The 114,969-nt window shown below is 70.8% G+C and carries 101 protein-coding genes and 1 tRNA gene (2 of these 102 cut by a window edge); 59 read left to right on the plus strand and 43 right to left on the minus strand.

Going from position 1 to position 114,969, the window contains the following annotated elements; all coding sequences use genetic code 11:
* The 4 genes from RI138_RS23715 to RI138_RS23730 form a co-directional block, all read left to right on the plus strand.
* On the plus strand, positions 1–2,343 hold the end of the coding sequence (locus tag RI138_RS23715; RefSeq protein WP_311121534.1) for a DEAD/DEAH box helicase. It extends 4,479 nt beyond the left edge of the window; only the last 2,343 of its 6,822 coding nucleotides appear in the window; its start codon lies beyond the left edge, outside the window; the stop codon is at positions 2,341–2,343.
* The gene (locus RI138_RS23720; RefSeq protein ID WP_311121535.1) at positions 2,340–4,625 is read left to right on the plus strand and encodes a UvrD-helicase domain-containing protein; all 2,286 of its coding nucleotides are present in this window, start codon (positions 2,340–2,342) and stop codon (positions 4,623–4,625) included. The genes RI138_RS23715 and RI138_RS23720 overlap by 4 nt, the downstream gene beginning before the upstream one ends.
* A 560-nt stretch (positions 4,626–5,185) precedes the next feature.
* Entirely contained in the window at positions 5,186–6,298 is a 1,113-nt protein-coding gene (locus RI138_RS23725; RefSeq protein WP_311121536.1) for a tyrosine-type recombinase/integrase, read from the plus strand.
* Positions 6,299–6,391: 93 nt separating this feature from the next.
* Positions 6,392–7,615 carry a hypothetical protein gene (locus RI138_RS23730; RefSeq protein WP_311121537.1) on the plus strand — a complete coding sequence of 408 codons (1,224 nt, stop codon included), beginning with the start codon at positions 6,392–6,394 and terminating at the stop codon, positions 7,613–7,615.
* Positions 7,616–7,952: 337 nt separating this feature from the next.
* Here RI138_RS23730 and RI138_RS23735 read toward each other — a convergent pair.
* Positions 7,953–8,024 (minus strand) — tRNA-Arg (locus RI138_RS23735).
* A 185-nt stretch (positions 8,025–8,209) separates the two neighbouring features.
* On the opposite strand from RI138_RS23735, the gene RI138_RS23740 reads away from it, so the two are divergent.
* The 26 genes from RI138_RS23740 (at position 8,210) to RI138_RS23865 (ending at position 36,000) form a co-directional block, all read left to right on the plus strand.
* A complete protein-coding gene (locus RI138_RS23740; protein ID WP_096626851.1) occupies positions 8,210–8,623 on the plus strand; it encodes a response regulator in 414 nt (137 codons plus the stop codon).
* A gap of 164 nt (positions 8,624–8,787) precedes the next feature.
* Complete coding sequence (gene nrtL, locus RI138_RS23745) at positions 8,788–9,885, plus strand: ArgS-related anticodon-binding protein NrtL (protein ID WP_311121538.1); 1,098 nt, start codon at positions 8,788–8,790, stop codon at positions 9,883–9,885.
* 33 nt (positions 9,886–9,918) lie between these two features.
* Positions 9,919–11,310, plus strand: a complete 1,392-nt coding sequence (gene lysA, locus RI138_RS23750) for a diaminopimelate decarboxylase (RefSeq protein ID WP_311121539.1) — start codon at positions 9,919–9,921, stop codon at positions 11,308–11,310.
* A 99-nt stretch (positions 11,311–11,409) separates the two neighbouring features.
* The gene (locus tag RI138_RS23755; protein WP_096626909.1) at positions 11,410–12,699 is read left to right on the plus strand and encodes a homoserine dehydrogenase; all 1,290 of its coding nucleotides are present in this window, start codon (positions 11,410–11,412) and stop codon (positions 12,697–12,699) included.
* A 6-nt stretch (positions 12,700–12,705) separates the two neighbouring features.
* Positions 12,706–13,776, plus strand: coding sequence for a threonine synthase (gene thrC, locus RI138_RS23760; protein ID WP_311121540.1), 1,071 nt, complete (start codon positions 12,706–12,708; stop codon positions 13,774–13,776).
* Positions 13,777–14,178: 402 nt separating this feature from the next.
* Complete coding sequence (thrB, locus tag RI138_RS23765) at positions 14,179–15,096, plus strand: homoserine kinase (protein WP_096626847.1); 918 nt, start codon at positions 14,179–14,181, stop codon at positions 15,094–15,096.
* Positions 15,097–15,486: 390 nt separating this feature from the next.
* Positions 15,487–17,520 (plus strand): transcription termination factor Rho, encoded by a 2,034-nt coding sequence (rho, locus tag RI138_RS23770; protein WP_311121541.1) that lies wholly within the window; start codon positions 15,487–15,489, stop codon positions 17,518–17,520.
* A gap of 198 nt (positions 17,521–17,718) precedes the next feature.
* Positions 17,719–19,395, plus strand: coding sequence for a trypsin-like serine protease (locus RI138_RS23775; RefSeq protein WP_311121542.1), 1,677 nt, complete (start codon positions 17,719–17,721; stop codon positions 19,393–19,395).
* A 190-nt stretch (positions 19,396–19,585) separates the two neighbouring features.
* Positions 19,586–20,689: an LCP family protein gene (locus RI138_RS23780; protein WP_311121543.1), complete on the plus strand. Its 1,104-nt coding sequence runs from the start codon at positions 19,586–19,588 to the stop codon at positions 20,687–20,689.
* 167 nt (positions 20,690–20,856) lie between these two features.
* Positions 20,857–21,081: a 50S ribosomal protein L31 gene (rpmE, locus tag RI138_RS23785; protein ID WP_019764351.1), complete on the plus strand. Its 225-nt coding sequence runs from the start codon at positions 20,857–20,859 to the stop codon at positions 21,079–21,081.
* A 102-nt stretch (positions 21,082–21,183) separates the two neighbouring features.
* Entirely contained in the window at positions 21,184–22,260 is a 1,077-nt protein-coding gene (gene prfA, locus RI138_RS23790) for a peptide chain release factor 1 (RefSeq protein ID WP_096626843.1), read from the plus strand.
* Positions 22,261–22,314: 54 nt separating this feature from the next.
* Complete coding sequence (gene prmC / locus RI138_RS23795) at positions 22,315–23,160, plus strand: peptide chain release factor N(5)-glutamine methyltransferase (RefSeq protein ID WP_096626842.1); 846 nt, start codon at positions 22,315–22,317, stop codon at positions 23,158–23,160.
* A gap of 52 nt (positions 23,161–23,212) precedes the next feature.
* The gene (locus RI138_RS23800; RefSeq protein WP_096626841.1) at positions 23,213–23,860 is read left to right on the plus strand and encodes an L-threonylcarbamoyladenylate synthase; all 648 of its coding nucleotides are present in this window, start codon (positions 23,213–23,215) and stop codon (positions 23,858–23,860) included.
* Positions 23,857–24,498, plus strand: coding sequence for an arsenate reductase/protein-tyrosine-phosphatase family protein (locus RI138_RS23805; RefSeq protein ID WP_311121544.1), 642 nt, complete (start codon positions 23,857–23,859; stop codon positions 24,496–24,498). The genes RI138_RS23800 and RI138_RS23805 overlap by 4 nt, the downstream gene beginning before the upstream one ends.
* Before the next feature lie 160 nt (positions 24,499–24,658).
* Positions 24,659–25,939 (plus strand): serine hydroxymethyltransferase, encoded by a 1,281-nt coding sequence (locus tag RI138_RS23810; protein ID WP_311121545.1) that lies wholly within the window; start codon positions 24,659–24,661, stop codon positions 25,937–25,939.
* An 84-nt stretch (positions 25,940–26,023) separates the two neighbouring features.
* Positions 26,024–27,415 carry an MraY family glycosyltransferase gene (locus RI138_RS23815; RefSeq protein WP_311121546.1) on the plus strand — a complete coding sequence of 464 codons (1,392 nt, stop codon included), beginning with the start codon at positions 26,024–26,026 and terminating at the stop codon, positions 27,413–27,415.
* A gap of 266 nt (positions 27,416–27,681) precedes the next feature.
* Complete coding sequence (locus tag RI138_RS23820) at positions 27,682–28,122, plus strand: hypothetical protein (protein WP_311121547.1); 441 nt, start codon at positions 27,682–27,684, stop codon at positions 28,120–28,122.
* A gap of 201 nt (positions 28,123–28,323) precedes the next feature.
* Positions 28,324–29,157 (plus strand): F0F1 ATP synthase subunit A, encoded by an 834-nt coding sequence (atpB, locus tag RI138_RS23825; protein ID WP_311121548.1) that lies wholly within the window; start codon positions 28,324–28,326, stop codon positions 29,155–29,157.
* An 87-nt stretch (positions 29,158–29,244) separates the two neighbouring features.
* Positions 29,245–29,475 carry an ATP synthase F0 subunit C gene (gene atpE / locus RI138_RS23830; RefSeq protein WP_006127588.1) on the plus strand — a complete coding sequence of 77 codons (231 nt, stop codon included), beginning with the start codon at positions 29,245–29,247 and terminating at the stop codon, positions 29,473–29,475.
* A gap of 41 nt (positions 29,476–29,516) precedes the next feature.
* Complete coding sequence (locus RI138_RS23835) at positions 29,517–30,053, plus strand: F0F1 ATP synthase subunit B (RefSeq protein ID WP_096626835.1); 537 nt, start codon at positions 29,517–29,519, stop codon at positions 30,051–30,053.
* Positions 30,050–30,865 (plus strand): F0F1 ATP synthase subunit delta, encoded by an 816-nt coding sequence (locus tag RI138_RS23840; RefSeq protein ID WP_096626834.1) that lies wholly within the window; start codon positions 30,050–30,052, stop codon positions 30,863–30,865. The genes RI138_RS23835 and RI138_RS23840 overlap by 4 nt, the downstream gene beginning before the upstream one ends.
* 135 nt (positions 30,866–31,000) lie before the next feature.
* The gene (gene atpA, locus RI138_RS23845) at positions 31,001–32,572 is read left to right on the plus strand and encodes a F0F1 ATP synthase subunit alpha (RefSeq protein WP_096626833.1); all 1,572 of its coding nucleotides are present in this window, start codon (positions 31,001–31,003) and stop codon (positions 32,570–32,572) included.
* A gap of 3 nt (positions 32,573–32,575) precedes the next feature.
* Positions 32,576–33,493 (plus strand): F0F1 ATP synthase subunit gamma, encoded by a 918-nt coding sequence (locus tag RI138_RS23850; RefSeq protein ID WP_096626832.1) that lies wholly within the window; start codon positions 32,576–32,578, stop codon positions 33,491–33,493.
* On the plus strand, positions 33,493–34,935 hold the full coding sequence (gene atpD, locus RI138_RS23855) for a F0F1 ATP synthase subunit beta (RefSeq protein ID WP_096626831.1): 1,443 nt from the start codon (positions 33,493–33,495) through the stop codon (positions 34,933–34,935). The genes RI138_RS23850 and atpD overlap by 1 nt, the downstream gene beginning before the upstream one ends.
* Positions 34,936–35,045: 110 nt before the next feature.
* Positions 35,046–35,420, plus strand: coding sequence for a F0F1 ATP synthase subunit epsilon (locus RI138_RS23860; protein WP_096626830.1), 375 nt, complete (start codon positions 35,046–35,048; stop codon positions 35,418–35,420).
* 133 nt (positions 35,421–35,553) lie between these two features.
* The gene (locus RI138_RS23865; protein ID WP_311122994.1) at positions 35,554–36,000 is read left to right on the plus strand and encodes a DUF2550 domain-containing protein; all 447 of its coding nucleotides are present in this window, start codon (positions 35,554–35,556) and stop codon (positions 35,998–36,000) included.
* Between the two features lie 127 nt (positions 36,001–36,127).
* Here the strand turns inward: RI138_RS23865 and RI138_RS23870 are convergent, their stop codons facing one another.
* The 3 genes from RI138_RS23870 to RI138_RS23880 all read right to left on the minus strand — a co-directional run bounded on the left by RI138_RS23870 (position 36,128) and on the right by RI138_RS23880 (position 40,025).
* Positions 36,128–37,999: a glycoside hydrolase family 18 chitinase gene (locus RI138_RS23870; RefSeq protein WP_311121549.1), complete on the minus strand. Its 1,872-nt coding sequence runs from the start codon at positions 37,997–37,999 to the stop codon at positions 36,128–36,130.
* Between the two features lie 179 nt (positions 38,000–38,178).
* Positions 38,179–38,829 (minus strand): response regulator transcription factor, encoded by a 651-nt coding sequence (locus RI138_RS23875; RefSeq protein ID WP_311121550.1) that lies wholly within the window; start codon positions 38,827–38,829, stop codon positions 38,179–38,181.
* Positions 38,826–40,025 carry a sensor histidine kinase gene (locus RI138_RS23880; RefSeq protein WP_311121551.1) on the minus strand — a complete coding sequence of 400 codons (1,200 nt, stop codon included), beginning with the start codon at positions 40,023–40,025 and terminating at the stop codon, positions 38,826–38,828. The genes RI138_RS23875 and RI138_RS23880 overlap by 4 nt, the downstream gene beginning before the upstream one ends.
* 151 nt (positions 40,026–40,176) lie before the next feature.
* Between RI138_RS23880 and RI138_RS23885 the strand changes: the two genes are divergently transcribed.
* Positions 40,177–40,755 carry a hypothetical protein gene (locus tag RI138_RS23885; RefSeq protein ID WP_311121552.1) on the plus strand — a complete coding sequence of 193 codons (579 nt, stop codon included), beginning with the start codon at positions 40,177–40,179 and terminating at the stop codon, positions 40,753–40,755.
* Between the two features lie 22 nt (positions 40,756–40,777).
* On the opposite strand, the gene RI138_RS23890 is transcribed toward RI138_RS23885, so the two are convergent.
* Positions 40,778–41,350: a cob(I)yrinic acid a,c-diamide adenosyltransferase gene (locus tag RI138_RS23890; protein WP_311121553.1), complete on the minus strand. Its 573-nt coding sequence runs from the start codon at positions 41,348–41,350 to the stop codon at positions 40,778–40,780.
* 205 nt (positions 41,351–41,555) lie between these two features.
* Here RI138_RS23890 and RI138_RS23895 point away from each other — a divergent pair, with 205 nt between their 5' ends.
* The 3 genes from RI138_RS23895 (at position 41,556) to RI138_RS23905 (ending at position 45,753) form a co-directional block, all read left to right on the plus strand.
* Positions 41,556–42,404: a 3-hydroxyacyl-CoA dehydrogenase family protein gene (locus tag RI138_RS23895; RefSeq protein ID WP_311121554.1), complete on the plus strand. Its 849-nt coding sequence runs from the start codon at positions 41,556–41,558 to the stop codon at positions 42,402–42,404.
* Positions 42,405–42,654: 250 nt separating this feature from the next.
* Positions 42,655–42,978 (plus strand): STAS domain-containing protein, encoded by a 324-nt coding sequence (locus RI138_RS23900; protein ID WP_096626823.1) that lies wholly within the window; start codon positions 42,655–42,657, stop codon positions 42,976–42,978.
* A gap of 264 nt (positions 42,979–43,242) precedes the next feature.
* Entirely contained in the window at positions 43,243–45,753 is a 2,511-nt protein-coding gene (locus tag RI138_RS23905) for a tetratricopeptide repeat protein (RefSeq protein ID WP_311121555.1), read from the plus strand.
* 111 nt (positions 45,754–45,864) lie between these two features.
* Here RI138_RS23905 and nucS read toward each other — a convergent pair whose 3' ends face one another.
* Positions 45,865–46,536, minus strand: a complete 672-nt coding sequence (gene nucS / locus RI138_RS23910; protein ID WP_096628456.1) for an endonuclease NucS — start codon at positions 46,534–46,536, stop codon at positions 45,865–45,867.
* Between the two features lie 272 nt (positions 46,537–46,808).
* On the opposite strand from nucS, the gene RI138_RS23915 reads away from it, so the two are divergent.
* The gene (locus tag RI138_RS23915) at positions 46,809–47,201 is read left to right on the plus strand and encodes an SCO5389 family protein (RefSeq protein ID WP_111338219.1); all 393 of its coding nucleotides are present in this window, start codon (positions 46,809–46,811) and stop codon (positions 47,199–47,201) included.
* 118 nt (positions 47,202–47,319) lie between these two features.
* Here the strand turns inward: RI138_RS23915 and RI138_RS23920 are convergent, their stop codons facing one another.
* Positions 47,320–48,369: an LLM class flavin-dependent oxidoreductase gene (locus RI138_RS23920; RefSeq protein WP_311121556.1), complete on the minus strand. Its 1,050-nt coding sequence runs from the start codon at positions 48,367–48,369 to the stop codon at positions 47,320–47,322.
* 214 nt (positions 48,370–48,583) lie between these two features.
* Between RI138_RS23920 and RI138_RS23925 the strand changes: the two genes are divergently transcribed.
* Positions 48,584–48,913 (plus strand): ATP/GTP-binding protein, encoded by a 330-nt coding sequence (locus RI138_RS23925; protein WP_311121557.1) that lies wholly within the window; start codon positions 48,584–48,586, stop codon positions 48,911–48,913.
* 45 nt (positions 48,914–48,958) lie between these two features.
* On the opposite strand, the gene RI138_RS23930 is transcribed toward RI138_RS23925, so the two are convergent.
* The 7 genes from RI138_RS23930 to mce form a co-directional block, all read right to left on the minus strand.
* Entirely contained in the window at positions 48,959–49,810 is an 852-nt protein-coding gene (locus RI138_RS23930) for an ABC transporter permease subunit (protein ID WP_311121558.1), read from the minus strand.
* Positions 49,807–51,015 carry an ABC transporter ATP-binding protein gene (locus RI138_RS23935; protein ID WP_311121559.1) on the minus strand — a complete coding sequence of 403 codons (1,209 nt, stop codon included), beginning with the start codon at positions 51,013–51,015 and terminating at the stop codon, positions 49,807–49,809. The genes RI138_RS23930 and RI138_RS23935 overlap by 4 nt, the downstream gene beginning before the upstream one ends.
* Positions 51,016–51,153: 138 nt before the next feature.
* Complete coding sequence (locus RI138_RS23940; protein ID WP_311121560.1) at positions 51,154–51,933, minus strand: ABC transporter permease subunit; 780 nt, start codon at positions 51,931–51,933, stop codon at positions 51,154–51,156.
* Positions 51,934–51,938: 5 nt separating this feature from the next.
* Positions 51,939–52,934: an ABC transporter ATP-binding protein gene (locus tag RI138_RS23945; RefSeq protein ID WP_096628372.1), complete on the minus strand. Its 996-nt coding sequence runs from the start codon at positions 52,932–52,934 to the stop codon at positions 51,939–51,941.
* Positions 52,935–53,030: 96 nt separating this feature from the next.
* The gene (locus RI138_RS23950) at positions 53,031–53,969 is read right to left on the minus strand and encodes a coiled-coil domain-containing protein (protein WP_311121561.1); all 939 of its coding nucleotides are present in this window, start codon (positions 53,967–53,969) and stop codon (positions 53,031–53,033) included.
* A 200-nt stretch (positions 53,970–54,169) separates the two neighbouring features.
* The gene (scy, locus tag RI138_RS23955; protein ID WP_311121562.1) at positions 54,170–58,030 is read right to left on the minus strand and encodes a polarized growth protein Scy; all 3,861 of its coding nucleotides are present in this window, start codon (positions 58,028–58,030) and stop codon (positions 54,170–54,172) included.
* A gap of 199 nt (positions 58,031–58,229) precedes the next feature.
* A complete protein-coding gene (mce, locus tag RI138_RS23960) occupies positions 58,230–58,658 on the minus strand; it encodes a methylmalonyl-CoA epimerase (protein WP_096628376.1) in 429 nt (142 codons plus the stop codon).
* Positions 58,659–58,803: 145 nt separating this feature from the next.
* On the opposite strand from mce, the gene RI138_RS23965 reads away from it, so the two are divergent.
* On the plus strand, positions 58,804–60,009 hold the full coding sequence (locus RI138_RS23965) for an acetyl-CoA C-acetyltransferase (protein ID WP_096628378.1): 1,206 nt from the start codon (positions 58,804–58,806) through the stop codon (positions 60,007–60,009).
* A gap of 59 nt (positions 60,010–60,068) precedes the next feature.
* Positions 60,069–61,037, plus strand: a complete 969-nt coding sequence (meaB, locus tag RI138_RS23970) for a methylmalonyl Co-A mutase-associated GTPase MeaB (RefSeq protein WP_311121563.1) — start codon at positions 60,069–60,071, stop codon at positions 61,035–61,037.
* 122 nt (positions 61,038–61,159) lie between these two features.
* On the opposite strand, the gene RI138_RS23975 is transcribed toward meaB, so the two are convergent.
* From RI138_RS23975 to RI138_RS23985, 3 genes are read right to left on the minus strand one after another with little or no spacing between them, the layout of a single operon-like run.
* Positions 61,160–61,579, minus strand: a complete 420-nt coding sequence (locus tag RI138_RS23975; protein WP_311121564.1) for a DUF7919 family protein — start codon at positions 61,577–61,579, stop codon at positions 61,160–61,162.
* A gap of 10 nt (positions 61,580–61,589) precedes the next feature.
* Positions 61,590–62,420, minus strand: coding sequence for a putative adhesin (locus RI138_RS23980; RefSeq protein ID WP_311121565.1), 831 nt, complete (start codon positions 62,418–62,420; stop codon positions 61,590–61,592).
* A 44-nt stretch (positions 62,421–62,464) separates the two neighbouring features.
* A complete protein-coding gene (locus RI138_RS23985; protein ID WP_311121566.1) occupies positions 62,465–63,145 on the minus strand; it encodes a PepSY domain-containing protein in 681 nt (226 codons plus the stop codon).
* Between the two features lie 129 nt (positions 63,146–63,274).
* On the opposite strand from RI138_RS23985, the gene RI138_RS23990 reads away from it, so the two are divergent.
* A complete protein-coding gene (locus RI138_RS23990) occupies positions 63,275–63,937 on the plus strand; it encodes a response regulator transcription factor (protein ID WP_311121567.1) in 663 nt (220 codons plus the stop codon).
* Positions 63,934–65,373 (plus strand): sensor histidine kinase, encoded by a 1,440-nt coding sequence (locus tag RI138_RS23995; protein WP_311121568.1) that lies wholly within the window; start codon positions 63,934–63,936, stop codon positions 65,371–65,373. Before RI138_RS23990 ends, RI138_RS23995 begins: the two co-directional genes overlap by 4 nt.
* Before the next feature lie 43 nt (positions 65,374–65,416).
* On the opposite strand, the gene RI138_RS24000 is transcribed toward RI138_RS23995, so the two are convergent.
* The 4 genes from RI138_RS24000 to RI138_RS24015 all read right to left on the minus strand — a co-directional run bounded on the left by RI138_RS24000 (position 65,417) and on the right by RI138_RS24015 (position 68,086).
* Positions 65,417–65,893, minus strand: a complete 477-nt coding sequence (locus tag RI138_RS24000; protein WP_096628383.1) for a MarR family winged helix-turn-helix transcriptional regulator — start codon at positions 65,891–65,893, stop codon at positions 65,417–65,419.
* A gap of 149 nt (positions 65,894–66,042) precedes the next feature.
* Complete coding sequence (locus RI138_RS24005) at positions 66,043–66,807, minus strand: AIM24 family protein (protein WP_311121569.1); 765 nt, start codon at positions 66,805–66,807, stop codon at positions 66,043–66,045.
* The gene (locus tag RI138_RS24010; protein ID WP_311121570.1) at positions 66,804–67,454 is read right to left on the minus strand and encodes an AIM24 family protein; all 651 of its coding nucleotides are present in this window, start codon (positions 67,452–67,454) and stop codon (positions 66,804–66,806) included. Before RI138_RS24010 ends, RI138_RS24005 begins: the two co-directional genes overlap by 4 nt.
* The gene (locus tag RI138_RS24015) at positions 67,454–68,086 is read right to left on the minus strand and encodes an AIM24 family protein (RefSeq protein WP_311122995.1); all 633 of its coding nucleotides are present in this window, start codon (positions 68,084–68,086) and stop codon (positions 67,454–67,456) included. The genes RI138_RS24010 and RI138_RS24015 overlap by 1 nt, the downstream gene beginning before the upstream one ends.
* A gap of 253 nt (positions 68,087–68,339) precedes the next feature.
* Here RI138_RS24015 and RI138_RS24020 point away from each other — a divergent pair, with 253 nt between their 5' ends.
* The 4 genes from RI138_RS24020 (at position 68,340) to RI138_RS24035 (ending at position 72,927) form a co-directional block, all read left to right on the plus strand.
* Complete coding sequence (locus tag RI138_RS24020) at positions 68,340–68,690, plus strand: DUF3817 domain-containing protein (protein ID WP_096628389.1); 351 nt, start codon at positions 68,340–68,342, stop codon at positions 68,688–68,690.
* On the plus strand, positions 68,687–68,980 hold the full coding sequence (locus RI138_RS24025; RefSeq protein WP_015611413.1) for an MTH1187 family thiamine-binding protein: 294 nt from the start codon (positions 68,687–68,689) through the stop codon (positions 68,978–68,980). Before RI138_RS24020 ends, RI138_RS24025 begins: the two co-directional genes overlap by 4 nt.
* A 173-nt stretch (positions 68,981–69,153) precedes the next feature.
* Positions 69,154–70,968, plus strand: a complete 1,815-nt coding sequence (locus RI138_RS24030; protein WP_311121571.1) for a glycosyltransferase family 2 protein — start codon at positions 69,154–69,156, stop codon at positions 70,966–70,968.
* A 3-nt stretch (positions 70,969–70,971) separates the two neighbouring features.
* Positions 70,972–72,927, plus strand: a complete 1,956-nt coding sequence (locus RI138_RS24035) for a radical copper oxidase GlxA (protein WP_311121572.1) — start codon at positions 70,972–70,974, stop codon at positions 72,925–72,927.
* A 293-nt stretch (positions 72,928–73,220) separates the two neighbouring features.
* On the opposite strand, the gene RI138_RS24040 is transcribed toward RI138_RS24035, so the two are convergent.
* From RI138_RS24040 to RI138_RS24095, 12 genes are all read right to left on the minus strand, one after another.
* A complete protein-coding gene (locus RI138_RS24040; protein WP_311121573.1) occupies positions 73,221–74,237 on the minus strand; it encodes a hypothetical protein in 1,017 nt (338 codons plus the stop codon).
* On the minus strand, positions 74,234–75,079 hold the full coding sequence (gene ddaH, locus RI138_RS24045) for a dimethylargininase (RefSeq protein ID WP_096628397.1): 846 nt from the start codon (positions 75,077–75,079) through the stop codon (positions 74,234–74,236). The genes RI138_RS24040 and ddaH overlap by 4 nt, the downstream gene beginning before the upstream one ends.
* Complete coding sequence (locus RI138_RS24050) at positions 75,013–75,966, minus strand: 4'-phosphopantetheinyl transferase family protein (RefSeq protein WP_311121574.1); 954 nt, start codon at positions 75,964–75,966, stop codon at positions 75,013–75,015. Before RI138_RS24050 ends, ddaH begins: the two co-directional genes overlap by 67 nt.
* 60 nt (positions 75,967–76,026) lie before the next feature.
* Positions 76,027–76,731, minus strand: coding sequence for a 3-oxoacyl-ACP reductase FabG (gene fabG, locus RI138_RS24055; protein WP_096628400.1), 705 nt, complete (start codon positions 76,729–76,731; stop codon positions 76,027–76,029).
* A gap of 38 nt (positions 76,732–76,769) precedes the next feature.
* Complete coding sequence (locus tag RI138_RS24060) at positions 76,770–76,994, minus strand: MbtH family protein (protein WP_311121575.1); 225 nt, start codon at positions 76,992–76,994, stop codon at positions 76,770–76,772.
* Complete coding sequence (locus RI138_RS24065) at positions 76,991–80,851, minus strand: non-ribosomal peptide synthetase (RefSeq protein ID WP_311121576.1); 3,861 nt, start codon at positions 80,849–80,851, stop codon at positions 76,991–76,993. Before RI138_RS24065 ends, RI138_RS24060 begins: the two co-directional genes overlap by 4 nt.
* A 110-nt stretch (positions 80,852–80,961) precedes the next feature.
* Complete coding sequence (locus RI138_RS24070) at positions 80,962–82,224, minus strand: aspartate aminotransferase family protein (protein ID WP_311121577.1); 1,263 nt, start codon at positions 82,222–82,224, stop codon at positions 80,962–80,964.
* Entirely contained in the window at positions 82,221–83,435 is a 1,215-nt protein-coding gene (locus RI138_RS24075; protein ID WP_179500169.1) for an ATP-grasp domain-containing protein, read from the minus strand. The genes RI138_RS24070 and RI138_RS24075 overlap by 4 nt, the downstream gene beginning before the upstream one ends.
* On the minus strand, positions 83,432–84,928 hold the full coding sequence (locus tag RI138_RS24080) for an MATE family efflux transporter (protein WP_311121578.1): 1,497 nt from the start codon (positions 84,926–84,928) through the stop codon (positions 83,432–83,434). Before RI138_RS24080 ends, RI138_RS24075 begins: the two co-directional genes overlap by 4 nt.
* Positions 84,925–85,176, minus strand: a complete 252-nt coding sequence (locus RI138_RS24085; RefSeq protein WP_096628407.1) for a hypothetical protein — start codon at positions 85,174–85,176, stop codon at positions 84,925–84,927. The genes RI138_RS24080 and RI138_RS24085 overlap by 4 nt, the downstream gene beginning before the upstream one ends.
* Positions 85,177–85,245: 69 nt before the next feature.
* Positions 85,246–86,340 (minus strand): class-II aminoacyl-tRNA synthetase family protein, encoded by a 1,095-nt coding sequence (locus RI138_RS24090; RefSeq protein ID WP_311121579.1) that lies wholly within the window; start codon positions 86,338–86,340, stop codon positions 85,246–85,248.
* A 20-nt stretch (positions 86,341–86,360) separates the two neighbouring features.
* A complete protein-coding gene (locus RI138_RS24095) occupies positions 86,361–87,131 on the minus strand; it encodes a 2OG-Fe dioxygenase family protein (protein ID WP_096628410.1) in 771 nt (256 codons plus the stop codon).
* Between the two features lie 433 nt (positions 87,132–87,564).
* Between RI138_RS24095 and RI138_RS24100 the strand changes: the two genes are divergently transcribed.
* The 4 genes from RI138_RS24100 to RI138_RS24115 are packed head-to-tail and all read left to right on the plus strand — an operon-like array spanning position 87,565 to position 90,742.
* Positions 87,565–87,810 (plus strand): acyl carrier protein, encoded by a 246-nt coding sequence (locus RI138_RS24100; protein ID WP_096628412.1) that lies wholly within the window; start codon positions 87,565–87,567, stop codon positions 87,808–87,810.
* Positions 87,811–87,853: 43 nt separating this feature from the next.
* Positions 87,854–88,702: a hypothetical protein gene (locus tag RI138_RS24105; protein ID WP_311121580.1), complete on the plus strand. Its 849-nt coding sequence runs from the start codon at positions 87,854–87,856 to the stop codon at positions 88,700–88,702.
* On the plus strand, positions 88,695–89,900 hold the full coding sequence (locus RI138_RS24110) for a beta-ketoacyl-[acyl-carrier-protein] synthase family protein (protein ID WP_311121581.1): 1,206 nt from the start codon (positions 88,695–88,697) through the stop codon (positions 89,898–89,900). Before RI138_RS24105 ends, RI138_RS24110 begins: the two co-directional genes overlap by 8 nt.
* Entirely contained in the window at positions 89,897–90,742 is an 846-nt protein-coding gene (locus RI138_RS24115; RefSeq protein ID WP_311121582.1) for an enoyl-CoA hydratase/isomerase family protein, read from the plus strand. The genes RI138_RS24110 and RI138_RS24115 overlap by 4 nt, the downstream gene beginning before the upstream one ends.
* A 66-nt stretch (positions 90,743–90,808) precedes the next feature.
* Here RI138_RS24115 and RI138_RS24120 read toward each other — a convergent pair whose 3' ends face one another.
* Positions 90,809–91,882, minus strand: a complete 1,074-nt coding sequence (locus tag RI138_RS24120) for a glycoside hydrolase family 6 protein (RefSeq protein ID WP_311121583.1) — start codon at positions 91,880–91,882, stop codon at positions 90,809–90,811.
* A gap of 105 nt (positions 91,883–91,987) precedes the next feature.
* On the minus strand, positions 91,988–92,971 hold the full coding sequence (locus RI138_RS24125) for an ArsR/SmtB family transcription factor (RefSeq protein ID WP_311121584.1): 984 nt from the start codon (positions 92,969–92,971) through the stop codon (positions 91,988–91,990).
* Between the two features lie 84 nt (positions 92,972–93,055).
* Between RI138_RS24125 and RI138_RS24130 the strand changes: the two genes are divergently transcribed.
* From RI138_RS24130 to RI138_RS24145, 4 genes are all read left to right on the plus strand, one after another.
* The gene (locus tag RI138_RS24130; RefSeq protein ID WP_311121585.1) at positions 93,056–94,348 is read left to right on the plus strand and encodes an MFS transporter; all 1,293 of its coding nucleotides are present in this window, start codon (positions 93,056–93,058) and stop codon (positions 94,346–94,348) included.
* Between the two features lie 10 nt (positions 94,349–94,358).
* Entirely contained in the window at positions 94,359–94,868 is a 510-nt protein-coding gene (locus RI138_RS24135; protein WP_096628421.1) for a MarR family winged helix-turn-helix transcriptional regulator, read from the plus strand.
* A 66-nt stretch (positions 94,869–94,934) separates the two neighbouring features.
* Positions 94,935–95,261 (plus strand): DUF3817 domain-containing protein, encoded by a 327-nt coding sequence (locus RI138_RS24140; RefSeq protein WP_096628423.1) that lies wholly within the window; start codon positions 94,935–94,937, stop codon positions 95,259–95,261.
* A 96-nt stretch (positions 95,262–95,357) separates the two neighbouring features.
* Positions 95,358–97,058, plus strand: a complete 1,701-nt coding sequence (locus tag RI138_RS24145; protein WP_311121586.1) for an acyl-CoA mutase large subunit family protein — start codon at positions 95,358–95,360, stop codon at positions 97,056–97,058.
* 17 nt (positions 97,059–97,075) lie between these two features.
* Here RI138_RS24145 and RI138_RS24150 read toward each other — a convergent pair whose 3' ends face one another.
* Together RI138_RS24150 and RI138_RS24155 are read right to left on the minus strand one after the other, a co-directional pair.
* Entirely contained in the window at positions 97,076–98,494 is a 1,419-nt protein-coding gene (locus RI138_RS24150; protein ID WP_311121587.1) for a sensor histidine kinase, read from the minus strand.
* On the minus strand, positions 98,491–99,195 hold the full coding sequence (locus tag RI138_RS24155) for a response regulator transcription factor (protein ID WP_311121588.1): 705 nt from the start codon (positions 99,193–99,195) through the stop codon (positions 98,491–98,493). Before RI138_RS24155 ends, RI138_RS24150 begins: the two co-directional genes overlap by 4 nt.
* Before the next feature lie 64 nt (positions 99,196–99,259).
* Between RI138_RS24155 and RI138_RS24160 the strand changes: the two genes are divergently transcribed.
* Together RI138_RS24160 and RI138_RS24165 are read left to right on the plus strand one after the other, a co-directional pair.
* Complete coding sequence (locus RI138_RS24160) at positions 99,260–100,483, plus strand: UDP-N-acetylglucosamine--N-acetylmuramyl-(pentapeptide) pyrophosphoryl-undecaprenol N-acetylglucosamine transferase (protein ID WP_311121589.1); 1,224 nt, start codon at positions 99,260–99,262, stop codon at positions 100,481–100,483.
* The gene (locus RI138_RS24165) at positions 100,480–101,484 is read left to right on the plus strand and encodes a GDP-mannose 4,6-dehydratase (RefSeq protein WP_311121590.1); all 1,005 of its coding nucleotides are present in this window, start codon (positions 100,480–100,482) and stop codon (positions 101,482–101,484) included. Before RI138_RS24160 ends, RI138_RS24165 begins: the two co-directional genes overlap by 4 nt.
* An 8-nt stretch (positions 101,485–101,492) precedes the next feature.
* Here the strand turns inward: RI138_RS24165 and RI138_RS24170 are convergent, their stop codons facing one another.
* Positions 101,493–102,119 carry a TetR/AcrR family transcriptional regulator gene (locus RI138_RS24170; protein WP_096628430.1) on the minus strand — a complete coding sequence of 209 codons (627 nt, stop codon included), beginning with the start codon at positions 102,117–102,119 and terminating at the stop codon, positions 101,493–101,495.
* A 405-nt stretch (positions 102,120–102,524) separates the two neighbouring features.
* Between RI138_RS24170 and RI138_RS24175 the strand changes: the two genes are divergently transcribed.
* The 4 genes from RI138_RS24175 to RI138_RS24190 all read left to right on the plus strand — a co-directional run bounded on the left by RI138_RS24175 (position 102,525) and on the right by RI138_RS24190 (position 106,779).
* Positions 102,525–103,493: a tetratricopeptide repeat protein gene (locus RI138_RS24175; RefSeq protein WP_311121591.1), complete on the plus strand. Its 969-nt coding sequence runs from the start codon at positions 102,525–102,527 to the stop codon at positions 103,491–103,493.
* Positions 103,494–104,141: 648 nt separating this feature from the next.
* Positions 104,142–104,795, plus strand: coding sequence for a DUF6230 family protein (locus tag RI138_RS24180; RefSeq protein WP_311121592.1), 654 nt, complete (start codon positions 104,142–104,144; stop codon positions 104,793–104,795).
* Between the two features lie 96 nt (positions 104,796–104,891).
* Entirely contained in the window at positions 104,892–105,455 is a 564-nt protein-coding gene (locus RI138_RS24185; protein WP_311121593.1) for a DUF6114 domain-containing protein, read from the plus strand.
* The gene (locus RI138_RS24190; protein ID WP_311121594.1) at positions 105,445–106,779 is read left to right on the plus strand and encodes a hypothetical protein; all 1,335 of its coding nucleotides are present in this window, start codon (positions 105,445–105,447) and stop codon (positions 106,777–106,779) included. The genes RI138_RS24185 and RI138_RS24190 overlap by 11 nt, the downstream gene beginning before the upstream one ends.
* 91 nt (positions 106,780–106,870) lie before the next feature.
* Here the strand turns inward: RI138_RS24190 and RI138_RS24195 are convergent, their stop codons facing one another.
* Together RI138_RS24195 and RI138_RS24200 are read right to left on the minus strand one after the other, a co-directional pair.
* Entirely contained in the window at positions 106,871–108,958 is a 2,088-nt protein-coding gene (locus tag RI138_RS24195; RefSeq protein WP_311121595.1) for a WD40 repeat domain-containing serine/threonine protein kinase, read from the minus strand.
* Between the two features lie 91 nt (positions 108,959–109,049).
* Entirely contained in the window at positions 109,050–111,053 is a 2,004-nt protein-coding gene (locus RI138_RS24200; RefSeq protein ID WP_311121596.1) for a WD40 repeat domain-containing serine/threonine protein kinase, read from the minus strand.
* 203 nt (positions 111,054–111,256) lie between these two features.
* Between RI138_RS24200 and RI138_RS24205 the strand changes: the two genes are divergently transcribed.
* On the plus strand, positions 111,257–111,601 hold the full coding sequence (locus RI138_RS24205; protein WP_096628439.1) for a hypothetical protein: 345 nt from the start codon (positions 111,257–111,259) through the stop codon (positions 111,599–111,601).
* 90 nt (positions 111,602–111,691) lie between these two features.
* Here the strand turns inward: RI138_RS24205 and pyk are convergent, their stop codons facing one another.
* From pyk to pta, 3 genes are all read right to left on the minus strand, one after another.
* Positions 111,692–113,119, minus strand: a complete 1,428-nt coding sequence (gene pyk / locus RI138_RS24210) for a pyruvate kinase (RefSeq protein ID WP_096628441.1) — start codon at positions 113,117–113,119, stop codon at positions 111,692–111,694.
* Positions 113,120–113,193: 74 nt separating this feature from the next.
* Positions 113,194–114,477 carry an acetate kinase gene (locus RI138_RS24215; protein ID WP_311121597.1) on the minus strand — a complete coding sequence of 428 codons (1,284 nt, stop codon included), beginning with the start codon at positions 114,475–114,477 and terminating at the stop codon, positions 113,194–113,196.
* On the minus strand, positions 114,474–114,969 hold the end of the coding sequence (pta, locus tag RI138_RS24220; RefSeq protein WP_311121598.1) for a phosphate acetyltransferase. The gene runs 1,586 nt beyond the window's last position; only the last 496 of its 2,082 coding nucleotides appear in the window; its start codon lies off the right edge, out of view — the gene reads right to left on this strand; its stop codon occupies positions 114,474–114,476. Before pta ends, RI138_RS24215 begins: the two co-directional genes overlap by 4 nt.

Raw genomic sequence — 114,969 nt, forward strand, 5'->3', positions numbered from 1 at the left:
CGCGTCCGCGACGATACCGACGAACGGGAGCGACGGCACTACTCCGTCGTCTCGGCCGTCGACATCGACACACATGACATCGAAGAGGCGTGGAAGCACGAACACGCCACCTTCGGCTGGGAGTTCACCCGTCAGGCAGGCATCCGCCACATCAACGTCGGAGCCACCCGCGTGGACGGCGGCGCGGACACGCACTTCGCCGGAAGGGAGGTGCGGCTCAACCCGTTCTGGGTCTGCGACGCGTGCGGGTTCGCCGACCCGGACGGCGGCCCCACCGCCCACGACCCCGGCGACACGTCGGCCCACGCCAAATACCACCGGCCCTGGTGCCCCCGGCGGCGAGCGGCCGACGACGCCGCACGGCGAGGCGAGCGGGTGCTGCTCGCCCACGAGCTGCGCACCGACGCGCTGCGCCTCCTCATTCCCGCCGTCACCGCCTACACCCAGGAGCGGCTGGCGTCCTTCAAAGCCCTCCTCCTGGCCGGGATCGCCCGCAGCTACGGCGGAGACCCCGACCATCTCGCGGTCGTCACCGACTCCATGCCCGAGGACGGGGGCGAGAGCCCGCTCCGCCGCCACTTCCTCGTCCTGTACGACACTCTGCCCGGCGGTACCGGATACCTGCACCGCCTGGCCGGGCGGGACGGGCTGAAGGGCGTCCTGGACCATGCGCGACAGGTGATCGAGACCTGCGTCTGCGTGGGGCAGGGCCGTCCCGCCTGCCACCGGTGTCTGCTCCGGCACGTGACCGACGCCGAGTACGAGCTCGTGAGCCGCGAGCACGCCCTCGACATGCTCGGTGAGCTGTTCGGCCGTGGGGCCGACCGCTGGAGCACCGTGCAGGTGGCCACCACCCGCGACATCACCCTCGTGCACCAGGTGGAGAGTGAGCTGGAGGCCCTCTTCCGGCGTGGTCTGCTCGAATGGGCCGACCGTGTGGACGAGGTCAGCGTCCGCAGCGCGCTCGCCGCCGACGGCACCCGGGACACCACCCTGCGCTTCACCGCACCCGACGGGACCGTCCGGGGCTGGCAGATGGAGACCCAGACTCCGCTCGGCTTCACCCGGCCCGACGTGGTCTTCCGCAGCACCGACGACGACCGCAGGGTCGCCGTCTACCTGGACGGCTACCGCTATCACGCGGGTCCCGGGCACCTCACCGCCGAGGCCGACGCGGTGAAGCGCACCCGGTTGCGAGCCGAGGGCTGGCAGGTCTTCCAGCTCACCTGGGACGACGTACAGGCGTGGACGGGGCGTACGGCCCCGGGGGCCGATCCCGTGTGGAAGCCGTACCCGAACACTGCCCAAAAGACCGCCATGGACGTCCACCGGCGCATGCACGAGGGGGACACCCGTGATCTGACGCGCCTGGTGTGGGTCAACCCCGTCGAGACGCTCATCGGGTACCTCACCGACCCGGACCCGGATGCCTGGCGGCTGCGCGTACAGAGTGCCCTCGCCGGCTTCGCGGCCGTCTCCTCCACCAGCAGGGCCCTGGCCGACGGCGTCGAGACCGGACGCAGGATCTACGAAGCGCTGAACGGGCGGCGGTTGGCGGCGGGGAAGGGAGCCGTCCAGGTCATGGCGACCCGGGACAGCTCAGGATGCCCGCTCACCATCGCGCTCGACCTGCGCCGCGGGCAGAGAGGGGCGGCCTGGACCGCGCTGACCGTCCTCGACGACGCTCCCGGCACGATCGACGCGGACGAGGCCGCCCACCGCAGACGCTGGCAAGCTTGGCTCTACTGGAGCAACCTGCTCCAGTTCCTCGACGGGGGGGAGGGCGAGGGGGTCCAGCTGACGACCGGGATGCTGTCCGGGTTCGACCCGGCCGAGCTGGCGGTCACCGGCGGAGCCGGATGGCTCACCTCCCAACTGCGTGCGCACCAGCCCGCACCGGACGCACCCGAGCCGGCCGCGGACGGGCGCCGTGCACCGGCAGGTCCACAGGAGAAGACGGCCGGCACGGACGGTGTCCCGCCCGTCCGCGACCCCGCCTGGGACGAGGTGATCGAGCTGCTGGTCGAGGACCCCGGGCTGGACGCACTCGCCCACGCGCTCGCCGACGGGGGCGTACCCGTACCCGAGGCGGGCCACGAGCTGGGGCCAGCGGCCTGGCCCGCCGAACTGGCCTGGCCCGACCGGAGGGTGGGGGTCGTCCTGGCCCACCGTCCGGACCCCGTCAGCGGACGGGACATCGATGCCGAACAGCGGGACGGGGCCTACCGCGCCGCGGGCTGGCAGGTCCGTACCGCGCAGGAATGGAACGCGGACGAACTCGCCGCACTCGTGCGCGGCGACGCCGACACGACCACGAACGACCAGGGGGAGAACCAGCCATGACGGTCCACAGCACGCCCAGAACGGGTGTGACCCTGCGCCTGCTGGACAAGGCGGACAAGGAGATCGTCAAACTGGACCGGGCGGTCCTGGGGGCGTTCTACAAGTTCCAGCACGACTTCCGCCGCAACCCGCACGCCGGCGGATTCGACCTCAAACAGCTGGAAGGCCACGACCGCCTCTGGTCGGCGCGCGTCAACCGGGAGTGGCGCGCACTGATGATCCGCCTGAGCGGTGACGACTGGCTCCTCGTCGCCGTCAAACACCGGGGACACGTCCACAAGAACCTCGAACGCTTCAACTACGGCATCAACCACATCACCGGTGCCATCGAGTACGTCGATCTCCAGGTCGTCGAAGAGAGCGTGCTGCGCCGCGGCCTCACACCGCCCACCACCCCCGCACCGTCCCCCTCGGCCCCTTCCGGTCCACCCGCGGAGACACGGCCGGACGAGGAGCCGCTCTTCGGCGTGTACACCGACCAGCAGCTCGTGGACCTCGGCGTCACCCAGCCCCTCCTTCCGATCGTCCGGAAACTCACGACCGACGACGAACTGCTGGGCCTCGCCGAGTACGCCCCCCGTCACACCGGGGAGGTCCTCCTCCGGTTGCGGGACGGCGTTCCGTACGAAGAGGTCATGGAACAGGTGACCGCGCCCGTCGCCGTGGCCGAACCGGAGCAGAACCTCGACTCCGACGACTGGCAGGCAGCCGTCGACCGCTCCCAGACCGTGGTGATCACCGACGACGAATCCCTCCAGAGCATCCTGGAGGAGGGTGACTTCGGCCGCTGGAAGGTCTTCCTCCACCCCACCCAGGAGAAGCTGGTCCGGCGGCGCTACTCCGGCCCCGCCCGGGTCGGCGGCGGCCCGGGTACGGGGAAGACGATCGTCGCTCTCCATCGCGTCCGCCATCTGGTGCGACAACTTCCGCCCGGCCACACGAAGCCCGTGCTCCTCACCACCTTCAACCGCAACCTCGCCGCAGAGCTGAGGGCCCGGCTGCTCTCCCTCGGCGGGCCCGACGTTCTGGCGCGAGTCGACATCGCCCATGTCGACCAGCTCGCCACGCGTATCGTCAGCGAGGCCGACCCGGGCAACACGAAGCGCCGGATCGACGACGCGGCTGCCCTTCGTGAGTGGCGGGAACTGCTCGTGGAGACGGGGCAGACGCGCTGGAACGCCGAATTCCTCAGCGACGAGTGGAACCAGGTCATCCTGGGGCAGGCCGTGTCCAACCGGAGCGACTACTTCACCGCGCGTCGTGCGGGCCGGGGCCGTAGCGTAACCCGCTCCGAACGCGCCGGGATCTGGCAGCTTGCCGAACGCTTCGCCCAGCGCCTGGAGACCAAGGGCCTGGAGACCCACCGCCAGATCGCGGAGCGGGCCGCTCGCCTGGAAATGGCCCGCAAGACCCGGATCGACCAGCGCGCGGAGGCACGCGAGGAGCGGGGGGGCCTGGACAACCTCCACGCCGAGGCCGGCTCCGGCGCCTGGCTGCGCTATCGGTACCGGCACATCGTGGTCGACGAGGCACAAGACCTCAGTGCCGCCCACTGGAAGATGCTGCGAGCTATGGCGCCATCCGATGCGGATGACATCTTCCTGGTCGGAGACACTCATCAGCGGATCTACGACAACCAGGTCACCCTCGGCAGTCTCGGTGTGCACATCCGGGGCCGGTCCTCCAGGTTGACCCTCAGCTACCGCACGACCCGAGAGATCCTGCGCGACGCCATCCGGGTCCTCGGCGGCGCCGACTACGACGACCTGGACGGTGACGCCGACACGCTCGCCGGATACCGCTCCGTCCTGCACGGTACGGAACCGTCGTTGCACGGGGCACCGAGCTGGGACAAGGAGATGGATCTCGTCGTGGAGCAGTTGCGCGCCTGGCACGACGTGCCCCGGGAGTCCACGGCGATCTGTGTCCCGACCAACGAGATGGTCACCCAGCTCGCCGACCGCCTGGCACGCGCCGGCATCACCCCGTCCGAGATCACCCAGGACGGCCCTCGTGGTGACCAAGGCGTGCACATCGGCACCATGTACCGCTTCAAGGGACTGGAGTATCGCTGCCTGATCATCGCCGGAGCGTCGGAGGGGCTCGTGCCCCGGGCCTCCGTAGATTTGTGGGAACACACAGATCCGAGCCGTCACCAGCGTGAGCTGCACCGGGCCCGGTCGCTGCTCTTCGTCGCGGCGACCCGTGCTCGGGACGCGCTCGCCATTACCTGGCATGGCGAGCCGAGCCGATTTCTCGCACCTCTTCTCACGAAGGGTTAAAAGAGGAGCCATCCGGCCTGCTGGGTGCGGCGGCACGAGGGAAAGCCTGGCTGCCGCTGCCCGGCAAAGTGCTGCCATAGCATCGGACCGTAACGCGCAGCGTTTTCGCCGCCCTTTTAGTGGATCTGGAGGAGGCGCGAGGCATGTTGATCAACCGCTTGGAGGTTACCTACTCGTCTCAGCCCTCGCGACTCTGCAATTTAAACTCAGTAGCCCAAGAAGGGCTTTCCAGGGTGCGCCATCAACCGAGCTGGGCTGTGTGTTTACCCAGAGGGAAGGCGGTGGACGTTATGAGGAGGCACCGAAGCGAGGCTCTACCAATGGTTTCGCGGGGAACGCAGTCCGCATGGAATAGAGTAGCTCGGCCGTCTGAGACGAGCCGTGGCGGGCTGAGGGCGCGGGTCGTCAGCGAACTCGCCGATGAGCTCGCAGCCGTACTGGCGGAGGCGGGCCGCCCGGTCGGCGAAAGCCGGACGCGCAGAATAGGCGCGGTTGGCGGTGCAGAAAGGGCAAGCACAGCTGAAGTCAGTTGGTACGACTTCGCGCTGGAGTATCTGGACATGCGCTGGCCGCTGGTCGCGGCGAAGACCCGGGGCGAGACGAACGAGGCACTGTGTGCGATCACCCAGGCGATGCTGCGGGACGTACGAGGCCGGCCCGGCGATCAGCTGTTGCGGCGGGCGATGAGGGGCTGGGCCTTCGTCGTTCCTCGGCCCGAGCCCGCTGCCGTGCCGGCTGACGTCCGCCAGGCTCTCCAGTGGGTGGCAGGAGCTTCCCGCCCGCTGGCTGACCTGCTGGATCCGGCCGTAATGCGCGCTGTCCTCGCCGCCCTCCGCTTGAAGCAGGATGGCGCGGTCGCAGCCGCTGAGACACAGCGGCGCAAGCACAAGGTCTTGGTCCACGCGGTGCACTACGCCGTAGAGCAGCGCAAGCTGGAAGCAGATCCACTTGCGCCGATTCAATGGCGTGTAGCGGAGACTGTCGATCAAGTTGACCCGCGGGTTGTCGCCAACCCTGCCCAGGCCCGTGCCCTGCTGAGCGCGGTTTCCTACATCGGGTGCTTCAACCGCGCACGTGGGCGGCGGCTAGTCGGACTGTTCGCAGGCATGTACTACGCAGGGCTGCGCCCGGCCGAGGCCGTTGCAGTGTGCCGTCAGGACTGCCTTCTTCCCGGTCACGGCTGGGGCGAGGTCACCTTGCACCGAACCCTCCCGCAAGCGGGCGCCCGGTGGACCGATACCGGCCGGGTCCACGACGAGCGAGGCTTGAAGAACCGCCCGGGCGGCGACACCCGGCCGGTCCCGCTGCCACCTGAGCTCGTCCGCTTGTGGCGGGAGAGCATCGACACGTTCGGCATCGCGGACGACGGGCGCCTGTTCTTCAACGAACGTGGTGGCATCGTCGCGGCCGGCACCTACAGCCGTGTTTGGCGCCCTGCGCGCCTCCTCGCCCTACCACCCGACCTGGTGCAGAGCCCTCTTGCGGCCCGGCCCTACGACTTGCGCCACTCCGCGTTGTCGACCTGGCTGAACGCGGGCGTTGACCCCACTGAGGTCGCCCAACGTGCGGGCAACAGCGTTGAAGTGCTGATGAACAGGTACGCCAAGTGCCTGTACGGCCGGACTGCGATTTCGAACCAGCGCATCGAAAACCTTTTGAACGAATATGCGTAGTTGTGTAGCAGGTCCGCTCGCTGGATTTGCCGACTGTAAAGATCTGTCACGCTCCGCAGTCGCTGCTCCGTGCACGCAAACTATCGTCGTCGCATGACCACGTCGAAACCCGGAACGCTGATCATCGCGCTGGGGAACAGAGTCGAAGCCGGAACGCCGCTCGGCCCCCTGGAAGGCACCCCGCTCTCGGGCTTCTCCCCATCCTCAGGTAACGGCCGCCTTCATGCGGTCGCGGACTGCTCCCGCCTGGCAAAGGCACCAACGGTCCACCCAGTGCGCTTCGCCCTGACCTCCGACTCACTCGCAAGGCTCTGCTCGAATGGGCGCTGCCGCTGGGAGGTGCCCGGGGACGGTCACTGGCCCGCTTTCCTCGATGCCCTGGATGCTCTGTCGCGACTCAGGATCGACGAAGAGGAGGTGGAGCCGACCCTGGAGGAGACCGAGATCGCCGAAGCGGTGCATGTCCTGTCCCTGGGTGAGTACCCCCAGGAGGAAGAATGCGGCGACGCCTGGAGGCGTTACGAGGAAGCCTGGCGTTGCCGCGACGAATGGCTGGCCCGCTGGCAGGACGCACAGGACCGGCTGGCTACGGCAGCAGCGAGCTTGGACGCATGCCCTTGGCTACGCCAGTGGGCAGCGGCGCACGTGGACGTACGCGCCGCCGCCGCGGAAAAACTACGGCTGACGGCGACTCGCTTCTACGTCCCGAAGGCGCTGGCCGATGCCGCAGCCGTCGACGGCCTACCTGCACCCGCTCTTCCCCCCGACGGAGGTTTTGGGATCTTCGGCGATCAAGCTTCATCTGTAATGAGCGCGGTGTGGAGGGCATGGTGCGCCAGTGCAACAACGGACGCCAGACCACTCTCCGCGGCAGCCCTATCGGCCGAAGAGGTGTTGTACGAGGCGCTGGGACGTCGTCGGAACGGGGTCGACGAGGCCAAGCAGTCGCTGCAGCGGCTGACAGATACGTGGGCCGCAGCAGCTCGCCTGGCAGCGGCCGAGCAAACGGCAGGGCGACCGTGGTGCCTGATCGGCGTGCGGGTTCCTCCACGGCCCCTGGCCCGGCGCGACGGAAGCGGCTATCAGGCACTGACCTCGTGGCAACTGGCGGTCATTGCGGTCTACCAAGTCACCGCGGACTGGCACAGAGCTGTCGTGGCCCTCTGGGTGCCACAGGGCATCGGCCACCAACTCCTTACTGCAGCACCCTCCTTGAGGACCGTCGACTTGCTGGGTGATACCGAGGACTGGGCAGCGCCTGCTTCCACGCTCTTGGCTGCATGGGAACCGGATCGACACGACGCTCGTGTCCGGTGATTCCGTCCCTCTTGCCATTGACGCTAGGAGGGAAGGCACGCGGTGCCCGACGCCGGGTGCCCACACTTCACGAGCTGTACGAAAGTGCAGTTCACGGCGGTGATCACCCCGTGTGCCAAGTCCGATGCCCCCGTTCGTCCCACGCGTGTCCCACCAAGGGCCCCGCCGCAGGGGCAGCGCCACCGAGATGCCGTCCATCTCTCCGAACGGCGGCATAAAGTCCCAGGTCAGAGGGCCAGGGAAGCCAATCGCACACGGAGTACGAGACCGGTGCTGTTTTGGCATGAACAAAAAGGCGCTGACCTGCATTTCTGCTGGTCAGCGCCTTGATCCGGAGTGCCCCCGGCAGGATTCGAACCTGCGCACCCGGCTCCGGAGGCCGATGCTCTATCCCCTGAGCTACGGGGGCATGTCGCTGTCGTGCTCTGCGACGGGTGAAACACTACCAGCTCCGACGGGGTGTCCGTGAACGGGTATTCCGTCGCGCCGGTCGGCCGAGGCGGCGGCCACTCGTCCGGGGCGGAAGTGGACAAAAGCCGGACGCGGCCGCTCCGGCCGCCCTACTCTCGAAGGGTGTCAGGGGCGTACGGCCGCGTGCTTGTTGTCGACGACAACAAGGTCATCCGGCAGCTGATCAGGGTCAATCTCGAACTTGAGGGTTTCGAGGTCGTGACCGCGGCCGACGGTGTCGAGTGCCTGGACCTGGTCGACCGGGTCCGCCCCGACGCCGTCACCCTCGACGTCGTGATGCCCCGGCTGGACGGCCTGGAGACCGCGACCCGCCTTCGCTCCGATCCCCGGACCCGCCGTCTTCCCATCGCCGTCATCAGCGCCTGCACGCCGTTCGAGGTCGATGCGGGCGTGGCGGCCGGGGTCGACGCGTTCCTGGCGAAGCCGTTCGAGCCGAGCGAGCTGGTGCGGATCATGCACCGGCTGGTGACCGGCGAGGACCGGCCCCCGGTGGACGGGCGGCGCGGCGCCGGGCGGGCGGGGAGCACCGCGGGCTGAGCCTGTGGCGCATCCGGATCGGGTCGGCCGCTCGACGCAACCGGGGTCCGGCCGGTCCCTCGGCGAAATCCGGATCGGGCCGGCCGTACGGCGAGACCGGGTCCGGCTGACCATATGGCGAAACCGGTCGCGTAGTGCCCCCCTGTCTCACCTAGGCTTGTCCCGTGACCCCCGCCGACCTCTCCCGGACCGTGCTGCACGCCGTGCGCCGCGCGGTCGACGAGGATGCGTTGCGCGCGCCCGTGCCCGCGCGCGTGCGGGTGGAGAGGACACGGCCCGGCGGCAGTGGGGACTACGCCTGCGCCGTCGCGCTCCAGCTGGCCGGGCCCGCCGCGCTGCCCGCCCTGGAGGTCGCCCGCATCCTGCGGGAACGGGTCGCCGCCGAGCCCGGCATCGAGCGGGTCGAGATCACCGGTCCCGGGTTCCTGAGCTTCACCCTCGACGCCACGGCCGAGCACCACCGCGCCCTCCTCGACGCCGTACGGGAGCAGGGCCTCGCGTACGGACACGGGGACGCGCTCCGCGACGAGATCCTCCAGTTCCATCACGCGCGCGAGGTGCGCGCCGCGGTCACCGCCCATGCCGTGCGCCGGCTCGTCATCTCCCAGGGCGCCCGGGTCCGGATCAGCTGCGAGGAGGCGCCCGACCCGGACTGGGCCCGCCTCGGCGTCACTGTCGACGCGCACGGGACGCCCCCCGTACCGCTCACCGGGATCCGGCCCGTCCCCGCCGGGGCCACCGCTGCGGAGCTGCTGCGGCGGCTCGGGCCCGACGCGGCCCGCTGGGGGCTCCTGCGGCCCGCCGGGCACGACCGCGCCGCCCTCGGCCCCGAACTGCTCGTCCAGGGCGAGGCCAATTCCCTCTTCCGGGTGCGTTACGCCCACGCCAGAGTCCGTGCGCTCACCCGCGGGGCCGCCCTCCTCGGCTTCACCGCCGAGCCCACCCCGTACGCCGAGCGCGCCGGGCACACGGAACCCGCCCCGTACGACAGCGCCGCCCGCCCCCTCCTCGACCTCATCGCCGACCATCCCGGCGTCCTGCTCGCAGCAGCCCGTCACCGCGCGCCCGACCGGGCCGCACGGCAGCTGGAAGCCGTCGCGCACGCGTTCTTCGACTTCCACGACTCCTGCCCGCCCCTGCCCGCCGGTGACGAGAAACCCTCGGCCGCCCACCGCGCCCGGCTGGCTCTCGCCGAAGCCGCCGGGACGGTGCTGGCAGGCGGCCTGTCCCTGCTCGGCATCCGTGCGCCCGAACATCTCTGACGAGATCAGAAGAGACCCGAGAGAACGAACACGATGAGCCGCTCCGCACACCCCGCAGGACCCCGTCACGCCGACGTGCTGACCGAGGGGCACTACTCCGCGCCCGCCGCCGATCTCAACATCCTGGACGAGAAGGTCTGGTCCCGTACGGTCACCCGGGACGCGGACGGCGCCCTCACCGTCGGCGGGATCGCCGTCGCCCGGCTCGCGGAGGAGTTCGGCACCCCCGCGTACTTCCTGGACGAGAGCGACTTCCGGGCCCGCTGCCGGGCCTGGGCCGACGCCTTCGGGCCGGACGCCGACGTCTTCTACGCGGGGAAGGCCTTCCTCTCCCGCGCGATCGTCCGCTGGCTCACCGAAGAAGGACTCAACCTCGACGTCTGCTCCGGCGGTGAGCTGACCACCGCCCTCGACGCGGGCATGCCCGCCGAGCGCATCGCCTTCCACGGCAACAACAAGACCGTCGCCGAGATCGAGCGGGCCGTCGAGGCGGGCGTCGGGCGGATCGTGCTCGACTCCTTCCAGGAGATCGTCCGCGTCGCCCACATCGCCCAGCGGCACGGTGTCCGCCAGCGGGTGCAGATCCGTGTCACCGTCGGCGTCGAGGCACACACCCACGAGTTCATCGCCACCGCGCACGAGGACCAGAAGTTCGGGATCGCGCTCGCCGACGGGCAGGCCGCCGAGGCGGTGCGCCGCGCGCTCGCCCTCGACGGGCTCGAACTCATCGGCATCCACTCGCACATCGGCTCGCAGATCTTCGACATGGCGGGCTTCGAGGTCTCCGCCCGGCGCGTGGTGCAGCTGCTCGCCGAGGTCCGCGACGAGCACGGCGTCGAGCTGCCCGAGATCGACCTCGGCGGCGGCCTCGGTATCGCGTACACCTCCGAGGACGACCCCCGTGAGCCGCACGAGATCGCCAAGGCGCTCAGCGACATCGTCACCCGCGAGTGCGAGGCCGCGAATCTGCGTACCCCCCGCATCTCCGTCGAGCCGGGCCGCGCCATCGTCGGACCCACCGCGTTCACGCTGTACGAGGTCGGCACGATCAAGCCCCTGGAGGGGCTGCGGACGTACGTCAGCGTCGACGGCGGCATGTCGGACAACATCCGCACCGCGCTGTACGACGCCGAATACAGCGTCGCGCTCGTCTCGCGCACCTCGGACGCCGAGCCGATGCTCGTCCGGGTCGTCGGCAAGCACTGCGAGAGCGGTGACATCGTGGTCAAGGACGCGTTCCTCCCCGCCGACCTGGCCCCCGGCGACCTGATCGCCGTGCCGGCCACCGGGGCGTACTGCCGTTCCATGGCGAGCAACTACAACCACGCCCTGCGCCCCCCGGTCGTCGCCGTCCGGGACGGCGAGGCGCGCGTGATCGTCCGGCGCGAGACGGAGGAAGATCTTCTGCGTCTCGATGTCGGCTGATGAAATAGTCATCTCAGGATCCGGACGGGTGACAGAATCGCCCGTCCGGTGAGTGAGACTGGTCCCCACATGAGCATGGATGAGAAACGAGGTCGGATGATGCGTACGCGTCCGCTGAAGGTGGCGCTGCTGGGCTGTGGAGTGGTCGGCTCAGAGGTGGCGCGCATCATGACGACGCACGCCGACGACCTCGCGGCGCGCATCGGTGCGCCCGTCGAGCTCGCCGGCGTCGCCGTCCGCCGGCCCTCCAAGGTGCGGGAGGGCATCGACCCCGCACTGGTCACCACCGACGCGACCGCGCTCGTGCGGCGCGGCGACATCGACGTCGTCATCGAGGTCATCGGGGGCATCGAGCCGGCCCGCGCGCTCATCACCACCGCCTTCGAGAACGGCGCGAGCGTCGTCTCCGCCAACAAGGCACTGCTCGCCGAGGACGGCGCCTCCCTGCACGCCGCCGCCGAGAAGTACGGCCGCGATCTGTACTACGAGGCCGCCGTCGCCGGGGCGATCCCGCTGGTGCGGCCGCTGCGCGAGTCGCTCGCCGGGGACAAGGTCAACCGGGTGCTCGGCATCGTCAACGGCACCACCAACTTCATCCTCGACAGGATGGACACCAGCGGCGCCGGCTACTCCGAGGCGCTCGACGAGGCCACCGCCCTCGGGTACGCCGAGGCCGACCCGACCGCCGACGTCGAGGGCTTCGACGCCGCCGCGAAGGCCGCGATCCTCGCCGGGATCGCCTTCCACACCCGGGTGAAGATCGGCGACGTGCACCGCGAGGGCATCACCGAGGTCACCGCCGCCGACATCGCCTCCGCGCGCCGCATGGGCTGCACCGTCAAGCTGCTCGCCATCTGCGAGCGCGCCGCCGACGGGGCCTCCGTCACCGCCCGCGTGCACCCCGCGATGATCCCGCTGAGCCACCCGCTGGCCTCGGTCCGCGAGGCCTACAACGCGGTGTTCATCGAGGCGGACGCAGCTGGTCAGCTCATGTTCTACGGACCCGGCGCCGGCGGCTCCCCGACCGCTTCCGCGGTCCTCGGCGACCTCGTCGCGGTCTGCCGCAACAAACTGGGCGAGGCCACCGGCCCCGGTGAGTCCGCCTACACGCGCCTGCCGGTCAGCCCCATGGGCGAGGTCGTCACGCGCTACCACATCAGCCTCGACGTGGCCGACAAGCCGGGCGTCCTCGCCCAGGTGGCAACGGTCTTCGCCGAGCAGGGCGTATCCATCGATACCGTCCGCCAGCAGGGAAAGGACGGCGAGGCGTCCCTCGTCGTCGTCACCCACCGCGCGCCCGACGCCGCCCTCTCCGGGACCGTCGAAGCGCTGCGCAAGCTCGACACCGTGCGCGGTGTCGCCAGCATCATGCGTGTTGAAGGGGAGTAAGGACCCATGACCAGCAAGGGCACCCACCAGTGGCGCGGCATCATCGAGGAGTACCGGGACCGCCTTCCGGTCACGAGCACGACGCCGGTCGTCACGCTTCGTGAGGGCGGTACGCCGCTCGTTCCGGCGCAGGTCCTCTCCGAGCGCACGGGCTGCGACGTGCACCTCAAGGTCGAGGGCGCCAACCCCACCGGTTCGTTCAAGGACCGCGGCATGACCATGGCCATCACCCGGGCCAAGGAGGAGGGGGCGAAGGCCGTCATCTGCGCCTCCACCGGCAACACCTCGGCCTCCGCCGCGGCGTACGCCGTGCGTGCGGGCATGGTCTGCGCCGTCCTCGTACCGCAGGGCAAGATCGCGCTCGGCAAGATGGGCCAGGCGCTCGTGCACGGCGCCAAGATCCTCCAGGTCGACGGCAACTTCGACGACTGCCTCACCCTGGCCCGCTCGCTCTCGGACAACTACCCGGTGGCGCTGGTCAATTCGGTCAACCCGGTCCGTATCGAGGGCCAGAAGACCGCCGCGTTCGAGATCGTCGACGCGCTCGGCGACGCCCCCGACATCCACGTCCTGCCGGTCGGCAACGCGGGCAACATCACCGCGTACTGGAAGGGGTACCGCGAGTACGCCGGTGACGGCGTCTCCACGCACACCCCGCGCATGTGGGGCTTCCAGGCCTCCGGCTCCGCGCCCATCGTGCGCGGCGAGGTCGTCAAGGACCCCTCCACCATCGCCACCGCGATCCGCATCGGCAACCCGGCCTCCTGGGACTACGCCCTGGCCGCACGCGACGAGTCGGGCGGTTTCATCGACGAGGTGACGGACCGGCAGATCCTGTCCGCGTACCGGCTGTTGGCCTCCCAGGAGGGCGTCTTCGTGGAGCCCGCCTCGGCCGCGTCCGTCGCCGGTCTGCTCAAGGCCGCCGAGGAGGGCAAGGTCGACCCCGGCCAGCGCATCGTCTGCACGGTCACCGGCAACGGCCTCAAGGACCCCGACTGGGCCGTCGCGGGTGCCCCGCAGCCGGTCACGGTCCCGGTCGACGCGGCCACCGCCGCACAGAAGCTCGGGCTCGTCTGACCGGTCCGGGCCGGTCAGGACGGACTGCCCGGGCCGGCCCGGGCGGCAGGTCGTCCGGATCGGCCCGGGCAGTCGCGTCACCCGACCCGGTCAACCGCGACAACCCAGCTCAACCGCCCTCTTTTCGGGGCCGAGAGCGCATAGGAGGCGGGCGACACGCATCGTGCGCCTCCTGTGCGCCCTATGTCGCCACAGAACCTTCCTTCGATAAGCTGTACCCCATCCGCCCGACATCCGCCCGACGGTTCGCTGTGGTGCGGCAGCCGTGACGGCGAGCACGGGGCGGACCACCGGAACCCCCACGTACCGCCCGGTGCAACTCCGTACCGCCCCATCCCGCAGACCCCCGCCGCAGAGCCACCGCACTGCATCCCCGCTGCCTTACAAGGAGTCGTCCGACCGATGGCCGGTCCCGCGTTCCGAGCCGCCGCCGTCAGGGTGCGCGTCCCCGCAACCAGCGCCAACCTGGGCCCGGGCTTCGATGCCCTCGGCCTGTCGCTGGGGCTGTACGACGATGTCGTCGTCCGGGTCGCCGACTCCGGGCTGCACATCGACATCGCAGGTGAGGGCAGCGAGACGCTGCCCCGAGACGAGAGCCACCTGCTCGTGCGCTCCCTGCGCACCGCGTTCGACCTGCTCGGCGGGCAGCCCCGCGGCCTGGAGATCGTCTGCGCCAACCGCATCCCGCACGGCCGTGGCCTCGGCTCCTCCTCCGCCGCCATCTGCGCCGGAATCGTCGCCGCCCGCGCCGTGACGACAGGCGGCGACGCCCGGCTCGACGACGCGGCCCTGCTGGAGCTGGCGACCGAGATCGAGGGGCACCCCGACAATGTCGCGGCCTGTCTGCTCGGCGGGTTCACGCTCGCCTGGATGGAGGGCGGGGCGGCCCGGGCGATCAGGATGGACCCTGCCGATTCCGTCGTTCCGGTGGTTTTCGTGCCCGGACGACCGGTGCTCACAGAGACGGCGCGCGGCCTGCTTCCGCGCACCGTCCCGCACGTCGACGCGGCGCTGAACGCCGGCCGGGCGGCCCTTCTCGTCGAAGCCCTGACCCGTCGCCCCGAGCTGCTGCTCGCCGCCACCGAGGACCGGATCCACCAGGAGTACCGGGGCCCCGCCATGCCGGAGAGCGTGGAACTGGTCAACCGTCTGCGCGCCGACGGTGTGCCCGCGGTCATCTCCGGTGCGGGGCCCACGGTCCTCGCGCTGACGGAGGAGGGTTCGGCCGACAAGGTCGCCCGACTGGCGGGGGAGGGCTGGGCGGCGAACCGGCTGGCCCTCGACGGGCCGGGCGCCAGTGTGCTGCCGCTGGCCGCGTAACCGCATGTGATTACCGGTGAGCGAGAGGGGGAATGTTTGTTGGAGCCGGTAGTGTTAACCTCAAGTCTGCAACCGACGTCTTTGAGGCGCGTTGCTTCGTGTCCCCCTCCGGGACCACCATTCTTCCGGGAGCCTCCCCAACTGCCTGAGCAGCCTGCCTGAGCAGTTTCGAGCACGCTCCGGAACCGGCACGACACCCCTCGCTCGTCCAGGAGTGGGCCGAGCAGGGGGATCTCGCGCCGGACCCCGCACGTTTCGTCTCTCCGCCGTACCCGGCGGACCACCGCCCCGGCAAGGTCCGCGATCCAGCAAGATCAACAGACCGCAGTCGGACAGCACAACCGGTCGCCGAGCCAGAAGGCCGACGTCCGCTCCAGGGAAGGACCCTTCGTGAGCGACACCACCGATCTGATGGGCGTGACTGCCGACAAGAACGTCGACAGCGCCGCGCCCGCCGAAGGTGCTGCCACTGGCACCACCGCACGGCGCCGCCGCTCCGGCACCGGCCTTGAGGGCATGGTCCTGGCCGAGCTGCAGCAGGTCGCGTCCGGCCTCGGCATCAGGGGTACTGCGCGGATGCGCAAGAGCCAGCTGATCGAGGTCATCAAGGAGGCTCAGGCGGGTGGCGGATCCGCCGCCCCCAAGACCTCCCCCAAGGCCGCAGAGACCCCCGCCGAGGCGGAGAGCAAGCCGAAGCGCCGCGCGACCTCCAAGGCGCGCACCGGCGACGAGACCGCCGCTGCCGAGAAGGCCACGGCCCAGCAGCAGATCGAGATCCCCGGTCAGCCGGCCAGCGACGACCAGCCCGCGGGCGAGCGCCGTCGCCGCCGTGCCACCGCGCAGGCGGGCAGCCCCGACACCAAGACCGAGGCGAAGACCGAGGTCAAGGTCAAGGCGGAGCCCGCGGCCGAGCAGAAGGCCGAGGACCGGGGCGAGCCCAAGGGCGACGCCAAGGCCGAGGCCGCCACCGACACGGCCGAGGGCCGTCGCGGTGACCGCCGTGACCGTGGCGACCGCGGTGAGCGTGGCGACCGCGGTGAGCGCCGTGAGCGCCAGCGCGACCGCCGCGGCAAGGGCGACGACCAGGGCCAGCAGGGCGGCGGCGGGCAGCGCCCGCAGCGCCAGGGCCAGGGTCAGGGCCAGCAGAACCGCGACAACGGTCCGCAGGACGACTTCGACGACGAGGCGGGCGGCCGCCGCGGCCGCCGTGGCCGCTACCGCGACCGCCGTGGCCGCCGTGGCCGCGACGACTTCGCCGGCGATGTGCAGGTGGCCGACGACGACGTCCTGATCCCCGTCGCGGGCATCCTGGACATCCTCGACAACTACGCGTTCATCCGGACCTCCGGCTACCTGCCGGGCCCGAACGACGTGTACGTCTCGCTCGCCCAGGTCCGCAAGAACGGCCTGCGCAAGGGCGACCACGTCACCGGCGCGGTGCGCCAGCCCAAGGACGGCGAGCGGCGCGAGAAGTTCAATGCGCTGGTCCGCCTCGACTCGGTCAACGGCATGGCGCCGGAGTCCGGCCGCGGCCGCCCCGAGTTCCAGAAGCTGACCCCGCTCTACCCGCAGGACCGGCTCCGTCTGGAGACCGACTCCAACATCCTGACGACGCGGATCATCGACCTGGTGGCCCCGATCGGCAAGGGCCAGCGCGGGCTGATCGTGGCCCCGCCGAAGACCGGCAAGACCATGATCCTCCAGGCCATCGCCAACGCGATCACGGTCAACAGCCCCGAGTGCCACCTGATGGTCGTCCTGGTGGACGAGCGTCCGGAAGAGGTCACCGACATGCAGCGGTCGGTGAAGGGCGAGGTCATCTCCTCCACCTTCGACCGCCCCGCCGAGGACCACACCACCGTCGCCGAGCTGGCCATCGAGCGCGCCAAGCGTCTCGTGGAGCTGGGTCACGACGTGGTCGTCCTGCTCGACTCGATCACCCGCCTGGGCCGCGCGTACAACCTCGCGGCACCGGCCTCCGGCCGCATCCTCTCCGGTGGTGTCGACTCGACCGCGCTCTACCCCCCGAAGCGCTTCTTCGGTGCCGCGCGCAACATCGAGGACGGCGGCTCGCTGACCATCCTGGCCACCGCGCTCGTCGAGACCGGCTCGCGCATGGACGAGGTGATCTTCGAGGAGTTCAAGGGCACCGGCAACATGGAGCTCAAGCTCGACCGGAAGCTCTCGGACAAGCGCATCTTCCCGGCGGTGGACGTCGACGCGTCCTCCACCCGTAAGGAAGAGATCCTGCTCGGCACCGACGAGCTGGCGGTCGTCTGGAAGCTGCGCCGGGTGCTGCACGCACTCGACCAGCAGCAGGCCATCGAGCTCCTCCTGGACCGGATGAAGAAGACCCAGTCCAACGCGGAGTTCCTGCTCCAGATCCAGAAGACGACGCCGGGCAGCGGCAACGGCAACGACTGACGCAGCCCCCTCGGCAGTTTTCCAACCGCCGCTTGAATCCGCCCCGTTACTCCGGTGACGGGGCGGATTTCTGCATGTAACATCAATTCGCCGTCACTCTCCCCCCACTTACGGCACCACCACTTGATGCCCCTGGATAAATGGGAGACTTGCGTGCGCATATCGCGCCATGCCGGATCAGTACGAATCATCGGCCGCTTGGCGGCCGCCGGCGCCGCGACGCTGGCACTGTTGGGCGGAGGCCTGACGGCCGGGGCCCAGGCAGCGGAAGGCGGCGAACGCTTCCTGCCGCCGAAGGGCGTCGAGGTGGTGAGCCCGCAGAAGCTCTCGCCGAAGATCATCGGCGGGACCGACACTGCCTTCAAGAACGCGCCCTGGATGGTGCAGCTGCTCTTCGAGGACGACAACGACGGGCTCTTCTACTTCTCCTGCGGCGGCACTCTCGTTGCCCCCAACAAGGTGATGACGGCGGCCCATTGCGTTACCGACGAGAATGGTAAGGCCCTCGATATGGTCGGCCGTGGGCTGGTGCTCGCGGGGACCGCCAAACTGGCGGGCGGCCCCAAGGACGAAGGGACGGCCGTAGGGATATCCCGCTCCTACTTCGCGGGTTCGTACAACGCGGCCGAGATAGACAACGACATCGCGCTTCTGACGCTTTCCCGGCCCTTGAGCTACAAGCCGGCGCAGCCCGCGTCGTACGGCGACACCGCGCGTTACGTCGCGGGAACGAAGGCCACCACGTACGGCTGGGGCATGACCGGTTCGGACTGGGATTCCGCCCCCCTGTCGGACACCCTGCTGCGGCTGGAGCAGCCGCTGCGGTCGGACGCAGAGTGCTCCGAGAACCTCGACGGCGCCATCGGCGTCCCAGGTTCCTACAAGCCGGGCCACATGATCTGCGCGGGCGTCGGCGGCACCGGCAACGACGCCACCGGGAGGGCGACCTGCCCCGGAGACTCCGGCGGCCCGATGTTCGTCACCGGGCGCATCATCGGCATCACCTCCTGGGGTCCCGCCAACAGCGCCGAGGCGTGCAACCTCCGTGGCACGTATGACGCCTACACGAAGGTGTCGACGTACTACCGGTCGATCCAGCCCCGCATCGACGACACGAGCTTCAGCCGTGACCACCGGGCCGATGTGTTCGCCCGTTCCACCGGTGCGGCGGCGTACACCTTCCCCTCGTCGGGCGAGAAGCTCGCCGCCCGCAAGGTGCTCGCCGGCTCCTACAACGCGTACAACCTGCTCATCCAGACGGACCTCGACCGGGACGGCTACCAGGATCTGATCGCCAGGGAAGGATCGACCGGGGACGTCTACTGGCTGCACCGTTCGGTGAGCAGCTCGACCTACGCCAAGACGAAGATCTTCAGCAACTGGAAGACGGTCCGGGCGATCGTCGCTCCCGGCGATGTGAACAACGACGGCAAGGGCGACATTCTGGCCGTCACCGCCACGGGCGACCTCATCACGTACCCGAGCTACGGCAACGGCAGGTTCAACACCCCGGTCAAGTCGGCGACGGGTTACCAGGTCTACAACCAGGTGCGGGGACACGGCGACCTCACCTATGACGGCAAGAACGACCTGTTGGTCCGTCGCGGCGGCACGAACGACCTCTACCTGGTCAAGGGCACCGGCAAGTCCACCGCCCCCTTCGAGGAACCGGTCAAGGTCCGCAGCAACTGGGCGGCGTACAACCTCCTCGTCACCCCGGGCGATGTGAACGGGGACGCCAAGGCCGATCTCGTGGCCCGCTCCAACTCCGGCGGCCTGTATCTCCTCAAGGGCACCGGGAAGGCCAACTCGGAGATCTTCGCCACACAGATCAAGCTCGGCAGTGGCTGGAACGACTACTACACCGTCGGCTGAAACCCCAGGTGAGCGGCGGATGTCCGCTCGCGCACCACACAGGGCTGTGGCCCCCGTCCTCCGACGGGGGCCACAGCCCTGTGTGCAACCCTTCTTGCCGCTTCGCCGTCTGACCAAGAGATGACAAACCCTCCCGGAACCATCACGCCCCGGGAGCGAAGAGCGACGGGCGCAGGACCGAGGGAGACGTGTGAGCGAGCAGAGCAGGAGCGCGGGGCGCATACGCGGCACCGGCAGCCGTCGGAGGAAGCCCTCGCGCCGGCGCCGTGCGAAGGCCGTCGCGGCCTGGTCGGTGGCGGGGTTCGTGGTCGTCGGCGGGGCCGGGCTCGGGTACGCGTACATGACGCTCAACGGCAACCTCTCCAGCATCGACATCGATGCGAAGCTCGGCGCCGACCGTCCCGACGACGTGGACGACGGTTCGCAGGACATCCTGGTGCTGGGCTCCGACTCGCGCTCCGGTGACAACGGGGAGTACGGCGCCGACGAGGGCGGGGCCCGCTCGGACACGGCGATGGTCGTGCACGTCGACAAGGGCCACAAGTCCGCGAGCGTCGTCTCGATACCGCGCGACACCCTCATCGAACGCCCCGCCTGTACGAGCGACACGACGGGCGACCCGGTCCCGGCCCAGCACCGGGCGATGTTCAACACCGCCTACGAGGTCGGCGGGCCCGCCTGCGCGGTGAAGACCGTCGAGTCGATGTCCGGCATCCGCATGGACCACTACGTCGAGGTCGATTTCACCGGCTTCAAGAAGCTCATCGACGAGCTCGGCGGCGTAGAGATCACCACGAAGACCGCGATCAACGACTCCAAGAGCCATCTGGACCTGGAGCCGGGCACCCACACCCTGGACGGTGAGGAGTCACTCGGACTCGTCCGGACCCGCAAGAGCGTCGGCGACGGCAGTGACCTCGGGCGCATCCAGCTCCAGCAGGCGTTCATCAAGGCGCTCATGGAACAGGCGAAGAGCGTCGGGGTGCTCTCCAGCCCGCAGAAGCTGTTCGGCCTCGCCGACGCCGCCACCAAGGCCGTCACCACGGACTCCGGCCTCGGATCGGTCAAGAAGCTCAGCTCCTTCGCCAACGGACTCAAGGGGCTCGGCGCGGAGAACGTGCACATGGTGACCCTGCCGGTGGAGTACGACCCCGTCGACCCGAACCGCGTCCTTCCCCAGGAGAAGGCCGGGAAGCAGGTCTGGACGGCCCTCAGGAACGACCGGCCGATACCGGCATCCGCCACCGAGGAGTCCGCCGGGGACAAGGGCGAGGCCGGGAAGGTCGTCGAATAGCGGCGGAGCGGTCACGCAGCGTACGCCGCGGTGCGGGGGGAATACCTGCGGCCCGCCCTCGGTTTTGGGAGATACGGCCAGTCCTGGCAGACTGGTACGTCGGCCCCGGTTCACGGACGCGCAATCAGCGCGGTCGACCCGGCGCCCTCCCGAAACTAGGAGACACCTTGAAGCGCGACATTCACCCCGAGTACGTCGAGACGCAGGTCAGCTGCACCTGCGGTGCGTCGTTCACCACCCGGAGCACCATCGACGGCGGCACCATCCGTGCCGACGTCTGCTCCGAGTGCCACCCGTTCTACACGGGCAAGCAGAAGATCCTCGACACCGGCGGCCGCGTGGCCCGCTTCGAGGCCCGCTTCGGCAAGGCTGCCGGCTCCGCCAGCAAGTAGCGAGCCACTGCGCCGGTTCTCGGCGCCCTCTCACCGGGGGCGTCGGGACCGGCGTTTTTCCGGTCAGCAGGCCCGTAGACGTCATCAACCAGGAGCCCCCGCATGTTCGAGGCGGTCGAGGAACTGATCGGTGAACACACCGATCTTGAGAAGAAGCTCGCAGACCCGTCGGTCCACGCCGACCAGGCCAACGCGCGCAAGCTGAACAAGCGCTACGCGGAGCTGACCCCGATCGTCGCCACGTACCGGAGCTGGAAGCAGACCGGCGACGACATCGAGACCGCCCGCGAGTTCGTCGCGGACGACCCCGACTTCGCCGCCGAGGTCAAGGACCTGGAGAAGCAGCGCGAAGAGCTCACCGAGAAGCTCCGCCTCCTCCTCGTCCCGCGCGACCCCAGCGACGACAAGGACGTGCTCCTGGAGATCAAGGCGGGCGCGGGCGGCGACGAGTCCGCCCTGTTCGCCGGTGACCTGCTGCGCATGTATCTGCGCTACGCCGAGCGCGTCGGCTGGAAGACCGAGATCATCGACTCCACCGAGTCCGAGCTCGGCGGCTACAAGGACGTCCAGGTCGCCGTCAAGACCAAGGGCGGCAACGGCGCCACCGAGCCCGGCCAGGGCGTCTGGGCCCGGATGAAGTACGAGGGCGGCGTGCACCGGGTGCAGCGCGTGCCCTCCACCGAGTCCCAGGGCCGTATCCACACCTCCGCCGCGGGCGTGCTCGTCACCCCCGAGGCCGAAGAGGTCGACGTCGAGATCCACGCCAACGACCTGCGGATCGACGTCTACCGCTCCTCCGGGCCCGGCGGGCAGTCCGTCAACACGACCGACTCCGCCGTCCGCATCACGCACCTGCCGACCGGCGTCGTCGCCTCCTGCCAGAACGAGAAGAGCCAGCTCCAGAACAAGGAGCAGGCCATGCGCATCCTGCGCTCCCGGCTGCTGGCCGCCGCCCAGGAGGCCGCTGAGCAGGAAGCCTCCGACGTACGCCGCAGCCAGGTGCGTACGGTCGACCGCTCCGAGAAGATCCGGACGTACAACTTCCCGGAAAACCGCATCTCGGACCACCGCGTCGGCTTCAAGGCGTACAACTTGGACCAGGTGCTCGACGGCGACCTGGACGCAGTGATCCAGGCCTGCGTCGACGCCGACTCCGCCGCCAAGCTCGCCAACGCGTGAGCGTCTGAACGCACCGTCCGCCCCGCACACCCGTAACCCGTACGGAGAACCGCGATGAACCTGCTGCTCGCCGAGGTGGCCCAGGCCACCCAGCGGCTGGCCGACGCCGGTGTCCCCTCACCGCGATTCGACGCCGAGGAACTCGCGGCCTTCGTCCACGGGGTGAAGCGGGGCGAGCTGCACCAGGTGCCCGACAGCGACTTCGACGCCCGCTACTGGGAGACGATCGCCCGCCGCGAGGCCCGCGAGCCCCTCCAGCACATCACCGGGCGGGCCTTCTTCCGCTATCTGGAGCTCCAGGTCGGGCCCGGGGTGTTCGTGCCCCGGCCGGAGACCGAGTCCGTCGTCGGCTGGGCCATAGACGCCGTACGGGCCATGGACGTCGTCGAGCCCGTCGTCGTCGACCTGTGCACCGGCTCGGGCGCCATCGCGCTCGCCATGGCCCAGGAGGTCCCGCGCTCTCGCGTACACGCCGTGGAGCTGTCCGAGGACGCGCTCAAGTGGACCCGGAAGAACGCCGAGGGGTCCAGGGTCACCGTCCACCGCGGAGACGCCCTGAGCGCCCTTCCCGAGCTCGACGGCCAGGTCGACCTGGTGATCTCCAACCCGCCGTACATCCCGCTCACCGAATGGGAGTACGTCGCCCCCGAGGCCCGCGACCACGACCCGGAGATGGCCCTCTTCTCCGGCGAGGACGGCCTCGACACCATCCGCGGCATCGAGCGCACCGCCCACCGCCTGCTGCGCCCCGGCGGCCTCGTCGTCATCGAGCACGCCGACACCCAGGGCGGCCAGGTGCCGTGGATCTTCACCGAGGAGCGGGGCTGGGCGGATGCCGCCGACCACCCCGACCTGAACAAGCGCCCCCGGTTCGCCACCGCCCGCAAGGCCATGCCGTGACCCGCCCCCGGCACCACCACCCGTACCCGTACACGTTTGAGGAGGCCGGCTGATGGCACGGCGATACGACTGCAACGACGCCACCGACCGGATCACGGGTCTGCGCGAGGCCGCCTCCGCCGTCCGCCGCGGCGAACTCGTCGTGCTGCCCACCGACACCGTGTACGGCATCGGCGCCGACGCCTTCAGCTCCGAGGCCGTCAACGACCTGCTGGACGCCAAGGGGCGGGGCCGCAACATGCCCACCCCCGTTCTCATCGGCTCCCCGAACACCCTGCACGGCCTGGTCACCGACTTCTCCGAGCAGGCCTGGGAGCTCGTCGACGCCTTCTGGCCCGGCGCGCTCACCCTCGTCGCCAAGCACCAGCCCTCGCTCCAGTGGGACCTCGGCGACACCCGGGGCACCGTCGCCATCCGGATGCCGCTGCACCCGGTCGCCATCGAGCTGCTGACCGAGGTCGGTCCGATGGCTGTCTCCAGCGCCAACCTCACCGGACACCCCGCCCCGGAGGACTGCGACGCCGCCCAGGGCATGCTCGGCGACTCCGTCTCCGTCTACCTCGACGGCGGCCCGACGCCCGGCATCGTGCCGTCCTCGATCGTCGACGTCACCGGTGCCACCGCGGTCCTGCTGCGGGCCGGCGCGGTCTCCGCGGAGGAGCTGCGCAAGGTGGTACCCGACCTTGAGGTGGCCAATTGACCGCCCCCGAGGGGCGTGGCATAGCAGGGCGGACCGACACCTTCCGCATCCTCCACGTCAGCACCGGCAACGTCTGCCGCTCGCCCATCACCGAGCGGCTGACCCGCCATGCCCTGACGGACCGCCTCGGCGACCCGCTCAGCGGCGGCCTCATCGTGGAGAGCGCGGGCACCTGGGGCCATGAGGGCGCCCCCATGGAGGCCAACGCCGAAGTGGTCCTCGCCGACTTCGGCGCGGACGCCAGCGGTTTCGTCGGCCGCGAGCTGCTCGACGAGCACGTCATCCGCGCCGACCTGGTCCTCACCGCCACCCGCGACCACCGCGCCCAGGTCATCTCCATGGGCCACTCCGCGGGCCTGCGGACCTTCACGCTCAAGGAGTTCACCCGGCTGGTGCGGGCGATAGACCCCGCCACCCTGCCCGACCCGCGCGACGAGGGCGTCGTCGAGCGCGCCCGCGCCCTGGTCCGCGCCGCCGCCGCGCTGCGCGGCTGGCTGCTGGCCCCGACCGCCGAGGCGGACGAGGTCTACGACCCCTACGGCGCGCCCATCACCTTCTTCCGCTCCATCGGCGACGAGATCAACCAGGCCCTCGACCCGGTCGTCACCGCCCTCACCGGCGTCCGCGCACCCAGCTGACGGACGTACGCGCGCCTCCTGCCGTGCCGGACGGGCCCGGTGCGCCGACCGGCGTAGGAGAGGCCGTGACAGCGGGCACAGCACCCCGCCCCGGCCTACATTGGAGCTGACACCGGCACACCCTCGCCGGCGCACCCTCCTCCAGGCCCGGAGCCGTCCCATGCCGGTCACCTCGCCCGCCGCACCCGCAGCCGTGTCGTCCGCGCCCGACGCCCTGCCCCAGGACTTCGGCGCCCTGCTCCGCGAGGACCCGGAGATCGCCGGAATCCTGCTCGCGGAGACCGGCCGCCAGGCCGCCACCCTCCAGCTGATCGCCGCCGAGAACTTCCAGTCGCCCGCGGTCCTCGCCGCCCTCGGCTCCCCGCTCGCCAACAAGTACGCCGAGGGCTACCCGGGCGCCCGCCACCACGGCGGCTGCGAGCACGCGGATGCCGCCGAACGCATCGCGGTGCGCCGGGCCACCGCCCTCTTCGGCGCCGAGCACGCCAACGTCCAGCCGCACTCCGGCTCCTCCGCCGTCCTCGCCGCCTACGCCGCGCTGCTGCGCCCCGGCGACATGGTGCTCGCGATGGGACTCCCGTACGGGGGACACCTCACCCACGGGGCGCCCGGCAACTTCTCCGGCCGCTGGTTCGACTTCGTCGGCTACGGGGTGGACCCCGGCACCGGGCTCATCGACTACACCCGGCTCCGCGCGCTGGCCCGCGCCCGCCGCCCCAAGGCCATCGTCTGCGGCTCGATCTCCTACCCCCGGCACCCCGACTACGAGCTGTTCCGCGAGATCGCCGACGAGGTCGGCGCGTATCTGATCGTCGACGCCGCGCACCCGATGGGACTGATCGCCGGGGGAGCCGCGCCCAACCCGGTCCCGTACGCCGACGTGGTCTGCGCCACCACGCACAAGGTGCTGCGCGGGCCGCGCGGCGGGATGATCCTGTGCGGCGCGGAGCTGTCCGAGCGGATCGACCGGGCGGTGTTCCCCTTCACCCAGGGCGGCGCGCAGATGCATACGGTCGCGGCCAAGGCGGTCGCGTTCGGGGAGGCGGAGACACCGGCGTACACGCTCTACGCGCACCAGGTCGTCGCCCATGCCCGGGTGCTCGCCGCCGGTCTGGAGGCGGAGGGCTTCGAGGTCACCACGGGCGGCACCGACACCCACATCGTCGTCGCGGACCCGGCGCCGCTCGGCGTCGACGGCCGCACCGCCCGCGAACGGCTGGCCGCCGCCGGTATGGTCCTGGACACCTGCGCGCTGCCGTACGGGGACGCCCGGGGTATCCGCCTGGGCACCGCCGCCGTCACCACGCAGGGGATGGACGAGGGGGACATGGCCCGGATCGCGGCCCTGTTCGGGGCGGCCGTACGGGAGACGGGCGAGGTGGGCCCGGTCGCGGCGGAGGTCCGTGAGCTGGCGATGCGGAATCCTCCGTACCCGGGGTAGACGAGGGCTGTGCAACCATCACCCGTACCGTGGAGTCCTTGTTTCAGAGACTAGGGTGTGGGGCTTAGATGGCCGGCGAAACCTGTGGGGCAGCCCGTGCGTGATTACCTGCTGACGCTCTGTGTCACGGCCGCAGTGACTTATCTGCTGACCGGACCGGTGCGTAAGTTCGCCATCGCGGTCGGGGCGATGCCCGCGATCCGCGCCCGCGACGTCCACCGGGAGCCGACTCCGCGGCTCGGTGGCATCGCCATGTTCGGCGGACTGTGTGCGGGGCTGATCGTCGCCGACCACCTGCACAACCTGAAGGACGTCTTCGAACTCTCCAACGAGCCGAGGGCGTTGCTCTCCGGCGCCGCCCTGATCTGGCTGATCGGCGTTCTCGACGACAAGTTCGAGATCGACGCCCTGATCAAGCTCGGCGGCCAGATGATCGCCGCCGCCGTCATGGTCATCCAGGGGCTCACGATCCTGTGGCTGCCCATCCCCGGCGTCGGCACGGTCGCCCTCACCCAGTGGCAGGGCACGCTGCTCACGGTGGCGCTGGTCGTCATCACGATCAACGCGGTCAACTTCGTCGACGGCCTGGACGGGCTCGCGGCGGGCATGGTGTGCATCGCCTCGGCGGCGTTCTTCCTGTACGCCTACCGCCTCTGGATGGGGTACGGGATCGAGGCGGCGGCCCCCGCGACGCTGTTCGCGGCGATCCTGATGGGCATGTGCCTCGGTTTCCTGCCGCACAACATGCACCCGGCGCGGATCTTCATGGGCGACTCCGGCTCGATGCTGATCGGCCTGGTGCTGGCGGCGGGCGCGATCTCGATCACCGGCCAGGTCGACCCGGACAACATGAAGATCTTCTTCGAGGGCAGCGAGCGCGGGGCCACCCACGCGATGTTCCCGGTCTTCATCCCGCTGGTGCTGCCGCTGACGATCATCGCGATCCCCGCCGCCGACCTGATCCTCGCCATCGTCCGACGCACCTGGAACGGCCAGTCGCCGTTCGCCGCCGACCGGGGCCACCTGCACCACCGGCTGCTGGAGATCGGCCATTCGCACAGCCGGGCCGTGCTGATCATGTATTTCTGGTCGGCCATCATCGCCTTCGGCGCCGTCGCCTACTCGGTGCACTCGGCCTCGACGTGGATCGTCTTCATCATCATCGCGGCGAGCGTGGTGGGCCTCGTCCTGCTGCTGATGCCGCGCTTCACCCCGCGCGCCCCGCACTGGGCCAACCGCTTCGTGCCGCCGCGCTACCGCCGCGGTGGGGCGGTGCGGGCTTCCTCCCCCTCGTACGAGGAGAACCCGGCGCCCGTGGCCTCCGGGGCCCAACAGGGCGTGCAGGGCGCTCGGATGGGCGAGGAGGACGCCGAACGGGCCCCTGTGGCGGTCGGGGTGTCCGGCGTCAACGGGGCGACCGCGATCGGCGCTCGTTCGCGCTTCCCCGAACGCCGCTCCATCGACTCCTCACGCTGACGATTCGGATGCCGTGGTGCATTACCAGACATTGCACCGCCTTGTCGTGCACACACGCGCGGGGTAACTCTCATGTGTGACAGGTGGCACACTTTCCAGGTAAAGACCTCATCAAATAGTTTGTGATACCGTTCACGAGACCCGGTGACGGAGCCGAAGGACCCTAGTGAGACGGTCCATTGGCCCAGGTCTCCGCTCTGCGGACCGGGCCTACGCTCGTCCATGACGACGCCCCATTCCTCCCCAAGACCAGTGGAGCTGCCGCCATGCAGTCCGACATGCGCGAAGTACTGCGCATCGCCGCCCCCACCGCCGCGGTGGGCGCCATCGCCACGCTTGTCGGCGGCCTGCTCGCCGGCGGCGAGGGGGCGATCGGCGCCGTGGTGGGCTGCGTGGTGGTCATCCTCTTCATGGCCCTCGGACAGCTGGCGTTGCAGTGGGTCGCCAAGTCGATGCCCCACCTGTTCCAGGGCATGGGGCTGATGGTCTACTCGGTCCAGCTCGTGCTCCTGCTCCTGCTGATCATGGGCATCAGGGACACGTCGCTCTTCGACCTCCAGGTCTTCGCCCTCACGCTGGTCGCCTCGGTGATCACATGGATCATCACGCAGACCGTGCTGCATGCCAGGAGCAAGACCCTGTACGTGGATCCGGAGGCGGAGAGCCGGAACGCCCCGGGCGGAACCGAGGACAAGCATGACCAGTAGGGCCGGGATAAAGCCCTGTTCGACATGCTGCTATCGTCCGGTCTCGGTTGCGGTACTGCGGGCGCGGACAACACGGCTGTCGCCTGATTCATCGCGAGGCTTCGGGCCCGGCCGCCGCCTCCTCACCGTAAGAATCCAGTCCGGTGCCGACCTGCGGCTGCCAGCCGCTCCGATACAACGAGGTAGCCGTATCCATGCGCCATGCAGAAGGAGCTCCTGGTGACTGCTGACGCCCAGACGCTCGCTTTCGAGGTTGACTGCCACCTGTTCCAGGGTTCGTGCGGATTCCCAGCCCCGAGCGCGTGGTCGTTCATTTTCGACCCGATCTTCAGTGTCGGTCCGGTCGACTTCAACAAGCCGATGCTGCTGGCGATCATCGGAACGATCGCCATCCTGAGCCTGTTCTGGGCCGGCTTCTCCAAGCCCAAGGTCGTTCCGGGCAAGCTGCAGATGGTCGCCGAAGCTCTCTACGACTTCGTGCACCGGGGCATTGCCAAGGAGATCATCGGCAAGAAGGGCGAGCCCTTCGTCCCGCTGCTGGTGTCGCTGTTCTTCTTCATCTGGGTGATGAACCTCTGGGCGATCATTCCGATCGCGCAGTTCCCGGTGACCTCGCTGATCGCCTACCCGATCGGACTGGCCCTCCTCGTGTGGGCCACCTACATGACGGTGACCTTCCGGAACCACGGTTTCGTCGGAGGCATCCGCAACCTGTGCGTGCCGAGCGGCCTGCCCAAGCCGATCTACGTGATCCTGACGCCGATCGAGTTCGTATCGAGCATCTTCGTGCGCCCCTTCACGCTGGCGGTCCGACTCTTCGCGAACATGTTCGCCGGTCACATCCTCATCCTGGTCTTCACGATCGCGACGTGGTACATGCTCGGCACCGTGCTCGGCACCGTGTACGCCACCGCGTCGTTCGCCGTGACCCTGGCCCTGACCGTCTTCGAGATGTTCATTCAGGCGCTCCAGGCCTACGTGTTCACCGTGCTGACCGCCACGTACTTGTCCCAGGCGCTCGAAGAAGCGCACTGAGGACACCCGGGCCACCGCCCGGACACCCCTTAGTCGTCCGGTGGACGCAATCTCCACCGGCCAATCAAGAGAAGGAATCACAGATCAATGTCTGAGACTCTCGCAGCCGTTGTGGGCAACGTCGGCACCATCGGTTACGGCCTCGCGGCGATCGGCCCCGGCGTCGGCATCGGCATCATCTTCGGTAACGGTGTGCAGGCCATCGCCCGCCAGCCCGAGGCCGCCGGCCTCATCCGCCAGAACATGCTGCTCGGCTTCGCCGTCATCGAGGCCCTGGCCCTGATCGGCTTCGTCGCGCCCTTCATCTACCCGAAGTAGTCCAGGCGACCTGACGATACGTTTTCGACGAAAGGTCCACCATGTTGCACTTGGCAGCTGAGGAGCCGCAGTCACCGCTGCTGCCGGTCTGGCCCGAGATTCTCATCGGCCTGATCTGCTTCAGCATTGTCTTCTTCGCTTTCTACAAGAAGCTCCTCCCGGCCATCAACAAGGCCCTGGACGAGCGTCGTGAGGCGATCGAAGGTGGCATCGAGAAGGCCGAAGCGGCTCAGACCGAGGCCCAGAGCGTTCTTGAGCAGTACAAGGCTCAGCTCGCCGAAGCCCGCCACGAGGCCGCCCGCCTGCGCCAGGAGGCGCAGGAGCAGGGTGCCGTCATCATCCAGGAGATGAAGGCGGAAGGTCAGCGGCAGCGCGAAGAGATCATCGCCGCCGGCCACGCCCAGATCGAGGCCGACCGCAAGGCTGCGGCTTCCGCACTCCGCCAGGACGTCGGCAAGCTCGCCACCGACCTGGCCGGCAAGCTCGTCGGTGAGTCCCTCCAGGACCACGCCCGGCAGAGCGGCACCGTCGACCGGTTCCTCGACGAGCTTGAGGCGAAGGCCGAGGCCGCCCGATGAACGGCGCGAGCCGCGAGGCACTGGCTGCCGCACGTGAGCGTCTCGACGCGCTGACCGACAACACGTCGGTCGACGCGGCGAAGCTCGCCGAGGAGCTGGCTTCGGTCACCGCACTGCTCGACCGCGAAGTATCCCTGCGCCGGGTCCTCACCGACCCGGCCCAGAGCGGCGAGAGCAAGGCCGAGCTGGCCGCCCGCCTGCTCGGCGGTCAGGTCGGCGGCGAAACCGTCGACCTGGTCTCCGGTCTCGTCCGGTCCCGCTGGTCGCAGTCGCGCGACCTGGTGGACTCGGTCGAGGAGCTGGCGAACACCGCCGACCTCACCGCCGCCCAGCGCGGCGGCGCCCTCGACGACGTCGAGGACGAGCTGTTCCGGTTCGGCCGGATCATCGGCTCCGACCAGGAGCTGCGGTCCGCGCTCACCAGCCGTACAGCCACGGCCGCCGCCAAGAGTGAGCTGCTGCGCAGCCTGCTCGGCGGCAAGGCGCAGCCGGTCACCGAGCGGATCATCGTCCGCCTGGTGACCCAGCCCCGTGGACGTAGCCTGGAAGCAGGGCTGGACTCGCTGTCCAAGCTCGCCGCGGAGCGCCGGGACCGCATGGTCGCCGTCGTCACCTCGGCGGTGCCGCTCAGCGACCGGCAGAAGCAGCGTCTCGGCGCCGCCCTGGCGAAGCTCTACGGCCGCGAGATGCACCTGAACCTCGACGTGGACCCCGCGGTCCTCGGCGGGATCTCGGTGCGCGTCGGTGACGAGATCATCAACGGCACCGTTGCGGAGCGCCTCGACGAGGCGACCCGTCGCATCGCCGGCTGACACAGCGCAGCGCAAAAGTACACGCAAGACCAGCGGCCCGGTTGGGCCGTGCAGAAACTGCAGAAGATTCCTGGGGGTCGGCCCCCAGACCCCCTTAAGAAACTTCGGGCCCAACAAGGAGAGCAGGGAACCCAGATGGCGGAGCTCACGATCCGGCCGGAGGAGATCCGGGACGCACTGGAGAACTTTGTCCAGTCGTACCAGCCGGACGCGGCCTCGCGCGAGGAGGTCGGTACGGTCAGCGTTGCCGGCGACGGCATCGCGAAGGTGGAGGGCCTGCCCTCCGCCATGGCGAACGAGCTGCTGAAGTTCGAGGACGGAACCCTCGGTCTCGCCCTCAACCTTGAGGAGCGCGAGATCGGTGCGATCGTCCTCGGCGAGTTCAGCGGCATCGAGGAGGGCCAGCCGGTGCAGCGCACCGGTGAGGTGCTCTCCGTCGGCGTGGGCGAGGGTTACCTCGGCCGTGTCGTCGACCCGCTCGGCAACCCGATCGACGGTCTCGGCGAGATCGAGACCGACAGCCGCCGCGCCCTAGAGCTGCAGGCCCCTGGCGTCATGGTCCGCAAGTCGGTGCACGAGCCCATGCAGACCGGCTACAAGGCCGTCGACGCCATGGTGCCGATCGGCCGCGGCCAGCGTCAGCTGATCATCGGCGACCGTCAGACGGGTAAGACCGCTCTGGCCGTCGACACGATCATCAACCAGCGCGACAACTGGCGCTCGGGCGACGTGAACAAGCAGGTGCGCTGCATCTACGTCGCCATCGGTCAGAAGGGTTCCACCATCGCCTCCGTGCGTGGTGCGCTCGAAGAGGCCGGTGCGCTGGAGTACACGACCATCGTCGCCGCCCCGGCGTCCGACCCGGCCGGCTTCAAGTACCTGGCGCCGTACACCGGTTCGGCCATCGGCCAGCACTGGATGTACCAGGGCAAGCACGTCCTGATCATCTTCGACGACCTCTCGAAGCAGGCCGACGCCTACCGCGCCGTGTCCCTGCTGCTGCGCCGCCCGCCGGGCCGCGAGGCCTACCCGGGTGACGTCTTCTACCTGCACTCGCGTCTGCTGGAGCGCTGCGCCAAGCTCTCCGACGAGATGGGCGCGGGTTCGATGACGGGCCTCCCGATCGTCGAGACCAAGGCGAACGACGTGTCGGCGTTCATCCCGACCAACGTCATCTCCATCACCGACGGCCAGTGCTTCCTGGAGTCCGACCTGTTCAACGCGGGTCAGCGTCCGGCGCTCAACGTCGGTATCTCGGTCTCCCGAGTCGGTGGCTCCGCCCAGCACAAGGCCATGAAGCAGGTCTCCGGCCGGCTTCGCGTGGACCTCGCCCAGTACCGCGAGCTGGAGGCGTTCGCCGCCTTCGGTTCCGACCTGGACGCGGCCTCGAAGGCCTCGCTGGAGCGCGGTAAGCGCATGGTCGAGCTGCTGAAGCAGCCGCAGTACGCCCCGTTCCCGATGGAGGAGCAGGTCGTCTCGGTCTGGGCCGGCACCACGGGCAAGATGGACGACGTCCCGGTCGAGGACATCCGTCGCTTCGAGGCTGAGCTGCTGGAGTTCCTGCGCCGTGAGCGCAAGGACCTCCTGACCAGCATCGCCGAGGGCGGCAAGATGTCCGACGACACGCTGCAGTCGGTCGCCGACGCGATCGCCGCCTTCAAGCAGCAGTTCGAGACCTCGGACGGCAAGCTCCTGGGCGAGGGCTGATCGATGGGCGCTCAGCTTCGCGTTTACAAGCGCCGCATCCAAGCCGTCACCGCGACCAAGAAGATCACCAAGGCGATGGAGATGATCGCCGCCTCGCGCATCGTCAAGGCGCAGCGCAAGGTGGCGGCATCCATGCCGTACGCGACCGAGCTCACCCGTGCGGTGACCGCGGTGGCGACCGGCTCCGACGCCAAGCACCCGCTCACCACCGAGGTCGAGGTCCCGACCCGGGCCGCGGTCCTGCTCGTCACGAGCGACCGCGGTCTGGCCGGCGGCTACTCCTCCAACGCCATCAAGGCCGCGGAGCGGCTGCGGGAGCGCCTTGCCGAAGAGGGCAAGGAGGTCGACACGTACATCGTCGGCCGCAAGGGTGTCGCGTACTACGGCTTCCGCGAGCGCAAGGTCGAGGACTCCTGGACCGGCTTCACCGACAACCCGGCGTACGCCGATGCCAAGCGCATCGCCGCCCCGTTGATCGAGGCCATCCAGAAGGACACGGCCGAGGGCGGCGTCGACGAGCTGCACATCGTCTTCACGGAATTCGTGTCGATGATGACGCAGAACGCGGTCGACAACCGGATGCTGCCGCTTTCGCTCGACGAGGTGGCCGAGGAGAGCACCCGCAAGGGTGAGATCCTTCCGCTGTTCGACTTCGAGCCGTCGGCCGAGGACGTCCTCGACGCCCTTCTGCCGCGCTACGTCGAGAGCCGCATCTACAACGCACTGCTGCAGGCGGCCGCTTCCGAGCACGCTGCCCGCCGCCGCGCGATGAAGTCGGCGACCGACAACGCCGGGGACCTCATCAAGAGCCTGTCCCGGCTTGCCAACGCGGCCCGACAGGCCGAAATCACCCAGGAAATCAGCGAGATCGTCGGCGGTGCCAGTGCTCTGGCCGACGCGACCGCGGGGAGTGACAAGTAATGACGACGACAGTTGAGACGGCCGCTGCCACGGGCCGCGTCGCCCGGGTCATCGGCCCGGTCGTCGACGTGGAGTTCCCCGTCGACGCGATGCCGGAGATCTACAACGCCCTCCACGTCGAGGTCGCCGACCCGGCCGAGGACGGCGCCCGCAAGACGCTGACCCTTGAGGTCGCCCAGCACCTGGGTGACGGCGTGGTCCGCGCGATCTCGATGCAGCCCACCGACGGCCTGGTCCGCCAGGCCCCGGTGACCGACACGGGCGCGGGTATCACCGTCCCTGTCGGTGACATCACCAAGGGCAAGGTGTTCAACACCCTCGGTCAGATCCTGAACGAGCCGGAGGCCGAGGCGCAGATCACCGAGCGCTGGCCGATCCACCGCAAGGCCCCGGCCTTCGACCAGCTTGAGTCGAAGACCGAGATGTTCGAGACCGGCCTGAAGGTCGTCGACCTGCTGACCCCGTACGTCAAGGGCGGCAAGATCGGTCTGTTCGGTGGTGCGGGCGTCGGCAAGACGGTCCTCATCCAGGAAATGATCATGCGTGTGGCGAAGCTGCACGACGGTGTGTCGGTGTTCGCCGGTGTCGGTGAGCGCACCCGTGAGGGCAACGACCTCATCGACGAGATGACCGAGTCGGGCGTTCTGGACAAGACCGCGCTCGTCTTCGGCCAGATGGACGAGCCGCCGGGCACGCGTCTGCGCGTCGCCCTGTCCGCCCTGACCATGGCGGAGTACTTCCGCGATGTGCAGAAGCAGGACGTGCTGCTCTTCATCGACAACATCTTCCGCTTCACGCAGGCCGGTTCCGAGGTCTCCACGCTGCTCGGCCGTATGCCGTCCGCGGTGGGCTACCAGCCGACCCTGGCCGACGAGATGGGTGTGCTCCAGGAGCGCATCACCTCGACGCGTGGTCACTCGATCACCTCGATGCAGGCGATCTACGTCCCCGCGGACGACCTGACCGACCCGGCCCCGGCCACCACGTTCGCCCACCTCGACGCGACGACGGTTCTCTCCCGTCCGATCTCCGAGAAGGGCATCTACCCGGCCGTGGACCCGCTGGACTCCACGTCCCGCATCCTGGACCCGCGCTACATCTCGCAGGACCACTACGCCGCGGCCAGCCGCGTCAAGGGAATCCTGCAGAAGTACAAGGACCTCCAGGACATCATCGCGATCCTCGGTATCGACGAGCTGGGCGAGGAGGACAAGCTCGTTGTCCACCGTGCCCGTCGCGTCGAGCGCTTCCTGTCTCAGAACACCCACGCCGCCAAGCAGTTCACCGGCCTGGACGGTTCGGACGTGCCGCTCGACGAGTCGATCGCCGCGTTCAACGCGATCTGCGACGGTGACTACGACCACTTCCCGGAGCAGGCGTTCTTCATGTGCGGTGGCCTGGACGACCTCAAGGCCAAGGCCAAGGAGCTCGGCGTCTCCTGAGCCCCCGGCTCACCGAGGGGGGCGGGTGTGTCCCGCCCCCCTCACCACGCCCCGTAGAATTGACCCAACACCCGGCATCGACCGCCGGGTGGTGACCCGAGGAGCCACCCTTGGCTGCTGAGCTGCATGTCGAGCTGGTCGCCGCGGACCGTAGTGTCTGGTCCGGCGAGGCCACCCTGGTCGTCGCGCGCACCACGTCCGGCGACATCGGCGTCATGCCCGGTCACCAGCCGCTTCTCGGTGTGCTGGAATCGGGCCCGGTGACGATCCGCACGAGTGAGGGCGGCACCGTCGTCGCCGCCGTGCACGGTGGATTCATCTCGTTCGCGGACGACAAACTGTCGCTGCTGGCCGAGATCGCCGAGCTGGCGGACGAGATCGATGTCGAGCGCGCCGAGCGGGCGCTGGAGCTCGCGAAGTCGGAGGCGGACGCCGCTGCCCAGCGGCGTGCGGACGTACGACTGCGCGCGGTGGCGGTGCGCTAGCACCCCGCTGACAGATGTTTTTACTCAGCCGCGGCCCGAGCTGGAGCAATCCAGCCGTGTCGCGGCTGAGGCGATGCAGGTGCAATACGTATTTCGGTATCCGTTACTCGACGATGCGAGGAGGTCGGTGGAGATGGTCCTCGCGTTGTGGGTGGGCGTGTCCGTCGTCGTACTGGTCCTGTTGGGGTTGTTCGTCTTCGGTCTGCGACGGCGGCTGATCCAGCGGTCCGGTGGGACCTTCGACTGCAGCCTGCGCTGGGATGTGTCCGAGGAGCCCGACTCCCTGGGCAAGGGCTGGGTGTACGGGGTCGCCCGCTACAGCGGTGACCGCGTCGACTGGTTCCGGGTCTTCTCCTACGCTCCTCGCCCCCGCCGGGGCCTGGAGCGTTCTGCGATCGAGGTGATCGCCCGCCGGCTGCCGGAGGGCGAGGAGGAGCTCGCGCTGCTCTCCGACTCCGTCGTGCTCGGCTGTCTCCACCGGGGGACGCGCCTGGAGCTGGCGATGAGCGAGGACGCCCTGACCGGCTTCCTGGCCTGGCTGGAGGCGGCACCGCCCGGCCAGCGGGTCAACGTCGCGTAGCGGCCGCGCACCCAGCGAGATCGAACGCGTACACAGCGAAAAACCGGGGAGACGGGGGGCGGACCCGTCTCCCCGGTGCTTTTCCGGGGTGGTGCGTGCCGTTACGGCGTGGGGATCACTCCCGCGGCTACTGGAGACCGCTGTCGATGGCGCTCACCAGTTCACCGTTGGCGGTGTCACCGGAGAACTCCCAGAAGAACGCACCTCCCAGGCCCTGGTTCTTCGCCCAGGTCATCTTGGAGCCGATGGTGGCCGGGGTGTCGTAGCTCCACCAGTTGTTGCCGCAGTGGGCGTAGGCCGTGCCGGCGATGGTGCCGGTGGCCGGGCAGGTGTTCTTGAGGACCTTGTAGTCCTCGATGCCCGCCTCGTACGTGCCCGAGGCCGCGCCGGTCGCCGTGCCGCCGGGGGCGGACTGGGTGACGCCGGTCCAGCCGCGGCCGTAGAAGCCGATGCCGAGGAGGAGTTTCTTGGCCGGGACGCCCTTCGCCTTGAGCTTGGCGATGGCCTCGGAGGAGGTGAAGCCCTCCTGCGGGATGCCGGTGTAGGGGTTCAGCGGCGAGTGCGGGGCCGTCGGGCCCTGCTTGGCCCAGGCGCCGAAGAAGTCGTACGTCATCACGTTGTACCAGTCGAAGGACTGGGCGGCGCCCGCGTAGTCGGTGGCGTCGATCTTGCCGCCGGCCGAGGCGTCCGCGGTGATGGCGGCGGTGACCAGGTTGTCGGAGCCGAACTTCGCCCGCGTGGCGGAGGCCAGCTTCTTCAGTGCGTCCGGGCCGCTGGTGTCACAGGTCAGGCCGCAGGCGTTGGGGTACTCCCAGTCCAGGTCGATGCCGTCGAAGACATCGGCCCAGCGGGGGTCCTCGACCAGGTCGTAGCAGGACTGGGCGAAGGCGGCGGGGTTCTGCGCGGCCTGGGGGAAGCCGCCGGACCAGGTCCAGCCGCCGAAGGACCAGAGGACCTTGATGTGCGGGTACTCGGCCTTCAGCTTGCGCAGCTGGTTGAAGTTGCCGCGCAGCGGCTGGTCCCAGGTGTCGGCGACGCCGTCCACGGACTGGGCGGCGGTGTACGCCTTGTCGTAGTCGGCGTACGCGTCACCGATGGTGCACTTGCCGTTCTGCACGTTGCCGAAGGCGTAGTTGATGTGCGTGATCTTCGCGGCGGAGCCGGACGTCACCAGGTTCTTGACGTGGTAGTTGCGTCCGTAGACGCCCCAGTTGGTGAAGTATCCCAGGTTGATCTTGTCGCCGACGGGCGGCTCGCCGCCTCCGCCGGTGGTGCGCACGGAGACGGAGCCGGAGACCGGGCCGGTCTGGTCGGCGGTGTCCCGGGCCTGCACGGCGTAGGAGTAGTCGGTGCCCGCGGTCAGGCCGGTGTTGGTGTAGGTGGTGCCGGTGACCGTGGCGACCTTCGCCCCGTCGCGCAGCACGTCGTAGTTCTTGACGCCGTTGTCGTCGGTGGCCGCGCTCCAGCTGAGCTTCACCGAGGTGTCCGTGACATCGCTGGTGGTCGGGGTGCCCGGGGCGGAGGGCGGGTTGTCGCCCGGGACGGTGCCGCCGTCACAGGAGGCGCCGTTCAGCTTGCAGCCCGAGGGGGAGCCGGAGCCGGTGCCGTTGAAGCCGAAGCTGACGCTGGCGCCGGGGGCGATGGTCCCGTTCCAGGAGAGGTTCTTGGCGGTCCAGTGGTTGCCGCTGCTGGTGACGGCGGCGTCCCAGGCGGAACCGACCGCGGTGCCCGAGGGGAAGTCCCACTCGATCGTCCAGGAGGAGAGCGCGGTGGTGCCGGTGTTCTTCACCGTCCACTGGCCCTCGAAGCCGCTGCCCCAGTCCGATTTCTTGGTGTATGTGGCAGTGGCCGACGCGGCTGCCGAGGCGGGGGAGGCGAGACCCACCATCGCGGCCAGCGGGACGACGAGCGCGGTCAGGCCCGCCACGACCTTGGATCTTCCGCTCCGGGTGGGTATCCATCGGAATCTGGAACGGCGTTGGGGGGATTCAGTGCTCAACGGTGCTCCTCGGGTGAGGTCCAACAAACGGGGGTAATTCGTGGACTGCAAACCCTGCGCCGCCCTGAGTACGTAGTGTTCCCGTACTCACCGCAGTGTGTTTCGGTGACAGTAGGAAGGTCTGGACCAATCGTCAAGAGGTCCAGACCTTAGATGGGGGAACGAGGCCCGGAAGCGGGTCAGATCCCCAACTCCTGTGCCAGGACGGCCGCCTGGACCCGGCTGCGCAGCTCCAGCTTCCCGAGCAGCCTGCTGACGTGGGTCTTCACCGTGGCCTCCGCCATCGACAGCCGCAGCGCGATCTCCGCGTTGGACAGGCCCTCGCCCAGACACCCCAGCACCTCGCGCTCCCGCCGGGTCAGTGCGTCCAGCACCGCCGGATCGGCCGCCTCCCTCGCACGTACGGGTGTGGCTCCGGCGAACTCCGCGATCAGCCGACGGGTCACGGCCGGGGCGATCAGGCCCTCGCCGCGCGCCACCGTCCGTACCGCCTCCAGCAGATCGCGGGCGTCGGTGTTCTTCAGCAGGAAGCCCGAGGCCCCGGCCCGCAGCGCCCCGAACACGTACGCGTCGAGGTCGAACGTGGTCAGGACGAGAACGTCCGCCAGCTCCTCCGCAACCACCTGCCGGGTCGCCGACACCCCGTCCAGCCGGGGCATCTGCACATCCATCAGGACGAGATCCGGGCGGAGTTCACGCGCCAGGCGCACCGCGGCCTCGCCGTCTCCCGCCTCCCCGACGACCTCGATGTCCGGCGCGCTGGAGAGGATCAGCACCAGCCCCGCGCGCACCGCCGACTGGTCCTCCGCGACCAGTACCCGGATCGTCATTCCCGCATCTTCCTTTCCCATACGGGCAGTTCGGCCCGCACCCGCCAGATCTTGGTGCCGTCGGCGGCCGGCCCGGGCCCCGCCTCGATTGTCCCGCCGAGCAACGCCACCCGCTCCCGCATGCCCACGAGCCCGGCCCCGGACCCTGGCGCCGTGGGACCGGGGCGCTCCCCGAACACACTGGTCACCTCGACCGTCAGCAGCTCCCCGGTCCGGCCTAGGCGCACCACCACCGGGCCCGGCGCCGCGTGCTTGAGGGCGTTCGTCAGGGACTCCTGAACGATCCGGTACGCGGCCAGCTCCACCGGCGTCGGCAGCGGGTCGGAGCCCGTCGCCCGGGTGTCCTCCAGGGTGCAGGTCAGCCCGCTGGACGCGGCGTTGGTGTTCGCCTGCTCGACCAGTGCGTCCAGTGCGGCGAGCGTCGGCGCGGCGGCTGGGGCATCGCCCTCGCCGCCCTCGCGCAGCAGCCCGATCAGCCGCCGCATCTCCGCGAGCCCCTCCACGCTGTTCTCCCGGATCACCCCGAGGGCCCGCCGCGAGGTCTCCGGGTCGTCGATGGACAGGGCCGCCGTGGAGTGGATCGCCACGGCGGAGAGGTGGTTGGCCACCATGTCGTGCAGCTCCCGGGCCATCCGGGCCCGCTCGGCGACCACCGCCTGTGTCCGGTCCAGCTCCGCCAGCCGCGCGGTCTGGTCGGCGGCCAGCCGGGCGGCCTCGGCGGCGGCGCGGTGGTTGCGCACGCTGACCCCGGTGATCGCCGGGACGAAGGTGACCAGTCCCGTGACGACACCGATCAGCAGCGCCTCGGGCCTGCGGAACCACGCCAGGAAACCGATCGTGGACGCGACGGTGACCAGGAGCGTGGCCACCGGGAGGCGGCGGGCCGCGGCCGGGGTCCCATACAGCACGGCCGCGTACATCACGTCCGTGAACATCAGGACGGTCGCCAGACTGCCCCGGGTGAACTGGTCCGCGATCAGCGCGAGCGCGCCGAAGGCCAGCGCCGTGCGCGGGGCGCTGCGGCGCAGCAGCTCCATCGCGGCCATCACGGTCAGCGGTACGAGGGTGATCCAGGGTGCGGAGAAGGGGCGGCCGCCCTGGGTGTGCAGGCCGAGCCGCCACAGGAGCAGCCCCCCGAGCAGCCCGCAGGCGGCAAGGAGCACATCGTCGCGGTGGGGGCGGATCGAGGTGAGCACCTCTCCATCCAACACGCCGCGCGGACGCCCGGCCTCCCTTCGCGGACCGATGCGCGACTACATCGAAGGATGCAGTCCCGTTTCGTCACTGCCGACGACGATTCCCCGCCCCGCGGACGGGAGGCTGGAGGGGAACGGGAGGAGAGACGCTGTGATCGCCATTCTGGTCGTGGCCTGCGAGGTCGCTTTCTGGGTGCTGCTGGCCGCGGGGCTCGCACTGCGCTACGTCGCGAGGAAACCGAGGCTCGGAGCCGCCGTGCTGCTGTGCGAGCCGCTGCTGGAGGTCCTGCTGCTGGTGGTGACGGCGATCGACCTGAAGAACGGGGCCGAGCCCGACTGGAAGCACGGGCTGGCCGCCGTCTACATCGGCTTCACCGTGGGCCTCGGCCACCACACCATCAAGTGGGTGGACGCCCGTGTCGCCCACCGCTGGTTCGGCGGCCCGCCGCCGGTGAAGCCGCCGAAGTACGGCACGGCCCGCGCCGTCCACGAGTGGCGCGCCGCCGCCCGCTGGATCCTCGCCGCGACCGTCGCGCTCGGGCTGCTCCAGGCGGCGGTCTGGTACGTCGGCTCCGGCGGGGAGACCAGCTCGCTGCGGATGTGGCAGCAGAAGATGGGCTGGGTGATCGGCATCAACCTGATCATCGCCGGGAGTTACACGCTGTTCCCGAAGCAGGCCCCGAAGGGCTACGAAGACGCCGCCGTCGAGCGGGAACCGGCCGAGAAGTAGGCGGGCCCCCGCCCGGGAAGCGTCAGCGCTCGCCGCCCGGCACCCACAGCACGTCCCCGACCTCCTTGTTCGCGCTCCGCGCCAGAATGAACAGGAGGTCGGAGAGGCGGTTGAGATACGTGGCGGTCAGGGCGTTCATCGACTCACCGTGCACCTCCAGCGCCGCCCAGGTGGACCGCTCGGCCCGCCGGACCACCGTGCACGCCTGGTGGAGCAGTGCGGCCCCCGGCGTACCCCCGGGAAGGATGAAGCTGCGCAGCTTCTCCAGCTCCTCCAGGAAGCGGTCGCAGTCCGCCTCCAGCTTGTCGATGTAGGACTGCTCGACCCGCAGCGGCGGATACTTCGGGTCCTCGACCACCGGGGTGGACAGGTCGGCGCCCACGTCGAACAGGTCGTTCTGGACCCGTACGAGGACCTTGACCACGTCCTCGTGCAGCTGCCCCAGCGCGATGGCGGTCCCGATCACCGCGTTGGCCTCGTTGGCGTCCGCGTACGCCGAGATCCGCAGATCGGTCTTGGCTGTGCGGCTCATGTCGCCGAGGGCGGTGGTACCCCGGTCGCCGGTCCGGGTGTAGATGCGCGTCAGATTGACCATGGGGTCAGCGTAGTGACGCCGAACCCCCAACTGCGCACGGCGTGGAGCCGAATGACGCGTCCCGGTGTGATGTCCGTCATTCGAGACGTGACGCGCATCTCTTCGCGGCCCCAGCGCGCCCGACGGGTACTAACCTCCGCCGGAGAGCATGTGAACCGCCGTGAACAAATGCCGCACAGGCGAACAGAAACCAAGGGGTGCGAACGTGGCCAGGAAGCTCGCCGTCATCGGGGCCGGACTCATGGGGTCCGGGATCGCGCAGGTCTCCGCCCAGGCGGGCTGGGACGTCGTGCTGCGGGACGTCACCGACGCCGCGCTGACGCGTGGCCGCGACGGCATCGAGGCCTCGTACGACAAGTTCGTCGCCAAGGGCAAGCTGGAGGCCGCCGACGCCGAGGCAGCGCTCGCCCGCATCACCACGACCACCGACCTCGACGCCGTCGCGGACGCGGACGTCGTCGTGGAGGCCGTCTTCGAGAAGCTGGAGGTCAAGCACGAGATCTTCCGCTCCCTGGACAAGGTCGTCGGCGAGCACACCGTCCTCGCCTCCAACACCTCCGCCATCCCGATCACCAAGATCGCGGCCGTGACGGAGCGTCCGGAGCGCGTCGTCGGCGTGCACTTCTTCTCGCCGGTCCCGATGATGCAGCTCTGCGAGCTGGTACGCGGCTACAAGACCAGCGACGAAACCCTCGCCACCGCACGGGAGTTCGCCGAGTCCGTCGGCAAGACCTGCATCGTCGTCAACCGCGACGTGGCGGGCTTCGTCACCACCCGGCTCATCTCGGCGCTCGTCGTCGAGGCGGCCAAGCTGTACGAGTCGGGCGTCGCCTCGGCCGAGGACATCGACATCGCCTGCAAGCTGGGCTTCGGCCACGCCATGGGCCCGCTCGCCACGGCCGACCTCACCGGCGTCGACATCCTGCTGCACGCCACCGGCAACATCTACACCGAGTCCCAGGACGAGAAGTTCGCCGCCCCGGAGCTGATGCGCCGGATGGTCGACGCAGGTGACATCGGGCGCAAGAGCGGGCAGGGCTTCTACACGTACTGACCGCGAACCGCGCTCCCCGGCCCGTCGGCCCGCCGCCGTCAGGGCCGGGGGAGCCGAGGAAGCCGGGGAGTGTACCCGGCAGCGACCGGTCTCCGGCGAACCGGCTTCACTCCACCGAGTGAATTCGGTATCGGTTCGCTTACAGACGGCAACTTCCCTGTCGCCGGGGCAGTCAGTTGTGACAGAGACAGAAGCACAGGCAGAAGAAAAGACAGACGGACCTTCTACGGAGCATGACCGGGGAGCGCATATGCACATCAGGGGCGACCACGCCGAGCTGGTCGTCGGGGGCCGCCTCGACGTCCGAAGCGCGGCGGACGCCCGTACGGTCCTGCACACGGCCGTCGACGACGGAGCTGGCGACCTCGTGCTGGACCTGACCGAGCTGGACTCCTGGGACGCCACCGGACTCGGCGTCATCATGGGGGCCCACCGCCGGGCCGGACGGGCCGGACGCCGCCTCGTGCTGCGCGGTGTGCCGCCGCAGATGCAGCGCCTCCTGGTGGCCACCCGGCTGCACCGCATCCTGGCCATCGAGGGCGGGATCGCCGCCGACTCGCTGCCGCGCGTCTAAGAGGGCGTCCTGCTGCCCCCGCCGGTCCCGCCGAGTGAACGGACGGACGGAATCCGGCGGCAGAAGTCGCGCAATCCTCACCGGAACGTGACGTCCTGGGCGGCGCGGCACCCCGCCCCTTCGTAGATACTGTGCAAGGTCTAATGTTCGGCCGTCCGCCGAATGAAACCGAAACCCAAGTGGTGGACACCGGACCGGAAGCGACAGCGGGGCGTGTGAGGCCGGGAGGGGCAACCGCGCACGACGCGTCTGGGGGACTTTGCGATGGACCCGACACACCGGGCACCCGAGGAACACGGGCAGGGGCACGACCGTCCCGGCGGCGAGCCGGACCACCGGCGGCCGTCCCGCGACGCCGCCGCCGACTTCGGGCAGCAGACACCGCAGCAGGTCCGTGTCGTCCGGCTGACCGCCGGTGATCTGCTCGTCACGGTCAACCCCGTCGACGGCAGCGAGGTCGAGGCCTGCCCGCCCGGCTCGGAGCCCGCCGCCCCCGTCCGCCGCACCCCCGCCGAGCGCGCCGACCACGAGCGCGCGGGCGCACCCCCCGTCCCCCCGGGCCCGCCCGCCCCGCAGCCGCCCCTGCTGGAGCGCCAGGAGGAGCGCGAGCGCCTGGTCGGGCTGCTGGCGCGCGGCCGCAGCGTACGCCTGACCGGCCAGGCCGGATCGGGCCGCACCGCCCTGCTGGACGTCGTCGCCGCCGACTGCGCCGACCTCGCCCCCGACGGCGTCGTACGCCTCAGCGGCCGCGGGCGCACCGCCACCGACCTGCTGTACGCCCTCTTCGACACGGTCTACCAGGCCCCGCTGCACCGCCCCGACCGCGAGGAACTGCTCACGTTCGTGCGGGGCATCGGCGCGGTCGTCACCGTCGACGACCTGGAGATAGCCGGGGCGGCCCTGGACGAACTGCTCGGCGCCACCCCCGAGTGCGCCTTCCTGTTCGCCGCCACCCCCGAGGCCGCCACCCCCGGTGTGGAGGGCCACGTGGAGGAGGTCCTCCTCGCGGGCCTCGGCCGCGGCGCCTCGCTGGAGCTGCTGGAGCAGGTCGTCGAGCGCCCCCTCACCGAGGACGAGCGGAACTGGGCGGGCGACCTCTGGTTCGAGTCCGAAGGGCTGCCGCTGCGCTTCGTCCAGGCGGGGTCCCTGCTCCGCCAGGGCGACCAGCTGCGCGTCGACCCCACGGCCTTCGACGAGTACGACTACTTCGAGCCACGCCCGGACGACGCGCCTCCGGCCCCCGAAGCACCCACCGCCGAAGCTCTGGACGTCCCCCTGCCGAGCCTCGGCGAGGGCGCCGCGCCCGCCGTGCTGCTGGCCTCCCGGCTCAGCGAGGCCGCCCGCGAGACCCTGCGCTTCGCCGTCGCCCTCGGCGGCGAGGTGCCCCACCAGGCCCACCTGCCGGCCCTCGTGGGCGACACCCACGCGGACGCCGCACTCGGTGAACTCGCGGGCTGCGGCCTGCTCTCCCCGGCCGGACCGCGCTACCGCCTCGCCGCCGGAGTGCTCGCCCAGCTGGAGGCCGGCGGCTACGCGGACGAGGCCGCCGCCCACGCCCGTACCGCCGCCCAGCACTACGCCTGGTGGACCTCGCACCCCTCGGTCACCCCGCAGCGCGCGGTCGCCGAGTCCGACGCGATCGTCGCCTCCCTGGCCCGGCTGGTCCCCGGCGACGAGGCGGGCGCGGCCAGCGCCGCCGTCCTGCTCGCCCGCAGCGCCGCCCCGGCCTTCGCCGCGGGCCTGGGCTGGGGAGCCTGGGAACGGGCCCTCAGGATCGGCCAGGAGGCCGCCAGGAGCGCCGGTGAGGTCGCCGAGGAGGCCTACTTCCACCACGAGTTGGGCGTCCTCGCGCTCTGCACCGGCAACCCGGACCGGGCCCGGACCGAGCTGGAGACCTCGATCGGTATGCGCGGCGCGCTCGCCGACAAGTCCGGGGCCGTCGCCGGACGCCGTGCGCTCGCCCTGGTCGCGGACCGCTCCGGTGACTTCACCCCCCTCGGCCGCACCCCCTCGGGCGACGAGGTGCCCGTCGTACGCCGGGACGGCCCGGGCACGCCGCCCGGCGGGTTCCCGGGCCCGCCGGTGTTCGCCCGGCCGGACCGGCAGGACGGCCCGGACTCGATGCCGGACCCGACCCTGATCTCCTTGCTGCCGCCGGGCCCCGCCCCGTACAAGAACGGCGCCCGCGCGCTCCTGGGCGGGGCCCGGCGCAACCTCGCCGCGGCGGGCGCGGGCGCGCTGCTGATCGCCGTGCTCGGCACCGTCGTCACCCTCGGCGTCACCACGGGCAGCGAGGAACCGGGCAGCCGCAACGTCACCACCGAGCAGTCGGCCTCCGAGGACGGCACCGACGACGACACGCCCGCCGACGAGCCGCAGGACGGCTCCACACCGGGGCGGGAGACGACCGGCGGCGCGGCCCCGACGACCCCGGGCGCCTCGGGCCCGGCCACCCCCAGTACCTCCGGTACGCCGTCCCCGAGCGCCTCCACGAGCACCGGCACCACCCCGACGGACGGGCCGACGGGCAGTGAGAGCAGCAGCCCGTCCGACGACCCGTCGCCCAGCGGGAAGCCGACCACGCCCACGCCCACGGAGAGCGAGAGCGAGGGCGCGAGCCCCTCGCCGTCGGAGTCGGACGGTGAGGACCCGGACCCGTCGCCCACACCGTCCACGACGGACCCCTCGGAGTCGGAGGGCTCCTCCTCCGCGAGCGGCCCCGTGGAGTCGGCGAGCGCCCCGGAGCCGCCCTCGGCCACCGACGCGACGGCCTGAGCGCTTCAGGACGTAGTCAAGGCTCCGGAACGTACGTCAAGGCTCCCGGACATACGCGAAAGCCGGGCCGTCCGCGTCGAACGCGGGCGGCCCGGCTCCTTCCGGCAGGGATCAGAACAGCCGCAGCTTGTCGTCCTCGATGCCGCGCATCGCGTCGTAGTCGAGGACCAGGCAGCCGATGCCCCGGTCCGTGGCCAGCACCCGGGCCTGCGGCTTGATCTCCTGGGCCGCGAAGACGCCCCGGACCGGTGCGAGATGCGGGTCGCGGTTGAGCAGTTCCAGATAGCGGGTCAGCTGCTCGACGCCGTCGATGTCACCCCGGCGCTTCAGCTCCACGGCCACCGTCCCCCCGTCCGCGTCCCGGCACAGGATGTCCACCGGGCCGATCGCGGTGGGGTATTCACGGCGGATCAGGGTGTGGCCCTCGCCGAGGATCTCGATCCGGTCCGCGAGCAGCTCCTGGAGGTGCGCTTCCACGCCGTCCTTGATCAGCCCCGGGTCGACGCCCAGCTCGTAGGAGGAGTCGTGAAGGATTTCCTCCATCGTGATGATCAGTTTCTCGCCCGCCTTGTTCACCACGGTCCAGACGCCTTCGTCCTCGCCGGCGCCCTCCTTCAGGGTGCACGGCGGGGACATCCAGTTGAGGGGCTTGTACGCCCGGTCGTCGGCGTGGATGGAGACGCTGCCGTCCGCCTTCACCAGGATCAGACGGGGGGCAGAGGGCAGGTGGGCTGTGAGCCGGCCCGCGTAGTCCACGGAGCAACGGGCGATGACGAGACGCATGGTCGGCAACGCTACTCGACGACGGGGGCCCGGCGCGATTTCCCCACCTGTTGCCCCCTGTCACTCGGTGCGCGCGGCGTTGCGGCCGCGCGGGCTTGCCCCTCTTTGCGCCCCTTCGTTATTGGCCGGTTGTGTTCCCAATCTCCTGGTGCGGCCCCGATCGCACGCTTACCGTGGAAGCAGGAGGTCGCCGTCCGTGCACGCTGCGTCGTCGCCCTTCTTCCCTGCCCGTAAGGCCCCGGCCACTGCCCGGGGTCGCGAGAGGAGAACCCATGTCGCTCGACGTCTCACCGGCGCTGTTGGAACAGGCCGAGCGAGGCGAGGTCGACGAAGCCGACTTCGTCGACTGCGTCCGGACCTCCCTGCCCTACGCATGGGAGATGATCAGCTCGCTGGTGGCTCAGCTGAAGGTGGACGGTGGACAGTTCGCCGACAACCAGACGCCTCCGCCGGACGAGCAGGCACGTGGTCAGCTGCTGCGCGCGCTCGCGAGTGATGCGATACGCGGCGCGCTTCAGCGGCACTTCGGAGTGCGTCTCGCATTCCAGAACTGCCACCGCGTCGCGGTGTTCCCGCTGGACGCCTCGGTCGACGACCGACTGGCCAAGTTCACCTCGGTGAGGGGCCAGTTGCTCAACCAGTCGCCCGAACTACGGGACTGCTGAACGCTTCTGCTGCCGTTCCGGGCCGCGGGAGGTGCAACTGGCTCCGGGGCGGCAGCTCCCGTACCACCGCACCACAGGTCCCCCAGAGATGTCGCCGAGGAACACCGGCATGCGCAGGTCAGGTGAGCAGGGGCAGCACGTCGGCGCCCAGTCGTCGGACGTTCTCCTCGGTCGCCGCGAGATCCCCCGACCCCTCCACCAGCAGGGCGAAGCGGGTGATCCCCGTCCGCTCGGCGGTGGCCGCGAGGCGGTCGGCGGCCAGCTTCGGCGTGCCCACCGGGTGCAGCCCGCACAGCAACTCCGTGTACGCGACGGGGTCCCGCATCACGCGGTGCCTGCCGTCGACCGTGACATGGGCGTCGAGCCCCTGCCGCAGCCACCCTGGCATCGTCTTCACCAGCGTCTCCACCGCGTCCCCGGGGCTGTCCGCGAGCTGGGCCACCCCTGCGGACACATGTGCGGCCCCCTCCACCACCTCGGGCGGCTGACCGGCCTCTCGGGCGGCCGTACGCCACAGGGCGACCATGTCCGCCTTCTCCTCGTCCCCGCAGTGCATGCCCAGCAGCATCGGGAGCCCCTGCCGCGCCGCGAGCCGTACGCTCGACGCCGAGGTGCACGCGACGACGACCTCGGGCCCAGAAGCGCCCGCCCCCGCCTCGTCCGGCCCGGTCAGCAGCTCGTCCGCGCGCGGCACCACGGCCACCTCGCGGAAGCCGAACCGCTCGCCGCGCCCCGCGACCCTCGGCTCCCGCAGCCAGTCGAGCAGCAGGTCCAGTGCCTCGGGGAAGCCGTTCTCATAGGCGTCGAGGCCGCCGCCGAAGACCTCCAGGTCCACCCAGGGACCACCCCGGCCCACCCCCAGCGAGAAGCGGCCGCCGCTGGTCAGATGCAGCAGCGCGGCCTGTTCGCCGAGGGCGACCGGGTGGTGGTTGGGCAGCACACTGACCGCGGTGCCGATCCGGATCCTGCGGGTGCGGCCCAGCAGCAGCGCGGCCAGCGTGGTGGCGGACGGGCAGACTCCGTACGGCACGAAGTGGTGCTCGGCCAGCCAGACCGAGTCGAGCCCCGACGCCTCAGCGGCCTCGGCGGACCGGACGGCCCGGTGCAGGGCCTCACCCGGCCCCTGCCCCGGGAACTGGGCTGCCAGAACGAACGTTCCGATGCGCATCGCCTATTGCCTCCTTGCGGCCCGACGCGGTTCTCCCCCACTGGCAACAACGTCTGACACGTGCCAAAGGCACGGTCCACGAAGAAGTTGTTGCGATTTTCCGCTAACTCACCCCGCTGCCGGATCGGGCCGCCCGCCGCACCCGACGGCTGTCCCGGAGGCGAGGCTCTAGGCTTGAACCCGCCGTGCCCGAACCGCCCCCGTGAGGTGTCCTGTGTCCCCGCGCCGAAACCGCCCCCGTGGTGGCGAGAGTCCCGACGACCGGCCCGGCGCGGCGCCCGGACGGTACGGCGGGGGAGGGGCCACCGAGAGCTGGCAGGGCGAGGAGTGGTCGGTGCGCCCGGTCAGCGGCGCGAGCGCCCAGGGCAAGCGCTACCGCTGCCCCGGCTGCGACCAGGAGATCCCCTCCGGCGTCCCGCACCTCGTCGCCTGGCCCGAGTTCGGCGGGATCGACGACCGCAGGCACTGGCACAAGGCGTGCTGGAACGCGAAGGACCGCCGCACCACACGGGTGCAGCGGTCCAGGAACGCGCCGCGCTACTGAGCCCACCGGCCCGGGCGCCCCGGCCGAGCCGAGGGGCCGGGTGGCTCAGACATCACGCTGCTTCAGCGCCGCGTACGCCCCGCCCAGCGCCGCGGCGGCCAGCAGCGGCATCAGCAGCAGCGGCTCCCAGCCGGACGGCCCGGAGCTGGTCACCGTCGTGCCGTACAGCGCGCCGAGCTGGTTCGGGATCGAGTACTCGACCAGGAAGCGCTGGAGGCCGCGCAGGCTCTCCGCGTACATGAACGGCGCGAGCACCAGAGGCAGCAGCACCACACCGATCATGATCGTGATCGCGCCCGCCGAGTGCCGGACGATCGCACCGACGCCCAGGGACAGCAGGCCGAGGGTCGCGATGTAGACCCCGGCCCCGAGGGTGGCGCGCAGCCACAGGGAACCCGAGGCGGTGCCGCCGTCCAGGATCAGGGTCTGGAACGCCGCGATGACCGTGGCGGCCACCGTCGTGAGGGCGAAGGTCAGCAGGAAGAAGACGATGGCCTTCGCCGTCAGCACCCGGCTCCGGCTGGGGCAGGCCGTCAGCGTCGTACGGATCATGCCGGTGCTGTACTCGGAGCCGATGGTCAGCACGCCGAGGGTGATCACACAGATCGAGCCCAGCAGCACCCCGAAGAAGCCGAGGCCCAGAACGGGCTCGCCCATCAGATCGGTGTCCGTGGCGGCGATCAGCAGCGCCGACCCCACCCCGACCGCCAGCATCAGCATCATCATCACGCCGAGCGTCCAGATCGTGGAGCGCACGGAACGGATCTTCGTCCACTCCGAGGCGATCGCGTCGCCGAGGGTCGCGGGGCGGATCGGGATGGGCGAGGTGTAGGACACCGCCGGACCGTGTCCCGGCGCCTGCTGCTCGTGGGCCTGGGGGGTGGCCGGCGTCGTCATCGGGGGTCCTCGCTGGTCTGCTGTCCGGCCGGGGCGGCGGGAGAGGGCTCGGGGGCTGTCTCGGGGGCCGCTACGGGAGCGGGGAAGGAGGCCGCGGGGGCTTCCCGGGCCGCCGCGTCCCTCCCGGAGGCCGCGTACGGGTTCTGTCCGGGCGGCGGCGGGGCGTACCAGCCGTCCTGCGGCACCTCCACCGGCCGGGGGTCCCCGTGGCCGGGCGCGGCCCCGTAACCGCCCGAGCCGTCCCCGTACGGGCCCTGCTGCGGCTCCGCGAGGCCCGCCTTGGCGTCGTCCGTCGAGCGGTAGTCGACCACGCCCTGCGTCATCCGCATGTACGCCTCCTCAAGGGAGGCCTGGTGCGGCGAGAGCTCCCAGAGCCGTACGTCGTTCGCGTGCGCCACGTCGCTGATCCTCGGCAGCGGCAGCCCGGTGACGCGCAGGGCCCCGTCCGGCTCCGACATGACCCGGCCGCCCGCCTCGATGAGCGAGGCCGTCAGCTTCTCGCGCTCCGCAGGGTCGCCCGTCGGCACCCGTACGCGGGCGAAGTCGGCGGAGTTCGCCGAGATGAAGTCCTTGACGCTCATGTCGGAGAGCAGCCGGCCGCGGCCGATCACGATCAGATGGTCCGCGGTGAGCGCCATCTCGCTCATCAGATGGGACGAGACGAAGACCGTACGGCCCTCGGCGGCCAGCATCTTCATCAGGTTGCGGACCCAGTGGATGCCCTCCGGGTCGAGCCCGTTGACCGGCTCGTCGAAGAGCAGCACCTGCGGATCGCCGAGCAGCGCCGCCGCGATCCCGAGCCGCTGGCCCATGCCGAGGGAGAAGCCGCTGGAGCGCCGCCTGGCGACGTCCTGAAGTCCGACGACACCCAGCACCTCGTCGACCCGTGCCGCCGGGATGCCCGCGAGCTGGGCCAGGGACAGCAGGTGGTTGCGGGCGGTGCGGCCGCCGTGCACGGCCTTGGCGTCCAGCAGCGCGCCGACCTGGCGCGGCGCGTTGGGCAGGCTGCGGTAGGGGTGGCCGCAGATCGTGACGCGACCTGCGGTGGGGCGGTCCAGGCCGAGGATCATGCGCATGGTCGTGGACTTGCCCGACCCGTTGGGACCGAGGAACCCGGTGACGGCACCCGGCCGCACCTGGAAGGAAAGGTCGTCCACGGCCGTCTTCGCGCCGTAGCGCTTGGTCAGGCCGACTGCCTCGATCATTCTCCAGCCCCATCGACTTCACTCGGTCGTCGGGGCTCGGGCCACCTGGCCGCGCACCCCCGTAAGAGTTAGGAGGATAACCAGGCCTTGACGGTTCCGGCCAAGTCGCGCACGGCGTGCGAGCGGACCGTTACGGGCTCACGCGTCCCGCTTCTTCAGGACCAGGTAGCCGCCGAGCAGCGCGGCCAGTACCCAGAGCACCATGATCCCGAGGCCGGCCCAGGGTCCGTACGGTGCCGGATCGCTGTTCAGTGCCCCCGGGACGACCTGCATGATCTTGGAACCGGCCTGGTCGGGGAAGTACCGGGCGACGTCCTTCGCGTACGGCACCGCGATCAGGATCTGTGAGACCAGGAAGAAGAACGGCATCAGGATGCCCAGCGACAGCATGGAACTGCGCAGCATCGCCGCCACCCCCATGGAGAAGATCGCGATCAGTCCCATGTAGAGACCGGCGCCGACCACCGCGCGCAGCACGTTCTCCGCACCGATGTCCGTGCCCCGGTCGCCCAGCAGTGCCTGGCCGAGGAAGAACGAGACGAAGCTGGTGAGCAGGCCCACGAGGAGGGCGAGCACCCCGGCCACCGTGATCTTGCTGAAGAGCAGCGTCCCGCGCTGCGGCACGGCCGCCAGCGAGGTGCGGATCATGCCGGAGCTGTACTCCGTACCGACGACGAGCACCCCGAACACGACCATGGCGAGCTGGCCGAGGACCGTCCCGGAGAAGCTGACGAGCGTGGGGTCGAACGTGACCTGCTCGGCCTCCGAGAGGTCGTCGAACGTGGCGTTCAGCAGGGCGCTCAGCGCCGCGCTCATCGCGACCGTGACGACGAACGCGCAGATGAGGGTCCAGGTCGTCGAGGAGACCGACCGGATCTTGGTCCACTCCGAGGTGAGAACCGCGGGTACCGATGCCATCGTCGTCACTTCCCCTCGTTCTCGGTGGCGCCCTGTTTGTTCCAGTCCTCGCCCCAGCCCGCGCCCACCGCGGGCGCCCCGGCGACGGGGTCCCGTTCGGAGTGGGCGTGATACTCGACGGAAGCGGCGGTCATCTGCATGAAGGCGTCCTCCAGCGAGGCCCGCTGGGCGCTCAGCTCGTGCAGCACCACCTGGTGACGGGCGGCCAGCTCGCCGAGCTCCTCGGTGGTGGCGCCGTCGATCTCCAGGGTCCCGCTGCCCGTCTCGACGACCGTGAATCCCTCCTGGTGCAGCACATCGCGCAGCCGTTCCTGCTGGGGCGAGCGCAGCCGCACATAACTGCGGGAGTTCTCATGGATGAAGTCCGCCATCGAGGTGTCGGCGAGCAGCTTGCCCTGGCCGATCACGATCAAATGGTCCGCGGTCAGCGCCATTTCGCTCATCAGGTGGGATGAGACGAAGATCGTCCGGCCCTCCGAGGCGAGCGCCTTCATCAGATTGCGGATCCAGTGAATTCCCTCGGGGTCCAGTCCGTTGACCGGTTCGTCGAACATCAGGATCTCGGGATCGCCGAGCAGTGCCGACGCGATGCCGAGCCGCTGGCCCATGCCGAGGGAGAACCCCTTGGACTTCTTCCGCGCCACCGCGCTGAGGCCGACCATGTCGAGCACCTCGTCGACCCGGCTGCTCGGGATGCGGTTGCTCTGCGCCAGGCACAGCAGGTTGTTGTACGCGCTGCGGCCGCCGTGCATCGCCTTGGCGTCGAGGAGCGCCCCGATGTACTTCAGCGGTTCCTGGAGGTCGCGGTAGTGCTTGCCGTCGATGCGCACCGTGCCACTGGTCGGATTGTCGAGATCGAGCATCATCCGCATCGTGGTGGACTTGCCTGCCCCGTTGGGACCCAGAAAGCCCGTCACGATACCCGGTTTCACCTGACATGTCAGGTGATCGACGGCGATCTTGCTGCCGAACCGTTTGGTGAGTCCCTCAAGCTCGATCATGCGCCTACGCTAGAACGCCCGAGCGCCCGGCGCCACCACAAAGGCGGAACCGGGCGCACACGGGGGTATCGCGGGTACTACGGTGCCGACGTGGCGTCAGCGGGTCTGCTGGGCGGGCACGCCACGGGTGGCGGCCTCGTCCTCCACCGGGGCGCCGGCGGCGGCCACGGCGGCGCCGGTCAGCGTCGCCAGCATCTCGCGGACGTTGGTCAGCTGCGCGTTGATCGAGTCGCGGCGGTTGGTGAGCGCCGCCAGCTCGCGCTCCGATTCGCTGCGGATCCGGTCGGCCTTGGCGTTGGCGTCGGCGACGATGTCCTCGGCCTGGCGCTGTGCGGTCTCCACCGTCTGGCGGGCCCGGCGCTCGGCGTCCGTACGGAGCTTCTCGGCCTCCAGGCGGAGCTGCTCGGCGCGGTGCTCGATCTCGGCGAGGCGCTTCTCGGCCTTGGCCTGACGGGACGCGAGGTCGCGCTCCGACTGCTCACGGCGCTTGGCGAGGTTCGTCTCGAAGTCGGCCGCGGCCTGGGCGGCCTTGGCGCGGGTCTCCTCGAAGAGGGCGTCGGCCTCCTCGCGCTTCTGCTGGGCGTCCTTCTGGGCGTCCGAGCGCAGGGTGTTCGCCTCGCCCTGGGCCTTCTCGACGATACGGACGCCCTCGTCCTCGGCCTTCGCCTTGCGCTCGGCGGCGAACGACTCGGCGTCGTTGCGCACCTGCTGGGCGGCCGACTCGGCGAGCTCGCGGTGCTGCTCGGCCGCGCGACGGGCCTCCTCGCGCAGGTCCTTGGCCTCCTCCTCGGCGAGGCGGAGAATCTTCTCGACACGGGCACCGAGACCGGCGTACGACGGCTCGGCGTCATTGACCTGGGCCTGGGCGTTCTGCGTTTCGAGGTGCAGCTCCTCGATGCGCTTTTCCAGAGAGGTGATTCGGGCCAGAGCACTATCACGGTCGGCGACGAGCTTGGTAATGCGGTCGTCCACCTGACCGCGGTCGTAACCACGTCGCACGAGCTCGAAGCCGAAGGGGGAGGAAGGGTCGCTCATGGGGTTCCTGTCGAATGAGACCGGTGAGGTGATAGAGGGAATCCTAGGGGCCATAGCGGCGTGTCAGCGTGCAGATGCCGGTTTGATCTGGAGAATGACACCCCTTTTGAGTGGCTGACCCCTGGAGTACTTGCACTCGAAGGGTTGAATGTCCATGACGAAGCACGGGCCCCCGTAGATCACTACCGTCCGGTAGGTCGCTACCGCTCGGACGACTTGCCCCCCGACCGGCTGCCCGCCGCCGCCGGAGCCTTGACGCCTCCCGCGGAGCCGCCCGCCGGTTTACCGCCCCCGGTCGGAGCCTCGAAAGACTCCAACGCTTCGAGCACGTCCTGGACACGGGAGATCTCCGCATTGATGTCCTCGCGCCTGCGCACCAGGACATCCAGCTCGCGCTGACCCTCGTCGACCGTCTTCTTGGCCTCGGCCTCCGCGTCGGCACGCAGCTTCTCCGCCTCGCGGATCAGCCCGGCCTTCTTGGCCTCGGCCTCCTTCAGCAGCGACTCGGCCCGCTTCACCGCGGCGATCCGTACCTTGCTGGCCTCCGAATTGGCCTCCGCCAGCAGCTGCTTGGCCTTCGCCTCGGCCTCCTCGCGCTGCTCGGTCGCCGCCTTCATCAGGTTGTCGACGCGCTCGCCCGCCGTCTTCATCTGCTCGGACGTCTCGCGGCGGGCCCGCTCGTGCAGTTCCTCGATCTCGCTCTCCAGCCGGGCCCGCAGCTCCTCTGCCCGCTCCCGGATCTGCGTCGCGTCGCGCCGGGCGCCGACCAGCAGTTCGTCGGCGTCGGCACGGGCGCGCTCCACGAGGGTGTTGCCCTCGACGGTCGCCTCCGAGGTGATCCGTTCGGCCTCCTTGCGGGCCGCGCCGACCATGGTGTCGGCCTGCCCCTCGGCCTCGGTGGCCGTACGCAGCGCCTCCTCCCGCGCCTTGTTGATGAGCTGGTCCGCCTGCTCGGCCGCGTCCGCCCGGCGCTTGGCCGCCGCCTCGCGGGCCTCGTCCAGCACCCGGTCCGCCTCCTGGCGGGCATCCGCGCGCAGCTCCTCGGCCGCCGACTCCGCGTCGCTGCGCAGCCGTTCGGCCTCCTCGCGGGTCCGGGCCGCGTGCTCCTGCGCGGAGCCGAGCCGCTCGGCCGCCTCCGTGCGCATCCGCTCCGCCTCGGCGCCCGCCTCGGCCAGCGTCCGGTCCGCCTGCTCGGTGGAGTCGGCCCGACGGCGGTTGGCCTCCGTGGTGGCCTCGACCACGAGCGCCTCGGCCGCCCGGTCCGCCTCGGTGCGGATGCGCTCGCTCTCGGTCGTGGACTCGGTGATCAGCAGGTCCGCCTGCGCCGCCGCCTCCGAGCGGATGCGGTTGGCGTCCTGACGGGCCTCGGCCCGGGCCTTGGACGCGTCCTGCTCCGCCGACGCGAGGGCGTCGGAGGCTTCCGTACGCATCCGCTGGCTGTACTCGGAGGTGTCCGCGCGCAGCCGCTCCGCCTCGGCGATCGCGTCGGCGACCGTCCGCTCGGCCAGCGCCTTCGCCGCCTCGGTCTCCTCGTTCGCCTCCCGGCGGATCCGGCTCGCGTCCTCGGACGCCCGTTCCCGCTCGGCGTGCGCGTCGGCGCGGACCCGGTCCGCCTCCTCCTGAGCCTCGCCGCGCGTGCGCTCCGCGACGTGCTCGGCCGTCGAGCGCAGCCCGGCGATCTCCTCCTCGGCTTGCTCCTGGAGACCGGCGACGGAGTCCCGCACCTGCTGGGCGGTCTGCTCGGCAGCCGCGACCAGCTCGGTGGCCCTGGCGTCCGCCTCCGCGACCAGCCGCTGCGCCTCGGCCTGCGCCTCCTCGACCCGCTTGCGGGCGGAGGCGAGCAGCTCCTCGCTCTGCTCGCGGGCCCGCTCGCGCTCCTGCTCCGCCTCGGTCCGGGCCGCGCCGAGGATCTCCTCGGCCTCCCGGCGGCGGCGGGACGCCTCCTCCTGGGCGGCTTCCAGCGCCTCGGCCGCCTCGGTGGCGACCCGCTCGGCGGCCGCGGCCGCCTCCGCACGCACGCGGTCGGCGCTCTCCTGCGCCTCGGACCTGAGCCGCTCGGCCTCGGCGGACGCCTCCGTGCGCAGCCGTACGGCCAGGCTCTCGGCCTCGGCCCGGGCCTGTGAGGCGTCCGCGGCGGCCTCGTCGCGCAGCCGCTCGGCCTCCGCCCCGGCCTGCTCGGTCAGCGCCCGCACGCGCTCGGCGGTCTCGGCTCGCTGCCGCTCCGCCTCCTCGGCCGTCTCGCGGCGGATGCGCTCCGCTTCCGTACGCGCCTCGCCGAGCGCCTCCTCGGCGGCGGCGAGCCGGGCCTCGGCCTCGCCGTGCAGCCGGGTCTGCTCCTCGGCGGCCTCGGCCTGCCGGGCGGCGAGGCCGCGCTCGGTCTCCTCGCGCAGCTCGGCAGCGGCCCGCTCGGCCGCCTCCGTGGTCGCCGCCGCCTGCTCCTCGGCCTCGGCCCGCAGCTTGTCGGCCTCGGCGCGCGTGCGCTCCAGTGTCTCCTCGGCCTGCTTGCGCAGGGTGGCGGCCCGCTCGGCGGCCTCGGCGCGGATGCGCTCGCTCTCGCCGTTCGCCTTGGTGCGCAGCTCGTCGGCGTCGGAGCGGGCCTTGGTCAGCAGCTCCTCGGCGGTGCGTGCGCCCTCCTCCAGCTGCTGGACCGCCTCGCGGCGAGCCTCGCTCCGGATGCGCTCGCCCTCGGCGACCGCCTCGGAGCGCAGCTGCTCGGCCTCGCCGCGCAGTCGGCGGGCCTCCTCCTGGAGCTCGACCGTCTTGGCCCGGTACTCCTTGGTGTCGTCCTTGGCCGCGCCCTTGAGCTGGTCGGCCTGCTCGGCGGCCTCGCCGCGCAGCCGGTCCGCCTCGGCCTCCGCCTCGCGGCGGATGCGCTCGGCCTCCTCGCTCGCCGCCTTCGTCGTCGACTGCGCGTCCTCGGAAGCCTTGGTCAGCACCTCCTCGGCGCTGCGGGCGGCCTTCGCTAGCTGGGCCGCGGCCTCCTCGGCGGCGACCGTACCGGCCTTCTCGGCGGCCTCCGCGACCAGCCGCTCCGCCTCGGCGCGGGCGTCGGACAGGGCCTGCTCGGCCTCTTCCTTGAGGGCGTCGGCGCTCTTGGTGGCCTCGCCGACCAGCCGGGCGATCTCCGACTTGGCCGTACGGGTGCGCTGCTCGTTCTGCGACTCGGCGGCGGCCAGCTGCTTGGCGGCCGCCTCCTTCGCCTCGGCGAGGACCTTCTCGGCCTCCAGCCGGGACTCGCGCAGCCGGGTCTCGGCCTCCGCGAGGCGCTGCTCGGCGGACCGGTTCAGCTCGGCGGTCTGGCGGCGGGCCTGGTCGGTCTCGGCGGTCGTGCTGGAACGCAGCTGCTCCGCGTGGCTGGTGGCCTCCTGGGCCTGCGCGGACGCGGCCCCGAGGAGCCGCTCGGCGTCCTTGCGGGCGCGCAGCAGGATCGCTTCGGCTTCGGTCCTGGCCGCCTCGGTGTCCGCGCCGACCCGCTGGCGGGTCTCCTCGGCCAGCCGGGCGGCCTCGTTGCGGGCGGCGGCCAGCGCCTGTTCGGCCTCGGCGCGGGACTCGTCCATGAGCCGACGGGCCTGCGCCTCGGTCCGGGCGCGCAGCTGCTCGGCCCAGGCGACGTTCTCGTTGACGTGCGACTCGACGGTCTGGCGGCGCTCGGCCAGCTCCTGGTCGAGCCGCTGCCTGCGCTGCACGGCCTCGGTGTGCAACTCCGCCTGGAGGCGGGCCTGGTGCTCGGCGTGCTCCTGAAGAATCCGCTGCGTCTGGGCCCGGGCCTCGCGCAGCTCGCGCTCGGCGTCGCTGCGCATCTGCTCGGCCTGGGCCTGCGCGTTCCGAAGGAGCTGTTCGGCCTGGTAGCCGATGTCCGCGCTGTCATAGGCGGGACGGGTCGCGAGATTGCGCCGAGCCTCGTGCAGCTTGGCGCGCAAGACCTCGACCTGGTAACCGAGGTCCTCGGCGTGCTGGACGGCCTTCTCCCGGTCGGTCTTCAGCCGGTCCATCTCGGCTTCGAACCGCGAGAGATGGTCGTCTTCAGCTCGGTGGCTCTCCTGGCGTTCGTAGCCCCGCACTGCGCGGTCCCATCCTTCCCCGAGCTCTCAACGTCGTTCGAGCAGGGGAGACCCCAACCCTGGTCGCAACGCACGAGTACCGCTCGCCGGCGAGCGGTCCCCCGGGGAATGGTGACAGACAAACGACGAGGACGCGGTACGGCCCCGACCCGGCCCCGGCCCGGAACCGCCCACTCTACCGGGCCGGGTATCCGCCAGGTCAGTGCTCCGGGCTGCTCGTGACCAGTTCGGTGAGGACTCCGTGGCAGTCCTTGGGGTGCAGGAACGTGATCCGGGACCCCATCGAACCCGTCCTGGGCTCGTCGTACAGCACCCGGACGCCCTTCTCACGGATGTCCGCGGCGTCCCCGTCGACGTCCGCCGTACCGAAGGCGATGTGGTGGACGCCCTCCCCGTTCTTCGCCAGCCACTTGCCCACGGCCGAGTCCTCCCGGGTCGGCTCCAGCAGCTGGAGGTACGAAGCCCCGCCGTCCGAGGTCTCGTTGATCTTGAGCATGGCCTCCCGGACGCCCTGCTCCTCGTTGATCTCGGTGTGGAACACCTCGAACCCGTACGTGGCACGGTAGAAGTCGACGGTCCTGTCCAGGTCGAAACAGGCGATTCCGATGTGATCGATGCGCGTCAGCATGGACTCAGCATGGCTCCGCGCCCCGGCTCCCGCCACGGTTACGCAACGTGCGCGCGATCACACCGGCAGCCGGATGACGGGCGCGGCACCGCTCAGTACATTCAGGTAAACCCTCGTTCACATCCGATCCCAAGGGGCCGTGCCCATGCCAGCAACGACCGGTACCACCACCTCAGTGATCGTCGCGGGCGCCCGGACGCCCATGGGCCGCCTCCTCGGCTCCCTCAAGAGCTTCTCCGCGGCCGACCTCGGCGGAGTGGCGATCAAGGCCGCCCTGGACCGGGCGGGCATCGGCGGCGACCAGGTCCAGTACGTGATCATGGGCCAGGTGCTCCAGGCGGGCGCGGGCCAGATCCCCGCCCGGCAGGCCGCCGTCAAGGCCGGCATCCCGATGAACGTGCCCGCGCTCACGATCAACAAGGTGTGTCTGTCCGGGCTGGACGCCATCGCCCTGGCCGACCAGCTCATCCGTGCCGGGGAGTTCGACGTCGTGGTCGCGGGCGGCCAGGAGTCCATGACCAACGCCCCGCACCTGCTCCCCAAGTCCCGCGAGGGCTACAAGTACGGCGCGATCGAGATGCTGGACTCGATGGCGCACGACGGTCTCACCGACGCCTACGAGAACATCCCCATGGGCGAGTCCACCGAGAAGCACAACACCCGCCTCGGCCTCGACCGCACCACCCAGGACGCGATCGGCGCCCTCTCCCACCAGCGGGCCGCCGCCGCCCAGAAGAACGGCGTCTTCGAGGCCGAGATCACCCCGGTCGAGATCCCGCAGCGCAAGGGAGACCCGGTCCTGTTCGCCAAGGACGAGGGCATCCGTCCCGAGACGACCGTGGAGTCCCTCGGCAAGCTGCGCCCGGCCTTCGCCAAGGACGGCACGATCACCGCGGGCACCTCCTCGCAGATCTCGGACGGCGCCGCCGCGGTCGTCGTCATGAGCAAGGCCAGGGCCGAGGAGCTCGGCCTCGACTGGATCGCCGAGATCGGCGCCCACGGAAACGTCGCGGGCCCCGACAACTCCCTCCAGTCGCAGCCCTCGGGCGCCATCCGGCACGCCCTCAAGAAGGACGGCCTGACCGTCGACGACCTCGACCTGATCGAGATCAACGAGGCGTTCGCGGCCGTCGCCGTCCAGTCCATGAAGGACCTGGGCGTCACCTCGGACAAGGTCAACGTCAACGGCGGCGCGATCGCGCTCGGCCACCCCATCGGGATGTCCGGTGCCCGGGTCGTCCTCCACCTGGCCCTGGAGCTGAAGCGGCGCGGCGGCGGCACGGGCGCGGCGGCGCTGTGCGGCGGCGGCGGCCAGGGCGACGCACTGATCATCCGCGTTCCGGGCAAGTAGTACCCGTACGGATTCCAGACCCGTACGGATTCCAGGGCTAGGGCAAGGCGAACGGAGCGGTGAACGTGGACGTGGACGTCCCCACGCTGGTCGAGCAGGCGCGAGCAGGCAGGCCGCGTGCGGTGGCCCGGCTGATCTCGCTGGTGGAGGGGGCGTCCCCGCAACTGCGCGAGGTGATGGCCGCGCTGGCACCGCTGGCGGGCCACGCCTACGTCGTCGGGCTCACGGGCTCGCCCGGCGTCGGCAAGTCCACGTCCACCTCGGCCCTGGTCTCCGCCTACCGCCGGGCGGGCAAACGGGTCGGCGTCCTCGCCGTCGACCCGTCCTCGCCCTTCTCCGGCGGCGCCCTGCTGGGCGACCGGGTCCGGATGTCGGACCACGCGTCCGACCCCGGCGTCTACATCCGCTCGATGGCCACCCGGGGCCACCTGGGCGGCCTCGCCTGGTCCGCCCCCCAGGCGATCCGGGTGCTGGACGCGGCGGGTTGCGACGTGGTCCTCGTCGAGACGGTCGGCGTCGGCCAGTCCGAGGTGGAGATCGCCTCCCAGGCCGACACCTCCGTCGTCCTGCTCGCCCCCGGCATGGGCGACGGCATCCAGGCGGCCAAGGCCGGAATCCTGGAGATCGGTGACGTCTACGTGGTCAACAAGGCCGACCGCGACGGCGCCGACGCCACCGCCCGCGAGCTGAACCACATGCTGGGCCTCGGAGAGTCCCGCGCCCCCGGCGACTGGCGCCCCCCGATCGTCAAGACGGTCGCGGCCCGGGGCGAGGGCATCGACGAGGTCGTGGAAGCCCTGGAGAAGCACCGGGCCTGGATGGAGGAGCACGGAGTCCTGGCCGCCCGCCGCACGGCCCGCGCGTCCCACGAGGTCGAGACGATCGCCGTCACCGCGCTCCGCGAGAGGATCGCCGACCTGCGCGGCGACCGCCGTCTGCACGCCCTGGCCGAGCGCATCGTGGCGGGGACCCTGGACCCGTACGCGGCGGCGGACGAGCTGGTGGCGGGGTTGACGGGGGGCTCCTGAGCAGGCGCTGAAGGCACCGGGGCGGCATGAGCCGCCCCGGTGGCGCTCTCGCGTACGGGCCCGGCGCGCCCACCGCCCCCGTCCTCGGAGCAGAGGTGGCGCCCGGGCGCCGTCCGAGGGTGCTACTCGACCAGACTCAGCGGTCCGAGCGCATCGATTCCCGCCGCTTCGACCGCCGCACGGCAGAATCTCTCGGGCGGGCAGTAGCGGTGCGCGGTGATGTAGTGGATGACCAGGTTCGGAGCGGCGTAGATTGTTCCGTCCTCTCCCTTCACCCGGATCTCCGCCGAGCCGAGCCATACCCGGGTGTCCCCGTTCGGCCCGCCGCAGACGGAGACCCGGTCCGTGTCGCAGAACTCGCACCTGTGAAAGCCGCGCATCTGGTTCTCGTAGGCGGCGCTGAGGATCACCAACGCCTGCACCACCCGTTCGTCCACGACGCCGGTGGCGTAGCCGTGTTTGGGATGCAGCCATCCGACGTTGAGCATGGCACGGGGTGACTCGTCGTAGGAGTACGGTGACAGATCAGGGTAGTGGCTCATGTGCTGTCCCTCAGCGTCGCGGGTCGCAGTGCTTCCGGCAGATCGCCAGGTGGACCGGGCCCATATTGGGTTTGAGGATCTCACTGAGCAAGGTCTCCTTGCTCACCGTGATGGAACCGCTCAGCATCCTCAGGTCGGACCCGGGCGCCACGGTGTAGTCCGGGAACGACTTGCCCGGACCGACGATCTCCGTGGGCTTGATCTTCTTCCCCTGCTCTATCGCGAGGCCGACGGACTGGCGAAGGCCGACGCCGTCCGCCACGTAGAAGTATCCCCAGGTGCCACTGGGCATGTCGGTGTCCCCAGTGCCGCGGACGTACCAACCGTGGCCGGCGACGACGGCCTGGCCGTCGGGGCGTCCGCCGGGGAGCCGTTCCGCGGCGGGGCCCACACCCTTGCCGTGTGTGGGTATGTCGTGCCCGCGCAGTTCGGGAGCCACGGCCGCCCGCCGCCACCCCGTGAGCCCCCCGATCCCGGTCACGGCGATCTGCTGGGTCAGTTCCTCCGCGGCCTCCCCGTACAGGTCCGCGAGCGCGTCGCAGCCCTGCTGGCGGAGCATGTACTCCGCGCGGTAGAGGCGGTAGGCCGGGCGAACGGGGAGGTACTTGTCGACGAAGGCCCCAGCGCCGCCATTCTGGCCGGTGAAGGCGCCATGGAGGTCGCCGACGAATTCGAAGGGCATCTTGAGCCCTTGCACGAAGCCGCTGCCGAAGATCTTCAGGCCCTCGCCGAGGCTGTCGACATGGCCGTTGCCGTCATCGCCCGGTACGGGGGTCAGCCCGCTCGGGTCGGTGAGGACACGTCGGAACGGGCCTGGAAACAGCGCGGAACGGCCCCGCACCGCAGCAGCGATGCGGGGCCTTCGGCCGCGAGGTGGCCGGTGCGTCAGTCGTCGTTCCGGTCGTCCGCGTCCCCGCCCCGGCTGTCCCGGTCGTCGTCATCCCGGTCCACCGTGACCTTGCCGGTCTTCGCGTCGACGCGGAGTTCGTGCTGCTTGCCGTCCTTGCCGGTGATGTCGACGTCCCAGCGCAGGACGTTGCCCCGGCGGCCGTCGTCATCAGCGTCATCGTCGTCCAGGTCGATCGAGGTGATACGGCCCGGGGCGGTCTTCAGGGCGGCGTCCGCCGCCGCGTTCAGGGTGACGGGGGCGGAGCGGGGTGCGTGGCGGTCGCGGTCGTCGTTGTCGTCGTCCTGGCGGGTCTTCAGGACCTTGCCGGTGGTGGCGTCCACCGTGACGTCGTGCCACTTCTTGTCGGAGCCGTGGACGTCCAGCTCCCAGACCGTACGGCCGTTGTGGTCGTCATCGTCGTCGTCGTCCAGCTCGGCCTCGGTGACCGTGCCCGGGACGCTCTTCAGCGCGGCGGCGACGGCCTGGTCGAGGGTGATCCGGGCGGATTCCTTGGCGGCCGGAGCCCGGTCGTCGGGAGCGTCGGCGGAGTTCACCATGCCTGCGCTCCTGGTGGGCGTTCGGTCGCCGTCGTCGTCCGCGAAGGCGACGGTGGCGGCGGCCGTGCCGCCGATCAGGACGGCCGCGGTGATCGCTGCGATGGTGGCGTTGCGCTTCATGAGGTTCCTCCCCGAAGGTCGTCGGGAGCTGGTGTGCTGCTCGACGGGTTCCACACTGCCGACCTCTTGCTGAACGCAGCCTGAAGCCACCTGAAGCCGTCTTCAGGCGGAGTTTGCGAGGCTGTGCGCATGCGCCTGTTGATCGTGGAGGACGAGAAGCGCCTCGCGGTGTCCCTGGCCCGGGGACTGACCGCCGAGGGCTTCGCCGTGGATGTCGTGCACGACGGGCTCGAAGGGCTGCACCGGGCGGGCGGGGGCGGCTACGACCTGGTGATCCTCGACATCATGCTGCCCGGCATGAACGGCTACCGGGTCTGCGCCGCCCTGCGCGCCGCCGGGCACGAGGTGCCGATCCTCATGCTGACCGCGAAGGACGGCGAGTACGACGAGGCCGAGGGGCTGGACACCGGGGCCGACGACTACCTGACCAAGCCCTTCAGCTACGTCGTCCTCGTCGCCCGGGTGCGAGCCCTGCTGCGCCGCCGCGGGGCCGGAACGGCCGCGCCCGTGCTGACCGTCGGGTCCCTCCGCATCGACACCGCCGCCCGCCGCGTCCACCGGGGCGAGGACGAATACGCCCTCACCGCGAAGGAGTTCGCGGTGCTGGAGCAACTCGCCCTGCGCGCCGGGCAGGTGGTCAGCAAGGCAGCGATCCTGGAGCACGTCTGGGACTTCGCCTACGACGGCGACCCGAACATCGTCGAGGTCTACATCTCCACCCTGCGCCGCAAGCTGGGCGCCGCTTCCATCCGTACGGTGCGTGGCGCCGGTTACCGGCTGGAGGCGCTGTGAGGTCCGTACGGGCCAGGGCCGCCCTCGGCGCCACCCTGGTCGTCGCCGTCGCCCTGGTCGCGGCCGGGCTCGCCGTCCTCCTCGTCCTGCGGGCCAACCTGACCGACCAGGCGGACCTCCAGGCGGAGGTGGCGGCCCGCGAGGCGGCCGGGCAGCTCGCCGTGGGCACGCCCTACGGCGAACTGGACCTGGACGACGCGGCGGACCATCCGGTCCAGGCCACCGACGAGGAGGGCCGGGTCGTCCTCGTGTCCGAGGAGCTGCGCGCGATCTCCGGTACGGGCTCGGCGGGCGTCACCCCGATGCCCTCGGCCTCGGCGGGGGCCTCCTCTTCGCCCGATGACGACGACGATGACGACGATGACGACGACAGCCGTCCCGGGCGCGGCGAGGTCTCCTCCGACGACCCGGTCTTCTCCGACGGCACCGCCACCGTGGACCGCGCCACCGCCGACTACCGCTTCGCCGCCGTCGAGGCGACCACTCCCGAAGGGGTCACCCTCACGGTGTACGCGGGCGCGCCGCTCGCCGCCGAGCAGGAGGCGGTGAACACGGTGCGCGGGGCCATGCTGACCGGACTGCCGGTGCTGCTGGTGGTCGTCGCCGGGGTGACCTGGCTGGTCACCCGCAGGGCCCTGCGGCCGGTCGAGGGCATTCGCCGCGAGATGGCCGCGATCACCGCGTCCGAGGATCTGGCGCGCCGGGTGCCCGAGCCCGATTCGCGCGACGAGATCGCCCGGCTCGCCCGGACGACGAACGAGACGCTGACGGTCCTGGAGGCATCGGTGGAGCGGCAGCGCGGGTTCGTCGCGGACGCCTCGCACGAGCTGCGGTCCCCGATCGCCTCGTTGCGCACCCAGCTGGAGGTGGCCGAGGCCCACCCGGAGCTGCTGGACCTCCCGGGGGCGGTCGCCGACACCGTACGGCTTCAGGTGCTGGCGGCGGATCTGCTGCTGCTGGCCCGGCTGGACGCGGGGGAGAAGCCGGGGGCCGCACGGCTTGAGGCGGGGGCGCTCGTCCGCGAGGAGGTGTCCCAGCGGACCGGGGACCGTATCCCGGTGACGGTTGAGGTGACCGAAGGCGGGGCGTTCGAGGTGAACGGGTCGCGGGGGCAGCTGGCCCGGGTGGTCGGCAACCTGCTGGACAACGCCCAGCGGCACGCCGAGGAGGCGGTCGTGGTGTCGGTGGCGGCCGACGGGCACGGGGTGCGGGTGGAGGTCCGGGACGACGGGGCGGGCGTTCCCGAGGGCGAGCGCGAGCGGATCTTCGAACGGTTCGTCCGGCTCGACGACGCCCGCAGCCGGGATGACGGCGGCGCGGGCCTGGGCCTCGCCATCGCCCGGGACGTCGCAGCCCGCCACGGCGGGACGCTGACGGTCCACCGGGCGGCGGAGGGGGGCGCGGCCTTCCGGCTGTGGCTGCCCCGCCCGGCCTGAAGGACCCGGGCCGGGCGCCGCGTCCGGCTCCCGGCCCGGGCGGCTACACCTTGCCGCGCTTGCCGCGCAGGTGTTCCGCGATCGGGCTCAGGGCCGCGTGCAGGTCGGCGAGGGCCTCGGGGGGCAGCAGGTCCATGAAGTGCCGCCGTACCGAGGCGACATGGTGCGGGGCGACCTTGCGCATGGTCTCCGATCCGTGGTCGGTGAGGACGGCGTACAGTCCGCGGCGGTCCGACTCGCAGTGCGTACGGCGCACGAGCCCCGCGGTCTCCATGCGGGTGATCTGGTGCGAGAGCCGGCTCTTGGACTGGAGCGTGGCGGCGGCGAGGTCGCTCATCCGCATCCGCTGGTCGTCCGACTCGGAGAGGTTGACCAGGATCTCGTAGTCGTTCATGGTCAGGCCGAACGGCTGGAGGTCCTTCTCCAGTTGGTGCATCAGCAGCCTGCTGACGTCCAGGTGGGTGCGCCAGGCGCACTGCTCCGTGTCGCTCAGCCAGCGGGTGGCCGTCTCGGTCTCCATATATGGATTCTACCTAAGAAGTTGAAAGCCGGACGAAATGAGGACGTGTGACGACCGGCGCCCCCGGTCCGCCGGAGTGCCCACGGGGCCGTCGGCAAGCACCGACGGTTGGGCGCAGGCGTTCGATGTCACACTCCGCAGACTACCGCTCACAAACCGAAGCGACGCTGGAGGTCCCCCAGCTGGCCGGGCATGCGCGGTCCGGACCCGGGTTGACCCCCGCCACCGGGAACGCCCGGCGCTTCCGGCGGTGCGCCCGTGGCCTGCTCCGCCATCAGCGCCTCGCTGGATTGCAGCAGCACCGTCCCCGCCCCGACGAACTCGAACTGGTGCTCCTCGCCCGAGGTCCCGCCGATCCCCGTCAATGACCGGATTCCGCCCATCACGCCCGTCATGTAGCCGTGGTCGTAGTGGTGGCAGGGCGAGGGGCAGTCGGCCCAGCCCACCAGCGCCTGCGGGTCGACCCGCAGCGGCGGCTCCATGAACACCACCGGGCCGTTCGACGCGGCCACGAACTTCCCCGTACCGATCAGCGTCACGAACCCCGGCACGATCGACTGCTTCAGCGCGAGCTCCGGCTCGTACGCCAGCAGGTTCCCCGAGCGGATCGTCAGGTTCCCGTCGTCCAGGTCGAAGGAGTTCACATCGAACGCCCGGTCGGCGAGCAGCATCTTCCCGCTGCCCTCGGCCACCACCCAGTCGCTCGCGTGCAGTGGTGAATGGAAGCTGGAGCGCACCAGTCGCTCGAACCGGCCGTGCCCGATGCCGTCGAATTCGATCTGCCCGTAGTAGGCGATCATCTTGCCCTTCTGCAGGAACCACCGGCTCCCCTTGAGCTCCACGCAGAAGGTGTAGGCGTTGACGTTGTCGTCCGACGGCAGCGTCATCGGATCGAAGACCACGGGCGTGCTCACAGCTTCTCCTCGGATGCCTGGACGTACACCGCGCCGCTCCCGCTCAGCTCCAGCTGGAACGCCTCGCCGGACCCCCGCCCCACCATGTCCCGCCAGCCCACCGCCGTGGACAGCTTGTTGCGGACCTCCCCGTGGTGGGCGACGTACGCCTGCGGGTCGACGTGGATGTCCCGGCCCGGGGTGATCGGCAGCTCGATCACCCCGCCGTGGGCCATCACGGCGACCGCGCCGTGGCCCTTGAGCGTCGTCGTGAACAGGCCCTGGCCGGTCACCTGGCCGCGGACCATGCCCATCACGCCGCCCTGCGAGCCCATGAACATCGTGCCCTGCTGGAGGGAGCCGTCGAAGGCGAGGAGGCGGTCGGCCTCCACGTAGAGGGTGTCGCCGGACAGGTTGATCACCTGGATGTGGTGGCCGCCGTGGCCGAACATCACCGTGCCCGAGCCCTCGACCGTCATCAGCGGTGTCGCCTCGCCCGCCACCCGGCGGCCGATCATCGAGACGAAGCCGCCCTGGCCGCCCTGGATGTTCGGGGTGAACGACACCTCGCCCCGGTAGGCCAGCATCGCACCGCGCTGGCTGAACAGCGTCTGGCCCGGAGCCACCGTGGCCTCGACCATCTTGGAGTTGATCTCCCGGAACGGCATCAGACATCGCCCCCGACCGTGTTGCGCTCGCTCGGCTGTACGTAGACCAGGCCGTCGCCCTCGAAGCGCATCTGGAACGCCTCGCCCGAACCCTCGCCCATCAGCGTCCGGAAGTTCACCCCGCTCTGGAGCTGCTGGCGCAGATTGCCCTGATGGGCGATGTACGCGCCGGGGTCGACCATCAGCGGATACTGCGGGGACACCCGCAGCAGCACCGCCTTCCCCTCCGACATGATCGCCGCCTGGCCCGTGCCCTCCACGGTGGTGGTGAACAGGCCGTTGCCGCTCGCCCCGCCGCGCAGCCCGGTGAACGTCGTCCCCGTGCGCAGTCCGGCGTCGGTGGCCAGCAGATTGCTCGCCTCCACGTACAGCTTCTCGCCGTGCAGCGCGACGAGATTGATCTCGCTGGCCCGGTCGGCGAAGTAGCAGGTGCCCTGTCCGGACACCTCCATCACGGTCATCTGCTCGCCGGTGAGACGGCGGCTCACCATGCCGCGCAGTCCCTCACCGCCGCCGGTCATCTTCTTGAAGGTCATCCGGCCGTCGTACGCGACCATCGAGCCGTTCTTCGCCTTGACGGCATCGCCCGTCAGATCGACGGCGAGCGTCTTGCTGCCTTGGAGTCGGAACATCGCCACCCGACGAAGGTAGCCGCCCGCCCGCCGCCCCGGACACCCCCCACGGAACCGTTACGCCCCTGATGCTCCCCTGATGCACACCCGCACAGGCCCTGATATGCGGCGATACGCACGCCGGGGGAGGGGTGGGCCCCGGCGGCCGGGGCCCACCGGCGCGATGCCACAATGGGGAGCGGCTTGTGCCCGCGTTCACAAGCCCGTACGGCCCCTCCCGCCCACACGACCCCCTCCCACCGAAGGTGCCCCTGTGGACATCAAGACCGCTTCCGCCCTGCACCGGCTGCGCCTCATCTCGATTCCCGAGGCGCTGTCCTTCCCCGCCCTGATCCTCTTCGGCTCGATCCTCAGCCGGGTCTCGGACATCGACTTCCTGATGATGCCGCTCGGCCTCATCCACGGCATCCTCTTCGTGGTCTACGCCGTGTTCCTGCTCGACGTCTGGATGAAGGCCAAGTGGCCGCTCAAGCGCGTCGCCCTCTTCTTCGTCCTGTCCCTGATCCCCTTCGGCGGCCTCTACGGCGACAAGCTCCTCAAGGGTTACGAGGCCGACGGCGTCATCGCCGCCCGCGCCCGCCGCGAGGGCACGGTCAGCGCATGATCGTCGCGTTCTCGGTCTCCCCGCTGGGCGTCGGTGAGGACGTCGGCGAGTACGTCGCCGACGCCGTTCGGGTCGTCCGCGAGTCCGGACTGCCCAACCGCACCGACGCGATGTTCACCTCCATCGAGGGGGAGTGGGACGAGGTCATGGACGTCGTCAAGCGCGCCGTCGCCGCCGTCGAAGCCCGCGCGGGACGCGTCTCCCTGGTACTGAAGGCCGACATCAGGCCCGGTGTCACCGACGGTCTGACCTCGAAGGTCGAGACCGTGGAGCGCTATCTCGCTCCCTGACGCGCCGTCCGCGCGACCACACCCCGCGTTCACCCGATAAGCCCCCGGAACCACACGGCCGGGGGCTTTTCCGGTGCCGGATCAAAAACCGCTCACTCGGACCTGCCAAGTCGACACGCCGTTAGCCGTCGCCTTCTGTGGGGATATCAACCCGTTCGACAGTGGGAGGCACGGTGCGGTCGGAGGGCTACGACTACGACACCTACAGCCGGCTCGCGGGTCCGCTCACCGAGCCGGACCCGACGGGATACCGCGTGCGGTACAAGAGCCTGCTCTCGACGGAGAAGCACCGAATAAGGGCCGTCCTGCTGATGACCCTCGCCCCGGTGCTCACCGGCATCCTGCTGCTCTACCTGGTCTGGCCCACGCACTGGACCGAGCGCGAGAACGGGGAGCGCTGGCTCGTCGTCGCGGACACCGTGATGCTGGTGTCGATCGGCCTGATCGAGATCTTCATGCTGGTCAACGTGGTCTCCATCGCGCACGCCACGCTGGTCGCCCGGGACCCGGTCCCGGTGACGCCCGAGCCCGGCACCCGCGTCGCCTTCCTCACCACGTACGTCCCCGGCAAGGAACCGCTCTCCATGGTCCGCGCCACCCTCAAGGGGGCCGTACGCCTGACGCACTCCGGCCCGCTGGACGTCTGGCTGCTCGACGAGGGCGACGACCCCGGGGCCCGGATGCTCTGCGCGGAGCTGGGCGTGCACCACTTCACCCGGCGCGGGGTCCCCGAGTGGAACCGCGAGAAGGGCGTCCACAAGGCGAAGACGAAGCACGGCAACTACAACGCCTGGATCGCCCTGCACGGCGGTGACTACGACTTCTTCGCCTCCGTCGACACCGACCACGTGCCGATGCCCAACTTCCTGGAACGGATGATGGGCTACTTCCGCGACCCGGACGTCGCCTTCGTCGTCGGACCGCAGGTCTACGGGAACTACGACATGGCCGTCACCAAGGCCGCCGAGTCGCAGCAGTTCCTCTTCCACGCGCTCATCCAGCGCGCGGGCAACCGCTACGGCGCCCCGATGTTCGTCGGCACCAACAACGTCGTCCGCATCGCCGCGCTGCGCCAGGTCGGCGGTCTGTACGACTCGATCACCGAGGACATGGCGACCGGCTTCGAGATCCACCGCCGCCGCAACCCCCTCACCGGGCGCTACTGGCGTTCGGTCTACACCCCCGACGTGCTGGCCGTCGGCGAGGGGCCCTCCTCCTGGACGGACTTCTTCACCCAGCAGCTTCGCTGGTCGAGGGGGACGTACGAGACGCTGTTCAAGCAGTACGGCAAGGCGCTGTTCCGGGTCCCGCCCGGCCGCCTGTTCAGCTACTCGCTGATGCTCGTCTACTACCCGATGACCGCCGTCAACTGGCTGCTCGGCGTGCTGAGCTGTGTGCTGTTCCTCTGGTTCGGGGCGTCCGGCACCCAGGTCGCCGCCTCCATCTGGCTGATGCTCTACAGCGACGCCGCCGCCCTCCAGATCGGCCTCTACCTCTGGAACCGCCGCCACAACGTCTCGCCGCACGAACCCGAGGGCTCCGGCGGACTCGCCGGCATGGCCATGTCCGCGCTCTCGGCGCCCATCTACCTGAAGTCGCTGGGCTCCGCCGTCCTGCGCACCGACGGACGCTTCGTCGTCACGCCCAAGGGCGGCCAGACCTCCCCGGACCGGCTGCTCACCTTCCGTATCCACCTCTTCTGGGCCGCGGTCCTGCTGTCCTCGCTCGCCGCGTCGGTCTACCTCGACCACACCCATGTGGCGATGCGGACCTGGGCCACGCTGGGCCTGGCGATATCCCTCGCCCCGGTCGCCGTGTGGGCCTGGACCAACTGGCAGGACAAGCGTGCCGCGGCCCCGAGCGGGGTCCTCGCCCCGGCGCCCCCGCTGCCCGAACCCACCTACGTCACCACCGCGCCGGCCCCGTCGGCGACCACCACCACCGCGACGGCGGGCACCACCGCCACCACCACCGCAGGAGGGAACTGAGCCATGGCCTACCGGCCCTCGAAGAAGATGAAGAAGACACTCCTGGGCGGCGGCGCCGTGGTGCTGCTCGCGGGGCTCAACGCCCCCGCCGCACTCTCCTTCGCCGAGGACAGGTACCACGCGTACAAGATCGACCAGCCGGCGTACAAGGCGGAGTACGGCTCCTGGAAGCTGGTGGACATCCCGAAGGGGTACCGCACCAACGCGATCCACGCGGCGCTCCTGCACACCGGGAAGGTGCTGATCGTCGCGGGCTCCGGCAACGACCAGAAGCACTTCGACGAGGGCACCTTCGACACGGTGCTGTGGGACCCGGCCGAGAACACCTTCCAGAAGATCCCCACCCCCGAGGACTTCTTCTGCGGCGGCCACGCCCAGCTGCCCGACGGGCGCCTCCTGATCGCGGGCGGCACCGCCCGCTACGAGGTGCTCGACGACAAGGTGCAGCGGGCCGGGGGCGGCATGCGGGTCAAGAACGAGAATCCCGACAAGCCCCTGAAGCTGAAGAAGGGCACGGTCTTCCGCTCGCCCTCCGGCGTCGAGTACGTCGCCAAGTTCGACGTCACCGTCCCCAAGGCCAAGCGCGAGTTCGAGGTCACGTACTTCAAGAACGGCCAGATGAAGCCATGGAAGACCAAGGTGACCGCGGCGGAACAGCGGGTCTTCGTCGAGGCGGTGAAGGACGGCCCCGAGTCGGTGACGACCGACGCCGCCCAGTACGAGATCGTCGGCCTGAAGGGCAAGGAGGCCGACAACTCGTACGGGCTCGCCGAGAAGATCACCATGGACAAGCAGGACTTCCAGGGAATCCGGGCCGCCTACGAGTTCGACCCGACGGCCGAGAAGTACATCCGGGTCGACCCGATGAAGGAGGCCCGCTGGTATCCCACGCTGGTCGGCCTGGAGGACGGCAGGGTGCTGGCCGTCTCCGGGCTCGATGACGTCGGTGAGATCCTGCCGGGCGACAACGAGATCTACGACCCGAAGACCAAGAAGTGGTCCAAGGGCCCGTTCCAGTACTTCCCGACCTACCCGGCGCTCTTCCTCACCAAGGGCGGCAAGCTCTTCTACCCGGGGGCGAACGCCGGTTACGGCCCGGCCGACAAGGGGCGCGAGCCGGGGATCTGGGACCTGAAGAAGAACACCTTCACCAAGGTTCCCGGGCTGACCGACACCGACGAGCTGGAGACGGCCGCCTCGCTGATGCTGCCGCCCGTGCAGGACCAGAAGGTGATGGTGCTGGGCGGCGGCGGGGTCGGGGAGTCCAAGAAGTCCACCGCCCGCACGGCCGTCATCGACCTCAAGCAGGACAGTCCGGCCTTCCGCCCCGGCCCCGATCTGCCGCAGGGCACGCGCTATCTGAACAGTGTGATCATGCCGGACGACACCGTCTTCACCAGCGGCGGCTCGAAGGACTACCGGGGCCGCGGGGAAAGCAACATCCTCAAGGCGCAGACCTATGACCCGAAGACCAACTCCTTCAAGGAGGCGGCCGAGCCGACGGTGGGCCGCAACTACCACTCCGAGGCGCTGCTGCTGCCCGACGGGAGGGTGGTGACCTTCGGTTCCGACTCGCTCTACGGCGACAAGGACAACACGAAGCTCGGCAAGTTCGAGCAGCGCATGGAGGTCTACACCCCGCCCGCCCTGCACCGGGGCAAGGACAGGCGCCCGGTGATCGGGGACGGCCCGCAGGACGCCGAGCGCGGCGCGACGATCACCTTCGAGAGCGCTGACGCGGACCGGATCGCGACGGCCCGGCTGATGCGGCCGAGCGCGGTCACGCACACGACGGACGTGGAGCAGCGCTCCATCGAGCTGGGGCTGAAGAAGGGGGAGGGCGAGGTGAGTGTGAGCGTGCCGGACGACGCCACGCTGGTGCCGCCCGGCTGGTACATGCTCTTCGTCACCGACACCGACGGCGTCCCCTCCGTGGCGAAGTGGGTCAAGGTCGCCTGAGGGGGCGGTTCGCGAGGTGATGTCCCCTTCTGGATGAGGCTGGGGAAGGGCTGCTGGACAACGTGTTCGTCGGATACCGCTTCCCGGTGAAGCTGCCGGTCCCGGCCTCCCGCGGGCGGTGACCACAGGCCCTCGGGAAGTGCGGAATGCGCGACCCCCGATGACGCGAGGTCGCCAGTTCCATGCCCCTTTGTGGGACGTCGGCCCGGGAGGGGGGCGGGCGGGACGCGCGGTCGTCGTGGTGACGTGGGACCGCGCGTCCAGCCCGATCGCCCGGCCCGCGGGGGGTGGGGTCAGCGGCCGATGAGGGATTCCCAGAGTCGGACCGTGACCTCGTCGAGACGGGCGAACCGCTCGTTGATGCGGCCCAGGACGGACGGCGCGGCAGTGGCCTCGTAGCGCAGGGCGAGGACGCCCATGGCCTGCCAGTGACGCATGGCTTCCTCGTGGAGGGCCGTCGTATCCTCACCGGCCCCCGCGTCCGCGAGGGAACGGCCCATCAGGACGAGACTGGGCACCGCGTACAGGACCGAACTGTGGTGGAACAGGCGGCGGGCGCCGATCGCGGCCTGTTCCTGGGTGCCCGCGAAGCAGGCGGCGGACAGGTCCCGGTAGCGGTTGATCGCGCCGCGGAACCGTTCCTCGGCGAAGAACCGCCGAGCCTGTTCGGCCAGCACGCCGTCCAGCCCGCCGTCGCCCGCCCCCTCACCCGGGCCGGCCGCCGCCAGGGTGTCGGTGGCCGCGTAGAAGAAGCCCATCCCGTCGTGGGACTCGGTCCTGATGTGGTCGGTCGTTGCGCGGACCAGGTCCTCGATGGACAGACGGGCCCGGCAGCTGAACGGCTTGGGGCCGACGACCAGCGTGTCCAGCACGTCCACATGCCGGAGGTCCTCGGAGATCCTCTCGATCAGCACGGCGTGCAGGTAGGGCGCGTTCCCGGTGTACACGTCCGCGTAGCCGAGGTGAGCCGTGTTCACCCACACCACCACGCCCTTGAACTCCGCCAACAACCGGACGAGTTGGGCGCCCATGGCCGCGGGTTCGATCGGGACGGTGTGCACCTTGAAGCCGGACCGCGTCATGCCGAGCGCGCCGGCTTCCTCGACCGGGAAGATGTACTCGGGGTAGCCGCCCTCGTCCAGCCCGGCTTGGAACAGGTAGCCGTTCCCCCGCTCGAATATCGCCTGTTCGGCGACGGGGCGGCCCAGTACGGTCGCGAGCGCGGAGTACCCGCCCGTCAGACAGTTGACCGCGGTGGTGTCGTACCGCTCAAGGATGCGGCTCTGCGCGCCGTGCGTCTCCTGTGTCATCGGGTCCGCAGCTCCAGCGTGCAGCACTTCACACTGCCGCCCGCCTTGAGGAGCTCCGCCAGGTCCACGCCGATCGGCTCGAAGCCGCGCTCCCGCAGGCGGGCCTGCAGGCCGGTGGCCGCCTTGGGGAGCAGCACGTGGAGCCCGTCGGAGAGCGCGTTCAGGCCGAACACCGCGGCGTCCTCGTCGGTCGCCAGGATGGCGTCCGGGAACATCTCGCGGAGCACCGACCGGCTGCCCTCCGAGAAGGCCGGCGGGTAGTACATCACCTCGTCGTCGGAGAGCACGGCGATGGCGGTGTCCAGGTGGTAGTAGTCCGGGTTCACCAGCTTCAGGGAGGTGACCGGCAGGCCGAAGAACTCCTGTGCCTCGAAGTGCGAACGGGGATCGGTGCGGAAGCCGGTCCCGGCCAGCAGGCGGCGCCCCACGGTGAGGATGTCGCCCTCGCCCTCGTTGATGAACTCGGGCCACAGGATGTCCTCGTACCCCTGCTGCTGGAACCAGGACAGGTACGCCGGGCCCTCGGCGGTGCGCTCGGCGTGCCGGAAGCGCGCGCCGAACACCTTGCCGTCGACGACGGTGGCACCGTTGGCCGCGAACACCATGTCGGGAAGTCCGGGAAGCGGATCTATCTCCACGACCGTGTGGCCCAGTTCGCGGTACAGGTCCCGCAGGCCCTCCCACTGGCTCACCGCCAGCGAGTTGTCCACGGGTTTCTCCGGGTGCATCCAGGGGTTGATGGAGTAGGAGACCTCGAAGTGGCTCGGCCGGCACATCAGGAATCGGCGCGGCACCGCCGTGCGCGTACGGGAGGTCCGGTCGGCGTGCTGGTTGTCGGGCATGAGTTCAACTTCCCAGGTGAGGGCGGTCGGAGGGTTACGTGATGACGTGGTGACGTCGAGGGTCCCGGGCCGGGCGCGGACTCGTGGTCCGCGTCGGTGTACCGGTCGGAGAGGAGTACGGGTGGGGTGCGGCCGACGGCGGCGGCCAGCAGGGTGCGGTCGGGGGCGGCCCATTCGAGGAAGTACCGGCCCCCGCACCTCTCGGGGAACGCGTCGAAGACGTCGGCACCGGCCGCTGCACCGGCACCGGCGAGGACGGAGCCCCGGCCGCGGTCGAGGCCGGTATCGGGGGTCGGGTCCGTGCCGGTGAGGTCGCTGTCACGCAACCTGCCCAGCGCTGTGGCCCCGACTTTGACCAGGGCCTCCTTGCGCACCCAGTAGCGCAGGAAGGTCCATGGGGGATCGTCGGAGTCCAGGACCGTCTTCAGTTCGCGTGCGCTGAGCACGCGGCGCGCGATCGCAGGCGTGAAGCTGGCGCCGGCTGTCTCCTCCACGTCCACGCCCACCTCGCCCCGGCCAGCGGCCGCGGCGACGGCGCCCCGCGTGTGGGAGAGGCTGATCCCCACGTCGGGGTGGTCCGGCAGGAACGGTTTGCCGTGGTCGTCGGCCGCGCACTGCGCGCACTCCTGACGGACCACCAGGGTCCGCGCCGGGACGCCGATGAACCGGGCGGCGCACAGACGCACCAGGACGTGCGCCGCGACGAAGTCCTGACGCGCTCCGGGGGACGTCAGCCGTTCCAGCCGACCCCGCTCCTGTCGGGTCAGCGGTATCGAAGGGGCACTGCGCAGCAGTTCCGCGCTCCGGCGGACCACCACCAGCGGCCCCGCCGGTACCCCGCCCGCTCCCGGCCCGCCGGCCGCGGGCCCTTCCCGTCCTACGTGCATTCCCCCGCCTTGCTTCCGTGCCCGTCCGCCGCCCCGACGGCGAATCCTTCCGGTCCCGTGTCAGTGGCCCATGGCCACTCCGCCGTCCACGGGGAGCACGGCGCCGGTGACGTACCCGGCGTCCTCCCCGGTGAGGTAGCCGACGGCCGCCGCCACCTCGGAGGGGTCGGCCATCCGTCCTACGGGAACCTGCGCGAGCAGGACGGCACGGCGGTCCTCCGGGATGGCCGAGACCATGTCCGTGTCGGTGAAGCCCGGAGCGACCGTGTTCACCGTGATGCCGTGGCCGGCCACCTCCAGGGCCAGCGAACGGGCGAGACCGATCAGCCCGGCCTTGGATGCCGCGTAGTTCGTCTGTCCCACGGCGCCGGACAACGCGACGGCCGAGGAGATCAGCACGATCCGCCCCCAGCGGCCGCGCATCATGCCCCGGGAGGCCAGTTTCGTGGCCAGGAACGCGCCGGTGAGGTTGGTACGCAGGACGACCTCGAAATCGTCCTGGGTCATGGTGAACAGCGGCCGGTCACGCGTGATGCCCGCGTTGACCACGAGCACCTCCACGGGACCGAGGGCGGCCTTCACCTCGGCGAAGGCGGCCGTGATCTGCTCGGGGTCGGTGACGTCGCACCGCACGCCGAACAGTCCTTCCGGCGGTTCACCGGTTCGGTAGGTGACCGCGACCTTGTCACCGCGGTCGGCCAGGTGGCGTGCGATCGCGAGACCGATGCCTCGGTTGCCGCCGAACACCAGGGCAGTACGTGGCATGGAGTCGTCCTTCGGGTACGGGAACCTCACGGCTCGGGTCACTTGGCGGCGCGGTCGGTCTGCTCGGCGCGCGGAGGAGCGCCGCGGTGCTCGGTGCGCCAGTGCGTGTCGATGTGGTCCAGGCACGCGCGGCGCTCGTCGGCCGCCAGGACGGTCCGCCAACCGGCCGGCGGCGCGATGTCCGCCGGCCAGACGGAGTACTCGCCCCGGTCGTTGCGGAGCACGAGCCCGCCCTCCGCGGTGTCGTCGAACGGGCTGTTCACAGGGCCTCCTCGGGGCCGCCGAGCAGGGCCAGTTCCTTGGCCAGCCGCCTGCCGATCACCTCGGCGGGGTGGACGGTCAGCATGTCCAGGTGCGCGCAGTCGACGAGCTGTTCCACCGTGCGGCCGGCTACGTGGGGCATCCACGATTGGGCGATGGCCGCGTCACGGTCGGGTTCCTCGGCCGCGGTGAAGAACAGGAGGTCTCCCTCGTACGGCTGCGGGTCGAATTCACGGCGCAGCCGGATGAGGTTGCGCACGACGTGGATGAGGCATTCGTCGTCCGGGACGACCTGGCGGACCGCGGCGATCTCGTGGATGACGAGCTGCTCATGTTCGAGGTCGTACTCCCAGGGGCCGGAACTCTCTTCCTCGTCGACCATGACGGTGTCGAGCATGGCCAGCATCTCGACGCTCTCGCCGTCCCGCTGGAGCCGGGTGGCCAGCGCGTGCGCCACCAGCCCGCCGAACGACCAGCCCAGGAACCGGTAGGGGCCGTGCGGGCGCACCGTCCGGATCTGGACCAGGTAGTCGTCGACGAGTTCGTCGAGGGTCTCGGGGAGTTCCTCGCCGGGGACGATGCCGCGGGCCTGGAGCGCGTACACCGGCTGGTCGGGGCCGAGGTGGCGGAGCAGGGCGGCGTAGGCCCAGCCGAGCCCGAAGCCGGGGTGGACGCAGAACAGCGGCGACCGGGAGCCCTCGGGGCGCAGCGGCAGGAGCACGTCGAAGTCGTTGCCCTGTTCGGCCCGGCCGAGGCGGTCGGCCAGGCCGGCGACGGTCGGCGTCTCGAACAGGTCGCGTACGGTCACGGACGCTCCGAGGACCTCGCTGATCCGGGCGACCAGCCTGATGGCCAGGAGGGAGTGCCCGCCGAGGTCGAAGAAGCTGTCGGACGCGCCCACCCGGGGCAGCCCCAGGGCTTCGGCGAACAGGCTGGCGATCTCCGCCTCCTGACGCGATTCGGGGACGCGTGACCCGGCGGCGGCCGTGAACCGCGGACGGGGGAGCCGGCCGCGGTCGAGCTTGCCGCTGGGCGAGAGCGGCAGTGTGTCCAGCACTGTCACCAGGTCCGGAACCATGTACTCCGGCAGGAGTTTCGCGACGGAGGCCCGGATCCGGCCGCCGTCCGGCTCGTCGGCGCCGGGAGCAGGCGTGACGTAACCGACCAGCCGGCGCTCTCCGGTCTCGTCCTCGTGGACCACGGCGGCGGTCTGCGCCACCTCCGGCCGGCGGGCGAGCGCGGACTCGACCTCGCCGAGTTCCAGCCGGAAACCGCGCAGCTTGACCTGGTCGTCGACGCGGCCGACGAAGTCCAGCTGCCCGTCGGCCCGCCACCGGACCAGGTCACCGGAGCGGTACATGCGGGCGCCGTCGGGGCCGAAGGGGTCGGCGACGAAGCGGGACGCCGTGAGGGCGGGGCGGTCCAGGTAGCCGCGGGCCAGTCCCTCGCCCGCGATGTAGAGCTCGCCCGTGACCCCGACGGGCACCGGCCGCAGTCGGCCGTCCAGGACATACAGCCGGGTGTTGCGCAGCGGGCGGCCGATCGGCGGGGCCTCGCGCGTCGTCGGGGCGGCGTCGGAGGCGGCGGCATAGACGGTCGCCTCGGTCGGACCGTACGCGTTGACCAGCGTGGCGTCGGGGACGGCCGTCCTGAGCAGGCCGGCCACGTGCGGCGGCAGGGCCTCGCCGGCCAGCACCAGGTAGTCCGCCCGCACCCGCAGTCCACCGTCCGTCACGAGACGGGCCAGCACTGAGGGGACACCGCTGACGAGGGTCCCCTCCCAGCTGCCCCGCTCGCTCAGTTCCAGCAGGTCACGGACGATCTCGATGCTGCCTCCGGACAGCAGCGCGCCGAAGATCTCGAACACGGAGACGTCGAAGTTGAGGGAGGTCGAGGCCAGTACCCGACCCATGCCCGCGCCGAAGGTCTCGTGGGCCCAGGCGGCGAGGTTGCCCACGTTGGCGTGGCTGACGACGACGCCCTTGGGGCGCCCCGTCGACCCCGAGGTGTAGATGACGTAGGCGGTACGGGAAGGCGACTCCGGGACGTGGAACGTGCCGTCCGCCGCCCGTCCGAGCTCCGCCTCCAGCTGCGGGTCGTCCAGCCGCAGCACCGGTGCCTGCGGGTGGACGGGCAGTCCCACCGCGGTGGCGGAGTCGCTGATCACCAGCGCGGGCGCGGAGTCCTCCAGCATGAAGGCCAGCCGCTCGCTCGGATATGCCGGGTCCAGCGGCACGTAGGCGGCACCCGCCTTGAGCACGGCCAGCACCGCGACGATCATCTTCTCCGAGCGGGGAAGCGAGACGCCGACGAAATCGCCGTCGCCCACGCCCCGATCGGCCAGTGCCCGGGCCAGCCGACCCGCGCGCTCGTCGAGTTCACGGTAGGAGAGGGTCGTTTCACGGTGCACCACGGCCGGCGCGTCCCCCCGGAGCCGTACCTGCTCGGCGAAGAGGCCGACGATACCGGTCGAGGGGAGCGGGGCCGCCGTGTCGTTCCAGTCCTCCAGGGTGCGGGCGAGTTCCCGCTCGCCCATGATGTCCAGCTCGGTGACGGGACGCAGGGGGTCCACCGAGGCTCCGTCGAGCAGCCGCACCAGGTGGTCGCCGAGGTCCGCGACGGCCTCCGCGTCGAAGCGCTCGACGTCGTACTCAAGGTAGACCCAGGCGTCCTCGCCGTCCTCCATGAAGGTGACCATCAGCTCGAACGCGGACGTGGCGTTGGCGACGGGCAGCCGTTCGACGCGCAGTCCGGCGCGCGGCACCGGGGCGGGCGAGGCGACACCGTGGTTGAGGCCGATCTGGAAGACCGGCTGCCGGCCGAAGCTGCGGGGCGGGTTCAGCGTGCGCACCAGATGGCTGAACGACAGGTGCTGGTGGCGCAGGCCCTGGAGCGTCTTGGCCCGCACCTGGCCCAGCAGGTCGAGGAACGTCGGGTCGCCCTCGGCACACCGCACGCGCAGGGGCATGGTGTTGACGGTGAGCCCGACGAGACGCTCGGAGCCGGGCTGGAGCCGGCTGGACATGGGCACGCCGAGCACCAGGTCCCGTTCACCGGTGTAGCGCATGAACAGCGCGAACGCTCCCGAGGCGAGCACCGGGAAGAGCGAGCTGCCCTGCTCCGCGGCCAGGGCCCGCAGTCGCGCGACCACGGGACGGGGGACGTCCTGGCGGACGGTCGCCGCCTGGCGGCGCGTCGTGCCGGCCAGGAGCGCCCGGGGCAGGTCGAGGGTGGCCGGGGCCCCGGCCAGTTCCGTCTTCCAGTGCTCGATCGCACGCTCCAGCCGCTTGGCCGAGGCGCCCCCGCCCGTCCACGCGTCGATGAACTCGGTGTAGCCGAGGGGCAGCGTCGTCAGCGGGTCGGGCCGCTCCTCGACGAGCGCCTCGTACAGCGCCTCGAACTCGCCTGCGAGGACCTCCATGGACGCCCCGTCGGCCACGCTGTGGTGCACGACGAGCAGCAGCACGTGCCGCTCCTCGGCCAGGCGCAGCAGTGTGGCCCGCAGGAGGGGCGCCCGGTCGAGGACGAACGGCTCGTCCTGCGCGGCGGTGAAGTGGGCGTCGAGCAGCCGCCGCGCGGACTCCTCGTCCGTCACGTCGAGTTCCACCGTCCGCAGGTCGAGCGAGACCTCGGCCGCCACGCACTGGACGTGCCCGCCGTTCTCCTCCCGCAGGCTCACCCGCAGGGCCTCGTGACGTTCCACGAGCGCGCTCAGGGCGGAGTGCAGAGCGGTCCGGTCGAGCGGGCCGCTCAGTTCCAGGGCCAGCGCCACGTTGTGCGTGCCCGGGCTGTCATGGGTCTGTTCGGTGAACAGAACACCCTCTTGGGCGGGGAGTAGCGGGAGGTTCCTGTCCTGCATGGGCATGGCTGTCCTGTCGCGGGGGCGGGCGCGGTGGCCTGGTCGGATGGGGACGGTGAGGTGGGTCTTCCGGATGGGGCCGCCCCGGGCTCCATCCGGAAGACGACCGCTTACGCCTGCGGTCCCGCCGCGAGGATCGTGCCGATCCGGGCGGCGAAGTCCTCCAGGTCCTCGTCGGTCGTGACCGCGCTGACGTACATCGGCTCCTCGATGTCCGGAGCCAGGTGGTATCCGGCCTCGCGCATGCCGGCGTACAGGGTGATGAACGGCTCCTGCTCCTGGCGGGCGACGTCCTGCTTGCCGCGGATCGGCGTGCCGTGGGGAACGAAGATCAATGCGAAGATCGAACCGGTCCGGACGAAGCTGAAGTCCAGGCCGTTTGCCACGCGGTGGCGCTCGACGGCCGCTTCGAGCAGCGCGCCCTTGCGCTCCAGTTCCTCGTAGAAGCCCGGCCGGGCGAGCTCCGCCAGGGTCGCCAGGCCGGCGGCCATGGTCAGCGGGTTGCCCGCGAGGGTGCCGCCCTGGAGTACGCGCTCCTCGTCCAGCAGCCGCATGATGTCGGCGCGACCGCCGAAGGCGCCCACGGGGGTGCCACCACCGATGATCTTGCCGAAGGCGGTGAGGTCGGGGGAGACGCCCAGCAGGTTGCTCGCGGGGCCGTAGGTCAGTCGGAAACCGGTGATCACCTCGTCGAAGATGAGCACCGCGCCCTCACGGGTGCAGATGTCGCGCAGTTCCTGGAGGAAGCCCGGCTCCGGCAGCACGAGCGACATGTTGCAGGCGATGGGTTCGATGACGACGGCCGCGATCTCGCCCGGGTTCTCGGCGAAGAGCCGGCGCACGCCCTCCGCGTCGTTGTAGTCCGCGAAGAGGTTGGAACGCATGGCGACCGGGTCGAGACCGGCGTCGCGCATCTTCGCCTCGCCCTTGTTCTGGACCAGGTCGAAGTGGCCGTGATACCCGCCGTTGAACCGCATGATGCGGGTACGGCCGGTGTAGGCGCGGGCCAGGCGCAGCGTGGACATGACCGCCTCGGTGCCGCTGCACACGAAGCGGAGCTGGTCGAGGTGGTCGGCGGTCGCGGTGATGCGCTCGGCGAGCTCGATCTCCTGCGGGCAGTACGTTCCGAAGAGCGTGCCGTTCGCGGCCTGGTCGGCGATGGCCTTGCTGACGGTCTCCGGCGCGTGGCCGAGGATCAGCGGGCCGAAGCCGCACATGAAGTCCACGTAGCGGGTGCCGTCGACGTCGTACAGGTACGGGCCGCGGGCCTCGGCCACGACCAGCGGCTCGGCCTTGACGTTGCGGCAGGCCCGCAGCGGGGAGCTGGTCCCCATGGGGATGACCGTCTGGGCGCGCTTGATCTCGGGCCTCATGACTGCTTTTCCTTTTCGGTTTCGATGGTGCACTCGCTGATCAGGACGGCCAGGAGGGCCTCGGCCTCTTCGCGGGTGTCGCGGGCGAAGTAGGCGGTCAGGACGGTCTCGAAGTTGAGCGGCGGGGCGAGGACGAAATCGCCGTCCTGCTTGTGGAGGTGGACGGTGGTGACGTCGTTCTTCTCGCACACCTCGACGGCCCGCGCGGTGTCACGCAGGAAACCGCTGTCCTCGATGGGGGCGTCGAACTCCAACGCCACCCGGTGGTGCGTGGGCTCGGGCGCGATCGGCCCGCGGCCCAGCTGGTGCAGGAGCGCGTAGGCGTCAAGACCAGTGCAGATGCGCAGCTGCTGGAAGGTGGTGGTGCCACCGCCGCAGAGCCGGGGGGCCAGTTCGAGGATGCGCAGGTTGCCCTGGCCGTCGAAGCGGAACTCGGCGTGGAAGGGCGAGTTGTCCAGGCCCACGGCGGGCACGATGCTCTCCAGCATCGCCTGGAAGTCCACGCCGAGTTCGGGGTCGAAGGGCTCGGTGAGGTAGGCGACCTCGTGGAAGAGCGGGCCGACCAGGGGCGGCAGCTTGCGGTGCACCTGGAGCGCGAGCACTCGGCCCTCGCTCACCATGCCGTCCACGGCGTACTCGTTGCCGTCGAGGTACTCCTCGGCGAGCATCGTGGACTGGCCCGCGCTCTGGCGCAGCAGTGTGCAGACCCGCTTGGTCTGCACGAAGGCCTTGGCGAACTCGGCGGGGGTGTCCACCTTGACCACGCCGGCGCTGTAGAAGCCGTTCGAGGGCTTGAGCACGATCGGGAAGGAGAGCCCGGCCGCCCCGACGACCTCCAGGGCCGCGGGCGCCTTCAGCGACGGGTCGAGTTCGACGTGCCGGGTGATGTGGTCGCGGACCGCCGGGTGCGCCTTGAACCGGGTCTTGTCGGACAGGCACAGCAGGGCGTCGATGCTGCGCGCGGTCAGACCGAGCTCGGCGCGCAGCAGGTCCAGCTGGATCTGGTAGCTGTCGTGGAAGGAGATGACCTCGTCGACGGTGTCGAGGTCCACCGAGCTGCGGGCGCTGTCCGCTACGGTGCGCTGCCAGTTCTCCCGGTCGTCCGCGTCGAGGGCGGGCGGGGCGAAGAACTGCACGGTGTGGCCGTGCTCGTCGGCGTAGTGGAGGTAGTCACGGCAGTTCTCGCGCTGCCCGAGGATCAGTACGTTCACGGACCAGTCTGACTTTCTGTTCGTGGGATGTTGTAGCCGTCGGTGCACGCCGGCTGAGGGGTCTCGGCGTCTTCCGCCGGCGGACCGGCCTCGACGAGGAGGTTCTCCCGATTGGCCACTGCCTTGCGGATGCGCCAGAGGCAGACGACCGCCATCACGGCCTCGAAGAACGAGAAGATCAGCCAGATCACGGGCAGGAGGTCCGCTTCGCCCCGATGCGTCAGGACGACCGTCGCGATGGTGGGGACGCAGAGGCACCACATGAGGACGATCCGGGTCAGGAAGCCGAAGCGGGAGAGGCCGAAGCACTCCAGCACGGCGGAGCCGACCATGGAGAACATGAAGGCGGCGGAGTACGTCCACAGCACCCGTGAGGTGTCCACAGCGCTCTCGACCGTCTCCGGTCCGGCCTCGTTCAGGCCGAACGGCGACAGGAGCAGGGTCGGCGTGACGATCTGGAAGAACGCGACCACAGCCACGTACGCACCACAGACGAGCAGGGTGCTCCGCATGATCCGCGGGACGCTCGTGTACAGCCCGGCGCCGATCGCGTTGCCGCACAGGATGTTGCAACCCAGCCCGAGGCCGATCAGCGGGATGACCGCCGCGTAGTTCAGGGACAGGGCCACGTTGTTGGCCGAGAGGGCCAGGAGACCGAGGACGCCGGCGAGCCAGACGAACGCCGTCTGCCCCAGCTCCTCCAGCCCCATCGAGCCGCCCGCCGGCGCTCCACGGCGCAGCCGCAGCCACAGCTCGTGGATCAGGGAGCGCGCGCCCTGGCCGAGCAGCGCGGTGAGCCGGGCGGCGTAGCCCTTGGGGAGGCCGACGCAGTAGCCCACGAACATCACGACGACGGCGCTGAGCGTGCCGAGCGCTGATCCTCGCATGCCCATCTCGGGCAGTCCCAGGCGGCCGAAGACGAGACCGTAGGTCATCACCAGGCCGACGGCCTGGCCGATGAGGCCCACCGTCATCGGCACGCGGGTGCGGCCGATGCCGTTGAAGTAGGAGGACAGGGCCATGTTGAGCGTCATGACCGAGCCGAAGAGCGTGGACAGGCCCAAGTACTGGGCCTCCAGCTCCTGGACGGCCTCCGGCTGGCCGCTGAGCGCCGGGATGCTCGTGATCAGCGGGGTCGACGCCAGCAGCAGCACGCACAGCACGAGCGCCAGGGCGATGCCCCGGGCGCCCTCGTCCATGGTGCCGCGGTCGTCCTTGCGCCCGTTGGCCTGGGCCACGTAGGAGCGGGTGATCCCCACCGTGCCCGTCGCGAGCATGATCAGCGTGGTGGCGGTGAAGACCGCCGGCCCCGAGGCCTGGAGCGTTTCCTCGGAGTAGCGGGCCAGGCAGATGCGGTCGACCAGCATCAGGACGAGATTGCCCACCATGCCGAACATCAACGGCACCGAGACGCGCACGACCTCGCGCATGACCGACCCGTCGAAGAGGCGGTCGCGGGGCACCGGGCGGCCGAGCCGTCGCGGTGCTCTCACAGCTCGACGCCGGAATCCACGAGCAGTTCGCGGACGCTCTTCACCAGCGCTTCCCGGTCCGTCAGGTCGAAGGGCAGCACGTCGCCGACGTCGAGCATGACGTCCAGGCGCTCCTCCAGCCCGACCAGGAAGCGCATCTGGTCGAGCGAACTGACGACGATCTCGGACGGCGCCGAGTCGGCCGGGACGTCCCGCGCCGTCGCGAGCTGCTCCAGGAGCTCGGAAACCACGCCTGCGATATCTTCCATGGAACTCATTCCTCAGTGGTGTGGCGGACCGGGGGTCCCTCCCCCGGGGAGGGGCAGACCCCGCGGGGCTCAGCTCGTGGCCGCCGGGAGCAGACCGTAGGACTTCAGGGCGTAGGCGAGCCGGTCCAGACCGATGCCCGCGCAGCAGGTGGCGTCCACGCCGAGGTCACGCAGACCGAACGAGTCGGCGAAGACCTCGCCGTGCAGGTTCACGCTGGCCACCGACAGCTCGCCGTCGGCCAGCGGGATGCGCACCTCGCACTTGCTGCCGTTGAGCAGCTGGGCGTCCCGGGTGATCGAGGGGTCGTTGCCGAAGAAGGCGTCCGAGGCGCTGACTATCCGGTGCGGGACGTCGAGCGAGGCGAAGAAGTCGGTGAACGACTTGAGGAGCCGCTCGTACGTCTCCTGGACCTGCTCCGTGCCACCCAGCCGCACCAGCTCGAACATCGTGAACTCGGCGAGGCGGGTGGCCCCGTGGTTGTGCGACTCGTTGCGGAAGACTGGCCCCTCGATGCCGAACAGGCCGCCGTCCTCACCGCCGTGACGGTCGATCAGCGTGCGGGCGTTGGCGTACACGTGGTAACACGTGACCGGGTTGAGCACCATCTCCGACGGGACGTAGTACGAGGCCAGGGCCTCGGTCTGCCCCGGTCGGAGCTGCGAGACGGACACCCCGTCCCAGTAGTCCGGGCGGATCCGGCCCACGGAGTTCACCAGGTTCGGGAACTTCTGGTAGTAGCCCGCGCGCACCAGGACATCACGGGGGATCTGCGCCGATCCCGTCAGCTGCGGGGCGTCGAACCTGGCGGCGACGCCCTCCCGGACGAGGGTCCGGGTGTGCTCCATGGCCGCGCGCCACTCGGGCCCGTGCAGGTAGGTGCCGGCGGCCACCGGTATCCGGTCGTCGGTCGGCAGTCCACAGGAACGCTCCGTCGTCGGGGTGTGCTCCGCGTAGACGTTGACCGCGACCTCGCGGTGGCCGCGCAGGAAGTGCCGGACCGTTTCGCCCAGTTCCTGCTCGCTCAAACCCGCTCCGGCGGGGACCGTGACGTCGATGCCGGCGCCCGGGAACGTCACCTCGGCGCTGCCGTAGTAGAACGTGAGGGCCTTGCGGAGCTCGTTGGCGGCTTCCGCGCCGACCGTACGGGCGTGGTGATAGCCCACGCTGTTCACAGTGCTGCCCCTCAGATGCGGTGCCGCATGGGCACCCAGTCGGCGAGGAGGATGGCCCGCTCGCCCGGACGCGGTTCGCTGCCCTTGCGGATGGGCGCCACGTAGTGGCTGACCAGGTCGTCCGTGATGGCGTACGAGTCCAGCGGCTTCTGCAGCTGGAACTCGGAGAGGATGTCGTGCGACGGGACGTCCTGCGGCTGCTTGCCGCGGTGGGGCGGCGTGGCGATGACGTTGTGTCCGCCCTCGGCGTTGTCGCGGTAGATCATGTGGCAGAAGACGTAGGGCTCGCCGTCCTGGTGCAGCTCGTTGGGCGAGGAGACGGCCTCCTTCTCGTCGTCGTCGATGTGCAGCTTGATGAGGTGCACGCCCACGTAGAGCGGCCAGACGGAGTCGTCCTCGCTCCAGCGGGTCTGCTCGAAGTCGAACTGGATCATGTCCAGGACGAGCGGGTTGTCGAGGACCTCGTCGCCGATGGCCGGCAGGTTCCGCACCACGCCCACGTACTCGGGGTTGTTGTCACCCTGGTAGTAGCCGTTCATGCCCTCGCGGGCCTGGCTTTCCGTCGCGGGCATCCAGAAGAATTCCTTCGACCAGGGAAGGAAAACTCCGCGGGCGTAGCGGCGGTGCCGTCCGGACCCCGGAGCGTAGGGGTCGAGCGGAAGATCACCGTAAGCGGAACGTAGTGCCTTGTAATTCTCATCCTCCGCGGTGATGCCGAAGTGATCTGCGAGATCCCAACGGTCATACCCGTTTTTCGAGAGTTCGGAAGGCGTAATTGACATACCCGTTTCCCCCAGTGAGCCGTCGTATTCCTCGGGTGACCCTAGGTCACGTCCGAGCGTCCGCCAATGTGTGGATGATCACACTGTGAGATCGTCGGCGGGTGTGGTCGGGTAGACTCGAACGGCCCGCTGGCCAGGGCAAGTGTCGTACAGCGGACTTCAGATACCGCAAGTCGTACACCTGAGTCGACAGCTTGAGCGCCTACGGTGACGGCGCGGCGTGAGGGCCTGGGGGGTTCCGCCGCGCGAATCCGCAGCCTCCCGCGTATTCAACGGGACCACTTTCCACTTCCGTATTGACATGTGCTTGCTGCGGGAATTAGCGTCCGACCTCGTGCGGGGCGGGCCGGACAGAATTGCGAATTCTGCTCGACTGTCCGGTGCGCGACTTTTTGCACCGATAAAACGTACTCACTGATCCGGGGGAAGTGGAATGTCGGAAGCAATCGATAACAAGATCGCGGCGATCCTCAAGCAGGTGGCCGAACTGCCGGACTCCTTCGAGGTCAAGGCCGAGCAGGACCTGAAGGCCGACCTGGAGATCGACTCCCTGAAGCTCATCGACGTCGTCGTCCTCGTCGAGGCCGAACTCGACATCGAGATCGGCGACGAGTTCGCCGGCCAGATCGTCACCGTCGCCGACCTCCAGCGGCAGGTCGACAGCCTGGTCGCCGGCTGACGCCCCAGGACCTCGGCTCTCACCCAGTCCCACGGAGGATCGTGTGTTCGAGTTCAACCTGAACCAGGTGGCGCTGTGCGCGCCGGACGGCGTGACGGAGACGGGCGAGCCCGACGGACTGCCGGAGGACCTGTACGACGTCATCGGCTCCACCGGCGACCAGTTCCGCGACTGGTTCACCCGGCTGTGCCTCTACTTGGTGCGCACCTGCGGGGAACTCCCCGAAGGCCGCACCGACGAGACGGTCGTGATCGGCACGGAGTACGGGAACACCGCGGCCCTCGCCCGGCTCCAGCGCGACGCCGCCGCCAAGGGACGACTGCTCTCCGCGCAGTACTTCCCCAACGCGACGTCCAGCTCGGCTGCGGCCTTCGTCAACCTCACCATCGGGGCGACCGGCCGCAACATGACGCTCAACGGGGGACTGCTCACCCCCGTCACCGCCATGTGGCAGGCGCTTTCGGCGCTGGACCGCGACCGCTCCGGCATCAGCAGACTCCTCGTCGGTGACGTCTACTCGCCCGAGGGACTCCAGGACGCCGAGCACGACACCCCCGGCCTCGCCTGCGACTCGGGAGTGGCCCACGCGACCCTGGCCAAGGGCCGGGACTTCAAGGCCGAGTTCGACTTCTCCGCGCCCGCGTCCGATGAGGTCGGGACACCGGCCGGTGCGCACATCCGAGTGACCGGGGTGGGCGGCGCGGCGACGGAGGCGACTGCGGCGGCGACGTCGTACGGGCGCAACGGAGCTTTCGTCACGGCCGACTTCCTTCGAGCGGCCTACGCGCTGCGGCCCGCCGAGAGCGCCGTACTCACGTGCCTGAGCCCCCTCGGGCGCCGGGCCACCGTCACCGTCACCCGGCAGAAGGGCACCACCCGTGGGCATGGCTAGCAGTTCGACGCCGGAGCCGACCCGAGTCTTCGTGACCGGACTCGGCATGATCTCGCCCGCCGGTGCGGGTGTGGCCCCGTTCTGGGACGACCTTTGCGCGGGACGGCAGCGCTTCGAGGAACTGCCGCCCCTGTACCCGGGCATGAAGACCGGCATCCTGGGCGGCCGGGTCCCCCGGTCCGCGTACGAGGAGGCCCTCGCCCGGGCGGGGGCCGAGACGCGGGCCACCCCGCGCGCCGCCTCGGTCTTCGCCGAGTACGCCGCGTTGGAGGCCCTCCAGGACGCCGGCCTGCACCCCGGGGACGCCGCACTACGCGACGCCGTGGTCTGCGTCGGCAGCAGCGACGGCCAGGCCGACGCGCTGGAAGACCTTGTCGCGGGGCGCCGCGACGTGAAGGAGACCGGCGGCTTCTCCAGCTACTCCATCTCTGAGGGAGTCGCCCGCGCCGTGGGCTCCCGCGGCCAGGTGTTCACCGCCCAGAGCACCTGCGCCTCCGCCAACGTAGCCCTGTCGTGCGCCCTGGAACTCCTGCGCTCCGGCGCGGCCGACACCGCGATCGTCGGCGGCTGCGACCCGTACTCCGAGAAGAACATCATCGGGTTCAGCACCCTCCAGGCCATCGGACCGGCGCCCTGCCGGCCCTTCGCCGGGAACCGTCGCTTCGTCACGCCCTCCGAGGGTGCCGGCGTACTCGTCCTGCAGACCGAACGGGCGCTGCGCCCCGGCACCAGGCCGTACGCCGAGGTACTCGCCACGGCGGTCAGCAACGACGCCGGTCACCCCACCGCGCCCGACCGCGACGGCGTGGCCGCCTGCCACCGCCGGGCACTGGACGAGGCGGGGCTCGGGCCCGAGGACATCGACGTGATCTTCGCGCACGGGACCGGCAGCCGCGCCAACGACGCCATCGAGGGCGGGATCTTCGCCGAGCACTACCCGAAGGCCGCCGTCACCGCCATCAAGGGGACGATCGGACACCTGATGGGCGGGGCGGGCGCCGCCGGCTCGGTCGCCGCCTGCCTCACCCTGCGGCACCGTCTGGTCCCGCCCACCCCGGTCGAGGCCTCCGAGGTGGAACTCGACATCAACCTCGTCACCGGAACACCGCGCGCCCTGCCCCAGCTCCGGCACGTCCAGAGCAACGCCTTCGGTTTCGGCGGCAACAACGCCATCGCCATCTTCCGGAGCGCCGAGTGAGCGCCGCTCCCACCCCCGGGACGGCGGACACCTCTCCGGGGCTGCCCGCCGTCCCGCAGGACGCGTTCTTCCCGCTGCGCCTGACGTACGACGGCCCGCTCGCCGTGCTCACCATGGACAGCCCGCCGGCGAACACCTTCGACGCGGCGATGTGGCGGGGCTGGGCGCAGGCGATGCGATGGCTGACGGAGCATCCGCCGCGCGCCCTGCTCGTGCGGGCCGGCGGACGCATCGTCAGCGCGGGCGTCGACGTCCAGGTCTTCGCGGACCTGGACCCGGACACCGCCGAGGAGTTCTGGCACGGTCAACTGCGCATCACCCAGGCCCTGGAGAAGCTGCCGTGTCCCACGGTGTTCGCAGCGCACTCCCTGACCCTGACAGCCGCCTTCGAACTCGCCCTCGCGTGCGACCTGATCGTGGCCACCGCCTCCGCGCGGTTCGGCCTCGTCGAGCGCAAGGTCGGCTTCACCCCGTCCATGGGCGGCACCCAGCGCCTGGCCGAACGCGCCGGTCCCGGTCGGGCCCGGGAACTCGTCATGACCGGCGACCTGTACCGCGGCGCCACCCTGGCGGACTGGGGCGTGGTGAACGCGCTGTTCAAGCCGGCCACCTTCCACGCTGACGCGCACGCGTACGCCCTGCGGCTGGCCAACGGCCCCACCGTGGCCCACAGCGCGACGAAGCAGGTCGTCCGCGCCTACCTCGACGGCGGTGTCGAGGCCGCGGACGGCCTCCTGCCCGCGGTGGCGGGACGGGTCGCGCGTTCCTCGGACCACGCCCGCGCGGTCGCCGCCTTCCTCGCCGACGGCCCGGAACACGCCACGACCTACGCGGGGGAGTGACGCATGCGGTCGCCGACCGCCCCCTACTGCCGGTCGGTCTGAGCGCGGAGGCGTCCGCCCCGTGTCTCAGGAGGCGGCGCGCCTGGCCAGACCGAGCGCGTACTCCGGCCACCAGTCGCCGGCCGGCGGGCCGCCCCGGCAGGTGCCGTCGGACTCGCCCGGCCGCTTGATCCACAGGTAGGCGTCGAGCCGGTCGTCGCCGGTGTCGGTGGTCGGCGGAGTGCCGAGCCCCCGGCCGGGCGGGTTGCACCAGGCCTCGGCGCGGCCCCCGGGCAGGGGGCCGTGGCCGTTGCGGCTGGTGTCGATCACGTAGTGCGCGCCGCCGACGGAGTCGGAGAGCAGCCGGGCGTACTTCTTGACGCGCCCGTTGGACTGGAAGTTGGAGACGTTCAGCGAGAAGCCGTCGGCGCGCTCGATCCCCGCCTGCTGGAGCGGCACGGCGATCTTGGACGGTTCCTCGATCCAGTCGGGGTTGCCCGCGTCCAGGTAGACCTTGGTGTTCGGCTGCGCCTTGAGCGTGTCCACCGCCTCGGAGAGCAGCTGGTAGCGCTCGGCGTGGTGCTCGGGCGGGGTGCAGCCGTCCGCGATGTGGGGGAGGGCGTCCGGCTCCAGGATCACGGTCGCCGGGGCGTCCCCTACGGCGGCGGCGAACTCCCCGATCCAGGCCCGGTAGGCGTCCGCGTCCTGCGCGCCGCCCGCGGAGTAGAGCCCGCAGTCCCGGTGCGGGATGTTGTACGCGACGAGCAGGATCGTCTTCCTGGTGCGGGAGGCCGCTTTCGCGGCGGCCCGGATCTGCGGGGCCGGGTCGTCCCACGCGGGCCAGTCGGCCACCGGCCGCCCGGAGATCCGCCGCAGGACCTTCGCGTCGGCCACGCGCCCCTCTTTCTCCCAGGTGCGGACCTGGCGGGCGGCGTCGCTGTTCGGGTCGACCCAGTACGGGGACGCGGCGCTCGGTGCGGGCTCGCCCCGGACGAGCTCGTCCGCCTCCTCGGCGGTGCGGGTGACGCGCGGCTCCGGTGTGGCACAGCCCGCGGCGAGGGCGGTCGCCAGGGCGAGGGCGGTCACGACGGGGAAAGTACGGAGAAGCGTGCGCGGGAGGGCGCGGGGGAAGGCACGGGGGACGACTCTGCGGCCGGACATCCAGACCCCTCGGACGGCGGTGGCTCACGGCAGGGAAACGTGAGTAATCGTGACATAACGGTCACCGAGAGTGGCGGTGCGACACCATCCGCAACAGGGCGCCGCTCAGGTGGAGGCCGCCAGTGTGATCCCCAGCGGTGTGCGCTCGTACAGCACCTGGTGCCCGTAGCGCCGCGAGGTCAGCAGCCCCGCCCCGCGCAGCACCGACAGATGCGCCGACACGGAGGAGGGGGCGAGGCCGAGCCGGTGGGCCAGAGCGCTCGTGCCCGCCGGTTCGTCCAACGCGCACAGCACGTCCGCCCGGGCCCGGCCCAGCAGCCGGGCCAGGGTCTGCGGGGTCCGCTCGCCGGACTCGCTCCACAGCCCGCCGATCCCGCGCGCCGGGTAGACCACCGCGGGCTGCCACGGCTCCTCGAAGCCGCCCACCACGTCCGGCCAGACGAACACGCTCGGCATCAGCACCAGCCCCTGCCCGCCGAGCACCCGTTCGTGGTCGCCCCGCGTCCCGGTCACGGTCAGCGTGGAGCCGCGCCACCCCAGCTGCGGGCTCACCTCGCCCAGCAGCCGTTCGAAGCCGCTCTCCGCGAGCCGCCGGGAGTGGTAGGCGATGTCGGCCTCCAGCAGCGCCCGCAGCCGCGGCCAGTGCGGGGCGATCAGCACCTGCCAGGCCCGCTCCAGCAGATCGGCCAGCTGCTGTACGGCCCCGGCGGGGTCCTCCAGCATCCGCCGACCGGCCGCCGACTCCTGAAGGCCGGGCCGCTCCGCGAGAGCCGGCGCCAGATCGGCCCGCGCCACCTCGGGATCGACCGCCCGCACGCCCGCGATCTCCTCCTCGAAGGTGGCCAGCGGGCCCAGCGGGGGTGGGCAGAGGAAGTCCGGGTTGTGGCCGCCCTCCGGCATGATCAGCCACAGCGGTCCGAGGTCCAGGTCCGAGGCGGCCGCGCGGATCTCCCGGAGCCAGGGCAGGTGGTAGCCGTGCCGTTGCGGGCGGGCCAGGGTGCGCACGGCCTCCTGCGTCTCCCAGAGCGGGGAGAGCGCGAACCGGCAGCGCAGCAGATCACGCTCGCCGAAGTGCAGCTGGAACGGCACGCTTCCCCTCCCGTGACCGGCCGCGAAGATTCGTCCCCGGCCGAAAGTCTACGGCGGCGGGCCGCCCGGCCCCAGGCTCTCCCCATGTCCCAGGTGTCCTCCTCCGCCCCGCCCGCAGACTCCACCCCGCCCGCCGGCTACCGGGCCGTGTTCGCCGTCCCGGAGTTCCGCGCCGTCTTCGCCGCCCACCTGCTCTCCCTCCTCGGTGTCGTCGTCAGCGAACTCGCCCTCACCGTGCTCGTCTACGAGCTCACCGGCTCCCCGCTGCTCAGCGCCCTGACGTTCGCACTGGGCCTGCTCCCGTACGTGATCGGCGGGACCCTGTTCGCCGGGGTCGCCGACCGCTACCCGGCCCGCCGGGTCCTGGTCGTCTGCGATCTGGTCTGCGCGGCCTGCGTCGCCGTGATGCTGGTGCCCGCCACCCCGGTCGCCGGACTCCTCGCCCTGCGCTGCCTGGTCGCCGCCGTCGCGCCCGTCTTCACCGGGACCCGGATGGCCGCCCTCACCGACATCCTGGGCGAGGGCGACCTCTACGTACTCGGCCGTTCCCTCCTGCGGATCGTCTCGCAGAGCGCGATGCTCATCGGCTTCGGCGCGGGCGGCGTGCTGCTCACCGTGCTCTCCCCGCGCGGGGCGATCACCGTCACCGTGGTCACCTTCCTCTGCTCGGCCGCCCTGCTCCGCTTCGGCACCCGCGACCGCCCCGCCCGGACCGGCGACGGCGGTGGCACCCTGCTCAGGGAGTCGCTGGCCGGGGCCCGCCTGGTGCTGGGCGACCGCCGCGTCCGGGCGCTGCTGCTGCTGTTCTGGCTGCCCGCGATGTTCGTGGTGGCCCCGGAGGCGCTCGCCGCCCCGTACGCCGACGCGATCGGGGCCTCGCCCGCCGCCCTGGGGCTGCTGCTCTGCGCGATGGCCCTCGGGCACATCGGGGCCGAGCTGTTCGTCGGGTCCGCGCTCGGCCCCCGTACCCGCTCCCGGATTGTGCTGCCGGTCGCCGCCCTCGGTCTGCTGCCGCTCCTCGTGTACGCGGTCCGCCCCGGGCTGCCGCTCGCGCTCGCCGCCCTGGCGCTGGCCGGAATGGGCGCGGCCTACGTCATCGGACTCGACCAGTGGTTCGTGGACGCCGTCCCGCAGGAGCTGCGCGGCCGGGCCATGACGCTGCTCACCGCCGGGCTGATGACCGTCCAGGGCCTCGGGATGGCGCTGGCGGGGCTCGCGGCGGAGTTCTTCCCCGTGCACCAGGTGGTCGCGGCATCCGGAGCCGTCGGTACCGTCTGCACGCTCCTCCTCGTGGCCGAGGTCCGCAGGACAGCTCCCGCACGTATGTCCGATACCGATGGGCGAGACGGGGCTGACCGCCATATGACCAGTCGGTAAGGTCGGTGCCGTGCCGAAGCCGCTCAGCCTTCCCTTCGATCCCATCGCCCGCGCCGAGGAACTCTGGCGGCAGCGCTGGGGACCCGTGCCCTCGATGGGGGCGATCACCTCGATTATGCGGGCCCAGCAGATCCTGCTCGCCGAGGTCGACGCCGTCGTCAAGCCGTACGGGCTGACCTTCGCCCGGTACGAGGCGCTGGTGCTGCTCACCTTCTCCAAGGCGGGCGAGCTGCCGATGTCGAAGATCGGGGAGCGGCTGATGGTGCACCCCACGTCGGTGACCAACACCGTGGACCGGCTGGTGAAGTCCGGTCTGGTCGGCAAGCGCCCGAACCCCAACGACGGCCGCGGCACGCTCGCCTCCATCACCGACAAGGGCCGCGAAGTCGTCGAGGCGGCCACCCGGGACCTGGTCGCCATCGACTTCGGGCTCGGCGTGTACGACTCCGAGGAGTGCGCCGAGATCTTCGCCATGCTGCGGCCGCTGCGGGTGGCGGCCCAGGACTTCGAGGAGAAGTGAGCGCGGCCCCCGGCGAGGCGGGGGCCGCGCGAAGATCGCCCCGGCCGCCCGGCTACGCTCGTCGGCATGAAACAGAACGTGCTCACCCGCTACCGGGTGATGGCCTACGCCACCGCCATCTGGCTGCTCGTGTTCACTGCGGCGATCATCGCGAAGCGCGGGTTCGGGATCGGCGACACCGTGCTGATCTCCCAGGTCCACGGCGTGCTGTTCATCGTCTACGTCGTCTTCGCCTTCGATCTCGGCTCCAAGGCGAAGTGGCCGTTCGGCAAGCTCCTGTGGGTGCTGGCGGCGGGCTGCATCCCCTTCGCCTCCTTCTTCGTCGAGCCGAAGATCAGCCGTGAGGCCCAGGAGCTGGTCACCAAGCCCGCCCCGGCGGCCGCGAAAGCCTGACCGAACCGCTCTGCGGCTCGACCCCGACCGCCCCGCGCGAAAGCGCCGGGCGGTTTGCCATCGACATTTACTAGGACGTCCTAGTAAATTCGAAACATGGACGCTGACGCGATCGAGGAAGGCCGCCTCCGCTGGCAGGCCCGCTACGACAAGGCCCGCAAGCGTGACGCGGACTTCACCACGCTCTCGGGGGACCCGGTGGAGCCCGCGTACGGGCCCCGCCCCGGCGACTCGTACGAGGGATTCGAGCGGATCGGCTGGCCGGGGGAGTACCCCTTCACCCGGGGCCTGCACGCCACCGGCTACCGGGGCCGCACCTGGACCATCCGCCAGTTCGCGGGGTTCGGCAACGCCGAGCAGACCAACGAGCGCTACAAGATGATCCTGGCCGCGGGCGGCGGCGGGCTCAGCGTCGCCTTCGACATGCCGACGCTCATGGGCCGCGACTCCGACGATCCGCGCTCGCTCGGCGAGGTCGGCCACTGCGGGGTCGCCATCGACTCCGCCGCCGACATGGAGATCCTGTTCGGTGACATCCCCCTCGGTGACGTGACCACCTCCATGACGATCAGCGGCCCCGCCGTCCCCGTCTTCTGCATGTACCTGGTCGCGGCCGAGCGCCAGGGCATCGACCCCGGGGTGCTCAACGGCACGCTCCAGACGGACATCTTCAAGGAGTACATCGCGCAGAAGGAGTGGCTCTTCCAGCCCGAGCCCCATCTGCGCCTCATCGGCGACCTGATGGAGCACTGCGCCCGCGACATCCCCGCCTACAAGCCGCTCTCCGTCTCCGGCTACCACATCCGCGAAGCCGGGGCGACGGCCGCGCAGGAGCTGGCGTACACCCTGGCCGACGGCTTCGGCTACGTGGAGCTGGGCCTCTCCCGGGGCCTGGACGTCGACACCTTCGCCCCCGGGCTCTCCTTCTTCTTCGACGCGCACCTCGACTTCTTCGAGGAGATCGCCAAGTTCCGCGCCGCCCGCCGCATCTGGGCCCGCTGGATGAAGGAGACGTACGGCGCCAGGACCGACAAGGCGCAGTGGCTGCGCTTCCACACCCAGACCGCCGGGGTCTCCCTCACCGCGCAGCAGCCGTACAACAACGTCGTCCGCACAGCGGTGGAGGCTCTCTCCGCCGTCCTCGGCGGCACGAACTCGCTCCACACCAACGCCCTCGACGAGACGCTCGCCCTGCCCTCCGAGCAGGCCGCCGAGATCGCCCTGCGCACCCAGCAGGTGCTCATGGAGGAGACCGGCGTCGCCAATGTGGCCGACCCGCTGGGCGGCTCCTGGTACGTGGAGCAGCTCACCGACCGGATCGAGGCCGAGGCCGAGAAGATCTTCGACCAGATCAAGGAACGCGGCACCCGGGCCCATCCCGACGGGCAGCACCCCATCGGGCCGATGACCTCCGGCATCCTGCGCGGCATCGAGGACGGCTGGTTCACCGGCGAGATCGCGGAGTCCGCCTTCCGCTACCAGCAGGCCCTGGAGAAGGGCGACAAGCGGGTCGTCGGCGTCAACGTCCACCACGGCTCGGTCACCGGCGACCTGGAGATCCTCCGGGTCAGCCACGAGGTCGAGCGCGACCAGGTCAGCCAGCTCGCCGACCGCAAGGCCGCCCGCGACGACGCGAAGGTCACCGCCGCCCTGGACGCGATGCTGGCCGCCGCCCGCGACGGCTCGAACATGATCGCGCCGATGCTGGACGCGGTACGGGCCGAGGCCACGCTCGGCGAGATCTGCGGGGTGCTGCGCGAGGAGTGGGGCACGTACACGGAGCCGCCGGGCTTCTGAGAGCGGTGGGGAGGGCCTCAGCCCTTGCCGGTCATGGGCCCTCCCCCCCGGAACGTCAGCACGAACAGCGCACCGCCGCCCGGCGCCGCCCGTACCGTCAGCTCCGCCCCGTGCGCGCGGGCGATCTGCCGGGCCATCGCCAGCCCCAGCCCGGAGCCGGGCAGGGCGCGCGCCGCCTCGGCCCGGTAGAAGCGGTCGAAGACGTACGGGAGGTCCTCGGCCGCGATCCCCGGGCCGTGGTCCCGGACGGTCAGCTCAAGGCCGCCCCCGTACGAGGCGAGCCCCACCTCCACCGGCGCGTCCGGCGGGCTGAACTTGGCCGCGTTGTCCAGCAGGTTCGTCAGCAGCCGGGCCAGCCGCGCCGGGACCCCGGGCCGCGTCGCCTCCGCCGCCCCCGGCCCGATGTCCAGCGAGAACCGGACGCGCGGCCAGTGCGTACGGGCCGTGGCCACCGCGTGCTCCGCCAGCTCCGCGATCCGTACCTCCTCCAGCAGCGGCAGCGGCTCCTCGTCCCGGGCCAGCTCGATCAGGTCGTTCACCAGCCCGGTCACCTCCCGGATCTGCCGCCCCAGCGCCCCCGACGCCCGCTCCCGCTGCGCGGGCGTCAGCCGGTCCGCGCGGGCCAGCAGCTCCGCGTTGGTGCGCAGCGCGGTCAGCGGGGTCCGCAGCTCGTGCGAGGCGTCCGCGACCAGCCGGCGCTGGGAGCTCACCGACTGCTCCAGCTCCCCGAGCATGGTGTTGAAGCTGGCGGCCAGGCGCGTCACCTCGTCCTGCCGCCCGGGCGGGCCCGGCGGCAGCTCGATGCGGTGGCGCGGGTCCCGGGTCGCCGCGATCCGCTCGGCGGTCGAGGTCAGTCGGGCCACCGGGGCCAGACCGGTGCGCGAGACCGCGTACCCGAGCAGCCCAGCCAGCAGGACGCCCGCCCCGCCGACCGCCGCGAGCAGCACGGCCGCCTGCCGCACACCCCGCTCCACCGGGTCCGCGCGCAGCGCCACCTGAAGCGCCCGCCCGTCCCCGAACGGGGTCGTCAGCATCCGCAGCGGCTGCCCGAAGCGGGTGGCATTGCTGAAGTACGGGGCCCGCGTCCCCGCCGCCACCTCCCGTACGGGGGTGGAGACGGGCAGCAGATAGGCGGCCTCCGGGTCCGATGCCGGGTCGGCCGGGACCACCTGCGCGCAGGCCGGGGCGGAGAGGAAGCGGCACTCGCCCGCCACGATCTGCGGGCCCTGGCCCCGGTTCTCCTGGATCACCCGGGTCGCGGACTGGGTGAGCGACAGGTCCAGCTGATGCAGGAGCTCGTAGCGGATCACGAAGAACGCCGCCGCGCACACCCCTACGGCGACCAGCGCCACCGCCGCCGAGGCCGCGAGCGCCAGGCGCGTACGCAGCGGCCGCCTGCGCCGCCAGCGGGCGCCCAGCCGCCGCACCCCGCTCACGCCACGTCCAGCCGGTAGCCGAGCCCGTGCACGGTGTGGACGAGGCGCGGTTCGCCGCCCGCCTCCAGCTTGCGGCGCAGATAACCCACGTACACCGCGAGCGAGTTGGAGTCCGGGCCGAAGTCCTGGCCCCAGACCCGCTCCAGGATCACCTCGCGCGGCAGCACCTGGCCCGGGTGCCGGAGCAGCAGCTCCAGCAGGGCGGCTTCGGTGCGCGAGAACTCCACCGGGCGGCCGCCGCGACGCCCGGTCCGGGCCACCGGGTCCAGCGTCAGATCCGCGAAGGACAGATCCCCGTCCGGGGCGGGCGGCGCGGCCCGCCGCAGCAACGCCCTTACCCGCGCCACCAGTTCGTCCAGCGCGAACGGCTTCACCAGATAGTCGTCGGCCCCCGCCTCCAGCCCGTCCACCCGCTCGGCCACCGACGACAGCGCCGTCAGGACCAGCACCGGCGTCCGGTCCTCCATCGCCCGCAGCCTCCGGCAGACCGCGAGTCCGTCGAGCACCGGCATCATCACGTCCAGGACCAGCGCGTCCGGCTGCCAGGCCGCCACCGCCGACAGCGCCGCCAGACCGTCGCCGACGCCCCGGACCTCGTACCCCTCGATCCGCAGCCCGTCCTCGACGGCGGCCCGCACTTCCGGCTCGTCCTCGGCCACCAGAATCCTGCTCGTACTCCGCGTGCCGCTCATGCCGTTCATACCCCGAAGACTGCCAAACCGGACTCTTAGAACCTTCTTAGGCCGCATCCCGAGAGTGGCGGCCATGCGCACACCACTCTCCGTCGTGATCGGTGCGGGCGGCACCGGCGGTCACATCTACCCCGGTCTCGCCCTCGCCGAGGCCCTGCGCCGCGCCGAACCGGACGCGGTCATCTCCTTCATCGGCACCGAACGCGGGCTGGAGACGACCCTGATCCCGGCCGCCGGATACCGGCTGCACACCGTCGACATGATCCCCTTCGACCCCGCCCTCGGCGCCAGGCGCTTCCTCCTCCCGGCCGCGCTGCTGCGCTCCGGCGCCCAGGCCCGCTCGATCCTGCGTACGCAGAAGGCCCAGGTCGTCGTCGGCATGGGCGGCTATCCGAGCGCCCCGGCGATCGTCGGGGCCAGGATGGCCGGACTGCCCAGCGTGATCCACGAGTCCAACGCCGTCCCGGGCCGGGCCAACCAGTTCGCCGCCCGGCTCACCGAACACCTCACCGTCGCCTTCGACGGCAGCCGGGCCCATCTGTCGGGCGGCGAGCGGGCGCAGACCGTCGGCATGCCGATCGCCGCGTCGCTGGCCGCGCTGGACCGGCCCGCCCTGCGGGAGGAGGCCCGGCGCGCCTTCGGGATACCCGAGGGGGCGCGGGTCGTCCTCTTCAACGGCGGCAGCCTCGGCGCGGCCCGCCTCACCGCCGCCGCCGTGGGCCTCGCCGCCCGCTGGCGGGGCCGCGGAGACGTCCACCTCCTGATCAAGACGGGCCCGGCCGCGCTCGCGGAGACCCGGCGGCAGCTGGCCGAGGCGGGGGCGGGGACCGGTGTGGGACCGGTCGCGCCGGGGGCGTCCGGTCCGGAACTCGCCGACGCGGTCGCGGGGCCCGTAGCCCAGGCGGTGCCCTACCTCGACCGGATGGACCTCGCCTACGCGGTGGCCGACCTGGTGGTCTGCCGGGCGGGCTCGGCCACGATCGCGGAGCTGGCCACGACCGGGGTGCCCGCCGTCCTCGTGCCGTACCCGCACGCCCCCGGTGACCACCAGACCCACAATGCCCGGGTCCTCTCCGACGCGGGCGCCGCCCACCTCGTCCCCGACGCCGAGACCACCGCCGACCGGCTGGCCGGACTGATCGACCCGCTGCTCGCCGATCCGGCCCGGCTCGCGGTCATGGGGCGGGCGGCAGACCCGGGCAACCACGCCCACGCCGCCGACCTGCTCGCCGAGACGGTCCGCCGCCTCGCCGCCACCTCCGTACGACCCTCCGACGCAAGGGAGTTCACCTCATGAAGGACATCATCGACTGGAACGGCCGCACGGCCCTCGTCACCGGGGCCGAGGGCTTCATCGGCTCCACCCTCGTGGACCTGCTCGTCGAACGCGGGGCGCGCGTCAAGGCGTTCGTCCACTACAAGCCGTACGCGGAGAAGGGTCACCTCGCCCGCTACCTCGACGACCCGAACGGCCCGGTCGAGATGATCGCCGGGGACGTCGGCGACGCGGGACGCGTGATGGACGCGGTCGAGGGCTGCGACACGGTGTTCCACCTCGCCGCGCTCATCGGCATCCCCTACAGCTACGACTCCCCGGGCGCGTACGTCCGCACCAACGTCGTCGGCACCGAGAACATCGCCGAGGCCTGCCGCCGCCACTCCGTACGCCGTCTCCTGCACACCTCCACCAGCGAGGTCTACGGGACCGCGCTCACCGCCCCGATCAGCGAGGACCACCCGCTCCAGCCGCAGTCGCCGTACTCCGCCTCCAAGATCGGCGCGGACATGATGGCGCTCTCCCACTGGCACGCCTTCGAGCTGCCGGTGACGGTCGTGCGGCCGTTCAACACGTACGGGCCCCGCCAGTCCGCCCGCGCGGTCATCCCCACGATCCTGGCCCAACTGCACTCCGGGGCCCGGGAGATCCGGCTCGGCTCGCTGACCCCCACCCGTGACTTCACCTACGTCACCGACACCGCGGCCGGTTTCCTGGCACTGGCCGACTGCGACCGGGCACTGGGGGAGAGCGTCAACCTCGGCACCGGCCGGGAGATCTCGGTCGGGGACCTGGCGAAGGCCCTCGTCACCGCCTCCGGCCGGGACGCCGAGATCGTCGTGGACCCGGCGCGGCTTCGGCCCTCCGGCAGCGAGGTGCACCGGCTGCTCTCCGACAACACCCGGGCCCGGACGTGGGCGGGCTGGGAGCCCGAGGTCACCCTGGAGGAAGGGCTGGAGCGGACGTCGGCCTGGGTCGCGGAGCACCTCCACCTCTTCGCGCCCGACCGCTATCAGGTCTGACGGCGGAGCTACTCCGCCTGGGCGCCGGACAGCCCCAGCAGCAGCAGCGAGGTGAAGCCGCTCGCCCACTCGGCGTCCACCGGCTCCGCGCTCACCAGCGTGCGGTGCACCACCGCGCCGGCGATCACATCGAAGATCAGGTCCGCGTTGCGGGCTGCCGTCGAGGCGTCGTCCTCGTAGCGCAGCTCGCCGCGGGCCTGGGCGCGTTCCCGGCCGAGCAGCACCAGCCGCTTCTGCCGGTCCACGATCGCCGAGCGGATCCGGCGGCGCAGCGAGTCGTCCCGGGTGGACTCGGCGACCACCGCCATCAGCGCGGTCCGGGTCTCCGGCCGCTCCAGCAGCGCGGCGAACTGGAGCACCACGCCCTGCACATCGGCCGCCAGGCTGCCCCGGTCGGGAAGCTCCAGCTCGTCGAAGAGCACCGCGACCGCGTCCACGACCAGCTCGTTCTTACCTGCCCAGCGCCGGTAGAGCGTCGTCTTGGCGACGCCCGCCCGGGTCGCCACATCGCCCATGGTCAGCTTCGACCAGCCGAGATCGACCAGGGACGCCCGCGTCGCCTCAAGGATCGCGGCATCGGCCGCGGTGCTCCGCGGACGTCCCGTTCGGGTGGCTTTGGGGTCGCTGTCGTTCATGATGCGGCGACGATACCGGCCGGTAGGGAGAACCGTTCCGGCTCGGACTCCGTGAGACAGATCACCAGGATCACCTGTGCCGCCGGGCCGATCGGCAGTTACGCTACGGGTCGTAGCGTAAGGAAGGCGGTCGGACCCGCCCCGGACGCCACGTACGAGCGACAGCCACCAGGGCCCTCACGGAGGGCCCGGGCGCCGGGTGGGGACCCGGAGCCACACGGACCGGCCGGATGGGGATCCGGCGGGTCCACCGGGTCTTTCGGGGCCCGGCCAGTTCCACCAGGGCCTTTCAGGGGCCCGGGACCGTCTCGTTCCGCCCGCCCCCGCACACCGGCAGGGGCTGCGGACCGGCCCGGTTCTCGTATCGCTTTCCGGATCGGTGTGCTCAGGGGGGAGGATGTACGTATGCAGCCTAGGAACATGTCCATGAGCGGCGTCGTCGACCTCGCCGCTGTCAAGGCGGCCGGCGAGGCCAAGGTCAAGGCGGAGCAGGCCCGCGCGGAGGCCGCCCGCACGGGGGGCACCGGCGCCGTCGCGCCCGCCGCCCTGGTGATCGACGTCGATGAAGCGGGCTTCGAACGCGAGGTCCTCCAGCGCTCCGCCGAGGTCCCTGTCGTCATCGACTTCTGGGCCGAGTGGTGCGAGCCGTGCAAGCAGCTGGGCCCCCTGCTGGAGCGCCTGGCCGCCGAGTACAACGGCCGCTTCCTGCTGGCCAAGGTCGATGTCGACGCCAACCAGATGCTGATGCAGCAGTTCGGTATCCAGGGCATCCCGGCCGTCTTCGCTGTCGTCGCCGGGCAGGCCCTCCCCCTCTTCCAGGGCGCGGCCCCCGAGGCCCAGATCCGCGAGACGCTGGACCAGCTGATCCAGGTCGGCGAGGAGCGCTTCGGCCTCACCGGGATCGCCGTCGACCCGGACGTCACTGCGGACGCCGCCCCGGCCGAGGCGCCGGCCGGCCCGTACGACGCCCTGCTGGAGGCGGCCGCCTCCGCGCTCGACGCCAACGACTTCGGCGGCGCCGTTCAGGCGTACCAGAACGTGCTCGCCGACGACCCGGGCAACCCGGAGGCCAAGCTCGGCCTGGCTCAGGCCGAACTGCTCGGCCGGGTCCAGAGCATGGACCCGCAGGCGGTCCGCAAGGACGCCGCGGACAAGCCGGACGATGTGAACGCCCAGATCGCCGCCGCCGATCTCGACCTGGTCGGCGGTCATGTCGAGGACGCCTTCGGCCGGCTGGTCGAGGCCGTCCGCCGCACCGCGGGCGACGACCGGAACACCGCGCGGCTGCGGCTGCTGGAGCTGTTCGAGGTGATCGGCCCGGAGGACCCGCGGGTCACCGCGGCGCGGACGGCACTGGCCCGCGTCCTGTTCTGACCCTCGTCGATCCGACGAGATCCGCCTGTTGTCCCGATGTGACAAGACGGCCGCGCTACGCCACAGGCAGCGCGGCCGTTTTGCCGTATCGGCGCCAATCGCCGCCGCGGAGCATCTTCGCTTTACCAAATCTTGACAAAGGGACGCGCTGTTACTCGCAGTAAAGCGGGTCGGCGGTTATGTCCCGTTTCCAGGAAGTTTCCCGCTATTCGGATGTCCCTTTCGTGCCACCCTGCGTCGCCGCGTGATGCCGCCCTGTCGTATCGAGGTTATCGGGCCGTTACTAGCCAGTAACGATCCCTCTTGTGCCGGGGCCGTGAATGCACCACGATCGGCCACGCTCGGTCCAATACCCCCAGCCCGGTCTCCAGCCGGGTCCTGAGGGCCTGTTGGGTCCCCGCCGAGTGGGTCGGCGACAGTGGCGCCGACCGCGGACAGGGGGGTTCCCGCCGACAGGCGGGGCCTGTCCGACCGGCTGCGCGGAACGCGCGGCCAGTGGTTAGTCGCTCGGGGGTGAACGCCGGTGGATCGGATGCGGGACACGTCTCCGATACGGGCGCTCTCCTTCCCGAGGACGTAGCACTTCTCCCATCCCAGGACGGGCATGACGCCCGGCCGGAGATGTACGTCCGAGAAGAAGGAGCAAGTATGAGTTCCCAGGTTCGCGGTGGGACGAGATGGAAGCGTTTCGCTCTGGTCATGGTGCCGAGTGTCGTCGCCACGGCGGCGGTGGGCGTGGGCCTCGCGCAGGGCGCTCTGGCCGCGTCGTTCAGCGTGTCCGGCCAGAGCTTCAAGGTCCGCACCGACAAGCTCGTCGGTGAGGACTTCGTCCAGTACGGCAGCGTCGCTGTCGGCAAGGACCTGAACGGCAAGAACGCCGCGCACCCGGTCGCGGTGTCGGGCTTCAGCAAGGCCACCATCACCAACATGTGCCAGTCGGTGGTGACGCCGAACCTTCCGTTCGGGCTCGGCAGCGTCAGCCTGAAGCTGAAGGCCGGTACGGACCCGGACAAGCCGGTAGTGGCGACCAACCTCTACCTGGATGTGTCGCAGCTCGACGCGGACGCCGAGTTCAAGAACATCGACATCGGTGTCGCGGCGGGCTCCCTGAAGAAGGAGAACAAGCCGGGGAGCATAGGCATCCAGCCTGGCACCCAGGCCAGGGAGGAGGGCTTCGCGCAGCGCGCCGACGAGGCCGTTCTCACCGACGTGAAGCAGACGGCCTGGGCGACCACGGCCGGCACCTTCAAGCTCAGCAACCTGAGCCTGAGGCTGCACAAGGGCGTCGAGGAGTGCTTCTAAGCACTCGCCCGGGTGACCGGAACGCCCCTGGAGGGCTCTCCGGTCACCCACCCCTTCTCTTCTCACGGCAGTACCGGTTCCAGGGAGCTGTTTTCCATGAGCCCCGAGTCCACAGGGCAGAACGAGCACTACATCCGCGTCATTCAGCGACGCTTCCGCACCTGGCGGGGTAACCGGCCGTTCTGGGCGGGTCTGTTCACCATCCTGGGCGGTCTACCCATCGCCTACTTTCCCTACGCCAGCATGAAGCTCGGCAATATGACGCTGGCCATGTCCACCACGGCCGGTGCCGGGTCCCTGATCATCGGGGTCCTGCTGGTCACCCTGGGGCTGACGATGTGGTTCCACCACATCGTCCGGGTGTTCGCGGGCGTCGCGGCCATCCTGCTCGCGCTGGTGTCCATACCCGTCGCCAACATCGGCGGCTTCGTCATCGGCTTCCTCTTCGCCCTCATCGGCGGAGCCCTGTCCATTTCCTGGGCCCCCGGCGAGCCGAAGAGCGCGGACGAGGCCCCGCTCGACGAGCAGCCGTACGAGGAGCGTCCCCAGGAACGTTCCGAGGACGCGCTCCAGGGTGCGGCGGCCGTTCTTCCCCAGCAGCAGGGCACCGGGTCCGACACGGCGGCCGAAGCCGACGGAGGGAGCCATCGTGCGGGGTGACGACGGACAGCACATGAACGCGTACCCCGGCGACGACCTCCGCGAGCGCAAGGGCCCTCGTCACGCGGCACCCCGGAAGTCGCTCCTGACCAAGCTCAACCTGCCCAGCGGCAAGAAGGCGCTGGCGCTCGCCGCGATGCCGACCGCCGTCTTCGTGGGCATGGGGCTGACCCCCAAGCTCGCCCTGGCCGACGACGGCACCGACATCCCGTTCGCACCGGGCCCCTGCGTCACCCGGTCCGACGAGGACCCGAACGCGTCCGAGTCGCCCGATGCCACCCCGTCCCCGTCGGCCACGGCCACGGACCGGGCGGACGAGGACGAGAAGCCGGACAAGGACGAGAAGCCCGGCACGGACGAGTCCGCGACCCCGAAGCCCCCGGCCGGCGGTTCGGCCACCGAGGCCCCTGAGGAGCCCGGGACCGACGCGAAGGGCGACGACGCGGCAGCGGACAAGGCGGCGCAGGCCGCCGAGGAGCCCACCGCGACACCGACGCCCACCAAGTCGAGGAACCCGCTCGACCCGCTCGGCGTCGGCGACGCCCTCAGGGATCTCTTCGACGGCCCGAACAAGGACACGGACAAGGCCGAGGAGAAGCCTGCGGCGTCGGCGAGCCCGTCCCCGAGCCCCACGGCCGACAAGCCGGAGTCCCCGGCGAAGGCCGAGGCCGAGGACGCGCCCGACAAGGTGAAGGCCGAGGCCGACAAGACGGCCGACGCCATCCGCGAGGCGGCCGAGAAGGCGGGCGAGGACGTCGAGGAGCTCGACGAGGACGTCAAGGGACTCGACCCCAAGAAGGACGAGGACATCCCGGACGGCGCCAAGCCGCGCTTCCCCTGCCCGGAGCCCGACCCCGGCGCACTGGCCGCGGCCGACCTGGAGTCCGGCATCCCGCTGCTCCCGAGCGACCCGTGGACCCTGGAATCGACGCTGCTCACCCTCAGAGGCCTGGACTACCACGGCATCGTCGAGGTGAAGAAGGCGGACGGCAGCATCAAGAAGGTGCTGAAGTTCACCGCCAGCTCCATCGACATCAAGGACCTCCACCAGCTGACCGTCGGCCCTGCGGGCACCACGGGCCATGTGAAGTCGCGGCCCGGCTCCACGTCGACGATCCGCAATGGCACGGTGACGATGTACACGGAGGAGCTGAAGGGCAACCTCTTCGGCCTCATCCCGATCACCTTCAGCCCGGAGACCCCGCCGCCGCTGAACGTCCCCTTCGCCTTCTTCACCAAAGTGAAGGTGACCCAGGCAGGCCAGTTCGGCGGCACGCTCACCGTCCCCGGACTCAAGAACTACCTCGAAGGCGGCAACCGCTAGCAGCCTTCCCCCGATCCCGTCCGGGAGCCGCACAACGACCGTGGCCCGCACCCCCGCATCCCGGGGGCGCGGGCCACGGTCGCCGGTGGGCTCAGGGCAGTACGAAGAGCCGGACGGTGTCCTTGGCGGTGGCGCTGGTTCCGGAGCTCATTCCCGCCGCGAGGCGCTTGCCGTCCGGGCTGAACGCGAGGCGCTCGACGGAGTTGGGGCAGGTGAAGGCGGTGAGGGACTTTCCCGCGACCGTGTCCCAGACCCGGACGGCTCCTTCGGCGTCGGCACTGGCGAGAGTGCGGCCGCCGGGGTGGAACGCGAGCGCGGTGATCCTGCCGTGGCGGCCCTCCAGAGTGACGATGTCCTGACGGGTGGCCGTATTCCACAGGCGTACGTTCCTGGAACGCTGCCCGAAGGCCAGGATCTGACCGTCCGGACTGAACAGTGCCGCCCCGGTGTTCGCGCTCTCGCCGATAGTGGCGACAGCCGCACGGGAGGGGAGTTTCCGCAGCCTCAAGGGGTACGCGGTGACCAGCAGCTTGCCGTCGGGGCTGAAGGCCAGGGGCCCGAGGTACTCGCCCTTGTCGATGCCGAGCCGACGGCCGGAGGCCATGTCCCACAGGTACAGGCCCCGTTCGAAGCCGCCGACCAGGGTCGCGCCGTCCGGGCTGAGGGCCAGGGACAGCACGAGGTCGTTCATGTCCTCTTCCGCGCCGGCCGGTGGGCCTTGGAAGGTCCTCAGCACGCGGCCGGACTCCACGTCCCACAGGCGGGCGTTGTTCCCCTCCCCTCTGATCAGGGACGTGAGGTCCGGAGTGAACAGGGCGTCCTGGATGTATCGGGGAACGCTGACGCGTGTGCTGACGCCCCGCCCTGTGCGTACGTCCCAGCGCCAGATCTCACCGTTGGCGCCGACGGCGGCCAGGGTCGTGCCGTCCTTGCCGAAGGCGAGGGCCTGGACACCCAACGGCCCCTTGAGGGACTGGTGATCCGATGTGGCGCCCGGCGACGCCCCGGGCCCTGGGCCGCCGCTCCGATCCTTCTCCCCGCGCAGCAGGAGCGGCACCGCGGCGGTCACCGCCGCGGCCGCGACGGCGGAGCCGCCGATGACGAGCGTCCGCCGGGACACGGATCGCCCCGTGCCCCCGGCGGGAGCGGGCGCGGGTGCGGGCGGCACGCGCGGGAGGTGGCCGGGCGTGGGTCCGGCCGGGTAGGGGATGGTCGGCGGCGTGGGCGCCGGCCGTCCCGGACCGGCCAGGAGCACCGTCTGCTCCTCCCGCTCCCCGGGCTCCGCCTTCGCCCCCGCCCCGGGCCCTGTCTCCGCCCCAGGCCCTGTCTCCGTCTCCGCCTCCGCCGACGGGAGCGGCTTCCCGCCCCGCCCCCTGAGCGGCAACCCCACGAACCGCGCCGGGAGTTCGGTGACCGAAGGCCGGCTGGCGGGGTCCTTGTCCAGACACGCGGTCAGCAGGGACAGGAGCTCGCCGTCGACGCCGTCGAGCGCGGGCGGCTCGTTCAGGATCCGCTGGACGACATCGAGGAGGACCTGCGCGTCGAACGGGCTGCGCCCGGTCGCGGCGAAGGCCAGGACCGAGCCGAGGGAGAAGACGTCGCTCGCGGGTCCAGCCCGGTCGGCCCGGATCTGCTCCGGCGACATATAGGCGTACGTCCCCATCACCGTGCCGGTCGCGGTCAGTGAACTGGCGTCCACGAGACGGGCGATGCCGAAGTCGATGATGCGCGGGCCGTCGTCGGCGAGGATGACGTTGCCGGGCTTCAGGTCCCGATGGATCAGGCCGCAGTCGTGTACGGCGGCCAGGCCCTCGGCCATGCCCGCGCCGAGGCGCAGCACGGTGTCGGGGGCCAGCGGGCCCCCGGTGTGGACGACCTCGTGCAGCGTGGGCCCCGGGATGAACGCCGTGACCAACCAAGGGGATTCGGCCTGCGGGTCGGCGTCGATGACCTGCGCGGTGTGGAAGCCGCCGACGCGCCGTGCCGCCTCGGCCTCGCGGGCGAACCGCTCCCGGAACTGCGGGGCGGCCGCCAGTTCCCGCCGGATCAGCTTCACCGCGACCTTGCGGCCGCCCGGGGTCGTGCCGAGGAAGACCTGTCCCATGCCGCCTTCGCCCAGTCGGCCGTCAAGGCGGTAGGGACCGACCCACTCCGGGTCGTGGGGCCGCAACGCTTCCATGAACACCGTCCGTCGAGGGATGTGAGGGATGTGAGGGATGTGAGAGGCGCGAGAGGTGCGAGAGCTCGGAGAGGCGGGGAGTACGAGGGTGCTAGGGCAGCTGCGGGAGCTTCCACAGCTGGATCGTGGCCTCGGGGTCGTCCGCGAGCAGTGACGGGTTGAGCCCGGCGGCCAGGGTCGTACCGTCCGGGCTGAAGGCCAGCGCCTCGACGTCGGTCCGCTTGTCGGACTTCGCCACGACGCCGGTCAGGGTGGTGGTGACCCGTCGGTTCGCCACGTCCATGAGGCTGATGGTCCTGCCGACATTGCCGACGGGCTTCGTGGCGGTGTCCTTGCCCGCGATGGCGATCAGCGGCTTTCCCGGCCCGGCAGGTCCGTCCGGGCGGTATGCCGCCGCGGCGATGTAGGGGCGGCCGTCGGTGAGCGTCGCGGTGAGCCGTCCGCTGTCCAGGTCCCACACCTGGACACGGCCGTCGCCGACGGCGGCGATGCTCCCGCCGTCCGGACTGAACATCACCGAGGAGTAGTTCTTCTTCCGGTCGGCGCCGAGGGTCTTGACGAGGCGGCCCGTGCCGACGTCCCAGAGCCGGACGCCGCCGCGATCGAGGTCGGATGCGACGCTGGCGAGAGTCTTGCCGTCGGCGGTGAACGCCAGTCCCTGGATGCTCCCGGTGTGCCGGTCGAGGCTCCTGACCGAGCGGCCGTCGGCCACCTTCACCAGGTCCAGCCCCGCACTGTCGCGCCCCACGGCGAGGACCTCTCCGTCCGGACTGACCGCCAGGGCGGTGACTCCGTCGAACTGCTTCGGGTAGGTGGCGACGACGCCCATCGGCGCCCCGGTGCGCACGTCCCAGCGGCGCAGGGTCTGGTCGAGGCCGCCGCTGAACAGTGTCCGGCCGTCCGGGGTGTAGACGAGCGCCTGGACGGACCAGGTGTGTCCCTCGTACGTGGTGATCGTGCGGCCGGAGACGACGTCCCAGAGGCGCACCGTCTTGTCCGAACCGCCGCTGGCCAGGGTCCGGCCGTCCGGGCCGAAGGCCAGGCAGCCGACATCCTGGGTGTGGCCGGCCAGGCGCTTGACCGGGCGGGTGGGGTCGGCGGCGGCCTTGGTGCGCGAGGGAGCGGCTCCGGAGCCGCCCTTCCCCGTGTCCCCGCCCTCCTCCCGGGAGTCCCGCAGGAGCACATAGGCGGGGACGGCCACCGCGGCCGCCGCGGCGGCCGCGATTCCGCCCGTCAGCAACGTACGCCGCTGAACTCCCCTGGCGGCGACGGAAGCCGAGACCGGTCCGGTGACCGAGAGCTGGTGCAGTACGTCGGTGGCGGTCGGGCGTGCGGCGGGATCCTTGGCCAGGCAGGCACTCACCAGGGCGTGCAGGCTCCCGCCCTCGGGGATGCCGTCGAGCCGTGGAGGTCCGCCGGCGATCCGGTGCGCGATCGCCGGGATGTTCGACGCGTCGAACGGGCTGCGTCCGGTCGCCGCGAAGGCGAGCACGGAGCCGAAGGAGAAGACGTCACTGGCGGGCGAGACGGTGGCGGAACCCAACTGTTCCGGTGACATGTAGGCGTACGTCCCGATCAGCGCGCCTGTGCGGGTCACGGGTCCGGCCCCGACGGCGTGCGCGACGCCGAAGTCGATGATGCGCGGGCCGTCCGCCGCGAGGATGACGTTGCCCGGCTTCAGATCGCGGTGCACCAGACCGCAGGCGTGGACGGCGACCAGGCCCTCGGCGATCCCCGCGCCGAGGCGGAGGACGGCGTCGGGTGCGTACGGTCCGTGCTCGGTGACGACCTGCTGGAGTGTGGGTCCCGGGATGAACTCGGTGACCAGCCAGGGGGATTCCGCCTCGGGGTCGGCGTCCACGACCTGCGCGGTGTGGAAGCCGCCCACCCTGCGTGCCGCCTCCACCTCACGCGCGAACCGCTCCCGGAACCGCGAGCTGGCCGCCAGCTCCGGGTGGATGACCTTCACCGCGACCGTCCGTCCGGCCGGGGACATGCCGCGGTAGACCTGCCCCATACCGCCCGCGCCGAGACGCCCCTCGATGCGGTAGGAGCCGATGGTGCGAGGGTCGGAGGGCCGCAGTGCATCCGTCATGCGCTCTCGCATCTGCCAGGACATATGAGGGCGTTCACGCTCGGAATTCAACCATGATCCGGTACGGCGGGCTGCCCCGTTCGGCTCAGAGGGAATCGATTCGGCGGTGTTCGTTCGGGTGACTGCCTTCGGTGACCGGCATGAACCCGCAGGCGGCCGGGGCAGGGTGGAGCCGCAACCGCTCGCCTACCCAAGGAACACCCGTGCGTCTTCGCAGTACGCTGGCCGCCTCTCTCGGCGCCCTCGCCCTCATCGTGACCGTGCCCAACTCGGCCTGGGCGGCCAACGGCTATTTCGGCTACTCCTACACCGGTGCCGACGGGCAGCGGCAGATCGGCCAGTTGATCGACCCGCCGAGCCGGGAGTGCGTCAACCTGCCCGAGGTGTCCGACCCCGCGGCCTCGGAGCCCGCGCACTCGCCGCGCAATTTCACTGACGCGACCGCCGTTCTCTTCACCGATGCCGACTGCGAGGGCGACCACTTCGCCCTGCGCCCCGGAGGGCGCGCATCCGAGCGGCTGAAGCTCCGTTCGGTGGTCTTCAGCTGACGCCGCGACCGGCTTGTGCCACCGGCCGGTGGCACGACTACGGCCCCCGGGCGCGCCAACGCCCGGGGGCCGTAGTCGTACAGCGGCGGGTCAGTCCCGCTCGCCGCCCAGGTGGTGGACCCGGACCATGTTGGTGGTGCCGGGGATGCCGGGAGGCGAGCCGGCGGTGATGACCATCGTGTCACCGGTGTTGTAGCGGTTGAGCTTCAGGAGCTCCGCGTCGACCAGGTCGACCATCGCGTCGGTGTTGTCCACGTGCGGGACGACGAACGCCTCGACGCCCCAGCTCAGGGCGAGCTGGTTGCGGGTGGCCTCGTCCGTGGTGAAGGCCAGGATCGGCTGGGCCACGCGGTAGCGGGAGAGGCGGCGGGCGGTGTCGCCGGACTTGGTGAAGGCGACCAGGGCCTTGCCGTCGAGGAAGTCCGCGATCTCGCAGGCCGCGCGGGCCACCGAACCGCCCTGCGTACGGGGCTTCTTGCCGGGGACCAGGGGCTGGAGGCCCTTGGAGAGCAGCTCCTCCTCGGCGGCGACGACGATCTTCGACATCGTCTTGACCGTCTCGATCGGATAGGCGCCCACCGAGGACTCGGCGGACAGCATGACCGCGTCCGCGCCGTCCAGGATCGCGTTGGCGACGTCGGACGCCTCGGCGCGGGTCGGCCGCGAGTTGGTGATCATCGACTCCATCATCTGGGTCGCCACGATCACCGGCTTGGCGTTGCGCCGGCACAGCTCCACCAGGCGCTTCTGCACCATCGGGACCTTCTCCAGCGGGTACTCGACGGCCAGGTCGCCACGGGCCACCATCACACCGTCGAACGCCATGACGACGCCCTCCATGTGCTCGACCGCCTGCGGCTTCTCCACCTTGGCGATGACGGGGACCCGGCGGCCCTCCTCGTCCATCACCTTGTGGACGTCCTTGACGTCGTCGGCGTCCCGGACGAAGGAGAGCGCGACCAGGTCGCAGCCCATCCGCAGGGCGAAGCGCAGGTCCTCGACGTCCTTCTCGGACAGGGCCGGGACGTTCACCGCCGCGCCGGGCAGGTTGATGCCCTTGTGGTCGGAGATGACACCGCCCTCGATGACGATGGTCTTCACCCGGGGGCCCTCGACGGCGACGACCTTAAGCTCGACGTTGCCGTCGTTGATCAGGATCGGGTCGCCCTTGACGACGTCACCGGGCAGACCCTTGTAGGTCGTGCCGCAGATCGACTTGTCGCCGGGGACGTCCTCGGAGGTGATGGTGAACTCGTCCCCGCGGACCAGCTCGACCGGGCCCTCGGCGAACTTCGCCAGCCGGATCTTCGGGCCCTGGAGGTCGGCGAGCACGCCCACGGCGCGGCCGGTCTCGGCGGCCGCCTCGCGGACACGGTCGTAACGGCCCTGGTGTTCCTCGTGGGTGCCGTGACTGAAGTTGAAACGGGCCACGCTCATGCCGGCCTCGATCAGAGCGACGAGCTGCTCATGGGAGTCGACGGCGGGACCGAGGGTACAGACGATTTTGGAACGGCGCATGAGGCGGATCCTATCGGTTTGTTTCGCTGCGGAATATTCCGTCTGGTGGAAGATACAAAGGGGCGCGGGGGTGCTCAGTTGTCGATGCGCACCGGGCCGGGGGCGTCGCCCCGCCCGACCAGCGCGAACGTCTGCTCGGCGATCTCCAGCTCCTCGTCCGTCGGTACCACGGCGACTGCCACCCGGGCGTATTCCGGCGAGATCAGCCGCGGCTCCCCGGACCGTACGGCGTTGAGCGAGGCGTCCACCGCCATGCCCAGCTCCTCCAGGCCCGCGATGGCAGCTTCCCGTACCGGGGCCGCGTTCTCACCGACCCCCGCCGTGAACGCCACCGCGTCCACCCGGCCGAGCACCGCCGTGTAGGCGCCGATGTACTTCTTCAGCCGGTGGATGTAGATGTCGAAGGCCAGCGCCGCCCGCTCGTCGCCCTCGTCGATCCGGCGGCGGATCTCCCGCATGTCGTTGTCGCCGCACAGGCCGACCAGCCCGCTCTTCTTGTTCAGCAGGACGTCGATCTCGTCCGTCGACATGCCCGCCACCCGCTTCAGGTGGAAGGTGACCGCCGGATCGATGTCACCCGAGCGCGTACCCATCACGAGCCCTTCCAAGGGGGTCAGCCCCATGGAGGTCTCCACGCACCGCCCGCCCGCGACCGCCGAGGCCGACGCCCCGTTGCCCAGGTGCAGCACGATCACGTTCACCTCCTCCGGGGCCCTGCCCAGCAGCTCGGCCGTCCTCCGCGAGACGTACGCGTGAGAGGTGCCGTGGAAGCCGTAGCGGCGGATGCGGTGCGCGTCGGCGGTCTCCACGTCGATCGCGTACCGCGCGGCCGCCTCCGGCATCGTCGTGTGGAAGGCCGTGTCGAACACCGCGACCTGCGGCAGGTCCGGCCGCAGCGCCTGCGCCGTACGGATGCCCGTGATGTTGGCCGGGTTGTGCAGCGGGGCCACCGGGACCAGGCGCTCGATCTCCTTGAGTACCTCGTCGGTGATCACCGTCGGCGCGCTGAACCTCAGCCCGCCGTGCACCACCCGGTGCCCGATCGCGGCGAGTTCGGGGGAGTCGAGGCCGAGGCCGTCCGCCGCCAGCTCCTCGGCGGCCGCCTTGAGCGCCGCGTCGTGGTCCGCGATCCGGCCCGTACGCTCACGGGGCTCCGCGCCGCCGCCGGTCAGCGGCGTGTGCGCGAGGCGCGAGGTCTCCTCGCCGATCCGCTCGACCAGGCCCGAGGCGAGCCGGGAGCGGTCGCGCATGTCGAGCAGCTGGTACTTCACCGACGAGGAGCCGGAGTTGAGGACGAGTACGCGGTGCGGTTCCACAGGGGCTGCCGTGCTTTCGTGGTCGGTGGTGGAGTACGTCATACGGGGCGCTCCTCGCCCTGGGCCTGGATCGCGGTGATCGCCACGGTGTTGACGATGTCCTGGACGAGCGCACCGCGCGAGAGGTCGTTGACGGGCTTGCGCAGACCCTGGAGGACCGGGCCGACCGCCACCGCGCCCGCCGAGCGCTGTACGGCCTTGTAGGTGTTGTTGCCGGTGTTGAGGTCCGGGAAGATCAGCACGGTCGCCTGGCCCGCCACCTCCGAGTCGGGCAGTTTCGTCGCCGCGACGGACGGCTCGACCGCCGCGTCGTACTGGATCGGTCCCTCCACCCGCAGCTCGGGCCGTGCCGCCCGGACCCGCTCGGTCGCCTCGCGCACCTTGTCGACGTCCGCGCCGGAGCCCGAGGTCCCGGTGGAGTACGACAGCATCGCGATCCGGGGCTCCACGCCGAACCGGGCCGCGGTCACCGCCGACTGCACCGCGATGTCCGCGAGCTGCTCGGCGTTCGGGACCGGGTTGACCGCGCAGTCG

This window comes from Streptomyces durocortorensis (genome assembly GCF_031760065.1).
Lineage (GTDB): Bacteria > Actinomycetota > Actinomycetes > Streptomycetales > Streptomycetaceae > Streptomyces.

Excerpts from the sequence above, each read along its gene's own strand:
- RI138_RS23720 (WP_311121535.1), top strand. The coding sequence starts at position 2,340 with ATGACGGTCCACAGCACGCCCAGAACGGGTGTGACCCTGCGCCTGCTG.
- RI138_RS23725 (WP_311121536.1), top strand. The coding sequence starts at position 5,186 with ATGCGCTGGCCGCTGGTCGCGGCGAAGACCCGGGGCGAGACGAACGAG.
- RI138_RS23730 (WP_311121537.1), top strand. The coding sequence starts at position 6,392 with ATGACCACGTCGAAACCCGGAACGCTGATCATCGCGCTGGGGAACAGA.
- lysA (WP_311121539.1), top strand. The coding sequence starts at position 9,919 with ATGAGCCGCTCCGCACACCCCGCAGGACCCCGTCACGCCGACGTGCTG.
- RI138_RS23755 (WP_096626909.1), top strand. The coding sequence starts at position 11,410 with ATGCGTACGCGTCCGCTGAAGGTGGCGCTGCTGGGCTGTGGAGTGGTC.
- thrC (WP_311121540.1), top strand. The coding sequence starts at position 12,706 with ATGACCAGCAAGGGCACCCACCAGTGGCGCGGCATCATCGAGGAGTAC.
- thrB (WP_096626847.1), top strand. The coding sequence starts at position 14,179 with ATGGCCGGTCCCGCGTTCCGAGCCGCCGCCGTCAGGGTGCGCGTCCCC.
- prfA (WP_096626843.1), top strand. The coding sequence starts at position 21,184 with ATGTTCGAGGCGGTCGAGGAACTGATCGGTGAACACACCGATCTTGAG.
- prmC (WP_096626842.1), top strand. The coding sequence starts at position 22,315 with ATGAACCTGCTGCTCGCCGAGGTGGCCCAGGCCACCCAGCGGCTGGCC.
- RI138_RS23800 (WP_096626841.1), top strand. The coding sequence starts at position 23,213 with ATGGCACGGCGATACGACTGCAACGACGCCACCGACCGGATCACGGGT.
- RI138_RS23810 (WP_311121545.1), top strand. The coding sequence starts at position 24,659 with ATGCCGGTCACCTCGCCCGCCGCACCCGCAGCCGTGTCGTCCGCGCCC.
- RI138_RS23820 (WP_311121547.1), top strand. The coding sequence starts at position 27,682 with ATGCAGTCCGACATGCGCGAAGTACTGCGCATCGCCGCCCCCACCGCC.
- atpB (WP_311121548.1), top strand. The coding sequence starts at position 28,324 with ATGCAGAAGGAGCTCCTGGTGACTGCTGACGCCCAGACGCTCGCTTTC.
- atpE (WP_006127588.1), top strand. The coding sequence starts at position 29,245 with ATGTCTGAGACTCTCGCAGCCGTTGTGGGCAACGTCGGCACCATCGGT.
- RI138_RS23835 (WP_096626835.1), top strand. The coding sequence starts at position 29,517 with ATGTTGCACTTGGCAGCTGAGGAGCCGCAGTCACCGCTGCTGCCGGTC.
- RI138_RS23840 (WP_096626834.1), top strand. The coding sequence starts at position 30,050 with ATGAACGGCGCGAGCCGCGAGGCACTGGCTGCCGCACGTGAGCGTCTC.
- atpA (WP_096626833.1), top strand. The coding sequence starts at position 31,001 with ATGGCGGAGCTCACGATCCGGCCGGAGGAGATCCGGGACGCACTGGAG.
- RI138_RS23850 (WP_096626832.1), top strand. The coding sequence starts at position 32,576 with ATGGGCGCTCAGCTTCGCGTTTACAAGCGCCGCATCCAAGCCGTCACC.
- atpD (WP_096626831.1), top strand. The coding sequence starts at position 33,493 with ATGACGACGACAGTTGAGACGGCCGCTGCCACGGGCCGCGTCGCCCGG.
- RI138_RS23865 (WP_311122994.1), top strand. The coding sequence starts at position 35,554 with ATGGTCCTCGCGTTGTGGGTGGGCGTGTCCGTCGTCGTACTGGTCCTG.
- RI138_RS23875 (WP_311121550.1), bottom strand. The coding sequence starts at position 38,829 with ATGACGATCCGGGTACTGGTCGCGGAGGACCAGTCGGCGGTGCGCGCG.
- RI138_RS23890 (WP_311121553.1), bottom strand. The coding sequence starts at position 41,350 with ATGGTCAATCTGACGCGCATCTACACCCGGACCGGCGACCGGGGTACC.
- RI138_RS23900 (WP_096626823.1), top strand. The coding sequence starts at position 42,655 with ATGCACATCAGGGGCGACCACGCCGAGCTGGTCGTCGGGGGCCGCCTC.
- RI138_RS23905 (WP_311121555.1), top strand. The coding sequence starts at position 43,243 with ATGGACCCGACACACCGGGCACCCGAGGAACACGGGCAGGGGCACGAC.
- nucS (WP_096628456.1), bottom strand. The coding sequence starts at position 46,536 with ATGCGTCTCGTCATCGCCCGTTGCTCCGTGGACTACGCGGGCCGGCTC.
- RI138_RS23915 (WP_111338219.1), top strand. The coding sequence starts at position 46,809 with ATGTCGCTCGACGTCTCACCGGCGCTGTTGGAACAGGCCGAGCGAGGC.
- RI138_RS23920 (WP_311121556.1), bottom strand. The coding sequence starts at position 48,369 with ATGCGCATCGGAACGTTCGTTCTGGCAGCCCAGTTCCCGGGGCAGGGG.
- RI138_RS23930 (WP_311121558.1), bottom strand. The coding sequence starts at position 49,810 with ATGACGACGCCGGCCACCCCCCAGGCCCACGAGCAGCAGGCGCCGGGA.
- RI138_RS23935 (WP_311121559.1), bottom strand. The coding sequence starts at position 51,015 with ATGATCGAGGCAGTCGGCCTGACCAAGCGCTACGGCGCGAAGACGGCC.
- RI138_RS23940 (WP_311121560.1), bottom strand. The coding sequence starts at position 51,933 with ATGGCATCGGTACCCGCGGTTCTCACCTCGGAGTGGACCAAGATCCGG.
- RI138_RS23945 (WP_096628372.1), bottom strand. The coding sequence starts at position 52,934 with ATGATCGAGCTTGAGGGACTCACCAAACGGTTCGGCAGCAAGATCGCC.
- RI138_RS23950 (WP_311121561.1), bottom strand. The coding sequence starts at position 53,969 with ATGAGCGACCCTTCCTCCCCCTTCGGCTTCGAGCTCGTGCGACGTGGT.
- mce (WP_096628376.1), bottom strand. The coding sequence starts at position 58,658 with ATGCTGACGCGCATCGATCACATCGGAATCGCCTGTTTCGACCTGGAC.
- RI138_RS23965 (WP_096628378.1), top strand. The coding sequence starts at position 58,804 with ATGCCAGCAACGACCGGTACCACCACCTCAGTGATCGTCGCGGGCGCC.
- RI138_RS23975 (WP_311121564.1), bottom strand. The coding sequence starts at position 61,579 with ATGAGCCACTACCCTGATCTGTCACCGTACTCCTACGACGAGTCACCC.
- RI138_RS23985 (WP_311121566.1), bottom strand. The coding sequence starts at position 63,145 with ATGAAGCGCAACGCCACCATCGCAGCGATCACCGCGGCCGTCCTGATC.
- RI138_RS23990 (WP_311121567.1), top strand. The coding sequence starts at position 63,275 with ATGCGCCTGTTGATCGTGGAGGACGAGAAGCGCCTCGCGGTGTCCCTG.
- RI138_RS24000 (WP_096628383.1), bottom strand. The coding sequence starts at position 65,893 with ATGGAGACCGAGACGGCCACCCGCTGGCTGAGCGACACGGAGCAGTGC.
- RI138_RS24010 (WP_311121570.1), bottom strand. The coding sequence starts at position 67,454 with ATGCCGTTCCGGGAGATCAACTCCAAGATGGTCGAGGCCACGGTGGCT.
- RI138_RS24015 (WP_311122995.1), bottom strand. The coding sequence starts at position 68,086 with ATGTTCCGACTCCAAGGCAGCAAGACGCTCGCCGTCGATCTGACGGGC.
- RI138_RS24025 (WP_015611413.1), top strand. The coding sequence starts at position 68,687 with ATGATCGTCGCGTTCTCGGTCTCCCCGCTGGGCGTCGGTGAGGACGTC.
- RI138_RS24035 (WP_311121572.1), top strand. The coding sequence starts at position 70,972 with ATGGCCTACCGGCCCTCGAAGAAGATGAAGAAGACACTCCTGGGCGGC.
- RI138_RS24040 (WP_311121573.1), bottom strand. The coding sequence starts at position 74,237 with ATGACACAGGAGACGCACGGCGCGCAGAGCCGCATCCTTGAGCGGTAC.
- ddaH (WP_096628397.1), bottom strand. The coding sequence starts at position 75,079 with ATGCCCGACAACCAGCACGCCGACCGGACCTCCCGTACGCGCACGGCG.
- RI138_RS24050 (WP_311121574.1), bottom strand. The coding sequence starts at position 75,966 with ATGCACGTAGGACGGGAAGGGCCCGCGGCCGGCGGGCCGGGAGCGGGC.
- fabG (WP_096628400.1), bottom strand. The coding sequence starts at position 76,731 with ATGCCACGTACTGCCCTGGTGTTCGGCGGCAACCGAGGCATCGGTCTC.
- RI138_RS24065 (WP_311121576.1), bottom strand. The coding sequence starts at position 80,851 with ATGCAGGACAGGAACCTCCCGCTACTCCCCGCCCAAGAGGGTGTTCTG.
- RI138_RS24070 (WP_311121577.1), bottom strand. The coding sequence starts at position 82,224 with ATGAGGCCCGAGATCAAGCGCGCCCAGACGGTCATCCCCATGGGGACC.
- RI138_RS24085 (WP_096628407.1), bottom strand. The coding sequence starts at position 85,176 with ATGGAAGATATCGCAGGCGTGGTTTCCGAGCTCCTGGAGCAGCTCGCG.
- RI138_RS24095 (WP_096628410.1), bottom strand. The coding sequence starts at position 87,131 with ATGTCAATTACGCCTTCCGAACTCTCGAAAAACGGGTATGACCGTTGG.
- RI138_RS24100 (WP_096628412.1), top strand. The coding sequence starts at position 87,565 with ATGTCGGAAGCAATCGATAACAAGATCGCGGCGATCCTCAAGCAGGTG.
- RI138_RS24110 (WP_311121581.1), top strand. The coding sequence starts at position 88,695 with ATGGCTAGCAGTTCGACGCCGGAGCCGACCCGAGTCTTCGTGACCGGA.
- RI138_RS24120 (WP_311121583.1), bottom strand. The coding sequence starts at position 91,882 with ATGTCCGGCCGCAGAGTCGTCCCCCGTGCCTTCCCCCGCGCCCTCCCG.
- RI138_RS24130 (WP_311121585.1), top strand. The coding sequence starts at position 93,056 with ATGTCCCAGGTGTCCTCCTCCGCCCCGCCCGCAGACTCCACCCCGCCC.
- RI138_RS24140 (WP_096628423.1), top strand. The coding sequence starts at position 94,935 with ATGAAACAGAACGTGCTCACCCGCTACCGGGTGATGGCCTACGCCACC.
- RI138_RS24145 (WP_311121586.1), top strand. The coding sequence starts at position 95,358 with ATGGACGCTGACGCGATCGAGGAAGGCCGCCTCCGCTGGCAGGCCCGC.
- RI138_RS24155 (WP_311121588.1), bottom strand. The coding sequence starts at position 99,195 with ATGAACGGCATGAGCGGCACGCGGAGTACGAGCAGGATTCTGGTGGCC.
- RI138_RS24160 (WP_311121589.1), top strand. The coding sequence starts at position 99,260 with ATGCGCACACCACTCTCCGTCGTGATCGGTGCGGGCGGCACCGGCGGT.
- RI138_RS24165 (WP_311121590.1), top strand. The coding sequence starts at position 100,480 with ATGAAGGACATCATCGACTGGAACGGCCGCACGGCCCTCGTCACCGGG.
- RI138_RS24170 (WP_096628430.1), bottom strand. The coding sequence starts at position 102,119 with ATGAACGACAGCGACCCCAAAGCCACCCGAACGGGACGTCCGCGGAGC.
- RI138_RS24175 (WP_311121591.1), top strand. The coding sequence starts at position 102,525 with ATGCAGCCTAGGAACATGTCCATGAGCGGCGTCGTCGACCTCGCCGCT.
- RI138_RS24180 (WP_311121592.1), top strand. The coding sequence starts at position 104,142 with ATGAGTTCCCAGGTTCGCGGTGGGACGAGATGGAAGCGTTTCGCTCTG.
- RI138_RS24185 (WP_311121593.1), top strand. The coding sequence starts at position 104,892 with ATGAGCCCCGAGTCCACAGGGCAGAACGAGCACTACATCCGCGTCATT.
- RI138_RS24195 (WP_311121595.1), bottom strand. The coding sequence starts at position 108,958 with ATGGAAGCGTTGCGGCCCCACGACCCGGAGTGGGTCGGTCCCTACCGC.
- RI138_RS24200 (WP_311121596.1), bottom strand. The coding sequence starts at position 111,053 with ATGACGGATGCACTGCGGCCCTCCGACCCTCGCACCATCGGCTCCTAC.
- pyk (WP_096628441.1), bottom strand. The coding sequence starts at position 113,119 with ATGCGCCGTTCCAAAATCGTCTGTACCCTCGGTCCCGCCGTCGACTCC.
- RI138_RS24215 (WP_311121597.1), bottom strand. The coding sequence starts at position 114,477 with ATGACGTACTCCACCACCGACCACGAAAGCACGGCAGCCCCTGTGGAA.